A 114,346-nucleotide genomic window follows, 5' to 3' on the forward strand; every position below is an offset into this window, starting at 1 on the left:
CACATGTGAGAAGGATCAGCTCATTGCCGTCACTGGTGCTGATGTAGAGATTGATATTGATGGAGAGCGGGCACCATTATGGAAGCCGCTCTTTGTTCGATCAGGAAGCACGATTACCTTTGGTCTTTGTAAGAGAGGCTGCCGCGTTTATCTTGCTGTGGCAGGTGGATTTGATGTGGAACTAGTCATGCAGAGCAAAAGCACTTATGTCAGAGCAGGAATCGGTGGACTGAAAGGACGACCGCTTGAAAAAGGCGACATTCTGCCTGTTGGAGAGCCGTCTATCGTAGCGGATCATTTGTTTGATAGGCTAATAAATAAAGTGAATCAGACGGGGTACGGCGAACCCGATTGGACAGTGAGTCATGATCATTTTTTGCCGCTGCGGAAATCGCCAGTGATTCGCGTGCTGGCAGGCAGGCATCTTTCTTTTTTTCAAGAAACATCTCAAACCGCTTTTTTTGAGCAGCCTTATCAGGTCACACCCCAATCAGATCGTATGGGCTGCCGGCTGAAGGGGGAGCCGGTTCATTTAAAAGAAAAGCTGGAATTGATCTCAGAAGCTGTCGCCTTTGGATCTATTCAAATTCCACCCGATGGCCAGCCGATTATTCTGCTGGCAGATCGGCAGACGACAGGCGGATACCCGCGTATTGGAGAAGTAGCAACTGTTGATCTGCCGCTTATTGCACAGGCGATGCCTGGGGCAAAGCTGTATTTTGAACAAATAGATCACCGGGATGCAGAGCAGGCGTTATTTAAGCAAGAAGCAGAACTGAGGGAGCTGGCCGCAAGAATCAAGCTGGAAGCATTCTCGTTTAGAAAAGGTGAAGAAGATGCAAAACACAAATAAAACGGTTGTGAAATCAATGGAGATTTTGCGGCTGTTTATCGCTCACGATCAATTAACATTAAATGAAATGATCGAGCTTTCCGGTATGCCGAAAACATCTGTTCATCGTATGGCGAGCTCTTTAGCTGATATGGGGCTGTTAGAAAAGCAAGAAACGGGTGTTTATCGATTAGGCTTAATGTTCCTTGAATACGGTCAGCTTGTGGCGGACCGCCTTGATATTCGAAGGATTGCAAGACCATTTATGGAAAGCTTACGGGATGAAGTAGGTGAAGCTGTACAGCTCATTGTTCGTGAGGGCGACGAAGCCATTTACGTGGAAAAGATTGAAGGTACGCAGCCTGTTCGTCTCTACACCGCCGTCGGCAGACGGTCCCCCCTATATGCGGGTGCCTGTGCGAGAAGTATTCTCTCCTTTTTGCCAGAGAGCGAGAGACTTGCCTATATTGACTCAATTGAGCTGGGGAAGATCGGAATTGGGACCATCACAGATAAAGAGGTTCTAAGAAACATGCTGGAAGAATCAAATGCACGGGGATATACGCTAAGCTATTCTGAGCTTGAAAACTATACAGCTGCGATTGGAGCCCCAATTTTCAATCATCTGGGGGAAGTGGTAGCAGGTATTAGCATTGCAGGATTTGAAGCAGGATATCAAAAAGAACGCTTACCTTACTTAATTAAACAGGTGAAAAAAGCTGCCAGTGATATTTCGAGGGAATTAGGATTTTCATCTGAACAAATAAAAAGCCAATGACCGTAAAGATCATTGGCTTTTTGCGTGCAGTTATTAGAAAGTTTTTCCTAAAGCTTTCGCACGTTCGATTGCATCTGCTTTAATTTGCTCTGCTTTCGCAGGCTCAGCATTGTGGCCTTCAACGATAAGACCTTCGAAAGAAGGAATTCCGAAGAAGCTAGCGATTGTACCAAGGTAACGGTGACCTGCTTCAAGTTCAGCAGCAGGACCTTCAGAGTAGTATCCGCCACGTGCTTGGATGTGAAGAGCTTTTTTGTCTGTTAATAATCCAACAGGACCTTGCTCAGTGTATTTGAATGTTTTACCAGCTACAGCAACAGAGTCGATGTATGCTTTAAGAACTGGTGGGAATGAGAAGTTCCAAAGTGGTGAAACAAATACATATTTGTCAGCAGAAACGAATTGATCACTTAATTCGTTTAGACGAGCAACTTTCGCTTGCTCTTCAGCTGAAAGTGTATCGAAACCAGCGCCAGATTGAAGTTTGCCCCAGCCAGCGAATACATCTGCATCAATGTGAGGGATGTTTTCTTTGTACAAATCGATATGTACAACCTCGTCACTTGGATTTGCTTCCTTATAAGATTCGATAAATGCCTTAGCAGTAGCCATACTGTAAGAAACTGTTTCATCATGCGGATGTGCAGTGATGTATAAAACTTTTGCCATGTTCATTCAATCCTTTCTGTTTCGGTTATTTTTTTAGCGTATCCCAATGATACACTGAATATGTGGCATCTTTAATCATATTGGAATGCTATGAAAAAGATGTAACAAGCACAGTTACATGAAAACTGATATTTTCATTGTAATCACAATGTAGTTTGAAGTCAAGGTATAAAGTCTCGAAATCAAGATAAAAAGTTTGTAAATTTTTCTGGAACGCGTAAACACGCAGTTTTCAGCGTAAAAAGCCTACTCTTATTGAACAAAAAATCGTTCGATATCGCAAGTAAAGAGTTTGTAAAGGCACTGCATCTCAAAAATAGATGGATGCCCCTAAGTCATCTGCTACAAGCAACTGTTCTCCGAATTCGTATATATAAGAGAAGGCAGGAGAGAGTGAGGGATAAGAGTGGGACGATCCTATGTTGCGATTGGAGATTCCTTAACAGTTGGGGTGGGGGCACGTTTATTTGGCGGAGGATTTGTTCAGCGATTTTGGTGGATGCTTGAAAAAAAGACACATGCACCGGTCGAGCTGTCCGTATTTGCAAAATCAGGGTTAACGACTGATCAGATTTTACAGCTCTTCAAACGGTCAGAGGTGAGACGTGCGATTGCAGCAGCAGACATCATCACCATCACAGGCTGTGGGAATGACCTTGTTCAAGCTGTTCAGCAGTATGAAGAAGGTGAAGATGAAAAGAAACTGCTGCAAGCAGTCATACATTGTCAGGCGAATTTTAGCAAGATGATTCAAAAAATTGCTCAGATCAAAAAAGGGCAGCATCAGCCTTACTACGTATATTTCATGAATTTATATAATCCATTTCCGCAAATACCAATAGCCGGGCGGTGGCTTCAGCAATATAATCAACAACTTCGTTTGCTTGCTGCGAATCCACATGTAGAAGTTGTGGATGTGTACCGGGCGTTTGAAGGGCATGAAAGAGCCTACTTATCGATTGATCAATTTCACCCGAACCCTAAGGGGTATGAAGCGATGGCAGAAGCATTGTTTAAGGCATACTGTAAACAGCTGTAATCCGTGGGATTGCAGTTTTTTTCATCCTTTTCAATAAATGACGGTTTCGATATGATAAAAGAAACGAAGGCGAAAGAGGTGTGGAGGCATGGAGGAGATTAGTGCATATTTTCAAGAGATGACTGGAACGGCTTATGAAGTGGGAAAACAGCAGGCTGTCTGGCTTAAGGAGAACCCGCTGCTAAAGACACAATATATTCGGACAGAACCGGTAACACAACAGGCTGTGAAAGAAACGAAGCAGCTGATCCGTCCCTTTCTTCCTCAATTAGATGAAGAGTTTGCTGGGTTTTGTGATGAAATGCAATTAGATGAGCGTTATTTGACCTTTTTCTATTCATCTCATCTTCAGCCAGGCTGTTCCCACTGTGTGAGGCAGGGGAATATGGCGGCAGGTCAACAAACGGTCATGCTTCGTAACTATGATTTCTCCCCGATTTTTGATGATATGCGTCTTGTGACGACACATGTAAAAGGCTCGGCATATCATACAGGCTCGTCGCTGCTCTTGTTTGGCAGATCTGATGGGATGAATGAGTATGGTCTTGCTGTGACTTTCTCTGCTTGCGGTCCGCCGGTTGGCAATGAACCCGGTTTAAAACCCCCAGCAGTGGCTGGTTTGCAGGTGTATCATGTGATTCGCTCTGTTCTGGAAACCTGTCAAACGGTCGAGGAAGCCATTCGCTCTATCAAGGAAATGCCCGTTGCCTCAAATGTTCACATCATGCTTGCGGATCGAAAAGGAGAGGCGGCTGTGATTGAAATCATTGATGGTCAAAAAAGAGTGAGAAGACCGGAGAGAGGTTATATTGCCGCAACGAATCATCCGGTAGCTGATCAAACAGCAAAAGGGATGACCAAACATCATTCTGTTGTCAGATACGATATGTTAATGGAAGCGTTAAAAGAACAACGATCAAGTGATTCTCTTGTGAAACTGTTCCAGACAGAATATCCTGATGGTCTGGCTGTGCACAATTATGAGGAGCTGTTTGGAACGATGCGAACCGTCATGTTCCGTCCGGAAGAAGGCACAATCGATTATTGCTTTGGCTCTCCAGTATACAATCCGACTTATTCTTTAAAAGCGGGGGGTTCACTGCCTTTTCAAGAACAAAAGGTTCAATTTCATCAAAAGGATTATGGACCTTCATTTTGGAGAAGTGTCTGATGATCCCTTGTTTATATTTTGTCACAGCCGCTGTGCCAAATTCAGATCAACTTAAGATTGCAACGCTCGTTGAAAGCGTTTTATATTAAGGTGTGACAATAGACCTATTTATACAGAAGGAGGCATTTCATGTACATAACGGCACGAGAACAGAAAGTCATTAAATACATCATTCAGCAAAATCGTTATGTCACCATTCGTGAGATAGCCGATTCTGTTCAGGTAAGTACTAGAACGATCCATAGAGAACTAAAATCCATTAAACCAATATTGAAAGATTATCATCTTTCATTAGATAAACAGCCGGGGAAAGGCTTGAAGGCAGTCGGCGAACAGGAGGATAAACAGCGGCTTCTTGCTCATATGTCAAATGAGGATCAAATCGAATATAGCTCAGATGAACGAAAGCTCTTAATTCTATGTGCGCTGCTTGAAGCGAAGGAACCGGTGAAATTATACACACTCGCAGCTGACTTGCAGGTAACAAATGCGACGATCAGCTATGATTTAGATGAACTGACGGAGTGGATTGCTCCATACGGTTTGCAGCTTATCCGCAAGCGCGGGTACGGCATTGAATTAAAAGGGCCGGAGGAAGCAAAACGAAAAATTGTCGGCAATCTCATTGTTGACCGGCTCGACATTCAATTGTTTTTAGAAACGATTGAAATGAATATCAAACATCGAACGAAAGCAACGGAAAAGGTGTTTGGCGTTGTCAGCAGAGGACAGCTGCTAAAGGTAGAAAGGCTGCTCTTTCATTTGAAAGATCGACTGTCACTCTCCTTATCTGATAGTGCCTATATTGCACTTGTTGTTCACTTAACCTATGCTATCGAACGTATTCAGCTTGGGGAAACCATTCGAATGGAAGAGGAGGAGCTGCTGGAATTAAAGCGGACGAAGGAATTTGAATCATCACTTCGAATGGCAAGAGCGCTTGAACGCATGTTTAATGTGGAGATCCCTGAAGCGGAGGTCGGATATATGACCATCCACCTTCGCAGCGCAAATCGCAGCTTTCAGACTGAATACCGTATTGATGAAATTGAGCTGGATATAGCGCTGAGAACGAAAAAGCTCATTGATTTTATTTCAAATAAAACCGGCTATCATCTCAATGAAAATGATTCATTGTATGAGGGGCTCGTGTCTCATCTTGAGCCTGCCATGAACCGTCTAAAGGAAAAGATGAGAATCTATAATCCGCTCACACAACAAATTAAAAAAGACTACTTTTTGCTGTTTATGGCGATTGAAGAAGGAGTCGAGCGTTTCTTTCCAGAGATTGAATTTCCAGAGGATGAAATTGCCTTTCTTGTGCTTCACTTTGGCTCAGTGCTTGAAATCAAAAAAGAAGAAACAAAAATTCATGCGCTGGTTGTTTGCTCAAGCGGGATTGGTTCCTCGAAAATGCTTGCCTCCCGGTTGAAAAAAGAATTGCCGGAGATCGCCAAATTCGATCTATCCTCTTTGATGGAGCTAAAGGAAATCGATGCATCGAGCTATGACATGATTGTCTCGACCGTTCCGATCCCATATGAGCATATCGATTACATCATGGTCAGCCCGCTTTTAAACGAGGATGATGCTATGCGTGTGAAGGCTCATATTAAACGGAAGATTCCTTATATCATCGAGAAAAAAAGAATAAAAGAACCTCCCGAAGAATTGGCGCAAGAAACCGTTGATATGATGGCGGTTGCAGAGCAGGTGACGAATTATATGTTTGTGATTCGCAGCATCCTGTCCCATTTTACCATCGAAAAAAGAGAGACGATGCCGCAGCATGATGAAACCATTAGGCAGCTGCTTCGTCAGCTTGAAGAGGAAGGATTTATCATACATGCAGATGATGTGGCGGGCGGCCTTTTGGAACGTGAACAGCAAGGCGGCTTAGGCATACCTGGCACTGAATTTGCTCTTTACCATTTAAAGCATACATTCATCAAGGAACCAATCTTTCATATTTATGATCTTGATCAGGCATACGAGGTTAAAAGCATGGATGGCGGGCAGCAGCAGATGTCAAGAATTCTCATGATGCTGGCGCCGCAAGAGCTTGGCAAGGAAGGGTCAGAAATGTTTAGTCTGATCAGTTCATCCATCATTGAAAGTGAAGAAAGCATGGCGCTTTATGGACAAGGAACAAAGGAAAACATTGAACAGAAATTACATCAGCTTTTCTATCAATTTGTCAAAGAGGCAAAGTGGTAAGAAAAAGGCCGAGAGCTTATTCGCTTCTCGGCTTTTTTGCTGTGACACAGACAGCAAGGGTAGGGCGAATTTCTTCATACTCAATAGAAAATTCGTCAAACCCTGCAAACTGCAAGTCATTTAATATGTTTTCACCCATCTCTTTTGTCCGATTGGCGTCAGCTCCTTTTTCTCTTGGCTGCATCACAATAGCGAGTGTCCCGCCTGGTTTTAAGGTGTGATAAAGATTGAGTAAGCCCGTTTTTGGATCATCCCAAATCGTAAAATTGTTAACAGACAGTACTTTGTCATACTGCTCTCCGGGAAGACGTGTTTTCTCGATTTTGCCGACATACAGACGAACCTGTTTGTCTTTTGCCCGTTTGCTGACGCGGGACTGTGCTTGCTCCTGCATGGTGGAAGAAGCATCCAGCCCATCAATGTGAAGGCCTTGATAATGCTTGAGCATATGTTTGATACTGTAGCCTGGTCCATAGCCAATTTCCAAAATGTTTTCACCATCTGTCAAATCTAAGTGGCGGATGGCCCACTGATTCAATGCTTTATTTTCATTTGCCATAATGAGTCCAGCAATGCTTCCGAGCCAGCCTTTTGGTCTGCTAAAGGTTTTCGAAATAGACAGCATGTGAGAACGCTCCTTTTTGATGATCATGTAACCGATTTTTCCCTTGTTCAAACATGCTGATTTTCGGGAACACATCAATACAGCTTCATGATGTTTGAGTGAAAAAATGAGGTGGTAATGAAAGGATACATCAATAAATCAAGGAGGAGCTTACACATGGATTTACGTGATTATTTAACAAATGGCATTCCGCGCCAAACGCAGGATCAGCAGCCAGGCAGTGAAAGAGAAATGAATCCAGCGCCGATCTTTGAGGATGAATCATATCAAGGTTCTGGCAAGCTAAAAGGAAAAGTGGCACTGATTACAGGTGGAGATAGTGGAATTGGACGGGCAGTATCTGTTGCCTATGCAAAGGAAGGTGCACATGTTGCCATTGTGTATTTAAATGAACATGAGGATGCAGAGGATACGCAAAAACGTGTAGAACAAGAAGGCGTCAAATGCTTAACGATTGCAGGAGATGTCGGTGACGAAGCCTTTTGTGAGAAAGCAGTAGAAAAAACAGTTGAAGCCTTTGGTCAATTAGACATTTTAGTAAATAATGCGGCTGAACAGCATCCGCAAGAACGTATTCAAGATATTTCGAGTGAACAGCTTCACCAAACCTTTAGAACCAACTTCTATTCCTATTTCTATTTTACGAAAAAGGCATTGGATTATTTAAAACCGGGAAGCTCCATTATTAACACAACATCCATTAACCCATATAGAGGTAACCCAGTGCTGATTGATTATACGGCAACAAAAGGAGCCATTAACGGCTTTACGCGTTCTATGGCACAATCGCTTGTGAAAGATGGGATTCGAGTGAACGGTGTAGCGCCAGGTCCAATTTGGACGCCGCTCATTCCATCTACATTTGATGAAGACAGTGTGGAAAGCTTTGGAGCAGAAACTCCGATGGGAAGACCAGGACAGCCTGTTGAGCATGTCGGCTGCTTTGTCCTGCTGGCTTCTGACGAATCGTCTTATATGACAGGACAGACACTTCATGTCAATGGCGGTTCCTTTATGAATACATGATCTACCGCGGCACCGCCCAGCTTTGATTGGGCGGTGTTTTTAGTATTTCTTGCGATTTTTCTGCACAGATATGACAGACCATACGATTATGCCTACAACAACTGCCGCAATGACAAGTGAGCTCAAATGAAACATCGTTTCATGATGCATGTTCAATTTCTCCCTTCATTGAACCTGTTTTTTATAGCATCAGCCAGAAGGTCTCTTTTTATGAAAAACACATTTCTTTGTTTAATGAATGGGCTGTCGTGGAAACCTACGTATACGGATGAAATTTTGAAGGAGTGAAACGATATGTCTCAAGAAGAATTAAAACAAAAGGTATTAAACCTGTTAGATGAACAAAAGGTGGGAACACTAGCGACTGTTGAACAGGATAAGCCGCATACCCGCTATATGACTTTTTTTCATGAAGGGCTGACGTTATATACACCAACGAGTAAAGAAACACATAAAGCAGAAGAAATTGAAAAAAACCCGAATGTTCATATTCTCATTGGATATTCAGGCGAAGGATTCGGTGATACGTATGCAGAGATTGCAGGCACCGCAGCATTAACCGACGATCCGGAACTGATTGACCGTCTTTGGTCTGATGAGATGGAGAAATGGTTTAAAGGAAAAGATGACCCAAATCTAGTGATCCTGAAGATTGACCCAGCCTCCATTCGTTATATGAATGAAGGAAGCCGTACACCAGCAGAATTATCACTTTAACACTTGCGCAAGCAGGGGGAATGTGTTATAGTTTGATATTAAGTGTTGAAATAAGCAAATAAATAAAGAAAGTAAACTTTCTTTTTTCTATGACATAATGAGAAGCAATAGAGCTTCTACTTGATAAGAACGAGACGCTGTCAAAGCGAACAAACTTATTCTTTTCCTTCTGCCACCGCCCCCCTATAAGAGCGGAAGAATGGAAAAAAGACGTTTTGATTTACAATTCACACTGGCACGGCTTCGGAGCCGTAAGGACGAATGAGAGGTAGGGCTTTCGTTGTCTTGTTATCCAGAACTTCCATGGCGTTTACTTTCAAACGTAGGTTCACTCGGAACACATATGACACACTGATATGATCGAATCTTAATTCATACAATCCGTAACGGAGATTAAACATTGATTATTTATTTGCATGAAAAGAGTAAGGAAAAGGCTGCCATCTATTTGGCAGCCTTTTTCATTGGGTCAAACAATAGGAACCCGAAACCAATGAGCACAAGAAAAGGAAAAACAAAGGTCGCAACCATTCGCATAACGTCCGCCCCAAAAGGGTTTGACACTAACAGCAGACCGATAAATGCACAAATAATCAGAGTGAATAAAGCGAGCTTCATGATCATTTACTTTGTCCTTTTTTCTGATACCGCCAAATCCGCTCAATAAAAAAGAACATGACCGCAAACAAAATAGAAAACATGAACATATCCAGCAGTGTCACGCCTCTATTTGGATGCACAAGACCAAACCAAATGAATTGAAGAACAAAAGAGATCGCAAAATAAAGAATAGATTGTTTCATCATTTTCCCCTTTTCACTTATTTTTTTGCCTCTTAAGCCACATCAGCCAAATGATGAAGGAACCAATCACACATGAGAGCAATGTGACAGGCGGCAAGGTGTGCCAGCTAGTCAGCCCCTTTACAAAACACATATAAAAAAAGAAAATGGAAATGGATACGAGTACCCATTGCTTGAACCAGCGAGGGACACGCAGCCAAGCCGCTAGAATGATTGATGATAGCTTATCCAATGAGATAACTCCTTTTTTGAATCTGATTGGATTTTATCGTAAACAACAAAGTTTGTAAAATATGGATTCCAGAGGCTTTGATGGTATTCTTCTAGCATGAAACATTTTCGCTGTACTGACGTATAAGTTTAAGGAACCTCATGAAAGGAAGCGATCAAGTGAAAAGAATACCAATCATCTTCCTCAGATATATTGTCTTCTTTATTCCAGCGATCATTCTTAGTGTCTTGGTGTGGAACCATTACCAAGATGATTTGTCAGATGGGAAAGTAACAGAGTATGACGTCAAAGGAATGTTTACATTTGATGAAGGAAAACGAGTGGTGAGTGCTGTATCAAAAGACCAGCAGCTCCATTTTGCAATGTATGATCCTCAATCAGGAAAAAGAATCAGTGAATGGACCACAGAAAGTGATACGTTTCATGAAATGCTGCCATCCATTCAAGGAAACAATCTCTTACTGACTTTAAAAAATAAAGACGGGCAGCTGTTGATCGAGAAACTAACACCAAGCGGAAAAAAGAAAGAGCTCGTTCAAAATAACCTGCAGATTCCCTCATTTCTAAAAACGAATACATACCAATGGAATGGACGGCTCGTATTTACAGGAGAAATGGATGGTGCCGCTGCAGTCATCGGTGAGCTGAAGGATGGTCAGTTTCATGTGCACAATCTGAACGATCTAAAGCTGCCAGCAAGACCCGTTTCTATCGATGTTGTCATGAATTCCTTTAGAGGGCAGACGCCAATTCCTATGTTTGAATTGGCTTTGAAAAATGACCAGAAGGCGTATGTCAGCGGAATCTCAAACGAGAAGCAACAGCTTGGGGTTTATGTCTCCAAAAACGCTGAACCGTTCAGTCTCATTGAAGATAAAGTGGAGCAGCAGATGGAGAAAACAATCGGGACATCACAAAACTTTGCAGTCGCTGTCGAATCTAACTATCCAAAAAGGGCAAGGAAAGTGAATGCAGAGGGAAGGCTTGGGGAAGTCGTTCCAACACCAAAGCCGATTTATCAAACCTTTATTTACCAGCTTAATGAAGAAGAAGTTCTTCTTGCAGGCTCTACAGCAAAGGACGAAGCAAAAGGCAAACTGACAGGTTATATATATAACCATCGCACGAATAAGGCGACGTCTGCCAGCAAGCTTTTGCAGTCGTTTTCATATGAATCTTTACAAAGAGAAGGGCTCTCTTTCAATAAAAATGTGAAAAGTGAATGGCTCTATTATTCATTCGAAAATCAATTAACGGGTGCATTTGAGACGAAAAGCAAAGAGCTAAAGGAATTTCCTTTGCAAAAGGTCATCTCAATTGAAAACGCCAGTCCGGCCCACCAAACGTCTGTTGATACCTTTACGCAATATGTTATGAAGGGCGGACCGCTCATTCTTAACTGGGCGATATGGATCTTGATCCCGCTATTATTATTTGTGCTAGCGATCTTCCTGCCGCCGATTTTGAGACTGGTGAGGAGAAACAAGATAAAGGACAGTGTCACATTAGAAGCCAATATTGTGTCTGTTAAAGAAACGGGCACCTACATTAACGAACAGCCAGTTGTCAGCATGCGGCTTCAATTTGAATATGAAGGGCAGCGCATAGAAAAGACGGTTAAAACGGTTGTATCCTACACCCAGATACCACAGCCGGGACAGCGTATTGTCATTCACTATGATCCAAAGAAGAAAAAAGCGATGCTCTTAAAAGAGGGTGACTTCTCGCAGCCAAGCGAGCCAAAGTTTATCAAAGGCGCTGTTTTAAGAAACATAGAATCATATGGAACTGTAGGACGAGGCACCGTCTTATCACTCACATTTGAATTAGATCAGAAAACGTATATCATTCCGATGATTCAAGCCGCCGGTTTTGAATTTAGAACAGGAGAAAAAGCCGATCTTGTCGATATCAACGGCCAGCTCAAAATGGCAGCCTATGGCTATGAAGTGAGGAATCGATCGGGGAAAGATGTGACGTTAACAGGAACGATTCAGCGTGTGAAGCAATATCCAGTGGCCATCCATGAACAAAAGCCTATTCAGCTTGATGTGTCGGTTTCAAACGGCGATGAGTCCATCACAAAAACGGTCAGCCAATTCATCCCTGATCATATGCAGGTCACAGCCGGCACTCAAATCACGATCCAGACAAAAAAAGAAGAGCTGGATAGAGAAATGGGTCTCATGCAAGAGAAACAAGGAAGTGCAAAAGTGACCAATGTTGAATTTGCTGGCGTCATCGGCAATCTGCCGTTAGCAATCATTCAGGTTGAGAGAAATGGCATGATGTATGAAGTGAAACAGCCAATCGATCCAATCACTAGCGTCTTGCCTGGTGATGAATTATGGGTGGCGTATCACGACATGACGCGTCAAGCAGCCATTGTGAAATATGCATCGATATAAAAAAGCGTTCCCCAGCGTGGAAAAAAAGGGCTAAAACGAATGTCGTTTTAGCCCTTTTTGATTAAGCTTTTGTATCATATTGGCGGAGCACCTTATCGTAGGCGAAGTTACCGAAAGGAATGAAAGCCGCAAAAAAACCGGCGATGGACCATTTCAAATGCCAGCGAACTTTAAAAGTCACATATGCCAAAACGAGCATATAGATGACAAACAATGCGCCATGAAGAGAGCCTACAATAGTGACTGCCATCGGAATATCTGCAAAATATTTTAGAGGCATGGCAATTAAAAGAAGGGTTAAAAGAGACATACCCTCAATAAAACCCGCCTGTCGAAGACGGCTAATACTTGTATGCATATACAAATCCTCCTGTATAAAAGCTAGTTTCTCATCTTCTAATATAAACGAAAGATCGTCTGGACATGCTAAAATCTACGAAAAATTCAAAATATGTTCATGGAATGCTTAAAAAATGGGAAAAGCCCTTTATTCTTTGTTTGTTTTAGAGAGTACTTGCTTTAAGTGCATAACATCATGTAATAAGTGCTCTGTCATTGCTTGAACCGCTTCTATGGAGCGGCGCTCTTTTATTTCAGAATAGATGGCTGTATGCTCTCTTTGAATGGTTTCAGCACGAGCCCCGCCGCTAAAATGGAAGATGCGGCAATAGTGAATGAGTGCATTCACGTGATTCAATTGTTTGGATAAGCGGTCATTGTGACTCGCCAAAATGATTTTTTGGTGAAAGGCTTCATGTAACTGGACGATCTCTTTAGATGGCAGCTGCTGCTTGATCGCTTCGTCCGCCTGCGTGAGAACCTGCTCAATTTCATCCATTTCTCTTTGCGAGGCTTCCTTACAGGCAAGCTCAACAGCAAGTGTTTCTAAGGCCGCCCGAATTTGATAAAGCTCCTCGACATCTTTTTCTGTTAACGTATAGACGGAATAGCCTGATCGATGATCTGCGATTAAGAGCTCGTCTTTTTCTAACAGTCTCATCGCCTCTCTTACCGGTGATCGGCTTACGCCAAATTGTTTGGCAAGCTGTGTTTCATTGATGCGCTCTCCTGGCTGAAACTGGCCATCAAATATCATTTGCTTCAGCTGTTCATAAAATTGCATGTGATACGGTGCTGGTCTTTCCATCTCGAATGAATTCATCCCATCATTCCCTCTTTTATTCATCATCTTTTGTCTCATGTTATCCAAGTTTTTCCCTCTAGGCAAGCCTGCATCGAAAAGTCAATATCGTACAATCCAAGAGAAAAAGGGTGTGCTACACTAATGATCAGTTCAGTGAAAAGAGGGATCGACATGAACACACAAGAGGAACGAACTGTACATTTTGATCAAGACTTGCAAATAGAGGCGTATCGCTTTCATGGCATCATGCAAAAGTTCCCGAATCATTTTCATACATATTATGTGATTGGATTTATTGAAGATGGTCAAAGACGTTTGATCTGCCAAAATCAAGAATACATCATTGAAAAGGGTGATATCCTTCTTTTCAATCCGTATGATAATCACGCATGTGAACAAATTGATCACAGGACACTCGATTATCGCTGCTTAAATATTGAAGCTGAGGTGCTGGAAAAAATCTTTCAGCACAAGCCGCATTTTAAAGCCCCTGTGTTTTCACAAAGTGAACGAACAAAGCCGTTATATGATCTACATCAAATGATCACAGAAGAAGCGCCTGCTTTGAATAAACAGGAAACCTTCTATTTCTTTATGAAACAGTTGATTGAAGCCTATGCTGATACATCAGAGGAAAAAGCATCACCCGCACGTGCCAACGAACGAAAAGTCCAAGACGTACAGCAATATATCGAAACACATCTCACGGAAAATATCTCGTTAGATGACTTAGGTGAGCTTGTGTCCATGAACAAATATTCATTGCTGCGTGCTTTTACAAAGTTCAGAGGCATCACGCCGTATCGTTATTTACAGACAATCAGGGTGAACTATGCGAAGGAGCTTCTCGCCCAAGGAGTGAAGCCTGTAGATGCGGCTGCCTCCGCTGGATTTTCTGATCAAAGTCATTTCAGTCATTTCTTTTCAGAATTTATTGGGCTCACGCCAGGGCAGTATCAGCAAATTTTTGTAAAGCAGGTAACAGCTGATGAAAAATAAACAGCTGCTTGGTCATTTAGCGGCCATGTTCACCATTTTTTTATGGGGATCCACCTTTATCTCTACCAAAATATTATTAACGGCTTTTTCTCCAACAGAGATTTTATTTTTCCGTTTTTTTATAGGGTACTTGGCTCTGGTGATCATCTATCCAGTCACCATGAAGGTGCGAAATAAAAAGCATGAAGGGATGTTTGCGCTGGCAGGTTTATGCGGTGTGGTCTTATATTACTTTTTAGAAAATGTCGCACTTACTTATACGTTTGCTTCGAATGCAGGTGTCATCAGCTCCGTTGTCCCATTCTTCTCTTTTCTATTGTCTTATTTTTTATTAAAAGATGAGCCGCTGCACAGCCGGTTTTTCATAGGCTTTTTCATCGCAATGACGGGAATCGTGCTGATCAGCATGAATGGAATGACCACGTTTCAATTGAATCCACTCGGTGATGCGTTAGCTTTAACGGCTACCATCGTCTGGGCATTCTATTCCATTTTATCGAAGATGATCAACCAATATGGCTACCATATCATTCAGGTAACAAGGCGTGTCTTCTTTTACGGACTGCTATGGATGATTCCACTGATCTGGCATTTTAAAATTCGTTTAGACTGGGAACGGTTGACGAATCCATCGTTTGCCTTCCACTTGCTGTTTCTAGGCTTTTTCGCATCTGCCATTTGTTTTCTGACATGGAGCTTTTCCGTGAAAACGATCGGTGTGGTGAAATCGAGTGTGTATATTTATGGAGTGCCCATTATTACGATGGTCATTTCAATGATCGTTCTTCACGAGAAATTGACCTTCATGTCTGCGCTTGGAACGGCACTGACCTTAGGAGGTTTGCTGCTTTCAGATAAAAAAAGTACGGGAAGAAAGAAACGTGTGCTGATGCAGGATAAAAAGGCGCTTTGATCAAAAAAGCGTCTTTTGTCCATTGTAAGAACAGACACTCTCTAGTAAACTCGAATTAAATGGTCGACGGTCGACCGATGACGAAGGGGGAAAAATCAATGAAGCATGTTTCAATTGCAGCAATTCCAGGAGACGGGGTTGGAAAGGAAGTTGTGCCTGAAGCCATCCGAGTTTTGAAAGCGATATCAGATGTGCATGGCGGGCTGTCTTTCACCTTTCAGGATTTTCCGTGGAGCTGTGAATATTATTTAGAGTATGGCGAAATGATGCCAAAGGATGGATTGGAACAACTGAAAGCCTTTGACAGTATTTTCTTAGGGGCAGTCGGAGATGCCAATTTAGTGCCGGATCATGTATCGCTTTGGGGATTGCTGATTAAAATTAGACGTGAATTTGAGCAGGTGATTAACGTTAGACCTGCAAAACAGCTGAGCGGTATTCGCTCCCCGCTTGCTCAGCCAAAGGATTTCGATCTTCTTGTTGTAAGAGAAAACGGTGAAGGCGAATATAGTGAAATCGGAGGCCGCATCTATCAAGGGGAAGATCAGCTTGCCATTCAAAATGCTGTTTTCTCCAGAAAAGGGACAGAGAGAGCCATGCGCTTTGCTTTTCAATTAGCAGAAAAAAGACGAAAGCATGTGACAAGTGCAACCAAATCGAATGGAATTGTTCATACAATGCCATTTTGGGATGAAGTGTTTCAAGACGTAGCAAAGGATTATCCAGAGGTGACAGCAGACTCGCAGCACATTGATGCGCTCTCAGCCTTCTTTGTGACAAGACCAGAGAAATTCGATGTGATTGTTGCCAGCAATTTATTTGGCGATATTTTAACTGATCTTGGGGCTGCGATTATGGGAAGTATTGGCGTGGCGCCTGCCGCCAACATCAATGTAAATGGCAAATATCCATCCATGTTTGAGCCTGTACACGGATCAGCCCCAGACATTGCAGGGAAAGGAATTGCCAACCCAATCGGTCAAATTTGGACCGCTAAACTCATGCTTGATCATTTCGGAGAGGAAGAACTAGGTACACACCTGCTCGAAATCATCGAGTCAGTCACAGCAGACGGCTTTTTAACGGCAGACATCGGCGGGGCTTATCAAACACAAGAAATCACAAACGAAATTATCACGCGTTTGAAGAAATAATCCGTCATTAGAACCGCATCTCCACGTCTGCTATAATAAAAGGATGGATAGAAGAAAGAGATGTGAAATCTAGTGTCAAAAACAGTTGTATTAGCAGAGAAACCTTCAGTAGGACGTGACTTAGCGCGTGTATTGAAGTGTCATAAAAAAGGAAATGGTTTTTTAGAAGGAGATCAATACATTGTCACGTGGGCCCTTGGCCATTTGGTCACACTGGCTGATCCAGAAGGCTACGGAAAAGAATTTCAATCCTGGCGTTTAGAGGATTTGCCGATCATTCCAGAGCCGCTCAAGCTTGTCGTCATGAAAAAGACAGGAAAACAATTCCAAGCAGTAAAAGCACAGCTTGCAAGAAAAGATGTAAAAGACATTGTCATCGCAACAGATGCTGGACGTGAAGGGGAGCTTGTCGCAAGATGGATTCTTGAAAAAGCGCATGTGAAAAAGCCGCTAAAACGACTATGGATCTCATCTGTTACGGACAAAGCCATTCAAGAAGGCTTCAAACGACTAAAAGACGGCAGAGAATATGATAATCTGTACCGCTCAGCGGTTGCACGTGCTGAGGCAGACTGGATTGTAGGGATCAACGCAACAAGAGCGCTGACGACCAAGTTCAATGCGCAGCTTTCCTGCGGACGGGTACAAACACCAACGATTGCCATGATCGCCAAACGAGAAGAAGACATTCAGCAATTCCAGCCGAAGCCGTTTTATGGAATGACTGCACAAGTAGATGGACTTACCTTGACGTGGCAGGATGCCAAAACAAAGCAAAACCGCACATTCCAAGAGAATGTCATAAAAGAGCGCTTGGCAGGCTGCAAAGGAAAACCAGCAGTGATCGATGCATTGAAAAAAACAGCGAAAAAAGCTTTTGCTCCAGGGCTGTACGACTTGACTGAATTGCAGCGTGATGCGCATAAACGCTACGGCTTCTCAGCAAAAGAAACATTATCTACGCTTCAGCGGTTGTATGAGCAGCATAAGCTTGTAACATATCCGCGTACAGATTCACGATTTATTTCAGCGGATATCGTTCCTACATTAAAAGATCGATTAAAAGGAATGAATGTCAGACCGTACGCTCAGCATGTGAACCGCATTTTACAATCAGGCGTGAAAGCACACAAAGGCTTTGTCAACGATGCAAAAGTGTCAGATCACCATGCGATCATTCCAACCGAGGAAGAACTGTATCCTGGTGCATTAAGTGATAAAGAGCGTAAATTATATGATCTGATTGCCAAACGATTCCTTGCTGTACTCATGAATCCTTTTGAATACGAGGAAACAACGGTGATCGCCAAAATAGGCAGTGAAACATTCACAGCAAAAGGAAAAACTGTGCAATCAGCCGGCTGGAAAGCTGTGTACGATGAATCCTATGAAGACGAGGAATCAGCCGAAGCAGATCAGCATCTGCCGGTACTTTCCGAAGGGCAATCACTTGAAGTACGCCAGCTGAAAGAAACAAAAGGAGAAACGAAACCTCCTGCTCGTTTTAATGAAGCAACCCTGCTATCTGCTATGGAGAACCCAGCTGCATTTATGCAGAATCAGGAAAAGGATTTAGTGAAAACCCTTGGTGAAACAGGCGGACTAGGGACAGTGGCCACAAGAGCCGATATCATTGAAAAACTGTTTAACAGTTTCTTAATTGAGAAAAAGGGCAAAGACATTTTCATCACATCGAAAGGGAAGCAGCTGCTCTCCTTAGTGCCTGAAGACTTAAAGTCTCCTGCGTTAACAGCGGAATGGGAACAAAAGCTTTCTAAAATCGCAAAAGGACAGCTGAAGGCTTCTCAATTCATGAGTGAAATGAAGTCCTATGCAAAACAAGCCGTATCTGAAATCAAACAAACGAACCAAACCTTTAAGCATGACAATGTCACTGGCACCCATTGTCCGGACTGCGGAAAACTGATGCTGAAAGTAAACGGAAAACATGGCACAATGCTCGTGTGCCAAGACCGAGAATGCGGCCACCGTAAAAATGTGGCGAAGAAAACAAACGCACGCTGCCCGAACTGTCATAAAAAGCTCGAGCTGCGCGGAGAAGGCGATGGCAAAATCTTTGCTTGTGTGTGCGGCCATAGAGAAAAACTGTCTGTTTTCGAAAAACGCAAATCACAATCCAATCAAAAGAAAGCCAGTAAGCACGATGTGTCTAAATATATGAAGAAACAAAAGAAAGTGGAAGAACCAATCAATAACGCACTGGCTGAGCAATTAAAGAAATTAAAATTAGATCAATAGTATTATAAAAACCCATGCGGAAACGCATGGGTTTTCCAATGTAATCAAGCATATCGACATATTGTTTTTCTGAAAATGGGAATGTCTATGCGAAAAGACTCGTAATTTGGTATAAAATATTTATTTAAATTTAAACAGAAACAATCTATAATAAATCGTTAGAATGCTAAGAGAACGGGAGTTGAAAGGGGACACGAATGGATACACCCATACATCGCATAGGTATTGTTTTACTCATTGTCATTCTACTAGGTGGATGTACCTGGAAGCAGCAGACGGAATCAGCTTATCCAGTATCACCACAGCCAGTATTGCCCGGAGAATATTTTATTACTCATCACCTCATGACAGATCAAGGCTTGATCCGCACTTCATTTGCAGAGCAGCACATCTACTTATCCGAATCGCTGGGGCTTTGGATGGATTATCTTGTTCGAAAAAAAGACCAAAATTCGTTTGACCAACAATTTGGTGTCCTGCAAGATGAATTTTTACTAGACCATCATCTTCTCAGCTGGCAAATCGAATCTGATCAAAAAAGTAAGGCTAATGCTCTAGTTGATGATTTACGGGTAGTGGCGGCACTTCAAAAGGCAGATCGTTTATGGAAGAATACAGCGTATCAAACAACAGCAAAAGAAATCGCACAAGCGTTAAAAGACAAAAATATGTATAGAGGCATCTTGTCCGATTATTATGATGCATCAACAAATCGAACTTCACACACAATCACACTCTCATATTTAGACCCAAAAGCAATCAAAGAATTGGAATCCCTCAAAATATTCACGAAACAAATGACGAGTAACCAATTGGCCATTCTAAAACAAGCACCGAGAAAAAAAGGATTCTTTCCTAAATCCTATGACATAAAGAAAAAAGCCTATTCATTTGATCGAGAAATCAATATGATTGATCAACTCTATACGGCTCTACATGCCGATCGTGCAAAGGTGAATACGTCCGCGATCATGAAATGGCTTAAAACGACTTTTACAAAAGAAGGAAAATTGTACGGTAGATATAAACTGAGCACATTGCAGCCAGCAGTGACGTATGAATCGCCTTCTGTATATGCGCTGGTCATCTTGTATGCTCTTAAACAAAACGAACCGGAATTCGCAAAAGAGGTGTATGACCGCATGAAAGAATTACAAATTCAAGATCCTCTCAAGGATTATTATGGAGGGTACATGAACGAAAAAGACACACACTCATTTGACAATTTATTGCCTCTCATTGCAGAAAGGGAGCTTTTTAATGAATCGGTTATTCAGTAATACGTATCGTTTATATTATTCTCTGCTCCTCACGTTTGCAGGTCTTATTTTGTTTATGGGCTACCTTGGCGTACATGATGCAGAGAGCTTTTTGATGATCACACTGACTTTTGTCGTGTTAGGATGCGGGATTTTATTTGGCATCTTACCAGCATTAATTTTTACCTTGCTGATGTTGTTCTTTATAGGAAGTGCTATGTTCTTTACAGAGCTTGGCCACACAACCCCCTTCTTTACCAATCAAACATTGCAAGATGTGGTGATTTGGGGCGCAGCCCTCCTCTTTTTCGCGATTTCAGCAGGAAGCTTGCATGAGCGGATTAAGACGATGCGGCAAACCATTGAACAACAAAAGCAGGCTATGAAACAATTTGTGGCGATTGACTCCACCACTGGATTTGACAATGCAGAACGGATGAGGCTGGAATTGTCTGAGGAAATGAAACGGGCAGAACGCTACAAACAGCCATTCGTATTTATCCTTCTTCACATTCATTATGCAGCAGAATTCAAATCGTTATATGGAGAAAAAGAAATGCAGCACCTATTTCAGCAATTAAGTAACAAGATTCGCGAAAGTGTCAGAGAAACCGATAAGAAATTTCGATTATCTGAAGAACGAATAGGCCTGCTGCTTACTCACACACCAGAAGAAAATGTCTCTGTCGTCCTTGAGAAGCTAAAGGATAAATTGAAAAAGCATGTGCTGTTAAACGGCCGTGAAGTCACCTTGACATTTCATGTCTGTCATTTAACAAGCAGTTCGGATTATCGCACGCCAGAACAATTTTTAGAAGAACTAGAAAAAGAGATGATGATGAATGAACTTTAATTCTTTGATGAAATGCTGCTTGATGATTGCTCTCTTTTTGATTCTTTCGTTTCAATACATGGCTTCAGCCGACGCTCTTGCCAAGCCAGATACCCTGATCGTTTATTCAACAGATTCAGGAGAAGCGACTCCAGCAGTGCATATGCTGGATCTACTCGCTGGACATTTTTCCAAACAGACGACGATTGTATCTGATGAACATTTGGCTGAAAAGAAGATCAGCGAATTTCAGCAAGTCATCTATCTAGGGGAAATAAAGAGAACCTTACCAAAACAGACCATTCGTGTAATGAACGAAGCACAGAAGATCATAGCCATTGGATACAATGCGGAACAGCTGCGCCCATTTTCCGCGCTTACTTTTCACAAACAAGATCACACGAGTCAAATCAAATATACAGATGATAAAGCATACCGTCAGCTAGAGAAAAGGATCAGTGCGTTAACGGTTCAAGGGGCAGACTTGCAAAGGGAATTTCTATTGAAAAAACATAAAGCTGATCTTCCATTTGTGATTCAAACAAAGGAAGGTGCCGCCTATATTGGAATCCTAAATGTCGTGCAGCACAGCGAGCTTCTTGCAGAAGTGCTAGAAAAACGCCTTCCTTCTTCTAATCAACTGACCACAAAATACTTAAGGCTTGGGAACATCAGTCCTGTCACTGACGAAAAGAAGCTGCTTGAGCTTGGACAATACGTATCCACTCAGCATATTCCGTTTCTAATAGCGGTAACCCCTGTTTGGGTGGATCGAACAACAGGCGATGAAGTGACACTGAGTGACCGCCCGAAGCTTGTAAAAGTGTTAAAACAATTGCAAAGCGATGGAGCCAGCATCATTCTCCATGGATTTAGCCGTACGTATCGCACGGAGGATTCTGGTCAGGACTTTGAGTTCTGGGATGCAAAGAATGATCAGTCCATTACGTCAAATGACCCTAAAAAAGCTGAGAAGAAGCAAAGTGAAAGCCATTTTTCGAATGAAAAAGACTTCCATGCTTATACGAGATCGAATCAGCAGCAAGAAACCATCTATACAGAAGAAAAACTGACAAAAGGCATTGAGTTTCTTGCGCAGCAAGGTCTCTATCCACTGGCATTCGAGGTGCCGCATGATGCCATATCTCAACAAGGCTACGAAGTGATATCAAGGCATGTGTCCAGTCTGTTTGGACAGGTACAGCTGTCGGATCATACTTGGAAAACAGCCGGTGCTCCGCCGCTCGTGACGAAACCCGACATGCTTCATGGCATGACTTTATATCCTCAGCAATCAGTAGAGCCAGCGTCTGACGAAGAAGGTTCAAATATTTTAACAGAACAAAAGATTCAATCCATCCAGCATCTTCAATCAGCCGCAATCGGGCTGTCCTATGATGTGGAATCCGGAATAGCTGGATTGCAGAATCTGATGACGCAGATGGATGCAATTCCTTCTAGTGAATGGCTGGATTTAAAGAAAACAAAACAGACAGTCCAAACACCACATGTACAGATCAAAACATCAGGGGATGGACATATTCATGTAGAACAATCCAATAGAGCGGAAACCACAACAGTTAAACGAAGCGGCATGGAAAATATGCTGCGAATTCTCACCGTCGTGGTGATGCTGTTTATTGCGGCATTTGCTTTTTACACATTGTATTTAAGACTGACAATGAAAAAACGTATTTTTAAGGAGAGAAAATTAGGTGGCTGATGTCTTATTTTATCTTTCATTAATACTGATTTGGATCATGCTCCTATACCACATGTTTCTCATGCAGGGCGGCTTTCAGCACTACCTGACCTACGAAAAAGTGCTGCCTGAATGGACGAAACAAGGGAAAGAACTGCCGACCGTCAGCATTCTGATTCCTGCTCATAATGAAGAAGTTGTCATTCGGCAAACGCTAAAAGCAATGGTCCAGCTATCCTATCCTAAACATCTCCTTGAAATCATTGTGATTAATGACAATTCCTCCGATGGCACAGGGGACATCGTGCAGTCATTCAGTGAGCAATATGATCATGTCCATATGATTGAAACGAAACCGCCATTTGCAGGAAAGGGAAAATCAACTGCACTGAATGAAGGCTTAAAGGCTTCAACAGGAGAAGTCATCTGCGTATACGATGCAGATAACATGCCTGAACAAAAGGCCGTCTATCATTTGGTTCTTGGTTTATTGAATGACCCAAAGGCAGGCGCTGTTGTCGGGAAATTCAGGGTCATCAATGCAGCCAAAAATCTGCTGACCAAATTTATTAATATTGAGACCATCTGCTTTCAATGGATGGCGCAAGGCGGAAGATGGAAGTGGTTTGGCATTGCGACAATACCGGGCACCAACTTCGCCATCCGCCGGCACATTTTAGAAGAGCTTGGCGGCTGGGATGTTCATGCGTTGGCTGAAGACACCGAATTAACGATCCGTGTCTATAACCTTGGCTATGTCATTCGATTTTTCCCAGCTGCGATTACATGGGAACAAGAGCCTGAGACATGGAAGGTCTGGTGGCGGCAAAGAACGCGCTGGGCTCGAGGCAATCAATATGTTGTCCTCAAATTTTTGAAACAGTTTATGAAGCTGAAACGAAAACGAATGATTTTTGATTTGTTTTATTTCTTCTTTACGTATTTCTTATTTTTCTTCGGTGTCCTGCTCTCAAATGGCATCTTTATCGTGAACCTATTTGTTGACCTTCACTTATCTGTAGGGGCTGTTGCACTGATCCTGTGGGGATTGGCCTTCTTCCTCTTTCTAACAGAAGTGATGATTACACTAAGTATTGAGAAAACAGAGCTCACCAAACAAAATATACTCATTGTGGCGCTCATGTACTTCACTTATTCTCAAGTATGGATTGCGCTAGTCGTGTACTCCTTATGTGTAGAGGCAAAGAGCCGTTTATTCAAACAAGAAGTGAAATGGTACAAAACTGAGCGTTACGATCAACAACAAAAGAAAAGCGGGTGACAAATTGAAATCGGTAAAATGGATGATTTTTATATTGATGATATCCCTTGCCATTCAGCCTTTTTTCATGGCGGGTCAAGCAATGGCGCAATCAAATCGAGTACAAGTGAAAGATGACTGGATTCGCTCATCTAAAGGAAGTCAAACGGAAACGCAAGCATTATCAGAAGATGTAGTAACCTTGTATGGACAAGAAGACCGCACTGAATTTTCCTATCAAATAGAGAGAGGAAAAGTTGAGTCTAGCACCCTTACATTAAATATAGAGGCTTCACCATTACTTATTTCGCCATCTTCGTTCACAGTCATGATTGATGGAGAGATTGAAAAGACCATTCCCGTATCAGGGAAAAATCAAAAGAAATCAATTCAAATCAAATTGAACAAAGCGCAATTGAAAAAAGGTTCTCATCAAATTCAGCTCACATTTTATGGCGTGTTAAAAGAAGGTGTGTGTATCAACCAAGAGACACCTGCCAATTGGCTGAAAGTATATCCTGAAAGTGAGCTGGATTTCAAAGGAACTCAAACGAAAGACGTGACGTTAGACAGCTTCCCTTCATTTTTCATTCAAACAGGTGATCAGAAAGAACAAACAGATATTGTGATTCCAAATTCACCGGAAGCAGCTGAATTAGAAGCGGCTATGAAAGTATACCGGACGTTGAAAAACAAAGACCGCCAAGCAGACCTCAAACTCGTCCAAGAAAAGGACCTCAAGCAAATCGCTCATCCAACCATTGCTGTGGGAGCAAAAGGAAACTGGGATGGACGAGTGAAATCGATCGAGCAAGCTGCAAAGATGAAAACAGCAAGCGATCAGCTCACGTTAGCGGTGAGAACCTTGACAGGAAAGAAAAAAGAACAGCCCATTTTATTTGTCACTGCTAAGCAGCCAAAAACAATTGCTGAAAAAATCAATGTCCTGACTCAACCAGAACTGACAGGTCAGCTCACTGGGACAGATTTACTCCTTCAAAAGGTTACTGTTAAAACATCAAAACCATCTCATCAAATTCGTTTAAAAGATTTTGGTGGTGATGATGTCACGGTTGGAACCAAAAAGACGGCATCTGATCATTACTATTATCCAAAGGCATTGATCGCTCATCAAAAATCAGGAGCTAAACTAAATCTATCATTTAAAAAATCTGATACAGCGAACAAAGCGGAACGCTTAACAGTCATGATCAATAACGAACCGCACGACGTACCGTTAACAAAACTAGGAAACAAAGATGAGAATGGATTCTATCATGTGTCAATTCCAGTAGATTCACAAGTACTCCAAAAGAACGAATATATTGATTTGCAATTTGTTACTACAGGCTTTAAAAACATGGAAGCCTGCAGACATACGGATGAAGAAGGCTGGATTTACATTGATAAGAACAGCTCTCTTCAAATACCAGAAGGGACGACTAGTGATACACCGGATTTAGCTGCATGGCCGCTTCCTTTCACATCAAAAACGCAGCAAGGAAAAACATTGATCATCATGCCAGATCAAATCAAGCAAGAAACGATCAATCAAATGGCGATGCTGACAGAATCATTTAGTCAGCCGGAAGCTGCCCAATATCATTTGATCGAAGCTTCAAATGTGACAAATGATCAATTGAAAGATCACTCTCTCATTTTCATCGGGGGCATTCAAACGTTCTCTCTTTTAAAAGAAAAGGCAGACGATCTCATCGTTCCAGTGAAAAAGGATCAGTATGATGTATCCTCCTTTGGCATGATCAATGAAACGACTGCTCGTATTGTATGGACGCAGCCATCTGTATGGAATAAAGAACAAACAATGACCGTCTTTTCCGGAATGAATGCAGCTGACGCTGATCTTTCACATGAAGTGATTCATTTCCTGCAAACAAATACGGAAACGGCAACAGTTGCAATCGAGAGCAAAAACAAAGACATGTTCTCTAATCATCAAACGGTCAGCAGCACAACAAATGATCTCCCAAAAGATGAAAAGCAAGGCATCAATGATTCTTGGATTTACTTTGCATGTATCGCTGCACTGATTATTTTTGTGGTCGTGATGATTATTTATTTCGTGCGAAAAAACCGCAAAAAGACTGATTGATAAACGATCAAAAGACCTTGAAAAAATGTCTTTACTTTGGTGTTAAACGGGAGTATGATCTCTTTTATAAAAGACCAATCGCTGAATCATTTCGATGAGCGGGGGAACCATTGGTGGTGCAGGACACCACGTGGGGTGAATCCTTTTTAGGTAGGGCAAAGTCTCATGCGCCCGAATCCGTCAGCTAACCTCGTAAGCGTTAAAGAGAGCAAAGACCAACCTGTGATCTAAACAATAGACGCAGGGGCATTCTATTGCCTCTGTGTCTTTTTGGCGATCCATCTTTTGTAACTTAAATCGTTTGACACTAAAGGAGCGGGCATCACATGTACAGTTTGATGAAGCGTATTTTAATTGGGAAACCATTAAAATCACAGGCAGCAGGAGAACAAAAACTATCAAAAATCAAAGCGTTGGCATTATTGTCATCAGACGCATTGTCATCCGTTGCATACGGTACAGAACAAATCTTGATAGTTCTTTCAGTCGTTAGTGCAGCAGCATTTTGGTACTCACTCCCGATTGCAGGTTGTGTATTAATTCTTTTAATGGCGTTAATTCTATCTTACCGCCAGATTATTTATGCTTATCCAGAAGGCGGCGGAGCCTATGTCGTCTCTAGCAGAAACTTAGGTGAAAAACCAGGACTGGTCGCTGGCGGATCATTGCTTGTAGATTATATTTTGACTGTAGCAGTGAGCATATCAGCGGGTACCGATGCCGTCACATCGGCTTTTCCGGCACTATATCCATATCATGTGCTGATTTCAATTGTATTGGTCATCTTGATTATGGTGCTCAACCTTCGTGGATTGACAGAATCGGCATCTATTTTGGCTTATCCCGTATACTTGTTTGTCATATCACTCCTTATATTAATTGGAGTCGGCGGTTTTAAATTATTAACAGGAGGCGTTCCTCCAGCACCTGAGCATACAGCGATAGGCACGCATGTACCTGGCATTACATTGTTTCTTTTATTAAAAGCATTTTCGTCTGGCTGTTCTGCACTGACTGGGGTAGAAGCCATTTCAAATACCATTCCATCCTTTAAAAAACCAGCTGCACAAAATGCAGCGAGAACATTATTGATGATGGGTGGATTACTAGCTGTATTATTTGTTGGCGTGACATTGCTTGCGTTTGGTTTTGGCATCTCACCAAAGCCAGAAGAAACGGTTGTATCACAAATTGCATCAGATACATTTGGACGTACATTTTTCTATTATGTCATTCAAGCTGTCACAGCTTTAATCTTGATATTAGCGGCAAACACAGGCTTTTCCGCCTTTCCTTTATTGGCGGTCAACTTAGCAAAGGATAAATATATGCCGCGCATGTTTACTGTAAGAGGGGATCGACTCGGTTATTCTAATGGCATTATCTTTTTAGGTGTAGCTTCTATGCTGCTCATTTGGTTGTTTGATGGGAAAACGGAACACCTCATTCCGCTATATGCTGTAGGTGTATTTATTCCATTTACGTTGTCACAGACCGGTATGTGTGTGAAGTGGATTCGTGAAAAACCGCAGGGCTGGAAAACGAAAATGCCTATCAATATAGTCGGAGCACTGATTTCTTTCACCGTTCTCATGATTCTCATTTTGACCAAGTTCCATCTTGTATGGCCAGTATTTGTTTTCATGCCAATTGTGCTATTGATCTTTCATTCCATTAAAAAGCATTATCTGTCTGTTGGAGAACAACTGCGTTTAATGAATGAAACAGAGCCTGTTGAGATTAAAGGAAATGTGGTCATCGTGCCAATTGCCGGTGTAACACGTGTCGTCGAGCAATCTGTTCAATATGCAAAATCCTTATCAGATCAAGTCATAGCAGTTCATGTATCCTTTGATAAAGAAAAGGATAAGAAAATTGAAGCGGATTGGGAAAAACTGAACAGCGGTGTGCGGCTTGTGATATTGCATTCGTCTTATCGAAGTCTTATTCATCCGCTTGATAAATTTCTTGAAACGGTTGAGGCAAAAGCAAATGCGCATCAATATAAAGTGATGGTGCTCGTGCCTCAATTTATCCCGAAAAAAAGATGGCATACGATCTTGCATAACCAATCTGCCTTTTTATTAAGGTTCCGTCTATTATGGAAACGGGATATTGTGGTCGCCACCCTTCCATATCATTTTAAAAAGTAGCAGCAAGTTGAAACGTTTGATCAAAAGGGTGCGGTGGTATGGAGTAAGAAAAAAGGAGTTTTCTCACATGCCGCAAAGAACCGCAGGAAAAGAAGTAACAGCGCTACTGGAAGAGTGGGGCGTAAAACATATTTATGGAATGCCCGGCGACAGCATAAACGAATTGATTGAAGAGCTTAGGCATGAATCAAGCCAAATACAATTTATACAAACGAGACATGAAGAAGTGGCGGCACTCTCAGCGGCGGCTGATGCCAAACTAACAGGTAAGCTCGGTGTCTGCTTATCCATCGCTGGACCGGGTGCTGTCCACTTATTAAATGGACTATACGATGCAAAAGCAGATGGCGCACCCGTTTTAGCAATTGCAGGGCAGGTTGCGTCGAATGAAGTAGGAAGAGACACATTCCAAGAAATCAAATTAGAGCGGATGTTTGACGACGTCGCTGTCTTTAATCAGCAGGTACAAACAGCAGAAGCTCTGCCTGATTTATTGAATCAAGCCATTAAAGCAGCTTATACCCATAAAGGGGTGGCTGTTCTCACCGTATCAGATGACTTATTTTCTCAAAAAATTAAGCGTAAGCCAGTTTATACATCTCCTCTTTATGTTGAGGGAGAGGTACGGCCAAAGAAAGATCAACTGCTAAAGGCAGCACAGCTAATTAACAATGCGAAGAAGCCGGTCATCTTAGCAGGTAAAGGATTACGAAATGCAAAAGAAGAGCTTCTTTCATTTGCAGAAAAGGCTGCTGCACCTATCGTCATCACACTTCCTGCAAAAGGGGTTGTGCCAGACAGGCATCCATACTTTTTAGGAAACCTAGGTCAAATTGGAACGAAGCCAGCTTATGAAGCAATGGAAGAGTGTGACCTCTTAATTATGCTTGGAACTTCTTTTCCATATAGAGACTACTTACCAGAGGACACACCTGCCATTCAACTGGATATTAAACCAGATCAAATCGGTAAAAGATATCCAGTAGACGTAGGAATCGTGAGTGACAGCAAGAGTGGTTTGCAGGAACTGACCTCCTACATTGAATATAAAGAGCAGCGTGGTTTCCTTGAAGCTTGTACAGAGCATATGATGAAATGGCGGGAAGAAATGGATAAGGAAAAATCCGTTGCCACATCACCGCTTAAACCGCAGCAAGTCATTGCTAGACTAGAAGAAGCAGTTGAAGACGACGCCATTCTTTCTGTTGATGTAGGGAATGTGACCGTATGGATGGCACGCCATTTTGAAATGAAACAGCAGGATTTCATCATCTCCAGCTGGCTTGCCACAATGGGCTGTGGTTTGCCTGGAGCGATCTCTGCTAAGTTAAATGAACCGAATCGTCAAGCGGTTGCTGTCTGCGGCGATGGTGGCTTCACAATGGTCATGCAAGACTTTGTGACAGCGGTAAAATATAAACTGCCGATCGTTGTTGTGATCTTAAACAACAACAACCTTGGAATGATCGAATATGAACAACAGGTAAAAGGAAACATCAATTATGGTATAGAGCTGGAAGATATTGATTTTGCTAAGTTCGCAGAAGCATGCGGCGGCAAAGGAATCTCCGTGTCATCACATGAAGAACTAGCTCCAGCTTTTAGTGCAGCCCTTCAATCAGATAAACCCGTCATTATTGATGTTGCTGTCACCAATGAACCGCCGTTACCTGGGAAAATTACGTACACACAAGCAGCTGGTTTTAGTAAATACTTACTGAAAAAATTCTTCGAAAAAGGCGAGCTGGATATCCCTCCACTCAAGAAAAGTTTAAAACGCTTTTTCTAAACAAAATGTAGTCGGTCCTCTCAAAAGAGGACTGACTTTTTTTAATGAAAGGAAAAAACATTTCAATTATCACTTGTTTTATTTCCTCTAAAAATATATGGAAATTATTTTTGTAACTTAAAGCCTATTTTTCCAATTCGCTGAGAAAGGTAAAATAGACTTTATGATCAATAATGGGGGGAGTGACTTCTTCTGGGCAAGATACTTGATGCAAAAGCACTAACAAGTGCCATGGACACAAGGGCAAAACACTATCAAGAACTCCGCGAACAAATGGTAGATTTAAAAAAGGCATTACAAGGTGTTGCCAACCTCGGTGATGATTTCACTGGGAAAGGTGCCGATAATATTAAAAGTTTCTATAAAGAGCTCGCTGGAAATGTAGACATGTTTATCAGCTTCATTGATAAACAAAAAGCCTTTCATGAAGGTGTTTCTGGGACACTGGATGATACGAGCTTTGGCGGCGATACCTTTATAGAGGAACACTTTTTAGACAACGCAGTACATATGGGCATCAAAAACGCCAAAAGCATTGTAAAGGATCAAAAAAAGGCACTCAAAACGATTTTTCAAGACATTGATGACCTCATTTCCCTAGAGGTATTTGATAGCCAAACCTTTGATGAAAAAATAGAAGATGCGGAAGATGAACGAAAAAAAACGGTCAAAGAACTGAGAGAGCTTGATCAAAATTTAAAAGATGAATATGCTTTGTCAGAGACGGAACAGCAAGCTACAATGGCATTGTACGCTGAAATGATCAATGCGACAAATGACGGAAAAGCGATTTCGCCTATGAATTTTGACAAGAAAGCGTATCAAAATAGCGACATCTACAAGGCAAAGAGCGATATTGAGAAGCAAACTGCTGAATATCTGAAAATCAAAAAAGAACAAGAAGAAGCCCGCAAGATCGCAAAGGAACAAGAAGCACTCGCCAACCGCCCTTGGTATGAAAAAGCCCTCGATTACAGTGGAAATATTGTCAATGAACTGACAGGTGTGAACGATGCAAAACGTGCAGCAACAGGCGTTGATCCAATCACGGGCGAGGAACTCACCGCAGGCCAGCGAGTCGCGGCAGGCGGCATGGCAGCCGCAGGCTACATCCCAATCGTCGGCTGGGCAGGCCGTATTTTCAAAGGCGGAAAAGCTGTCTATAAAACGACCCAAGCCACATCAGCCGCAGTCAGGGCGTTCGATATTTACAAGACATCACAAAAATCCTTTGACGCCTTAAAAACATCGCAAAAAGGCTTATATGGTCTCACCGCCACCAACGGTTTCAGCGAAGCGATCACAGGCCGAGACATGTTTGGAAACAAGATCTCAAAAGAACAGCAGGAAGCAAGTATGAACGCGGCTCTGGGGATGCTTTTGCCGTTTGGGGCTAAAGGGTTTCATGGGAAGATAGGGATTAAGAGTACAGAAAAAACTTTGAGAAATAAAAAAGTAGCAGTAGGTGAAGAAATTATTGCTCAGAGGGTACAGAAAGTAGAATTAGATTTAACTACAAAAGTTACACCTTACAAATCGTTAAGTCGGAATCAGCAGAAGAAAATAAAGGAAAAGATTGAAAATCGTACTGTTACAAAGGAAGAGTATAAACGATATCAATGGGATAAAAGATTCTCCAAAAGAAGGGCTGCAGGGGTTACTGAATTCTGGAAACAAGAAAAGAAAAGAATTTTAGATGGAGAATCTACAACAAGGAATTGGACTAATGAACAAAAACAAGAGATTTTAAAAAGCAAAAAACCACAATATAATGGGAAATCCATTATCGGACACCATACTTACAATGCTATGAATTATCCACATATCAGTAATAGAGGAGAATTAATTTATCCTGTGACTGGAAGAGAACATTTAAAGGGTTGGCATGGAGGAAGTTATAGCAAAAATGCACCTGGTAGACCTGTTAATCCAGATTATTTAGAGGAATTTTAATAGGGAGGAAAAATATGAGTAAGATAGCTATTAAGATAAGCTCAAAAGGTCCAATTAATAAATATGTATTACCTTTAAGAAAGTACACCGGTTTAGGAATTACAGATATAAAAAGTGGGATTGAAAACAAGGACTTTTTTTCCGAAACGGATGCAAATGATATTGATAGTATGGAAAATTTAAAGGAATTAGTTGATGCTTTACTGAATTTGGGAGCGGATGTGAAAATCTTTGATAGTGATGAATATGGTGAAGGAATATTTAATTATCAAGAAATTTCTTACGATGAATTGATCAATAGTATTGAGCGATTAAAAGAAATAATGGAAGAATTACAGGATTACGACGATGCTATGTCTGATGAGTGAAAGTGAACAATTAATAAAAGAATAATGAATGGAGCTTTGCCAGTAAAAGAACCTATGTAATTTTAACGTCTAAATGATGACATAAAAACTAAAAGATTACGATACTATGTTAACCTTGATTTTTTTACGAAATATCAAGGTTTTTTAAACTGAAAATGCACTTGCACACCCAATCACCCACTCATAATTGGAAATTACATGTTAAACTAATCCAATCACCACAAAAAAGGAGCTAAAACCATGCTATGGATTTTCACACAAAACCAGCAAAGTTTCGTTCATGTCCACGAAGTCACTGTAGCCGGCAAAAAGATTGAAGGGATGATCGCAGGAAGCGATACTTGGGTGAAGACGCTCGGTAAGTATGACTCAAACGATCGTGCAGCAGAGGTCCTTCAAGACATTGTGAAAACGATTGAAGCCAATCAAGATGCGACTGTGACTTACAGAATGCCAAATCAATAAAAAAGAAACCACCTTTCCATTGCGAAAAGGTGGTTTTTGTTTATGATGGTGTTTTTGTAAAGGCTAAAAATAAAGGAATGCCTGTGCCGACAAGGGTTGTGGCAAATAGGAACATACCGCAAATGAATAGAAAATGGCTGGCTGAAAAGACAAGTGCCAGAATGAGAAAAACGATGCTGAGTCCTGCCATGCTATATGATGGGACAAAGCGGCGTTTGTAGGTGGCTTTCTTTGTTAAGAATGAGAAGAAAATGCCAAATAATAAAGGGACAATCCATAAGTAAAATAAAATAATAAGAGACATACTTCATACCTCGATTTTTCCTTCTATTTTATCAGATGCTGATCGCAACCGATACTACAAAGCTTCACTTTGTAAAATAATTCATGCAATCGACACAATTACGTGGGCTGATTCATAGAATGCGTTTTTTCTTTCATATATTCAGGTTGTAAAAGGGCGTATACACAATGATCCGTAAAGCGGTCGCCCAGCCATTCACATTGTCTCAAAATGCCTTCAAGCGAAAAGGATAAACGCTCTGCGATGCGTCTGCTCTTCAGGTTATCGACAGCAGCCCTGATTTCAATGCGGTGCAGTCCACAATCTTCAAATAAATAATGAATGACTGCTTTGCACGCTCTTGTCATGATGCCTTTTCCTTGATAGCCTTCTCCGAGCCAATAGCCAATTGAAACAGTCCTGTCGATCCAATGAATTTGGTGGGTGCCGATGATCCCGACAAGCTCTCCATGTGACCAGATGCCCGCTTGAAAACCGTTGTTCTGCAAGGCTTGCTGCATTGCGCCTTGAATGAACGCCATGCTGTCTTCCTCTGTTTTCGTTGAATCCACCCAAAGCATCCATTCACGTAAATGCTCTCTTGACCGCTGGATGAGCAAATATAGACTTCTTGCGTCTCTTGGCTCAAGCAGCCGCATAGCTATCTCTTGATCCTGATAAAAAAACATGTGCCCACATCCTCTCAGGGGAATTTTACCATAACCATATGAAAAGAAAAAGACAGCATCACTACTGTCTTTTACATAAACGTATCCACAATTAAAAAGAGATTGAGTGCGACAACAAGAGCTGCTATCACCCAAGATATTCCTGTTACCCAGCGGGCATTCGTTAATTCGCCCATAATTCGTTTTTTACTTGTAAATAAGATGAGCGGAATTAAAGCAAAGGCAATACCAAAGGATAAGACCACCTGGCTCATCACAAGTGCAGATGTCGGATTCACCCCAGATGCAATGATCACAATAGGGGGAATCATAGTAATCAGCCGGCGGACATACAGCGGAATCCGGTATTGAATAAAACCCTGCATAATGATATCGCCTGACAATGTACCGACAGAAGAGCTTGATAGTCCGGCTACAAGCAGTCCTACACCAAATAAGATAGCTGATACAGGACCTGCGAGTGTGCTAAAATGCTGGAACGCAACATCCAGATCTTCAACAAAGAGACCATTTTTATAAAATAAAGCGGCTGCCACAATCAACATACTGGCATTGATGGCTCCAGCGACTAGCATCGCAATAAGGATATCTAAAAACTCAAAGCGGAAAATCTGTTTTTTCTCCTTTTCCGTTCTGCCGACGACTCTCCTTTGGGTTAATGCTGAATGTAAATAGATCGCGTGCGGCATCACAGTGGCACCTAAAATTCCAGCTGCAAGCAGTACACTATCTGCGCCATCAAATTTTGGAATGAAAAGCCCGCCTGCGACACTTGCCATATCAGGCTTGGCGACAAAGGTTTGCACAGCAAAAGCGATCACGACAACGAACAGCATGCCGGTGATGCCGGCTTCTAATGCGCGATATCCCCGTCTTTGCAATTCTAAAATCGCAAATGATCCGATAGCTGCAATAATGGATGCTTCAAGCAGCGGGATCCGAAAAAGCAAGTATAAACCAAGTGCAGCCCCGATAAACTCGGCTAAATCTGTGGCAATAATGACGAGTTCGCCCTGAATCCATAAACCGATGGAGACGGGTTTTGGAAACTCTTCACGTGCGATTTCAGGTAAGTTTTTACCTGTCGCTATTCCAAGCTTTGCGGACAAGGATTGGATGAGCAAAGCCATGAGATTTGATATGAGAATGACCCATAAAAGGAGATATCCATATTTAGAGCCAGCCGCAATGTTGGTGGCAAAATTTCCTGGGTCAATATAAGCAATGGCAGCGATAAAAGCAGGGCCTAGAAAAGGAAGAAGCCTTCTAAATCCTTTGACCTTACCTTCAAGTGCACGCTCAGCTGCCGCTGACATGTGTGCCTGTGCCTCGATGTATTTGTTTGTCATATGTCATCACCTAGATTCTACAAAGTTTTGCTTGGGCACAAAAAGTTTCCTTGATGCAATTTTTAATCATCATATGCCCATATTCATGAAAAGTCAACTATCTGAACTAATAGGTTTGTTTATCATATGTAAGTGAAAAAAATAGATACCTTGTCAACGAGCAACATAAAAAACACCGCCTTTTAGACGGTGTCCCTACTGCTTCCTCTGTTATTTGTTTTTTAAGATACCCTTGATCCCACACTGCGGAAGATCAGGCTTAAAATAATGACAAAGATCGCTGCTCCTAAGATTGCTGGAATGATCGCAAAGCCTGCCAGACTAGGACCCCACGTTCCAAGTAATCCATGACCAATCCAAGCGCCTACAAACCCGGCAATCATTGAACCGATCCATCCTCCTGGTACACTGCCCCCAGCGAGTGCACTCCCAATGAGACCGATGACAATCGCCACAACTAATGAAATTAGAAATCCTAACATGTTGACCACTCCTCTTTTGTTTGTTTATTAAGCAATAACCGTTTTGAAAAAGATTAAAACCTTTCGGAACCGCTTCAATGTTCTATACGTATGATGGACAAGGATTGTGTATAATAACAGACAAATACTTCAGCGACATCTAAGGAGGCATATGCATGGAGGAAAGAGAGTGGCTAAAAGCACAATTAAAGGAGATTGAAAAATGGGAGAAAGACCAGCAAAAGGTATGGTTTTGGGAGAAACTCAGCCGCCTTCCATTTCAAATGCTGGACAAGCTGACGCCTGCTTTTATTCAGAAAAAAATCGGTGTGCTACTAGATGAAATGGGTCATTACATTCAGTCTGGCGGTGCCTATTTGACGTCGGAAAAAGGCATCATTCATCAATTTCAAAAGAAGTGTGAGGGCGAATCCATCCAGCGTATAGAGGATATTGGAAAGGCCCCAATCGAATTGATGGATGCCATTAGTGAACATATGGGGAAAAACAGAACGAATCTCGCGACGGTACAAGGGGCGACAACTGGTGTCGGCGGAATGTTTACGCTAGCTGCTGATATTCCTGCGGTACTGGGCCTCTCTCTGAAAACATTGCAGGATATTGCCGTCACCTATGGCTATGATCCTAAAAACAAAGAGGAGCGGGTCTTCATCATTAAATGCTTGCAGCTGAACTCTGCTGATGTCGTTGGAAAGAAATCGATTCTAAAAGAGCTGAAAAGCTATCATGCATCCGAAGGGAAGCATGAAAACATGATTTCTCAAATTCAAGGGTGGCGTGAGGTCGTCTATAATTACCGGGATTCGTTTGGCTGGAAGAAACTGTTTCAGCTTGTGCCCATTGCTGGGATTTTGTTTGGTGCCGTTTCGAACCGCTCACAATTAAAAGGAATTGCCGAAACAGGCATGATGCAATACCGAAAACGAAGAATTTTAACAAGATTAGAAGAGCTCACGCAGCAAGAACAGAGTGAGTCCGGCGCATAAAAAAATCCCTTATCAAAGGGATTTTTTATTTGCTCTCATCCTCTTCCTGAAAAGCATGAATAGGTGAGTGTTCATAACGTGCACGCAGTTCGCGGATCTGTTTGATGAGGGTGGAGCCGATCGTTTTTTCGGCTTCATCATACAAAGGATCAAGGGCTTTCATCCATTTTTGTCTTTCTGCTGGCGTCAATTCATGAATGGCAATCGGCGATTCACGTTTAATGTCCTCCAGCTGATCTTTGTTCATCTGTTCTGCATGCTTTTCATTCCAAGCCGTTGTTTCTTCCATGGCTTCAAGTAAAATTCGTTTCGTTTCGGGTGTCTGGCGGTCAAAGAAGGATTGATCTGTTAAGACCACATAGCCTAAATACCCGTGATTGCTGATCGTCATATAGTCTTGTATATGATAGAATTTTTTTGAATAAATATTTGAAATGGTATTTTCTTCACCGTCTACTTTTTTGGTTTCTAATAGCTGAAACGTTGAATTAAATGATTCCTGATAGGGCTTTGCGCCAAGGAGTTTGAATTGTTTTTCAATCATGTCGCTTTGCATAATGCGGAGAGACTGGTTTTTTAAATCAGCCGGCTGTTTGATGGGCCCTTTATTAGAGGTAATTTGCTTAAAGCCATTTGTCCAATAAGCCATTCCCTTTAATCCATCTTTTTGCAGCGTGCCAAACAACCTTTGTCCAATTGCACCGTGCAGGCCTTCTTGAACCGCGCTGTAATTTGAAAAAGCAAAGGGAAGATCAAGTGCCAGCCACTCAGGAGACAGCATGCCGAGCTTCGAGGTAGACGGAGCGATAAATTGAACTTGATTCTCTTTGAGTGCATTAATTTCTTCAATATCAGAATAAAGGCTTCCGTTGGAGAAAATTTGAATGCTGATCTTTCCATCGGATTTTTCGTGCACGAGCTCAGCAAATTTCTTTGCGGCAAGTCCTTTAGGTGTATTGTCTGCCACGACATGGCTGAATTTGAACACAAGCTGGTCCTTCAGTCCTGTCTGTTCATCATCAAAGGTTGTCGCTGATTTTGGCATCATATGATAAAAACCAAAGTATAAAGCGGTTACAAAACCGATCATGAGCAAAAGTGTATAAGCGAGTAAATTCTTCATGCGTCAGATCCCCCTTATGTCAAGCATACTTGACAGAGGAAGAATTCGTAAAGATACAGGTGAAAAAATGATGAGAAATCGATTGAAATTACAACAATTATCTATTAGATGGAAGCTTACCATCCTCACATATTTCGTTGTCATTTTCGCCCTTTTAATCGGAGGAATTGTCCTTGTTGGGGGAATTCAGCAAACAGAGGAACGGGAGCTTCGAAAAAGACTCATGAACACGGCGAGAACTGTGGCTGAAATGAATGAGGTGAAGCAGGCGTTAGCTGATCAGACAAAGGAACGTGATCGATTACAGCATGCGATCGAAGAGATTCGGATTATTCAAGACGCTGACTACATTGTCGTGATGGATATGGATCATGTGAGATTAACGCATCCAGTGAAAACGAGGATTGGCCAGCGCTCAGAAGGAACTGATGAAGAGCCGGCTTTTGCAGAGCATATTTATTTCTCAGAAGCAGAGGGAGAGCTTGGAACAGCCATCAGAGCTTTTTATCCAGTCAAGGATGATCAATTTAATCAAACAGGGGTTGTGCTTGTAGGAAGAACTCTGCCAAGTATGGCAGATATATTAGGAGAAATGAAGCGCGATATCCTCATGATCCTCCTCTTGACGCTCAGCTTTGGGCTTGTGGGTTCATTTTTGCTCGCCCGTCATATTAAACAGCAAATGTTTAAGCTGGAGCCGCATGAGATTGTGAGAATGCTAGAGGAACGCACTGCAACCTTTCACTCTATTAATGAAGGGGTTATCGCCATTGATAATCAGCACATGATTACCATTTTTAATGAGAAGGCGAAGCAGATTTTTGGCGTGACGGGTGATGTCGTGGGCCGGAATATTTGGGATGTGCTGTCTGATACAAGACTTCCTGAAATTATCGATCGCGCAGAACCCGTCTACAATGAAGAAATTCATATGAGCGGAAAGCGGATCATGAGCAGCCGGATTCCGATTGTGATGAAAAAGAAGATCATCGGAGCAGTTGCCATTTTTCAGGACCGGACGGAAGCGGCAAAATTGGCGGAGGAGCTCACAGGGGTTAAGAACTTTGTGGACGGTTTGCGGGTGCAAAACCATGAGCATATGAATAAGCTTCATACGATTGCCGGTCTGATTCAGCTGGGTAAAGCCGATCAGGCGCTCGATCTGGCCTTTCAAACGACAGAGGAGCAGGAACATGTGACGGACTTTCTTCACCGCGTCATAGAGCATGATGCTGTCTCAGGGTTATTGATGAGCAAAATCAGAAGGGGCAAGGAGCTTGGCATCATGGTCGAAGTAGATGAACATAGCTGTCTGCGTGATTTCCCTGAACGGCTTGATCAGCATGATATGACGAAGCTGCTCGGAAATCTCATTGAGAACGCCTTTGCTTCGTATGATACTGTAGAAAGAGACACAAAAGTCATTTCCATTAGTATCGATCAAACGGAGGATGTCCTCGCGATTTTAATTGAAGACAATGGCTCCGGGATCGAAGAAGAAATGATTCCTTCTATTTTCGATAAAGGCTTCACACATGGCAAAGAGGGCGGAACAGGCTATGGCCTGTATATTGTAAAAACGATTATCGACAAAGGGATGGGAAGTGTAGAGGTCACATCAAGCATCGGCATTGGTACCACCTTCTCAATCGAATTCCCAATGACCATAGAGGAGAGAGACAGATGACTCAGATTAAGGTGCTGTTAATTGAAGATGACCCGATGGTGCAAGAAGTGAATAAAGAGTTCATTATGAGTGTTCCTGGCTTTCAAGTAGCAGCTGTCGCTGGAAATGGGGAGCAGGGCATCCAGCTGATCAAAGAGATTCGTCCAGACCTCGTGGTACTTGATGTATATATGCCAAAAAAGGATGGCGTCAAAACGCTGCAAGACATCAGAAAACAGAAGATGAAAGTGGATGTGATTGTCATTTCAGCAGCGAAGGACAAAGAGACCATCGGCATCATGCTTCAAAATGGTGCGCGGGATTATATTATTAAACCATTCAAATTTGAACGAATGAAAGAATCACTTGAAAGCTATAAGGCGTTTAAATCAAAAATCCAAACCGCAGCAGAATTTTCTCAGGAGATGCTCGATGATATCATACGAAAGCCTGCTGTTAAGCAGGAAGATACTTGGCTTCCTAAAGGGCTGAATGTGCATACGATGAACGAAATTAAAGCTTATATGGGCTTGCAGGAAGGCGCCCAGTCTGCAGAGGAAGTTGCTAATGCACTTGGCATAGCCCGTGTCACGGCACGCCGGTATTTAGACTTCCTCGTCAAAGAAGGCGAGCTGAAATTAGATATGCAATATGGGGGGATTGGACGGCCTGTGAATAAATATATCGTACATTCTGACTAAGAGACCAAAAAGACCAAAATGTACGATATGTCCATAAGCTTCACAGCCTTTGATGAAATCGCTATCATTTATCTACAGATAACAGTTAAGCGTTTACATCAAAGGGTGAGGGAGTTGATTTTTTATGAAAAGGCTTTTGAAGAACCTGACATTTCAGGTGATTGCAGCTGTCATCATCGGGATCATTGTCGGGATGGTTTGGCCAAACGTCGGAAAAGAAATGAAGCCGCTTGGTGACACCTTTATCAATGCCGTTAAAATGGTCATAGCACCAATTATTTTCTTAACCATTGTTCTTGGTATTGCCAAGATGGGGGATATGAAAAAGGTTGGAAAAGTTGGGGGAAAAGCATTTATTTATTTTGAAGTCGTCACGACACTTGCTCTGGTCATCGGTCTTTTTGTTGTGAATATCATGAAGCCAGGTGCAGGTCTTGACTATAGCAAGCTTGAAAAAGGGGATGTCTCACAATATACCCAAAATGGCGGACAGGGTATCGACTGGATGGAATTTGTTACACACATCGTGCCATCTAACATGGTTGATGCTTTCGCAAAGGGTGATATTTTACAGGTCTTATTCTTCTCTATTTTATTCGGTGTTGCGCTCGCTGCTCTTGGCGAGAAGGGGAAAGGCATCATCGAATGGCTTGATAAGCTGTCACTTGTTTTCTTTAAAATCATTGGATATATCATGCGTGCTGCGCCGCTCGGTGCGTTTGGGGCAATGGCTTATACGATCGGACACTTTGGTTTGGCATCGATTAAACCGCTGGCGAGTCTGATGCTCTCCGTTTATATGACCATGTTCTTGTTCATTTTCGTTGTACTGAACATCATTTGTAAAATGTATGGCTTCAGCCTGCTCGGTTATCTGCGGTTTATCAAGGATGAAATTTTAATTGTACTTGGCACAAGTTCTTCAGAATCCGTGCTGCCAAGAATGATGGATAAAATGGAACGCTACGGGTGCTCTAAGTCTGTTGTCGGTCTTGTCATTCCAACAGGTTATTCCTTTAACCTAGACGGAACTTCAATCTATTTATCAATGGCCGTCGTCTTCTTGGCGCAAGTGTTTGGTGTAGACCTGTCGATCGGTCAGCAGATCACTATTATCCTTGTTCTGATGCTTACATCAAAGGGAGCTGCTGGGGTGACAGGAAGCGGATTTATCGTGCTTGCATCTACTCTTGCGGCACTACAGGTCATTCCGTTAGAGGGTCTAGCACTGCTCCTTGGGGTTGACCGCTTCATGAGTGAAGGAAGAGCGATTACAAACCTCATTGGAAATGGAATCGCAACAATTGTTGTCGCGAAGAGTGAAGGTGAATTTGACGAAGCGAAGAGCAAAACAGCACTTCAGGAAATGCGGAATATGAAGCAGGCTGTTTAGTATAAAAACAACCAAAAACCGAAACCTTATGTTCTACATGGGTTCGGTTTTTTTGTGTAAAAAAGAAAAAACAATAAAATTAATACAAATCGTAAGACCTCTTTGACCTTTTATTATATAATTTACAGAAAGATCCGATATAATGTATATCAGATACGATGAAAAATAGACTTTAGTCCTGGCAGGTGTGTAACGTAATGACGGCATTTTTAAAATTGTTCGAAAAACCCGGTGTTAAGCGGTTTTCAGTATTTGTAGTATTAGCCACAGCATTATATCTATTAAGAGGAATGATGAATTTAATTCTTTTGACCTTCATTTTCACCTTTTTGATGAATCGGTTGGAAGAGGTCATTAGAGGCTTTTTAAATCGCTTCCTGAAAATAGGACAGAAATCGGTCATTACCATTTTGTATATTCTTCTGGCTGGCGGATTGACATTTGGCGGATTCGTTTTTGTGCCAATCATCGCCAAACAGGTAGAGCAGCTATTTCATTTAGGAAAGAAAATTGCAGATCATCCACAAGATTTACCCTTCTTTGACGTCATCACGAACGTATTCGGAGATTTCAAAATATCAGCTTTCTTTGAGAAAGGGTTTAATTTCCTCTATACATACATAACCGATTTCAGCACATTCAGTATCCAGGTCATTATGTCCTTAATATTAAGCATGTTCTTCCTGTTCGAAAAAGAACGCCTCATTCAATTCATGAACAAGTTCAAAACGAGTAAAATCTCCGTGTTCTATCATGAAATTGCCTTCTTTGGACGTAAATTTTCCCGAACGTTTGGAAAAGTACTTGAAGCTCAGTTTATTATTGCAACCGTTAATTGTGTGCTAACGACCATCGCGTTAGGCATTATGGGTTTCCCGCAGTTATTTGGATTAGCGGTCATGGTTTTTTTGCTAGGCTTAATCCCAGTAGCGGGTGTAGTGATCTCTCTTATTCCACTCAGCATCATTGCGTATACACTCGGAGGCGGAATGTATGTCCTGTATATTGTGCTGGTGATTGTCATTATCCATGCCATTGAGGCATACTTCTTAAATCCGAAGCTCATGTCAGCTAAAACAGAGCTCCCTATTTTCTTCACGTTTATTGTGCTGATCTTCTCTGAACACTATATTGGCATTTGGGGACTTATTATCGGTATCCCAATCTTTGTGTTTATTTTAGATATCCTTGAAGTGACAAATAGGGAAGAAAGTAATTAAAAAGTTCATATGAACCTGTTTACAATTTTCTAAAAATAAGGTATAAATGGTATGAAAATATCATATTACCACACGCTTAATCCTTCTAAAGGAATGGGGGACCCATGTTTTTGGGGTGAATTTTTCTTATCTGAGAAAAAAGGACATCTCTTCGTCCTAACCCGTCAGCTAACCTCATCAGCGTGAAGAGAGTAGACAGTGGTACATGTATGGACACGCAGGCCCACGAGAAGACTCTCTCGTGGGCTTTTTGACGAGGAAGGGGAGATTTTATTGAAGCTGGCGACGAAAATTATTATTGCCTTGTTTGTAGGTGCAATCACAGGATTGCTGCTCAACCTTTTTGCTCCAGATGTATTCAAAGTGTTAGACCCTTATTTATTTACACCTCTAGGTCAAATCTTCTTAAACCTGATTAAAATGCTGGTTGTGCCCATTGTATTCTTTTCGATCACGCTCGGTGTAGCAGGCCTTGGTGATCCGAAGAAGCTAGGCAGAATCGGCGCAAAAACCATTACTTATTTCCTGCTCACTACAACTTTTGCCATCATCATTGGCATCTCATTAGCCTTATTGATCAAGCCGGGAGCCTTCGGCAATTTTGATACAAAAGCGGCTGATTATTCCGCAGAGGAAGCCCCATCAATGGCAGACACACTACTCAACATCATTCCAACCAATCCAGTCCAATCGTTAGTTGAAGGAGACATGCTTCAAATTATCGTCTTCTGTGTATTTTTAGGTCTTGGCATAGCCATGCTTGGTAAAAAAACGGAAGGCTTGCTGAAACTGTTTGAACAAGGAAATGAATTAATGATGTATCTTGTCGGTGTTGTGATGAAATTTGCACCGTACGGGACATTCGGTTTGATTGCAACGGCAATCGGCAGTCAGGGGCTGGATGCCATGAAAGCGATGGGACTTTACTTCTCGGTCGTGTTAATTGCGCTTATCCTGCATTTCTTCCTGACATATGGATCAACCATTGCTATCTTAGCTAAACGAAATCCAATGGCATTCTTTAAGGGATTTTCCCCAGCGATGGTTGTTGCATTTAGTACATCAAGCAGTAACGCAGTGCTGCCGGTATCAATGGAAACAGCGCAAAAGCGTTTAAAGGTGCCAGAGCCGATTTCAAGCTTTGTGCAGCCGCTGGGTGCAACCATTAATATGGATGGCACAGCCATTATGCAAGGTGTTGCGACCATTTTTATCGCTCAAGTGTATGGGGTTGAACTGACGCTTGTTCAAATGCTGACGGTTGTCTTAACAGCTGTTTTAGCAAGTATCGGTACAGCAGGTGTCCCAGGGGTAGGGCTCATCATGCTGGCCATGGTGTTAAATTCCGTGAATCTTCCTGTTGAGGGAATAGCGCTGATCCTTGGCATAGACCGCTTATTAGATATGGCAAGAACCGTAGTTAATATTACAGGTGACGCAGCATGTGCGGTGATTGTTTCTGAAACTGAAAAGAAGCACGAAAAAGAAGCGCCGACACCTAACTTATCACTGTAATAAGCAAGAAGGGCTGACTGGATCAGTCCTTTTTTTCATGGATTGATTTGTCTCGCGTGATATACTTTTTACAGGATGAGCGGTCATAACTGCCGCCACAGGCTTTACATCAGAAGGAGGAACCACTTTGCAGTCTGCTGTTTTAAAAGTAGAGAAAGTCGATAAACTAATTGGCCGGAAAATGATCTTGCAGGATATTTCTATAGACATTGGGCAAGGAGAAATTGTCGGATTACTTGGTCCCAATGGGTCTGGAAAAACAACTTTGATTCGATTGATCGTTGGCTTGATGAAAAAAAACAATGGCAACATCATGATCAATGGATATTCACAAGATGACGATTTTCTTAAAGCGATGTCATCTGTTGGTGCGATCATAGAAAACCCAGAATTTTATTCGTATTTAACAGGCTTTGAAAACCTTGAAATGTATGCAGCGATGCACGATGGCGTGACGGAGGAACGCATTCAGGAAGTGGTGGAAAGAGTTCGTCTGGAGGATGCCATTCATCAGAAGGTCAAGACGTATTCACTAGGGATGAAACAAAGGCTTGGGATTGCACAAGCTATTTTGCATCGGCCGAGCCTGCTCATTTTAGACGAACCGACAAATGGACTGGACCCTGCAGGAATGAAGGAATTCCGGGAGCACTTACAAATGCTTGTAAAGGAAGAAGGAACCTCGGTGTTATTTGCGACGCATTTATTGCATGAGGTAGAGGAGCTATGTGACCGCATGATTATCATTCAAAAGGGACAGATCAAAGCTAGTACTCATCTCCGGGATATGGAGGGGAAAGAGCAGGTGCTGATGAATGTTCAGCCAGTAGAAAAGGCCGTCTCATGGCTTGACGCACACGACTATACATATGAACGAAATGGAGCGCGTGTACTGCTTCAACTGAACAAAGAACGTGTGCCAGAGCTGAACAAACAGCTTGTGCTGGCGGGGTTTGATGTACTTGAATTGATGCCTCAAAAGCAGTCAATTGAAGAGGCATTTATGAAATGGACGGAAGGCGGGACGACAGATGCTTAACCTCATCAAGAATGAGCATAAGAAAATCATGAAGAAAAAGATCACACTCATTGCTCTTTTATTGATCGTTGTATTTCAACTGGCCATGGCTCTAACCTTAAAACGAGTCATATCAAGCTTTGGTGGACAAGACACAGTCGCGAACTATTTTGCTTATTCCACGAACGTCGTGTTTATTTTGCAGGTGCTTGCTGTTGTTATTGGCGCGACCTTGATCTCAACAGAGTTTCAGAAAAGGACGATCAAGTTTCTATTGATCCGGCCAAAAACAAGACTGCACATTTTTCTGTCAAAATACATCACACTTGTGCTGACAGTCATTTATTTGTTTGTTTTTTATTATGTTTTGGCTTTTCTATTTGGTCTTATTTTCTTCGGTACTGATTTTGATGAAAGAACAGGGCAATTATTTCAGCATACGTTTGCCGTCATTGGATCTCAGTGGGTGGAAGTGATCATGATGGCAAGCTTTGCTTTTATGTGTTCCAGTTTGTTTAGAAACAGTCTTGTTGCCCTTGTGACCTCGTTTTTTGTTTTATATGCGGCGAAATCACTTGTGCCGATCATGTCTCTCTTAGAAAATCAGTGGGGGAAAATCCTCCTTTTCGCGAATACGGACTTTACTCAGTACAGCTTTCAAGCACCGCCGCCTTTTCATGGGATGAGCATTTTGTTTTCTCTATTTATAGTAGGGGCGCATTTTGTTTTCTTTATTGGATCGGCTTGGATTCTTTTTTGGAAACGTGATGTAAATGTGTAAAAATTGTGTCAAATAACAAGAAAAATTCGTGACATCTTTGTGAAAACGAGTCTGTATTTCACGATAACCTGCTGATTTTGTCTTATAATAAGAAAGAGTCATGGAGGTGGCACTATCGTGAAAAATTTCATTACGGCTTTACCAATTTTGCTGCTGCTGTCGTTTTCGTTTGTGTCTTTTGCCTTCCAATTTGATCATCTTGTTTATTTCAGACTAGCGCTGGGGATTTTTTCGTTAGCGGGTCTTTTCTTTCTGTATACACTTAAAAGAAATATGAAATGGTTCATGGTCTATTTATATGCGAGCTGGATCGTTCTTGCTGCCGTCACGACATTTGAGGAACCAGTCTTTTCTCAATTTTTCTTCGGTGGTTTAACGATGACAATGGGTTATCTCACATATATGCTCATTTATTTAGGTATGAAGCAGGACCGTGTAGCGAAATCACATTAAAACAAAAGCCGATAAAATCGAATAACAGATTTTATCGGCTTTTTTATTTTGTTGAAGCAGACAAAAGAGCAGTCAGTGATGACTGCTCCTCTCATAGTTATGATTCACGCCCAGCAGCTGCAAGCTGCTTCTGGTGTTTTTTGTCGATGGTTTCGTAAATACTTTCCATCATTTGAGGATCGCGCATGATGGCCTTTTTGTTCTCTTCAATCAATTGCTGGTAGGTTTTAATTTTCTTCTTAGACATGTGACTCATCGCTCCTTAATAAGAATGGACGTCTATAGGATTTCACATAGATGAAATTGATAATCATTTTCAATTAGCAATTCCATTATACAAAGACAAATGTCAGAAGTAAAGATTCAATTCAGAAAATTCACGTAACCGACATATTCCAAGCTGGTTCGACGCTGCATTCTTTCCCAGGAAATAATGTTGTCGTGACTTGTCGTAAGTGAAACATCAATTTGAAACGTTTTGGCTGTGCAGCTCGTCTTATGAAGAGATTTAAAAAGAAAAAAGACATCAGCAAGAGTTTGCTGATGTCCTTCGTTTCATCAATTAAGAAACGTGCTCTTGAAGAAATTCTGTCACTTCTTCAGGCGATTTTGCATTTGCACTGTGTAAATGACCTGTTTTTTCACCATTTTTGAAAATTAACAGGCTTGGAATGCCCATTACCTGATACGTTTCAGCTAATTCAGGGAAATCATCTTTATTTATTTCAAACCATTCATGGTGAGCATAAGCTTCTAGGATGTCTGGAATGAACATGTCCATTCTTGTACAGTCAGGACACCATGTTGCAAAGAATTTAACGATGACTTCTTTGTCTGATTGAATCATTTCATTGAATTGTTCAGTACTTGTGATTTTTTTCAATTTGTCACAACTCCTTTTCATTGTCATTTTAATATAAAATAAAGGCGAATGACATACAAATGCTCGGGAGGCGCTTACAACCTTTACAAATCATTTCAATTACGTAACAACAAAAATTAATTAGAGCATTTTTGCTTGAAAGTGATAAGATAGTAAAGATGAATTTTAGTGGGGGGAGTATCCATTGAAAATAAGTTTAGGATTGATTTACGGCGGAAAGTCAGCCGAACATAATGTATCACTGCAAACAGCCCTTGCAGTTACAAAAGCACTTAACACTGAGAAGTTCGATATACATCCAATTTATATTACAGAAGAGGGTGAATGGTTAAGAGGAGAAAAACTCACTGAACCAGTATCAAACGTCAAAATGCTTCAATTTGAACAGAACGCAAAGACGTTTTTACCAACTTCTTTAAATGAAAGCATGTTTCCACAGCCTGCATCGGCTGATGAGAAAATTGATGTTGTCTTCCCGTTGCTGCACGGACCAAATGGAGAAGATGGCACAATGCAAGGATTACTTGAACTGTTAAATATCCCGTATGTCGGCAACGGCGTTCTCGCGTCTGCCGCGGGTATGGATAAAGTCATGATGAAAGATGTTTTTGCACAAGCAGGACTTGCACAAGCAAAGCACCTTTCTTTCAATAAAAAAGACTACGAGAAAGCGACACCAGACAGCTTAGAACAGGTGGAAAAAGTACTGGGCTATCCATGCTTTGTGAAACCTGCCAACATGGGATCAAGTGTTGGAATTAGCAAATGCCGCAGCAAAGAAGAACTGCAGACTGCATTTGACCTCGCTTTCCAATATGATCGTCGTGTGGTCGTAGAAGAAGGCGTCGTTGGAAGAGAAATCGAGATTGGTGTATTAGGCAATGATGAGCCGAAATGCTCTGTCGTTGGTGAGATTGCGCCTAAAACAGATTTTTATGATTACAAAGCAAAATATGAAGACGGCGATACAGATTTGATCATTCCGGCGAGTGTGTCAGAGGATGAATATAAGACGATTCATGACATGGCAATTAAGGCATTTAAAGCCCTCGATGGATCTGGTCTCGTACGTGCAGACTTCTTCCTTACAGAAAAAGGTGAAGTGTTGATCAATGAAGTGAATACAATGCCTGGATTCACACCATTTAGTATGTTCCCATTACTTTGGAAGCACACTGGTGTAGAGTATCCAGAGTTAATTGAAAAGCTGGTGTCACTTGCAATTGAACGCCATCAAGAAAAACAAACCATTAAAACAACTTTTTAATGTGAGCAGCAAGCAGACACTATCCTTAGGTAGTGTCTCTTTTCCTTCAAACGTGAAATGAGAAAGAGAGGCGAAAAATCATGATCAAACGTACAGTGAAACAAATCGCCCAAATGGCTGGTGGAACCCTATCTAATCAAGCTTTTGGCGAAGAACAGATTCACGGAGTGACAACAGATACACGAAAAGTATCAAACGGCGCCCTGTTTATCCCGCTTATCGGAGAACATTTTAACGGTCACACATTTGCTTCGAAAGCAGTGGAGCTTGGAGCATCAGCTGTTCTTTGGAATCAAAAAGAAGCCAATCCGCCAGAAGGCGTTCCGGTAATTCTTGTAGAGGATACACTAGCTGCCCTTCAACAGCTGGCGAAATCATACTTAAAAGAAGAAAACCCTCGTGTTGTCGGTATTACAGGAAGTAATGGGAAAACCACAACGAAAGATATGATTCATTCCGTCTTGCAAACAGCGTATCGAGTTCATAAAACAAACGGTAACTTTAATAATCATATCGGTCTTCCGCTCACCATTCTTGCAATGCCAGAAGGAACCGATATTGCGGTTTTGGAGATGGGCATGAGTGCAAAAGGCGAAATCGAATTTTTATCAGATCTGGCTGAGCCTGATGCGGCAGTCATCACAAATATCGGGGAATCACATATGCAAGATTTAGGATCAAGAGAAGCCATTGCTGATGCAAAATGTGAGATCGTAAAAGGATTAAAAGAAGACGGCATCTTTTATTACTTAGGTGATGAGCCTTTGCTTCGCGAAAGAGCAAGTTCACTTTCTCAGCGTGTGAAAACCTTTGGAGAAGCAGAGGACTGTGATATCAAGGTAACGCACATCAACCAGCTTGCAGAAGGAACAGAATTTCAGGTCGAAGGGTATGCCCAAGGTTTTCTCATTCCTGTATTAGGGAAACATAATGTGAAGAATGCACTTGCTGCTATTGCTATAGGCCAGCATTTTGGGCTGAATGAAAGACAAATTGCCCAAGGACTGATGCAAACGAAGTTGACGGGGATGCGTCTTGAGCTGATTAAAACAGACAAAGGAATCACTGTCATCAATGATGCATATAATGCAAGTCCTACTTCTATGAAAGCAGCCATTGATCTTGTGGGAGATATGGACGGCTTCGCCAATCGTATTCTTGTACTTGGAGATATGCTCGAAATGGGCAGCGAAGAAGAAACGTATCATTATGAATTAGGCCGTTACATCAAGCCAGAATTTATTGATCATGTCATGACGTATGGCCGTCTAGGTGCATTCATTGCTGAAGGAGCGAAAAAATCATTCGGGGCTGAGCACGTCTTCTCCTTTATGGACAAAGAGGACCTGAAGAAAAAACTAGCTGAAGTGGCAGGGCCTGACGATGTTGTGCTTGTCAAAGCCTCACGCGGTATGAAATTGGAAGAAGTCATTACTGCACTATAAAAGTGAGAAGGTGACAGAATGATTGGCTGTTTATGTATCCACGGTTTTACTGGTGCCCCTTATGAAGTAGAACCGCTGGCGCAATATTTAAAACAGGCGGCAGATTGGAATGTGCAGTCTGTTACGCTTCCGGGGCATGGAGAGGAGCTTCAGTTAAAAGGCATTCTTTATCAAGAATGGATAGCGACAGCTGAACTCGAACTTCTATCCCTTTATCGAACTTGTGACACCATGTATTTGATCGGCTTTTCTATGGGCGGAATGATTGCTTCTTATTTAGCAGCGAAGTACCCAGTTGCCCGTCTCGTCCTATTAAGTGCTGCGGCTAAATATGTGAACCCAAAACAAATGATGCAAGACACAAGGCAGATGGTAAAGGAGTCCCTGTCTGGGTTAATTGATACAAACCCTTTGTATGATCGATATCGTCATAAGCTCACAAGCACGCCGCTGTCAGCTGCGATAGAATTTATGAAGCTGGTAAAGCAAACGAAGAATTCGCTTGAGAAGCTTCATCTGCCTGTGTTAATTGTTCAAGGTGAAAGCGACGGAATTGTGCCCGCTTCAAGTGCAGAATTTATTTATCATAAAGTCCCGTCTCGCCAGAAAGAAATGTTTTATTTGCCCGATTGTAAACATCATGTTTGTCATGAGCCATGTGCCCAGCAATTGTTTGAGAAAGTAGAACATTTTTTAAAAAAAGCAATTTAATCTATAGAAAAGCTAAAATGTGGCTAAACTAATATAAATTGAATCCCACTTGTTAAAATTTGCATCATTTTTGTCGAATGAGTGACAGGCATATGGTACAATAGGAAAGAAAAGGTGGTTGATTCGGTTGTTTCAATATGACGGAAAAACCTTTGTCCCGCAGTCTAATTCGAGTAACGGAGAAGTATCAGCAGGAACCATATTTCAATATCGTCAGGACGGGAATATATTAACGGGCACATATCAAGGCGGCAGTATTATATCTGGCGTACTTGTAGGAACTGTGAATGAGGATGGAACACTTCATTTTAGATATCACCATGTAAGCAAGGACGGCAGCATGAGAAGCGGGACTTGCAATTCCACTCCAAAGCAGCTGGATAACGGAAAAATTCAACTGTTTGAAAAGTGGAAATGGATGGACGGAGATCAAAGTGAAGGTGAATCTGTCATTGTAGAACAGTAGATATATCCATTTCTGTCTTGTTGAAAAACAAATAGGGTAATGGTAAGATATAAGGTAGGGTAATTCGGGCTTTGTATATAATGGACCTGTCCTTTCGGAAAAGGGCAGTTTTTAATGATCATTCACGAGATTACTGAAACAGCAATTAGAAGGAGTTTGAATAATTTGACTATAACGTTTCAAGATTTTCAATTAAGCGAAAGTCTCATGAAAGCTATTAACCGCATGGGATTTGAAGAAGCAACACCGATTCAAGCGGAAACAATTCCTCTCGGTCTTCAGAATAAAGATGTCATTGGACAAGCACAAACAGGTACAGGAAAAACTGCAGCATTTGGTATTCCTCTGGTAGAAAAAATTGACCCAGCTTCTCCAAACATCCAAGCGATTATCATTGCGCCAACAAGAGAATTAGCGATTCAAGTATCTGAAGAGCTATATAAAATCGGCCAAGACAAGCGTGCGCGCGTACTTCCGATTTACGGTGGACAAGATATCGGCCGCCAAATCCGTTCGCTCAAGAAAAATCCTCATATCATCGTAGGGACTCCAGGACGTTTACTCGATCACATTAACCGTCGTACAATGCGTCTTCAAAATGTTGAAACAGTTGTGCTTGATGAAGCAGACGAAATGTTAAACATGGGTTTCATTGAAGACATTGAATCGATCCTTTCAAATGTACCAAGTGAACACCAAACACTTTTATTCTCTGCGACAATGCCTGCACCAATTAAGCGCATTGCAGAGCGTTTTATGACAAACCCAGAACACGTAAAAGTAAAAGCGAAAGAAATGACAGTCTCTAACATCCAACAGTTCTACTTGGATATTCACGAGCGTAAAAAGTTTGATACATTGACTCGTCTTCTTGACATTCAATCACCTGAGCTTTCAATTGTCTTCGGCCGTACGAAACGCCGTGTTGACGAATTGACTGAAGCACTTAACCTTAGAGGTTATACAGCTGAAGGAATTCATGGTGACCTGACTCAAGCAAAACGTATGGTTGCGCTTCGTAAATTCAAAGAAGGTTCAATCGATGTGCTTGTAGCAACAGACGTTGCAGCACGTGGACTTGATATCTCAGGCGTCACACACGTGTATAACTTTGACGTACCGCAAGATCCAGAAAGCTACGTTCACCGTATTGGACGTACTGGACGTGCTGGACGTACAGGTATGGCGATGACATTCATCACACCACGTGAAAAAGATATGCTTCGTGCGATTGAGCAAACGACTAAACGTAAAATGGATCGTATGAAAGAACCAACACTAGATGAGGCAATCGAAGGACAACAGCAAGTAACCATTGATCGTCTGCGTACAATCATCAGTGAAAACAACTTGAACTTCTACATGACAGCTGCTGCTGAATTGCTGGAAGATCATGATTCTGTGACAGTGGTTGCGGCTGCCATCAAAATGATGACAAAAGAGCCGGATGCAACGCCTGTTCGTTTGACAGATGAAGCACCAATGATTTCAAAACGCAATCGTAACAACCGCAGCTCTTCTAAACGTAGAGACGGTGGCGGCGGAGGCGGCTATCGCGGGAAAGGCCGTTCATCTTACGGTGATAAAAAGCGTTCTTCAAATGACCGCAATCGTTCTTCTAACGATCGTCGTCAAAAGAAATCTTATAACAACTAACATACAAGAGCGAATCCTTTGCAGGGTTCGCTTTTTTTAACAGGCTGAAATTGAAACTTTTTAGGCTTTGTTACGTAATATATTGATAGAAAAGTAAGAGAATGGGGGAAGAATGTGAGAAAACAGCCGCAACGTCAAATTAGTTTAAATGGTTTAAAGGTATGGCGTCTTCAAAATGGAATTATCTCATTGATTTTCTTACTCATCATCATTGGGGTATTTGTTGCCAGCTACTATTTTCAATGGCCATATTGGATTGGAGCGATCCTTTCTGGTTTATGGGTCTTACAGGTCATTTTTGGCATTTGGCTCATACCAAAAATCCGCCACCACATCTGGCGCTACGAAGTATTCGAAAATGAAATTGAAATACAGCATGGACTCATTCGCGTCACACGTGTAATTGTGCCAATGGTTCGTGTTCAGCATGTTGATACATCTCAAGGACCGCTTTTAAGGCGCTACCGTTTGGCCTCTGTTCAAATTTCGACTGCTGCCACAGTTCATGATATACCGGCGCTAGAATTAGAAGAGGCAGATGAGCTTCGTGATTACATATCTCGTTTAGCAAGGGTGACGGAAGATGATGTCTGAACCAAAACGTGTACACCCCATTTCGATGTTCATTGATTTTATATCAGATGCTGTATCCATGATCAAAAACTTCATTATCCCTTTTTTCGTGCTGATTTTTGTGAACTCGAATTCGAGCATTCGCTTTTATGCATTTATCATTCTTGGTGTGCTTCTTTTATGGAAAGCCGTTTTTACCATTTTAGAATGGAGACGATTCACTTACCGGATGGAAGACGATGAATTTCGTGTGGAATCGGGTGTGATTACGAAAAAGAAAAAATATATCTCGTTAGAACGAATTCAAACGGTCAATACAAGTGAAGGTATTTTCCAGCGGATTTTCGGTTTAGTGCGGGTTCAAATCGAAACGGCAGGCGGAACGGATGGTCCAGAAGTGAGCCTGACCGCGATTACAAAAGCAGAAGCGGAACAATTAAAGCAGTCGATTTTCAACCGGAAGAAAAGCTTGCAGGAAGAAGAAATGACGGATGAAGCAGGTGATCTGAATGGCCATTTGACTGCGCAAAAACCTATGCAGGAAGAAATCAATGTCTCCTATCGTATGGGTGTGCCAGAATTGCTTTTGGCTGCGACCACTTCAAGCGGTATCGGTGTCATTATCTCAGGGTGTCTCGCCATCTACACGCAAATAGATGAAATTCTCCCTTTGGACGGGTTCTTCAAGCAGTTCTCTTTTTTAAGCCATGCGAGCATTGAAATCTATGCGATTTTGATATTTCTTGCCGTATTGATCGCATGGATCTTGAGTGTTGGGGTAACAGCACTTCAGTATGCGAATTTTGCTGCAAAACGAAAAGGGAATGACATCATCATTACAAGAGGGCTCATCGAGAGACATCAAATGACCATTCCACTTGCGAGAATTCAAGCAGTGAAAATCAAAGAGAATATGATCCGTGAGCCTTTTGGTTTTGCGACGGTGATGCTTGTTAGTGCGGGAGGTTCGATCACAGAGAAAGAAACCTCTTCCGTCTTATTTCCGCTCATTCGGAAGAAAAAAATAAATGAATTGCTGTCACAATTCACCGATCATTATCATGTAGCACCAGAAACAGAGCTGAAAAAAGTGCCAAAACGTTCGCTCAAGCGCTACCTGATCTCATATGGCTTTGTGCCGTTACTTGTAGGTATCATCCTGTCGGTACGCTTTCCGCCATGGGGATATTTGGGACTCATTCCGTTACCGCTTGCTCTATTCTTTGGCTATTTAGCTTATAAACAATCAGGATATACAATCAAAGATTCATTGATTCAAATGACATCAAGAGGCATTGGCAAGACCACTGGCATTGTCTTGAGAAAACGAATGCAAAACTATACGATGACGCAATCTTTTTTCCAAAAGAAAGGTCGGGTCGCCAGTATTCACACCTTTGTGAAATCCTCTGCGCTGCTTGATTCCTTTGGTGTGCATCACCTTGAGGAAGAAGATGCGGCACGTGTATTTGATTGGTATTCGTATGAAAAAAATCAATCGTCTTAAACGAAAAATGTCGATCAGCTCCTGCTTGAGGAGTGATCGACATTTTTTATGAGATTAATAGCGTCTTTTTTTCGAATGGAAAAGCAGCGTAATCGGTGCTAGAATCATACCGCCGATCAATCCAAATAAGTGAGCCATGATATTGATGTTCGAATTGACGAACGTCATGATGACAGAAACAGCAAGAATCGTTAAAATCACTTGTGAATTCCCGCGGTCCATCATGTGCGGTTTAAACAGGACAAGGTATAGATAAACCCCAAACAAACCGAAGATCGCACCAGAAGCGCCAACATGTACATACTCTAAAGGCTCCACCCAATAGGTTCCGAGATTGCCAATGAATCCTGCACCGAGATAAATGATTAGAAATCGAACCTTCCCAAGCAAATGTTCAAGCGCTGGAGCGAACAAGAAAAGGGACATGGAATTGAATAAAATATGCGTGAGACTTCCGTGCAGAAAAATAGGTGTGACGAGACGCCACCATTCCCCAGCTGCTACACCATAATTGAAACCGACGAGATGATCCTGACCAAGCTGTATAATAGGGATAGGAACCGCAAATATAAGCCACAGGCCGATTTGTAAAGCAAGGATCGCTGTTACGATTGGATACGATCTAATAAATTGTTGAAAGCTCTCCGTTCGAATAAACATAACAAACCCCTTTTGACTAGATAATGGTAAGTTTATAGTAACACGTTTATGAAGCGAACACTCAAATTAGTACGAGTATCATAGGAGGTACCTCATGATCAAAGGAATAGGCATTGATATTGTAGAGATCGACCGTCTTTCGCGGGTGCTCAGCAGACAGCCCCGTTTACCGGAACGAATTTTGACTTTAAGTGAACAGGACGTCTTTCTTACACTCAGTGAAAAAAGACAGCTGGAATTTTTGGCAGGACGCTTTGCGGCAAAGGAAGCCTTCGCTAAAGCATACGGAACGGGAATCGGTCAGCATTTAAGCTTTCATGACATAGACATTCAAAAAGACGATAAGGGGAAACCCTTCATCAAAAGCGAGAAAGCAGAGGGCGATCAGGTCCATGTGTCGATAACCCATACAAAGGAATATGCTGCTGCACAAGTTTTAATTGAAAGGTTGTCAAGCTAGTCTGCATATTGTTTGTCCCCCCTTCATATATTGGGTAGTGCGATAAGGAAGGGCGAGTTGCTAACAGGCTTTGATGGTTCGCGGTACGCAGTTAACTCTTGAGGCGTACTGTTAAAGTCAAACAAGCGGTTTCTTCCTTTTAACACAATTAACGAAGGGGTTGAAAAGGGTGAGAAAAAGCTTTGTTTTGCTTGTAACGGGAATCCTTTTTGTACTGATTCTCTCCGCATGCGGTCAAAAATCTCAGAAGGATATCGTTGGAGATTTAAACAAAAAGGCAGAGGAAATGACATCATACAAAGCCAAAGCAAAAATGACCATTGAGACAGGAAATGACCCGCAGGAGTACCAGGTAGAAATTTGGTACAAAAAGCCGGAGCTTTACCGTGTCTATTTAGAAAATCCGAAAAAGGATCAGAGTCAAGTCATTTTAAGAAATGGCAATGGTGTGTTTGTGCTGACACCTTCATTGAACAAGAGCTTCCGTTTCCATAGTGATTGGCCGAATAATAGCAGTCAGGTCTATTTATTCGAATCACTTGTGAAGGACATTAAAAATGACAGTGCAGCTCAGTTCAAAGCGAAAGAGTCAAAGTATGTGTTCGAAACGAAGACCAATTATCAGCACAACCAAATGCTGCCTACCCAAGAGATTACCTTTCATAAGAAAACAATGGCGCCTGCCAGTGTAAAAGTGCTGGATAGCGACAAAAAGCCAATGGTGAAAGTGGAATTCTCTCACTTTGAATTCAATAAATCCTTTGACAAAGATGCATTTGATGAGAAGAAAAACATGACGCTCTCTCAAATGGATGTTGCCACAAGTGCAGACCCATCTGACAGCTTTGCGGTGAAAACACCAGTTGATATGCCAGAAGGCGTGAAGAAGATGGAAGAGAAAGAAATGACGACAGATGCTGGGAAGCGTTATGTAATTACGTACGGCGGCAAGAAATCCTTCACACTCATCCAGGAAAAAGCGAGAGTAGCTGAAGCATCTACGCCTGTCACGATGAACGGCGAGCCGGTCGATCTTGGTATGACAGTAGGGGTTCTGACAGATCAATCCCTCTCATGGACATCTGACGGAGTTGACTACTTAATTTCCTCAAGTGATCTATCGAAGGAAGAGCTTTTGATGGTTGCAAAGAGTGTAGAAGGCCAGTCAGCTAAATAAATGAGATTCTCAGGCAGAAAGCCTTGATAAATGAAGCATCAGCCCTGTGCAAGGGCTGATTTTCTTTGATTTGTTTCACATTATTCTTGATTTTTAGTATCATATGAGGGGATTGAATCATTCAATAGGGAAGTGTGACTGATGGACACAAATGCCTTTTATAGAGACACATGGGCAGAAATTAATTTAACAGCAATCAAGCATAATGTTTCACATATGAAAGATCATATCGGTCAAAATGTTCAACTGATGGCTGTTGTGAAAGCCAACGCATATGGACATGGAGATATAGAAGTGGCAAGAGCTGCCCTCAAAGCAGGTGCAGACTTGTTGGCTGTAGCCTTTTTAGATGAGGCCATTTCTTTAAGAAATCAAGGCATTAAAGCACCGATTCTTGTACTCGGCGCAGTACCGCCGGAGTATGTCAAAACCGCTGTTCGATACAATGTGATCATGACCGCTTACTCCACCAGGTGGCTGAGGGAAATCGTCGATATGATGAAAGGGGAGATGGGACAACCCATTCGTTTTCATTTGAAAATAGACAGCGGAATGAACCGTTTAGGTGTGAAAACGTTAGAGGAAGTGAATGAAGTAAAGAAGCTTGTCAGCGAGCATTCTTATTTACAGCTGGAAGGAGTATTTACTCACTTTGCGACAGCGGATGAAAAGGATGAGAACTATTTTGATCGTCAGGTCGACACCTTTCAAACCCTGCTTCAGCCGCTTCATACGGAAAAGCTGCTCGTTCATTGTGCCAATAGTGCAGCAGGTTTGAGGTTTAAAGAAGTGTTGTTTAATATGGTTCGCTTCGGCATCAGTATGTACGGGCTGTCACCATCAGAGGAAATCAAAGATGAACTTCCTTTCAAGCTGGAAGAAGCCATGTCTCTTCATACAAAACTCGCCCATGTGAAGCTCATTCAAAAGGGTGAGAGTGTCAGCTATGGGGCGACGTATACAGCTAATCAAGATACATGGATCGGTACGGTACCAGTCGGCTATGCAGACGGGTGGATCCGGAAGCTGGCAGGAACGGAAGTACTTGTTGGCGGTAAGCGCCGGAAGATTGCCGGAAGGATATGTATGGATCAATTCATGGTTGAACTGAAAGAGAATCTTCCAGTAGGGGAGCCAGTCGTTTTGATTGGTGGACAAGGTGAAGAAATGGTATCAGTCGATGAAATTGCCAAAAGGCTTGAAACCATTAACTATGAAGTCACTTGCTCCATTGGCCACCGCGTCCCAAGAGTTTATATAGAGGACGGCAAAAGGGTGCATGTGCGGAATCCGCTGCTTCAAAGCGGGCCAAGCTTTTTCTAAACAGCTTTCACAGGAACGATCGTCAAACTGACATCGTTCCTTTTTATTCTACAAAGAAGGGGTAAACATTCTCCCTTTTTTAGAGATTTTGGAAATACCGTATGATTTTCGGAAAAAAGCGTATAATGTGAAAGAGGAACTCCATTATCATCTTTGATTTACGGGTGAACAGCCGCTTCATGTTCTAATAAGAAATCATGAAAAAACAGCTTTGCTTGCGCATTGAATAATGGTATGATTAGTCTTGGAATGGATCGAAACGGTATCCGTAAGTTTTGTGGAGGTGTATGTTTTTTGTCTGAATCCAGCGCAACAAACGAAATGAAGATTCGACTACCGGAGGCTTTGATGTCTGAAATCGAACGAGTAGCAGAGCAGGATAAGGTAACAAGAAATGAATTGATCTACCGAGCGACAAAAACGTATATTCGTGAACGCAATATTCGACAAAATCGTGAATCGATGAGACGCGGCTACATGGAGATGGCGAAAATTAATCTGAATATCTCTTCAGAGGCACAATACGCAGAATTTGAGGCTGAGAATACAGTTGAGCGATTAGTCAGCGGGGGTTAAACATTTGATTGTTAAACGCGGTGATGTTTACTTTGCTGATTTATCTCCTGTTGTTGGCTCCGAGCAGGGCGGGGTTCGCCCAGTATTGGTGATTCAAAATGACATTGGAAATCGCTTCAGCCCGACTGCTATCGTTGCAGCCATAACAGCCCAAATACAAAAAGCGAAATTACCGACTCACGTCGAAATTGATGCAAAGCGCTACGGCTTTGAACGAGATTCTGTCATTCTCTTGGAGCAGATTCGTACAATCGATAAACAAAGATTGACAGATAAAATCACACATCTTGATGATGAGATGATGGAGAAGGTTGATGAAGCCTTACAAGTTAGTTTGGCTCTTATTGATTTTTAATATGGTGATACTTGGTTGCTCTGTTGGGAGCAACTTTTTTTGTGTTCAATTTTTATTAACGTTATAATGAAGAAAGACTAAAAGAAGTGCTGTTTATGTACGTAGGGGGTAAAACATGTCGAATCATATCGTGTTAGCTTTTGCAAGAGAGCATCGAGAGGAATTACAAAAAGAGTGGACGGACATTTTTAGACGACTCGGAGAAAAAGAAACGGACATGATGCTGAACGACAATATGTATGAAACCATCTGTTCGGAATATGTTCAATTAATCATTACATCTCTTTCAGAAGGGTATGCTGAAGATTTTGAAGAAAAAGTGCAAACTTTTGCTTTAAAAATTGTTCAAATGGGTATATCACTTAAGTTACTGGCAAATGGTCTAACAGAAATCCGTTCACATTTATATCACAAAATGAACGATGACAAAGATACAACAGAAGAAAGTCATGACCTCATCTGGCAAATTGATCGATTCATCACACCTATTCATAACGAGATCTTAAACCAGTATTCCATCTCATGGGAGAAAACAGTCAACCTTCAAAAAATCGCGCTGCAGGAACTTTCTGCCCCGCTGATCCCAGTATTTGAGCACATTACCGTCATGCCGCTTGTTGGAACAATTGACACAGAACGTGCCAAAAAAATTATGGAGAATCTGCTCAACGGTGTCGTCAAACATCGCTCACAAGTCGTCTTAATTGATATTACGGGTGTACCTGTCGTTGACACAATGGTAGCGCATCATATCATTCAAGCATCAGAGGCTGTGAGATTAGTAGGTGCGAAGTGCTTGCTTGTCGGTATTCGTCCAGAAATAGCCCAAACCATTGTGAACCTTGGAATTGATTTATCTCAAGTTACAACAAAGAATACCCTTCAAAAAGGAATTCAAACTGCTTTGGAAATGACAAATCGAAAAATTGTTTCATTGGAGGGATAACCCAGTGAGAAATCACCCGAAGATTCCAATCTTAAAACTATATAACTGTCTTCTGATTTCGATACAGTGGGAGCTTGATGATCAAACAGCTCTCCACTTTCAAGAAGACTTGCTGAATAAAATTCATGAAACAGGAGCAAACGGTGTTGTCATTGACCTCACATCCGTTGACATGATTGATTCCTTTATTGCAAAGGTATTAGGTGATGTGATCACGATGTCCAAGCTCATGGGGGCGAAAGTTGTATTAACAGGAATACAGCCGGCAGTCGCTGTGACGCTGATTGAACTTGGAATATCGCTTGAAGAAATTCAGACAGCACTAGATCTTGAACAAGGGCTTGAGACACTGAAGCGGGAATTGGGGGAATAGATATGAAAGACCAATCCTGTGTAAGAATATTGACGGAATGGGACATAGTCGCAGCAAGACAATTGGGGCGCAATGTTGCAAAAGAACTTGGATTTGGAACAGTTGACCAAGCAAGAATTACGACGGCCATTTCAGAATTAGCTCGAAACATCTATTTATACGCTGGTAAAGGTCAGATTTGTATAGAAGAAGTGATGGAGCGCGGAAAGCGTGGACTCAAAGTCATCGCAGCCGATGAGGGGCCGGGTATCATGGATATACGTAAAGTAATGGAAGACGGATTTTCAACATCAGGCGGACTCGGAGCAGGTCTTCCGGGCGTCAGACGGCTGATGGATGAATTTAAATTAGATTCTGCACCAGAACAAGGAACGGAGATACAAGCTGTTAAGTGGCTTCGCTAGGAGGGAAACCATGGATTTTAAGGAGGTAATGGAGCAGCGGTACCATCAGCTGCTCAGTCGTTATATCAGTGATTTAACTGAAACATCGCTTTATCAAGCTCAAAAATTTAGCCGTAAAACCATTGAGCATCAAATACCTCCTGAAGAAATAGTGAGTGTTCACCGAAAAGTGATTCAGGAGCTTTACCCTGATTTGCCGGAAGATGTTTTTCATTCACTAGACTTCTTAATTGAAGTCATGATTGGGTACGGACTTGCCTACCAAGAACATTTAACACTCAGAGGCATCCAGCAAGAAATAAAATCTGAAATTGAAATTGCTGCAAATGTTCAGCAAACCCTTCTGGAAACGAAAATTCCAGAAGGAGATACCTTTGATATTGGTGCAATTAGTGTACCGGCAAAACAGATGAGTGGAGATTATTACCACTTTGTGACGGATCACGATACAATCAATATCGCGATCGCAGATGTCATTGGAAAGGGAATCCCGGCTGCGCTCTGTATGTCGATGATTAAATATGCGATGGATTCCTTGCCAGAGTCAGGGAGCGGCCCAACAAAGGTGCTGAAAACCCTGAATCGTGTTGTCGAGCAAAACGTAGACCCAAGTATGTTTATCACGATGTTCTATGGCAGCTATAATAAAGAAACGCATGAGTTTAAATACGCATCGGCTGGTCATGAGCCGGGCTTTTTCTATTGCAAAAAAGAGAACACATTTTACGATTTAGATGCAAAAGGGCTTGTCCTTGGGATCGCACCAGACTTTGACTACAGACAGTACGAGAAGCATTTGGACGCAGGAGACATGGTGATCTTATTCTCTGATGGGGTCACAGAATCCAAGTCAGAGGATGGTTTCTTAGAGCGGGAGGACATCAAAACACTCATATCAGAGCACCTATCCTACTCAGCTCAAGAAATGGTGGATGCCATCTACGCCAGCTTACTCAAACTGCAGGATTTTCAGCTGCACGATGACTTTACTTTACTTGTTCTCAAAAGAAAGGTTTAGAAAGTGAACATGCGGGTATATAAAACTTTAGGAAACAAGAATTTCGAGGTGAATGCATAATGAATATGTCTGTAAAAGAGCATCAAATAGATCAAAAAACGAAAATCAGTGTCAGCGGAGAAATTGATGTGTACTCCGCTCCTGAGCTAAGAGAAACGCTCATGCCTAAAGCTGAGGCGGGAGAGCATCTTGAAATCTGTCTAAAGGATGTTACGTATATGGATAGTACAGGTTTAGGTGTATTCGTTGGGCTGTTTAAAGCGGCTCAAAAAGCAGGTGGCACATTAAAGCTTGAGAACTTGTCAGAACGGCTTGTAAGGTTGTTTGAAATCACTGGATTAAAGGACATCATTGACATTTCTGCAAAGTCAGAGGGTGGGGTACAATGAACGAATCAGTAGATCGAATCGAGATGAAAATACCGGCAAAACCAGAATATGTAGGCATCATTCGTTTGACTCTGTCAGGCGTAGCGAGCCGGATGGGCTATGCCTATGAAGAGATTGAGGACTTAAAAATTGCCGTCAGTGAGGCCTGTACAAATGCAGTTCAGCATGCCTATAAAGGTGAAGACGGCGAAGATGGAGAGGTGGCTGTTCGCTTTCTTGTCTACGAGGATCGTCTAGAAATCATTGTCGCTGACAAAGGCGGTAGCTTTGACTTTAAGCAAAAACAGGAAGACCTGGGACCGTACACATCTGCTCATACGGTGGATCAATTGGCAGAAGGAGGTCTTGGTTTATACTTAATGCAAACATTGATGGATGAAGTCGAGGTGCAAGCAAACTCCGGAGTTACCGTGGCGATGACAAAGTTTTTAAACAGGGAGCGAGTTGACCATGACACAACCATCCAAAACTATGAAACTAACTAAAGATGAAGTAGACCGCCTCATCCAAAGCTATCAAACCAATCAAGACGAGCAGGCGCAGCTCACGCTGGTCGAATGCTATACAAACTTGGTTGATATGCTGGCGAAAAAATATTCTAAAGGAAAAAGCTTTCATGAGGACCTCAGACAAGTTGGCATGATTGGTTTACTTGGCGCCATTAAACGATACGACCCGCTCGTCGGTAAATCATTTGAAGCCTTTGCCATTCCAACCATCATCGGGGAAATCAAACGCTTTTTACGAGATAAGACATGGAGTGTCCATGTACCAAGGCGGATTAAAGAGCTTGGACCAAGAATCAAAATGGCAGTTGATCATTTGACAACAGAGACACAGAAATCACCTAAAGTCCAAGAAATTGCAGAATACTTAGATGTAACAGAAGAAGAAGTACTTGAAACCATGGAGATGGGCAAAAGCTATCAAGCGCTGTCTGTTGACCAAGGCGTAGAGGCTGATTCTGAAGGAAGTACTGTGACGATTTTAGACGTTGTCGGCTCACAGGAAGAGGGCTACGAACGTGTGAATCAAAAAATGATGCTTGAGAGTGTGCTTCATGTGCTGTCGGATAGAGAAAAAGAGATTATCAATCTGACTTACTTGCAAAATAAGAGTCAGAAAGAGACAGGCGATTTACTTGGCATATCTCAAATGCATGTATCGAGACTTCAGCGGAAGGCAGTGAAAAAACTGCGAGATGCATTATCAGAAGATGCGTCTATGGAGCTAGGGTAATGAAACAGATTGAACAGCATGAGCATGTAAACGCCATTATCTATCAATCGAATAAAGAAGGAAAACCATGCTGCGGGGACAGTTTTTTTATTAAAGCAGATGATGAAGAACTAATTTGTGCTGTAGCAGACGGATTGGGCAGCGGCCAGTACGCCAATGAATCATCTTCTTTAGTCAGCGAAATTGTCGAAGAATATGGACATGAGGATGTGGCGGCCCTCATCGACAGATGCAATCAGGCTATGAAAAATAAACGCGGGGCCACTGTGGCCATATTAAAGGTGAATTTTTCCCAGCAGCAATTTACCTATTGTTCGGTTGGCAATATTCGGTTTATCTTGAATGCACCTTCTGGCGACTATATTTATCCACTTCCGACATCAGGATACTTATCAGGGAAACCTAGAAAATATAAAACATACACCTATTCCTACGAAAAAGGATCGATATTCATTATGTATTCAGACGGACTGAATGTGCCAAACATGCGCATGTGTTTAAAGCATGGACATTCAGTTGAAGACATCGCCAAACAGCTTGAAACATACACACAAGACAAAAAGGACGATCTCACCTATGTACTTGGTCAGCTCACGTAAAATAGCTGACCTTTTTTCTGTTTTGCCGGTTTTTTTGATACACTAAAAGAGAAGACACAGTGAGAGGATGCAAAGTATGAAGACATCTGACTTTTTATTGAAACAAATTGCGACAGAATTAAAGCTTTCAACAAAACAAATTGAAAGTGTGATCAAGCTCTTAGAGGATGGCAACACCGTCCCGTTTATTGCCCGTTATCGGAAAGAGCAGACAGGCTCACTGGATGAGGTGCAAATTCAAACCATTTCAGAGCGCTATACATATATCCAAAATGTCACGAACCGAAAAGAAGAAGTCATTCGCTTAATTGCTGAACAAGACAAACTAACCGATGAATTAAAACAGAAAATTGAGCAGGCTCATAAACTGCAAGAGGTCGAAGATTTATACAGGCCATTCAAACAAAAGCGCAAAACAAAGGCGAATGTAGCCAAAGCAAAAGGGCTGGAGCCGCTGGCGGAATATTTACTCACGCTGCCAAGCGACCAGGTCGGGAAGAAAGCAGCTGCTTTTATTAACGAAGAAAAAGAAGTAACAAATGTAGAAGAGGCACTTGAGGGTGCGCAGCACATCATTGCTGAACAGCTCGCAGATGATCCCGATATGCGAAAATGGATTCGCAGTGAAACGTACCAAAAGGGCAGTCTGGTCACATCAGGAAAAGACGTCGAAAGCGATGAGAAAAACGTCTATGAAATGTATTACGATTATCAAGAGCCAATCAAAAAGATTGTTCCGCACCGTGTACTAGCGGTCAACCGCGGGGAGAAAGAGGGCATTTTAAAGGCAGCCATCGAACCACCTGCTGAAAATATTCGCTTCTATCTCGACAAACAAGTTCTAAAAGGCAGACAGACAACGGTGAGACCGTTTATTGAAGCGGCAATCGATGATGCGTATAAACGTCTCATTCAGCCTTCCATCGAACGAGAAATAAGAAAAGAGCTGACAGAAAAAGCAGAGGAACAAGCGATTCATATTTTTGCTGAAAACTTAAGAAAACTGCTGCTTCAGCCGCCGATGAAAGGGAAGCGTGTACTTGGAGTCGACCCCGCATTTCGGACAGGCTGTAAATTAGCTGTCGTGGATGATACAGGCAAAGTCCATCATATTGGCGTCATTTACCCGCATCCGCCCGTGCAGAAAAAAGCGGAAGCGAAACAAAAAGTCAAAGAGATCATTCAATCATCAAACATCGAAGTCATTGCGATTGGAAACGGAACAGCCTCAAGAGAGACAGAACAATTCATTGCAGACTTGATTCAAGAGCTGGATCAGCCGGTGTCTTATTTGATCGTGAATGAAGCTGGAGCAAGTGTTTACTCCGCGTCAGCGCTGGCACGAGAAGAGTTTCCAGATCTGCAAGTCGAAGAACGAAGCGCCATCTCAATCGCTAGAAGATTACAAGATCCTTTAGCAGAGCTCGTGAAAATTGATCCGAAGTCTGTCGGTGTGGGCCAATACCAGCATGACGTGAGTCAAAAGCAATTAAACAGCTCGTTAACCTTCGTTGTTGAGACAGTCGTCAACCAAGTCGGTGTGAACGTCAATACAGCCTCACAGGCGCTGCTGCAATACGTATCAGGCCTTTCAAAAGCCGTCGCAGGGAATATCATCAAGCGTCGCGAAGAGATTGGGAGATTCACAAGCAGAAAAGAATTGAAGGATATTCCAAGGCTCGGTGCTAAGACATATGAGCAGTGTATCGGTTTCCTTCGCATTACAGATGGACAAGACCCGCTTGATCGTACAGGTATTCACCCTGAGAGCTATAAAGAAACAAAACAGTTTTTACGCATGATCAACATGACGCCAGACGATCTTGGCACAGAGCAGTTAAAAGAGAAGATTGCTGAAGTTAAACTGGACGAAGCAGCCCAGCAGCTTGACATTGGGACCATTACACTTCGAGATATCATTGATCAGCTGACTAGACCTGAGCGTGATCCGCGGGATGAAGTGCCAAAACCGCTGCTCAAAACAGATGTGTTGAAATTGGAAGACTTGAAGCAAGGAATGGAGCTGCAAGGAACGGTGAGAAACGTTGTAGACTTCGGTGCATTCGTTGATATTGGCGTAAAGCAGGATGGGCTTGTGCATATTTCCAAGCTAAGCAACCGTTTTGTGAAGCATCCGCTTGATGTTGTATCAGTTGGTGACATTGTGACCGTATGGGTGGACTCCGTTGACCAGGCAAAAGGCCGCGTTGCCCTCACCATGCTGAAACCAGAGTAAACAAAAAAACGAGGCGCACCTTAGGATGGGGTGTGCCTTGATGTGACTGAATGTTTTTTTCTATAGAAGTACCAGCATTGATTCAGCAATTTGATTTGATAATGATTTTTCTCATAAAATGCCTTCTGCATCTGATTTTTCAGCCAGTTGGGCATCGCCCATTCCTCCTTTGATCGAAACAGTGGATGTACCTTCAATGTATGCTTAGGGGAAATTGTCCCGTTCGAGGTTTTTATAGAAAGGAACGATCTTGATTGAACGAGAGAGAATTACAGCAGTTAACAGAGCACATTTCCCAGCAGTTCTTTGGCAAGACATTCCGCCATCAGGCTGTTTTTAATGACCGGTTAAAAACGACAGGCGGGCGATATTTACTTGGTACACACAACATTGAACTAAACCGCCGATACCTAGAGGAGCATGGACGAGAAGAATTAATCGGAATCATCAAGCATGAGCTGTGTCATTATCATCTGCATCTTGAAGGAAAGGGCTATCAGCATCGCGACCGTGATTTTAAAGCGTTATTAAAGCAAGTAGGAGCCCCGCGTTTTTGTACACCGCTAAAGACCGTACAAAATAAGCGCCGTGCGGGGAAACGCCATGAATATATTTGCACAGGATGCGGCCGGTCTTTTATAAGGAAAAGACGGTTTGATACCTCTCGTTATGTATGCGGCGTCTGCAAAGGAAAATTAAAGTGGCTGCGCACAATCGATTCATTGTGATAAGCATTCCTCTACGGGGATGCTTTTTTTTGTTCCAATTGATGTGTGGACATATTGAGACAAAAAGAGACGCATGTCTCATTTTGTCTCTTTTTTCATCGGTGTGATTCAGACAAAGCCTAAGTGTTTATGCGTCGTCATGTTGGCACGATTTTTGCTTGTATAGAAGTGCAAGCAAAAAAGATAGGAGGTTTTACTAAATGGAAATGGCATTGAGTAAAGAAAAAGCCGTATGGATGTATCAAAAGATGCAGGAAATCCGCCAATTTGAAGACCGGGTGCACACGCTTTTTACAAAAGGAATTTTGCCGGGGTTTGTCCATCTTTATGCTGGCGAAGAAGCTGTTGCCGTAGGAATCTGTGCTCATCTGAATGAAAAAGACAGTATTACAAGTACACACCGGGGCCATGGCCACTGTATAGCGAAAGGCTGTGATCTAAAAGGAATGATGGCAGAAATCTATGGGAAAGCCACAGGTCTCTGTAAAGGCAAAGGCGGATCCATGCACATTGCAGATTTTGATAAAGGAATGCTCGGTGCCAACGGAATTGTTGGAGGCGGCTTTCCTCTTGCGTGCGGGGCAGCCCTCACCGCTAAATATAAAAAGACAGAAAATGTAAGCGTTTGCTTTTTTGGGGATGGTGCAAACAATCAAGGGACTTTCCACGAAGGAATCAATCTCGCGGCCATCTGGAAACTGCCCGTCATTTTCATTGCAGAAAACAATGGGTACGGGGAAGCGACACCATTTTCTTATGCTTCAAGCTGCAAATCAATCGTGGATCGAGCGGCCGGTTATGACATTCCTGGGATTCAAGTAGATGGAAAAGATGTGATGGCCGTTTATCAAGCCGCAGAACAAGCAATTGAACGAGCAAAAAATGGAGAAGGTCCGACATTAATTGAATGCATGACATATCGAAATTATGGCCATTTCGAAGGAGATGCCCAGCGTTATAAAACCAATCAAGAAAAAACAGAACACCAAGAAGAGAGAGATGCGATCGCTCTTTTTAAAAATGAATTGATCAAGCAGCAGCTGCTGACGAATGGGGAGCTATCAAAGATTGAAGCGGCTGTAGCAGAAGCGATAGATGAAGCCGTTACATTCAGTGAAGAAAGTGAATATCCAGATCAGACCGAATTATTGACCGACGTGTATGTTTCGTATCAATAAATCAAAGGGGGAGAGGAAAATGACAAGAGAAATCAGCATGTCTAGTGCATTAAATGAAGCGATTAAACTTGCCATGAGAAGAGACGAGGATGTCATTTTAATGGGGGAAGATGTTGCTGGAGGTGCTCATGTCGATCACTTACAGGATGATGAAGCATGGGGCGGTGTGCTTGGTGTAACGAAAGGAATCGTTCAGGAGTTTGGACGTGAGCGAGTTCTTGACACACCGATTAGTGAAGCTGGCTATGTAGGTGCGGCCATGGCAGCAGCTTCCACAGGGTTAAGGCCAATTGCAGAACTCATGTTTAATGATTTTATCGGCACCTGTCTGGATCAAGTGCTGAATCAAGGAGCAAAATTCCGATATATGTTTGGCGGAAAAGCAGAGGTGCCGATCACGATCAGAACGACACATGGGGCGGGTTTTAGAGCAGCTGCTCAGCATTCGCAAAGCTTGTATGCGCTATTTACAAGCATCCCTGGATTGAAAGTAGTGGTGCCTTCTTCACCATACGATGCCAAAGGATTGCTGCTGGCAGCCATCGAGGATCAGGACCCTGTCATCTTTTTTGAAGATAAAACGCTTTACAATATCACAGGAGATGTTCCAGAGCGATACTACACGCTGCCGCTTGGTAAAGCAGAGGTGAAAAGAGAAGGCTCAGATGTGACCATTTTTGCGGTAGGCAAACAAGTTCATACAGCACTCGAAGCGGCAGAGCAATTAGCTACACGTGGAATTGAAGCAGAGGTCATTGATCCAAGAAGCTTGTCGCCGCTCGATGAAGAAGCCATTCTAACTTCAGTAGAAAAAACAAATCGGCTTGTCATTGTAGATGAAGCAAATCCAAGGTGCGGAATTGCCGCAGATATTTCTTCTCTGGTTGCGGATAAAGGATTCGATTTACTTGACGCTCCAATCAAAAAAGTGACGGCTCCTCATACACCGGTTCCGTTTTCACCACCGCTTGAAGATATCTATTTGCCGACACCTGATAAGGTTGTGAACACCGTATTAGAGATGGTTGGAAAGAGTCATGACAAGATCTTGAACTAAAGAAAGGAGAGAGGGAGATGGCTGTCGAGGTTGTGATGCCGAAATTGGGCATGTCAATGAAAGAAGGAACGGTATCTGTCTGGAATAAAGAGGTCGGAGAAACCGTAAATAAAGGGGAAAGCATTGCAAGCATCAACTCTGAAAAAATTGAAATGGAGATCGAATCACCTGCAGAAGGAACCATATTGGATATAAAAGTGCCTGAGGGAGAAGGTGTACCGCCTGGCACGGTCATCTGCTATATCGGTGAAGGAAATGAACAGGTCGAGGAAAAGAAAGAAAAAGACCTGCTGCCAAAACAAAAGAAAGTGAGAAAGAAAATCTCCCCTGTGGCACGTAAGATTGCTCAAAGCGCTAATCTGGATATTCATACTTTAGTGGGAACAGGGCCAGATGGGAGAATCACGAAAGCGGATGTGCTTCGGGCACTTCCTGATGAAAAAGAAAACCAACAAAATGAACCAAAGCATCAGCCAGTCAGCATGATGCGGAAAACCATTGCCTCGCGAATGATGGAAAGCCTGCAAACAAGTGCACAATTAACAATAACGATGAAAGCGGATGTGACAAAGCTGACAGCATTACAGTCTGAGTTGAACGAAACAGCCGCAGCACGACACGATATGAAATTAACCATGACCGATTTTGTAGCCAAAGCAGTGATTCTTTCCCTGCTAGAGCATCCTGCAATGAACAGTCAATATCAGAATGATAGAGTCGAAACTTTTGAGTATGTTCATCTTGGAATCGCTGCTGCTTTAGATCACGGTCTGGCAGTGCCTGTTATTCGGCATGCGGAAAAGCTTTCACTTATTGAGCTGGCGAAGAGCATCAAATCGTATGGCAAAAAAGCACGTGAAGGCAGACTTCTTCACGATGAAATTGAAGGCTCTACCTTTACAATCACTAACCTAGGCGCCTATGGTGTGGAACATTTTACACCGATTTTAAATCCGCCGGAAGCAGGTATTCTTGGCGTTGGCAAAGCGGATCACATGCCTGTTTATCATGGGAATGAATTATGTAAAGGGACGATCCTGCCACTCAGTCTGACATTTGACCATCGCGTGCTGGACGGAGCGCCGGCATCACAATTTATATCAACTGTTAAAGCCTATTTAGAAAATCCAGTATCCATTCTTTTATAGGAAGAAGGTGAAATGAATGACGCTTGTCATTATAGGAGGCGGGCCAGCAGGATATGTGGCGGCAATAACAGCCGCCCGTTTTGACAGAGAGGTTGTATTAATCGACCAAGGCCTGTTAGGAGGTACCTGCCTGAATGAAGGCTGTATTCCAACGAAAGCACTTTTGCAAAGCGCTGATATGTACGAACATGTGAAATCAGCTGGACATTTTGGAATTGAGCTTTCAGAAAAGGAGCCTGTTATTCATTGGGATGCCGTTCAAAAGCGGAAGCGGTCAGTCGTCAAGCAGCTGACTGATGGCGTTCGTTATTTGATGAATAAAAACAAAATCAGCGTGTTAAATGGGAAAGCATCATTTCTTTCAGCTCATGAGCTATTGATAGAAAGTGAAGGGAAATCTGAAATCATTCAAGCCAAACAATTCATTATTGCTACGGGATCAGAACCTGCTGCTTTACCTTTCGCCCCATTTGATAGAGAGTGGATCATTGATAGTAAGGATGCCATGACGCTCCCTTCAATACCAGATTCGCTTTGTATCATTGGTGGAGGGGTGATCGGCTGTGAGTTTGCAAGCATCTTTAGCAGAATGGGATCAAAGGTTGTCATGGTGGAACAGACAGCACACATTTTACCTGAAGAAGATCACGATACAGCTAACTGTCTTCACGATCAGCTTCAAAAAGCAGGTGTAGAGATTTTGACATCAGCAGCAGTCAAACAGCTTGATGCAAGCTCAAAAAAAGTGGCCGTTGAGAAGGTTCATGGGGAGCGCTGTGACATCCAGTCTGATCATTGTTTAGTCGCCATTGGCAGAAAGCCGAGGCTGGAAGAGCTGAATCTTGAGCAGATCGGCATTGAATTTGACAGGAACGGCATCTGCGTGAATGAGCATATGCAAACCAATCTCCCGCATATCTATGCGTGCGGTGATGTGACAGGCGGCGTTCAGCTTGCTCATGCTGCTTTTCATGAAGGAACGATTGCGGCATCACATGCATCAGGGGAAGATGTAAAGGTCAATGAACACGTGATTCCAAGGTGCATCTACACGTCTCCAGAAATCGCTAGTGTCGGTTTAAATGAAGAGAATGCTAGAAAACAATATGGGGAGATTCGGATAGGGAAATTTGCATTCTCTGCAAATGGAAAAGCACTAATTTTAAATCAGCCAGCTGGTCAAGTAAAGGTCATTGTCGAACCGCAATATCAAGAAATTTTAGGTGTATCCATCATCGGACCGAATGCCACAGAACTGATTGGACAAGCGGCGGTGATGATGCATACAGAGTTGACAGCTGATACATTAGAGCAGTTTATTGCGGCACATCCGACACTCTCTGAGGCGATACACGAAGCCTTGCTGCAAACAAATGGACGAGCGGTGCACTGCTGATAGAGAAACCTTCTATCCGATTGACTTCCTGGGTCAGCCAATAATTGAAAGCGCTTTTATAATTATCTATAATGGATAAAAAGCCCCCAGAGGAGAGGATGGAATGAATCCGACGCCTTGTTATTTAAATACTTGGAAACGTTTTGTTCATGAAGGTTTGCTTGATAGATCTCGTCTGGATAAGAGAGTGATGGAGTCATGGCACAGATGTAAACAGGCAAATGTGAACCCGTATTTAGATAAAGGACAGTCGTTTTTAGAAAAGGAATTATTCAGTGTTCAAAAAAAGAAGTACTCACTATTTCTAAATGCCGCTCTTCCTTACTTAAATAAAATCAGTCAGCAATTAAAAGAATCTGACATGATGGCTTTACTCATCGATGCAGATGGTTATGTGCTAAGTCTGACAGGAAGCCAAAGGACGCTGGTAGAAGCGAAAAAAATAAATTTTATGGAGGGCGCGCGCTGGACCGAAGCCGATGTGGGGACGAACGCTATTGGAACGGCACTGGTCATTGGGGAAGCTGTAGCGATCAACGGAACTGAGCATTTTTCAGTCGCTTCCCACCATTGGAGTTGTTCAGCGGCCCCTATTCGTGATGCAGACGGCACGATCATAGGAGTCATTGATATCTCCTGTATGGCGGATCAAAGGCATCCTTTTATGCTTGGAATGGCTTCAACAGTTGCATATGCCATAGAGAGAGAAATTCAGGTCCAGCAAAAAAGAAAAGAGATGGAGCTGATCAGTCATTGTCTCCAGCAGGTAGAAGCGGACGAGCCGTATGTTGTCTGTAATGAGAAAAAGCAGATTGTTTTGGCAAGTAAGCCGATTAGAGACCGATTTTCAGACTGGTACGGAATGGATGTTGAGCTGCTCATGGACGATACATTTGTTACACGAGACAAGCAGATCATTCAGTCAGAGCAGGACGGAAAGATGCTTGGGATGTCTTTTTCGTTTGAAGAAGCAGCGAAGAGCAATATAACCGTTTCTTTTGCTCAATTTCCCGGGGAATCTGGAACAAGTACGGTATTTCAACAGACGCTCAGCAAAATAAAACGAGCAGCACAAACAGATGCAAATGTCTATATTTGGGGAGAAACAGGTACAGGGAAAGAACTGGCCGCTCGAGCGATTCACTTAGCTAGTGAAAGACATGAAGGACCGTTTATTGCCGTTAATTGTGGAGCCATACCTGAAAGCCTGTTAGAAAGCGAACTATTTGGTTATGCTGAAGGGGCTTTTACAGGGGCAAAACGTCATGGAGCAAAGGGGAAGTTTGAACAGGCGCAAAAAGGAACGCTCTTTTTAGACGAAATTGGCGAAATCCCTTATGCGATGCAAGTGGCGCTTCTTAGGGTCATTGAAGAAAGGAAAGTCGTACCGCTCGGCGGGACACACGAAATCCCTTTGGATATTAGAATCATTACAGCGACACACCGGAATATGAACGAACTGCTGAAGGAAGGAAAAATACGTGAAGATTTGTATTACCGTCTTCATGTTTATCCAATCAACATCCCGCCGCTTAGGGAAAGAAAAGAAGACATTGTTGATTTATATCGTTACTACCAAAAGAAACACCAATGGAATGCGACATTTCCTGAATCTTTTTTTCGTAAGCTAGAAGCGTACCATTGGCCTGGAAACATACGAGAGCTTTTTAATCTGTTTGAACATATAAGGGTACTGTTTCCTAGAGGAGGATGGATTGGTGAATCGCAATATGCGGCGGTATTAGAGGCGATGGATCAGGAAAAGCAGAAGCTGCATCTACCAGAGTATACCGAGAATCCAAAAGAACTCACGTTTAGGGAACGCATTCAAAAGCAAACAGTGATAGACGCACTGCACAAAACGAAAGGTCATGTGACAGAAGCAGCGAGGCTGGCAGAGGTGCCAAGAAGCACCTTTTATAAGTGGATGCGGAAGTATAAGCTGTCATGAACCCATAGGGAGCGGAGCAGCAAGGAGGCCTTGGTCTTTAGTTAGAGGTCGGGGTCTTTCTGTCGTGTCTAAACAGAAAACAAAAAGGAAGGAAGAAAGGCTTGACTGTTATATTAGTATATGTTAAATTATAAAAGCCGTCGCTAATGAGACAGGAATGAAACACTTAAAAATTCTTGACACATTTTTCTGGCATAGATATAATGAAACATGTCTTATTATTCCGCAGTAGCTCAGTGGTAGAGCTATCGGCTGTTAACCGATCGGTCGTAGGTTCGAGTCCTACCTGCGGAGCCATAATGGAGAAGTACTCAAGTGGCTGAAGAGGCGCCCCTGCTAAGGGTGTAGGTCGTGTAAGCGGCGCGAGGGTTCAAATCCCTCCTTCTCCGCCATTATTGTATGGCCCGTTGGTCAAGCGGTTAAGACACCGCCCTTTCACGGCGGTAACACGGGTTCGAATCCCGTACGGGTCATGTTTTGTTTTTTGATTCGTTGGGCTATAGCCAAGCGGTAAGGCAACGGACTTTGACTCCGTCATGCGTTGGTTCGAATCCAGCTAGCCCAGCCATTTTTTATATATGTTTTTCTGCATAGCAGATGAGCCATTAGCTCAGTTGGTAGAGCATCTGACTTTTAATCAGAGGGTCGAAGGTTCGAGTCCTTCATGGCTCACCATTGTCACGCGGGTGTGGCGGAATTGGCAGACGCGCTAGACTTAGGATCTAGTGTCTTTATGACGTGGGGGTTCAAGTCCCTTCACCCGCATTGTTTTTCCAAACAGTGCACTTATGAATATATGAGCACATCATACACGCGGTCGTGGCGGAATGGCAGACGCGCTAGGTTGAGGGCCTAGTGGGTGAATAACCCGTGGAGGTTCAAGTCCTCTCGGCCGCATCAATGATACCAAGGGTTTATAGACCTTTGGTATTTTTATTTATTTATAGGATTTCAGATAAATGCCCAAAATGTGCCAGCCTACTTTATCTAAGTGGGCTTATTTTGGTTGTATTTGATATTTTTAAATAATGTCATCTAATTTCTCAGCCATAGGTTTTTTCTTGGAAATAAGTGCTGTATACATCTATTGCTGTCAGAATAGATGCACGTATCCCCCATTGAAGCGCCAATTTCAATAAGCTTCCTCCAGTAAGATAATCTGTTCTTTTTTGTTTTGTTTCTGGTAGGAGGAATGCTCCTTTCCTGGTTAGATCAGTCGGTTTTTTTACAGTGCGGTATAAAAATGTAGCGGCAACTTCATGAGGACTCGAAATAAAAAGGTACCGCAGCACAAGGATACCTTTTTAAGATCAGTATTTATTTTTAAAGACTACATACAAGCATTTTAATTGGCAAAGGTTGATTCCATGGAAATTTCATATCGTATCGACTGATTAATATGAAGATCCCTGACTCACTGATTGTGCAACAATCTGCCGTACTTCCCGAGCTAAATGTGTAGCATGTAAGGTAGCCTGCCAAATAACCGGACTAACTGCAGATTGACTGATGGATAATGCCTGTTGAGTGGATGGAACCATTGGACTCAGCAGTCTTTCTGCCTCGTCTACTGAAGATGCATATTGTTGGCCTGCTGCTCTTCGAAGGTCAGCTATCGCTGCAGGAAAGTTTGACCATAGACGAAGTATTGAATTCATACAGCCAATCATAAGAGCAAAATGAGGAGCCCGACCTTGTCCTGCGGCAAGAAGCTCAGCTGCACCTAAGGCAGAATAAACGTGATAACTCAATGGAGTTAGATATTTTGCGTGTACAATATGAAGCTCACGTAATCCCCAAGTATCTGGAAGGAATCTGAATTCTGAACTCATACCGCATCCAAGAGCAAGTGCTCTACTGACAACTTGCAGATGTTTCACTACTGTAGCCATCGAGCGTTGGAAAGAGGATGAGTGTACAGGGATATGTTGAATCGTAGATAAAAGGCTACGCATTTTTTGATTTGCCTGACTCAAATCAGGTTGTTGTCTAAAATTATCGAGATAATACGGATCAGAATAATAATACATATCTAAACTCCTTTTATTAAATGTCTTTTAGGAGTAGGTTATGCACCTAGATCATTTTTTGATAAGGGTATTCGCCTAATTTATCGATCATGCAGTCGGGGAAGACTGATCAATAAAAAATGCCTTCATTGAAATGAAGGGCTTAATAAGAAGATTCCATAGATTGTTTTTCTTTTAAACGCTTTTCTAATACATCTGTCATATATAGAAAGTGATTTGCTTCACGCAAAACATGATCTGCTAGTAGAGGATTGATCACATTTTTAATTTGACATGATTTAATCATCTCTAATCCTGCTTTTTTGAAGTTTCTAAGCTCTGTCGTAGCGTCCTCGCTATCATCATTGAGCTTAGCAATAATAGGGTAAGTTGGTTTTTTTCTAAACAACATGGATTCAACATCTCTAGCCTGATTAAGCAAAACCTCGAAATTATCTCCAAATTCACTGGCTTTATGAACAAGTTTACGTTCGGATTGGTCTAATAGTGAGGCAATAAATCTGGAATGTTCCATCATAATTCTCAGCCAGAAAACATTTTCACTAATAATGGCGTCTTGAATAGGGTCAAGTATGCCTTTATTAAATTTTTGAAGTGTTCGCACGAAATATTCTGCTTCACGAGCGATGTGATCAACCAGCAATGGAAAGTTAAACCCTGAAACCTTGCAGTTAATGATCAATATAAGTAAATTTCTTTTGAAATTTCGAAAACCATATGCTAGATCAATACTATCTTCATTCAGTTTACGTACAGCTTGAACATTGTTAGGCGTTTTATAGGCTTGTTGTTCTAGTTGTTCAAAATAATAATGAAAACGGTCTGTTTGTTGGATAAACTGCTTATCTTTACGATTAAAACCTTCACCAAGAAATAAAGCATGTTCTTTCATAATTCTCAGCCAGAATTTATTTTCAATTAATGAACGTTCAATAAATGTTTGTTCTGTTAAGGATTCAGATGGTGCTGCTAATCTTTCTGGTGGTTCCACCATAGGATTATTCGATTGATACTCCTGATCTAGAAATTGATTGTTCATGTCATCCCCCTATAACTTATATTTGTCTAGAAATATATGAGGCATTGAATCTAAGTATGTGGGATGATGGAAAATAAAGACTTTTAAATTCGGGTTTATGTGAATGGGAAAGAAAAGGTGAAAACGGAATTTAGAGAGTTCAATGAAAGAAAGATTGGTATCGGTTCACAAAGTTGAGGGCCTAGTGGGTGAATAACACGTGGAGGTTCAAGTCCCCTCGGCCGCATCTAAGAAACCAAAGTTTGTAGACCTTTGGTTTTTTTGTATCCTCTAAAGTATAGTTGCCAGTCATGATGCGATTGTTGTCCATATAAGAACATCATGAATAAATTCTTTTATTCAGCTTCTAGCTTCCTTTCATTTTTTATATTGTTAAATAAAGGTTTTGATGAGATAATTTGATAAAATGGAATTAAGTTGCATAAGGTCAACTTCAAAAAATTTATAAGCTCATGACCAATTCATGATTATCCAGAAAATACAAGCGATTTGTGTCAACATAAAAATTGGTTGACTAAATTAGCCTGTCCCTATAAAACTATTCAATATGAAAAAGGAGTTATAGCATGATAAAAAGGTTTTCTCTAGTTTTACTTACTCTAATGATGTCTATAGTTGTTATGCTAGTGGCTGCCCAAAATTCCCCTGGAGATAATGTCATTTCATTTGATCAGCCTCGCATCTTAATAATATCAATTGGAATAGTGGTTTTTTTATTCATCCCTCCGTTGGTGATGTCTTTTTTCAGTAACTTGATTGTGAGAACTATATCTGGTGTATACCAATGTTTTATTGTTCTCTCTTTTCTGGTACTAATTCCAATAGGATTTTTTATTCCAGATGGCTTTTTGACAATTGTTGTTTCTATCGCAGGAACTTTAGTCAGCGTAGCTAGTCTTATAGTAACTTTAATAATAGATAGGAATAAAAATGTTGAATATTAGCTGAAATAGAAATGACATGAATTTTCTAAGAGTACAGTAATGTTTTCGTTATTACCACTTTTAAATAATACTGACAGATGTCTGAAAAATGGAATGACGTTATGAACTTGTTTATTCCTTTCGAGATTGAACGTCCATTTTGTAGAAAAAATTATCTTAAAGTCAGAGAAGAACAAAATTATGTGGGATCGTTGATTTTGTTCTTTTAAATCCTAAATTGCAATTATTTCCGATTCATGCTACAATAAGAATAATTATTTTTGTTCGGCGTAAAGGATAGCATGAAGAAAGACTTTTCGTCTTGAGGATACTTTGGGCAAGGATAGTATAATACATTGTGTGGTATACGCACGAGGAGGCAACAAACATGGAACAAGGTACAGTAAAATGGTTTAACGCAGAAAAAGGTTTTGGATTTATCGAACGTGAAGAAGGCGACGATGTATTCGTACATTTCTCAGCTATCCAAGGTGACGGATTCAAATCTTTAGACGAAGGTCAAAAAGTAACATTTGACGTAGAGCAAGGTTCTCGTGGAGCTCAAGCTGCTAACGTTCAAAAAACTGCTTAATCTTCATCCTTTTAAAACAGGTTCTCTGTAGAGAGCCTGTTTTTTTATGCTTTCACGCATTTTTTCAATAAAAAACCCTACTCAGCGTACAAGTAGGGAGGTGTTACAAGGTAATCGTAAAAAAATTCATGCTTCAAAGGTTTATCAACAGTATAGCATATTGGATTTACAATATGCGGAATTTGCCTAAATAAATTCTTTTTTTCTTTAATAAATTGAAGGATGGACATGTTCGTAGAGAACTTGTATTCAAAAATGGTGAGTGTGGAAGAGGTTCTTAACAGAAACTTTTGATTTGTTTTTCTGTAATTCCTTTGATGACTTCTAATTCACTTAGCAAAAATTCATGGGCATCATCCAGCATTTTCTTTTCACTTGCATTGAGTGCTTTCTCTTTCTTCATACGCATCAGATCACGCACAACTTCAGCACCTTCTTGGATGTTACCCGTTTTTATTTTGTTTGTGTTAATTGTATGCCGTTCTTTCCATGTCAGTAATTGATCTGATTTGCCATGCTGGAAAATGTGCATTACATTCTTTAAAGCCAGTATATCTGTAACAGGTCTAATACGTGAACCTGACATTTTCCGTGTTGGAATCATTACTTTCATATGACTGATTGACATTTTAATCACATAATACTGTTGTTTTTCATCAGAGAATTCTTTTTCTTCTATGGCTTCAATTATACCTGCTCCGTGCATTGGATAAACAATGTTATCACCAATTTGAAACATATCATCCACCTCCATATAATGTATCTACTTTAAGGGTACCACACTTAGAGGTTAAATAATCAAATTTTTAATAATAACATGTTTATTTATTTGTTGTCAATAAATTTTGTTCTAAAAAAGGGAGGTTATTTTGTGGGAATTTTGGATGTGATTTTTTTCATTTGAACATATCCTCCTCGCTATAAGAAAAACAGGATATCCACAATAACAGCTCGGGTGCCAGCCTTTATATCCGTATCAAGTCATTGAAACGTAAACAGCTGTTTATGAGGAAATCATGTTAAAAAAAGACCAGCCATTGAGCTAGTCTTTCAAAAAAGAATCCGATCATAATGTCGAAATATCAATCACAAACCGGTAACGAACATCACTTTTCAGCACCCGTTCATACGCTTCATCAACTTGATTAGCGTTGATCACTTCAATTTGTGGCGCAATGTTATGAGCAGCTGCGAAATCGAGCATTTCTTGTGTTTCTTGGATGCCGCCAACGAGTGAACCAGCTATGCTGCGGCGGCCGGAAATTAATGAAAAGACGTGGAATTGATCCGGCTTAGGCGGTGCACCGACGTTCACCAAGGTTCCATCTACACGGAGTAAGGACAAATAGGCATCCACGTTAATGTTGGCAGAGACCGTATTGAGAATAAGGTCGTACTGACCGGCTAGTGTCTGAAACGTATCAGGATCACTTGTAGCAAAATAGTCTTTTGCACCAAATGATAGGGCCTCTTCTTTTTTATTCAAAGAGCGGCTCAATACCGTCACTTCAGCGCCTAGAGCACTCGCGAATTGAATAGCAACATGGCCGAGCCCGCCCATTCCGACGATCGCAACCTTTTTGCCAGGGCCTGCCTTCCAGTGCTTTAATGGAGAATAAGTTGTAATGCCAGCACAGAGAAGAGGACTTGCGGCATCAAGGGGCAGTTGATCAGGAATGCTGACGACAAATCGTTCAGTCACGACAATTTTTTGACTGTAGCCGCCATAAGTCGGCTCCCCGTCATAGTCACGGCTGTTATACGTTTGGACGACCCCTTTTGTGCAATACTGCTCGTCTCCATTTTGACAATATTCACAGGTGCCGCAGGAATCCACAAAGCAGCCAACGCCTACACGGTCTCCGATCTGAAACTTCGTCACATCATCCCCTACAGCTGTAACGACCCCAGTGATCTCATGACCTGGAACCATCGGGAAAATGCCGCCGCCCCATTCATCAAAAGCGCTGTGGATATCTGAATGACAGATCCCGCTAAATTGAATATCAATTAAAATATCATGTGGACGAAGCGCTCTTCGTTCAATGGTCGTCCGTTCAAAATTCGCTTTTGCGTGTGAAACACTTAAAACATTTGATTGGTGCGTCTGACACATTCTTGATCATCCTTTCAAAAATAAGATTCGATTCTTTCCTCTATACTGTACGTCTTAAAGTGAACTATAAGTCAACAGAAAACCTTCTGTAATAATAAATCCAGGCTGTTACAACATTCTTGATATCAAGAATTGAGCCAAAAGCATCTTGCTTTCTTTTTCAAAATGGAGATGATGAGGAAAGGGAGATCGGAAGGTAAGAGAAAGAAGGAGGGCACAATGAAAATAGCACAAGCAGCAAAACAGCTCGATTTATCCACTGCGACACTTAGATATTACGAGAATATTGGTTTGATTAGGGAAATCAAACGTGACGATCATGGGATTCGTGATTATACGGAGGATGATCTTCAATGGATCGAATTTATCAAGTGTATGAGAAATGCAGGGCTCTCGATTGATGCGCTTAGAGAATATACAGCCTTATTTTTTGAGGATGATGATCATACGTTATCTTCGCGAAAAAACATTTTGGTCAATGAACGAGAAAGACTCGTTCAAAAACAAAAGGAAATCGAAGAGACCATTAAACGATTGGATTTCAAAATAGAAAGTTATGAAGATATTATCCACAATCATGAGAAAAAACTCGCTCATCAGCTGAAAACTCATTCTAATTAAACGAAGAAAAACCTGTGAAAAATCACAGGTTTTTTGATAGAGTTATCTTTTTGTGTAACGCACCCAGTTATAATGTGCGTGGAGCGGGGTAACACCGTTGTAGGAGCCGAGCCATTCATCGACACCTGCACCATTCCACAGGTTCATCATAATTTTCCCTGGTGTTTGAGGAATTTGAGTGGTGGCGGTATGCTTTAATTGTCCATCGACATACCATTTGATAGAGTTTGGCTGCCAGTCAAATGCATACGTGTGATAAGAGTTCGCTGCATCGAAACCAAGGTTGACGATCTTTTCATGATTTCCTACACCATTGGTATAGTAGTTAAACTGTACCTTTGTCGTATCTTTTCCTAGAAATTCAATGTCAATCTCATCCCAAGGCGTGCCATCAGTCGGTCCCGTATAAGTGAAGAAAGAAGAGACGATCCCCACATTTTTGGCTGGCTTCATGTTGACTTCATATAGCCCATAGCCGTAAGTTTGTGTGGAGCGGTTTTCTCCGCAGTCAAATTTATTATAGGCGGGACTTGTGAGCGATAAACGCATTTCACCTGATGAGGTCATCGACACGTTATTTGCACGCCACGTACAGTTAAACATGTTTCCATTCGAGTATCCATCGGCTTTTTGCCATAACCCCGTATTATAGTTGTTAAAAGGTTCATAAAACGATCCACCCGTTTGTGCCGAGGCACCCGCTGTAAATGTGGACAAACTCAAGACTAATCCAGTGACAAGCAGCATCAACATTCGTTTCATACGGTACATATTCGCATTCTCCTCTCCTTTTATGGAAGCGCTTTCTTTATTGATCATACATGATTCTTTCAAAAGGGAAAATCGGTCTAAATAATGATAAACAGTGTGCATTATTTAATAGAATTGAAAGAAGGATCATAAGTAAAAAATAATGATTGACATTGCGGACAGTTGTCCGTAAGATAATATCGGGACAATTGTCCTAAGAAAAACCTAAAGTGTTTTGATTTAACACATAGAGATAAGTGTCATGTGGATGAAGGTAAAGAAGGTGAGCATGGTGGAAAAGGATATTGGGGAGGAAATTGAAGAGATTGCATTCTCCTTGTTTCAAGAATTTGGTGTAGAAAATGTCAGCATGCATAAAATTGCGAAAACAGCTGGTGTTGGGCAGGGTACTCTTTACCGCCGCTACGCCAATAAAAGTGATTTGTGCCTTTCTATCCTTGGGGAGAGATTTGAACAGCTGATACCAGCTTTGCATCTTTACTTGAGCAAAATAAGTGATCAGCCGGTCCGTGAACGTTTGCGCTACGTTCTTGAAGAAATTCATCTCATCGTCGGTCACCATTTAGACTGGATTCGGATGCTCACAATCTCTGGGAGTTTAGAGCAGACAAGTAAAGTGTATGAGAGTCATTACAGTCAATCACTTAGACAAATCATTCGTGATTTGCTTGAAGAAGCGAGAGAAAAGGGAGAAGCGAACATACAGGACATAGAACTGACAACGTTATGTATGTCCTCTCCAATGACGCCTGAGCTCATGTTTTATATACATGAATCCGGCTATTCAATCGAAAGAATCGCTCAATTTGCTGCAGAAAAACAGATTTTATCCGTCTTTCAATAGACATGAAAGTGGCTCATTTCTGACCACCCTGACTTCCTAAGGTTCATCTAAATTGAAAAAGAAAAGGAGCCAACTTAATATGAACAAACAGAAAGCAGCAGCTTCTGACATTCGAACGCTGCCCATAATTATTTCTTTTATCACGGCTGGATTTATTGGCCTGTTCAGTGAAACGGCATTAAACATGGCGCTGAGAAGTTTAACGTTAGACTTTGGAATTGAAGCGACGACTGCTCAGTGGCTGACAACAGGATATTTATTAACACTTGGTATTCTCGTACCGATTTCAGGACTCATTCTTCAATGGTTTACGACAAGACAGCTTTTCATTACATCGCTTGTCTTTTCGATCATCGGAACATTTATTGCGGCGGTTGCGCCGGTCTTTAGTATTTTAATGGTAGCACGTGTCGTGCAGGCAGTCGGTACAGCATTGCTTCTGCCATTGATGTTTAATACGATTTTGGTCATCATCCCGCCTCATAAACGAGGCAGATCGATGGGGATTATTGGTCTTGTGATCATGTTTGCACCAGCAGTCGGTCCAACCGTCTCCGGTCTTATTCTGAAATCGCTGACGTGGCATTGGATTTTCTGGATTTCACTTCCTTTATTAATGGCTGCACTCGTATTTGGTTATATCTTTATGCAAAATATTACAGAACCAACAAGACCGAAAATCGATATCTTATCAATTGTGCTTTCAACCATTGGTTTCGGCGGAATTGTGTATGGCTTTAGCAGTGCCGGTGAAGGCGGCGGCTGGAGCAGTATGCATGTGATCGTGGCAATTGTAGTAGGTGTCATAGGGATTCTTGTGTTCTCCTTAAGACAGTTGAACATGAAAGAACCAATGCTGAACTTAAGCCCGTTTAAATATCCAATGTTTGTCATTGGGTTACTTCTGATTTTAGTGTGTATGATGGTGATGCTGTCTGCTATGATGATTTTACCATTGTATCTGCAAACATCCTTGGCGCTTTCTACATTTACAGCAGGTTTAATGCTATTGCCAGGTGGAATTATCAACGGACTCCTATCTCCAATCATGGGTGGTCTATTTGATAAGTTTGGTCCAAAATGGCTTGTCATTCCAGGTCTTGTCATTGTCGCAGCGACGATGTTTGGCTTTACGAATCTAAGTGTGAATACGTCGATTGGATTCATTGTCACCCTTCATATTACATTAATGATCGGAATCGCGATGATCATGATGCCTGCTCAAACAAATGGATTGAATCAGCTGCCGCCAGAGCTATATCCGCATGGTACAGCGATTATGAATACATTGCAGCAGGTGTCAGGAGCCATTGGTACTGCGGTCGGTATCTCGATCCTTTCTTCAGGCGCCCGCAGCTTTATGGAAAATGTGTCTGATCCCGCAAATCCGGTGAATCAGCTGCTCGCCTTTACAAATGGCGTCCAGCATGCATTTATCTTTGCAGTGATCATGACGATCATCGGTTTGATTATTGCTTTCTTCATTAAACGAGTGAAGGTAGAACAACAAGTATCATAAGAGAAATGAAAAGCACTGAGGGCATAGCGCCGCAGTGCTTTTTTATTTGCTCAATGCTTGTTTCAAAGAGAGTAAAAACGGGGAGATAGGTAAAAAGTGAACATTGAAAATTTGCTGTTGGTTCAGTAGGAGGAAAAGAGGAAAAGGAAAAGAATGAGTAACTAAGAAATGAATAAGATAGGAGTCTGAGATCATGAACTTAGAAGAACAAATCAAAATCGCTGCGTCATTACGCCAGCCATCTGAAGGTTCATTAGCGAGTCAATCGGAACTAAAGCCAGTAAATCCTCCTGAAGTGAACAAAATGGAATATGACATTCCAACAAGTGCTGGCGAAACAAAGGTGTGGGTATTTAAGCCAGTGAACACACAAAAACAGCTGCTTCCTGTTTTTGTGAATTTACATGGCGGCGGATTTATCATGGGCAGTGCTGAAATGGATAATCCCTGGTGTCCAGTCATTGCAGACCGGGCGCAATGTATCGTCGTCAATGTCGAGTATCAGCTTGCACCCGAGCACCCTTTCCCAGCCGCTCTTCATGAATGCTACGATGTAATGAAGTGGCTGTATGAACATCCTGAGGAGCTTCAAATCGATCGGAATGCATTAGCCATTGGCGGACATAGCGCAGGAGGAAATTTGGCAACGGCTGCTTGTCTATTGAATATTCAAAGAGGAAATACACTCCCAATTGCCTATCAAGTGCTTGATTATCCGCCGCTTGATCTAGCCACTGATCCAGCACAAAAGCCAGCGTTTGAAGAAGCGATCCCAGTTGAATTGGCGAGACTCTTTAATTCCTTCTATCTGCAAGGCCAAGATCCGCACAATCCGCTCGTTTCTCCGGTTTTTGCAGATCGTTCATCCTTAGCACAAATGCCTCCAGCTCTCGTCATCACAGCAGAGAAGGATTCGCTGGCTGAAGAAGCCGAGCAATATGCTGCCAAGTTAAAAGAAGCTGGGGTAGACGTCACGTACAAACAATTTAAAGGCGTTCCACACGGCTTCACGCACGCCGGAGATTTAGCCATAGCTGAAGAAGCTTGGCATCTGATGGGGGATCAATTAAAGAAGGCGTTTGAATAAGAAAAGTAGAGTGATTCAAAAGCACAGGAGACAATGGGCCTGTGCTTTTATTACTGTTTCTGAAAAAGAAAAGTGAATGTAAAAAGGGTCAGATATCTTTCCTCAAGGAATTATCCCTGGCTACTATATGAATAAGACTCATTGGAATTCCATTTACCTTGATGCAGACATTCCATCCTCATTTGTAGAGGAGTTAATCGAACATTCCTACCAATTGGTTTTTCAAAAATGAACAAAAAAATCTCAACATGATATCCTCCAAAATGATTCAAAAGGAAATGACTGAGGAGCTGTCCTAAGTTAGACATGCTGCCCTTTGACTCTCTTCAAAATTGACTTGAGCGAAACGCTGTCGTTATAATTTAACCAGTTAGAAGACGCGAATAGGGGGATTTAAAATGAGTTATACAGTCATTACAGGAGCAAGCTCAGGTATTGGATATGAGGCGGCTCTCGCCTTTGCAGCACGAGGGAAAAATCTTATATTAGCTGCACGGCGGCTTGATAAACTCCAAGAATTGAAGAAGAAGATTCATGATCAATATCCCGATATCAAAGTAGTCATACAGTCAGTCGATTTAACAAACATAGAGCAAGTGTATTCATTTTATGAATCATTGTCAGATTATGAGCTGGATACGTTCATTAATAATGCAGGGTTTGGTCACTTTGGCTCTATAGGAGAACAAGATTTAAGTAAAATAAGGGATATGCTTCATCTGAATATCGAAGCATTAACGATTCTATCCACCTTATTTGTTCGTGATTATGAGCAAGTAGAGGGAGCGCAGCTCATTAACATTTCTTCACGAGCCGGTTATACAGTCGTCGGCAATGCCGTCACCTATTCAGCCACGAAGTTTTACGTGAGTGCCTTTACAGAAGGACTGGCACTAGAGTTGAAAGGAAAAGGAGCCAAATTACAGGCGAAAATATTAGCACCTTCCGCGACAGAATCAGAATTTGCAAAGCGTTCATTGGATGTAGACGAATTTGAATATGAAGGCAATTTCAAGAAATATCATACATCAAAAGAAATGGCAGCTTGTCTGCTTGAGCTTTATGACAGTGAAAAAACAGTCGGTATTGTGGACGGAAAGACATTCGAATTTGAATTGAAAGATCCGATCTATTCACATGCTGGTACAAGTATGAAATAACGATTCCCATCACTGAGGTAGATTTCCTTAGTGATTTTTTTATGGCATGATTGGCTGTGTGGTCAAGCATAGGAGAAATGTAACAAGTGAAGGCGATTAAGCATTACAAAATTGCCCTTTGTCACTTTACAGAAAAGGATTTTGTACGTCCTAGGAAGATCGCTCAAAATGGATACCGATTATTTGATGAGAAAAATGCTTTAAAGAAACTAATGAGAAAAACACCTTCGCGTTAGGTGTTTTTTTCATGCATTCTTTGATAAAACAAAGAATCACAAGTCCAGTAGATAAGACTGCTCATGATGATGATGGGTAAAGACGCTTGACTCCCAATTCCATCAATGAAAAAGAGCATGACAACCATTGCAATCAGTAAATACGCAGCTAAATAAAGAGGATGGAAAGCCTTTGGCTGCAAAGAAAACAATAACTGCAAAGGAACCGCAAAGACGAAATAAAAAACAAAAAAGATAGGAATATAAAATATTAGAAACGCAGGCTCAGCTTGAATAGGTGGAAATAAGCAGACAAACAAGCCGAGTAAAATAGAGCTGATGAATAGAGTGATTAGGATTTTGTAAAAGGGTTGAAGCGAATGCAAAATGTATACTCCTTTTTTGTAAAATTTACTATATTTTATCATAAATTCATTAACAAGCATCAGTTATTTTTAAAATACGCCACCTTCAATACTCAACTTAATTACAGCAAATTTAGGTAATAAGAATTGAATAAATCATTAATATAATGCCCTTTTTACCTTTATTTGGTTCTATACCTTTAGCCTCATGCCGATGAATGAAGGTATGGTATAAAGTAAAGCCTATAGAAAGAGATTTAGCCATGAAATCCATCAAATGAGGAAAAGAGATGATCCAATGAACATGACAAAATGGTTAGGTGCTGTCCTTCTTTCTGTTTTATTACTGGTGACAGCAGCCTGTGCGAACACGGGCACTCAAGAGAATAGTCAAAATGAAAAAGAGAACGTATCGAGTGAAACAAAAGAGAAAAACAAGGTCGTTGAAACAGGGAATAAGTCCTTATCAAATATTAAGGTATTAGCCACAGGCGGGACGATTGCTGGCAGTTCAGACAGTGATACAGATACGACGGGCTATAAATCTGGTTCACTCGGCATTGATAAAGTCATTGCTTCCGTTCCACAGCTGAAGGATATTGCAAATGTCACGGGTGAGCAGGTTGCGAATGTCGGCAGTGAAAATGTTGATAACGCTCTTCTTTTAAAATTAGCCAAGCGAGTGAATGAACTATTAAAAGATGATCAAGTTGATGGCATTGTCATCACGCATGGAACAGATACACTTGAAGAAACAGCTTACTTTTTACATCTGGTTGTTAAAAGTGATAAGCCTGTGGTGGTCGTTGGCTCAATGAGACCAGCATCGGCAATCAGTGCGGATGGTCCGCTTAACTTGTATCATGCGGTGAAAATTGCATCAGCCAAAGAAGCAAAGGGCAAAGGGGTCATGGTCACATTAAATGACCGAATTGCATCAGCTCGATTTGTTACAAAAACAAACACGACCACAACCGATGCCTTCAAGTCACTTGAGCAAGGATACATCGGAGAAGTTACTGGTGAAGTGGTGTCCTTTTATAACGAACCGACAAGAAAACATACGACTGAAAGTGAATTTGATGTATCAAAGATAAAAGAATTGCCGCAAGTTGATATTTTATACGGCTATCAAAATGATCAAAAATATATGTATGATGCCGCAGTAAAAGCAGGTGCCAAAGGAATTGTCGTGGCTGCAGCAGGAAATGGAACGATATCTACAGAAGCCATCAAAGGGGCAACAGATGCAGTGAAAAAAGATGTGGTTCTTGTGAGATCAAGCCGTACGGGGAATGGAATTGTCACCCGCGAAAAAACGGATGATGAACATCACTTTGTGTCCTCTGATTCATTAAACCCGCAAAAAGCACGTATTCTGCTGATGCTGGCACTGACGAAGACAAAAGATCCAGTTAAAGTGCAAAGGTATTATGAACAGTATTAATGAAGAAAAAGACCCAAGTCATATTGGGTCTTTTTTTATGCATTGTTTCTGATGTTCAGCACGTTCCTTTAAAGAGAGTAAAATATCTCGCCAAATATCGTCTACATCAGTAAGAAAATGCCCCGCTTGATCTATATAATGGGTTTTGACGTTTGGAATCGCCTGAGCTATTTTTTCTATTTCTACAAATGGAGCCATTGTATCTTCTTTTCCATGCCATACATCAACAGGGATTTGAATATCTTTCATATCGAATGCCCATGGTTTCGAGAGTAAAATGGGTTCACGAATACATTCATCCACTGATTGACGAGTCGCTTCGTGTAAATGTGTCATCATCATCTCTAACTGCTCATCGGTTTGAAGGAATTGCCGATCCCATGGATGTAAATGCTTGTTCCCGTTTTTGGCCAGCTTCTTAAATTTCTCTGGTTTGTTCTCAATCATTTTTTTCTGGGAACGATAGCTTGCTTTCAATAGCCAAGGAAATTTCTTACTAAGGAAAAAGGCTAATTTATTTTCTTTCAGCATGCTTTTTGGCGGTTTTCCGCCTTGAAAAGGGGTTGTGCTTGAGATCAGAGCGGCTGAAAGGACGCGATCCGGTAATTGATAGGCACAACCAGCTGCGAATGCGCCGCCTCCAGATACACCCATCACTGAAAAATGTTGAATGCCAAGATCATCTGCCACTTCCAGCACGTCTTTTGCCCAGTCTAAAATTGTACGGTCAGGTAGAGGGGTGGATAAACCGAATCCAGGTCGATCCAAACAGATGAGACGAATGCCGAGCTTTTGAGAGATTGGATCATCATCTAAAAACATCACTCTTGATCCAGGTGTTCCATGAAAAAAGAAAATTGGAAACCCCTCAAGATCACCGTATTGAGTCAAACCAATGTACCGGCCATCTTGTAAATGAATGCTTTGCATATTTTCATCCCCTTAATAGTTTAGATAACTTAAATATCAGTGAGAGAAACACCGTATTAAGGCGCTTCTTTTGCAATCTGATAGATTTTTTCGTATAGAGATAGTAATGTTTTTAAATCTTCTTTTGGAAGCTTTGCATAATATTTTTGAATAAGGTGCAATTGAATGTCTTCCGTATTCTTGTGGTAGTCATGGCCCTTTTGAGCAAAATCAACAATGATTTCTCTTCGGTTATGTGGATTAATTTCTCGTTTGACATAGCCGAGCTGCTCAAGCTTTGATACAAGCTGGCTAGCTGCGCTGGCAGAAATCGAAAAGTAATCAGCTAATTCATTGATTGTTCTCGTTTTCGTGCGCAGCAGCTCAAGTGTCAGCTCTTGTTTGGCTGATAAATCTGCATACTCATGTTTTAAAAATCGTTGATACTCTTCTACATAAATTGAGCCTAGAGCATTCGAGTATTCAATGATCTTTTTACCGTAATGAATGATTTCCTCATCCAATGACATCACCTCTCTTCTATTATAGGCAATCTTTATATTTAAGTGAAGTTAAATATAAAGAAAAGTTAAATGAATGATGGATATATTTGAAAGGAGATCACCGGTATATCCACTTTTTCATCAAAAAGGGACATAGTATACTTCCCATGACCCCTGCACATTCATAAAATGTGGTTGGTTTGAATTTGAACACGTAGTACGCCAAAGTAGCCATGAAAAGGTCGCAGAAGAAAAATACATATAAGTCCTTTTTGGTGATAGCGCAAATGACTGTTCTGTTTGTTTTCACATGAATCACTCCTTATGAAGTCGATGACCTTTTCATTGTATTATAAGGAAAATCCATTTATAATTAAAAATAAACCAACTGGTCGGTTTTATTTAGTCTGCATGAAGAAATGCAGGGTAGAAAGGGATTGTGACACATGACAAGTACACAAAGCGGGGCTGGAAAGAGTGAGAAGACGAAGCAAAAAATCGTCACCGCTTCTCGTGATTTATTTGCGAAAAAAGGTTATTCAGAAACATCCGTGCGTGATATTTTAGAGGCTGCTGAGGTGAGTAAAGGCAATCTCTATCATCATTTCAAAGGAAAAGAGTTTTTGTTTCTTCATATTATGGAAGAGGATCATCGTTTGATGATGGAAACGTGGCAAGAGGAGAAGAAAACACTGAACCGAGCTATCGACAAGCTTGCCGGGTTTGCAGAACTGCTCAGTCAAATGGGCATTAACTACCCATTAATGAGAGCGAGTGAGGAATTTTGTGCCAGTGCCTTTACATCAGACGAAGTCATGGAACGGCTGAACAAGATTGATGTCGATTTTGATGATGTGATGAGAGATATCTTACTTGAAGGAAACAAAGATGGCAGCTGGTCAATCCAGCATGTGGAGTCAAAAGTGAAAATATTACTTTCCGTTTTTTATGGATTAGACGTGTTATATAAAAATGACACCATCGAGCAGAAGAAAGAGTTACAAAAAGAGGCGATCTCATTGTTTATTCACGGAATCAACCATCATGAGTAACAAGTGAGTCAGTAAAGGGGAAACAAACATCATGCAAAAACCGATTCGTGAGCAAAAAGCAGTACTCGTTATTTTATTAAGTAATATATTTATTGCGTTTTTAGGCATCGGTCTCATTATTCCTGTCATGCCGCTATTCATGAATGTCATGCATCTAACAGGAAGTACAATGGGATACCTTGTGGCGGCGTTTGCCGTTGCTCAGCTCATCGCATCACCTATTGCAGGTAGATGGGTAGACCGCTACGGAAGAAAGATTATGATTGTGTCTGGGCTGTTTCTATTCGCATTATCAGAACTCGTTTTTGGTCTTGGTACACACGTGTATGTTCTGTATGTTGCAAGGCTTCTAGGCGGTATTAGTGCGGCATTTATTATGCCGGCTGTCACTGCGTATGTCGCAGATATTACGACCGTTCAAGAAAGATCAAAGGCGATGGGTTATGTCTCTGCGGCCATTAGTACCGGTTTTATCATTGGCCCGGGAATTGGCGGGTTTATTGCAGAATACGGCGTACGCCTGCCATTCTTCTTTGCGGCAGGGATTGCGTTTATTGCCGTTATTTCGTCTATGTTTATGCTGAAGGAGCCTTTAACAAAAGAAGAGCGAGCGAAGCAAATGAATGAAGTGAAAGAATCGACTTTCTTTAAAGATTTGAAAAAATCAATTCATCCAAGCTACCTCATCGCCTTTATCATTGTGTTTGTCCTCGCATTTGGACTATCTGCATATGAAACAGTCTTTAGCTTGTTCACAAATCATAAGTTTGGATTTGGTCCAAAAGATATTGCCGTGATCATTACCGTCAGCTCGATTGTGGCTGTCATCATACAAGTACTTGTGTTTGGTAAACTGGTAAATGCCCTAGGAGAAAAAAGAGTCATTCAGCTATGTCTGATTATCGGGGCTGTCCTTGCTTTCGTTTCAACTGTTGTTTCAGGCTTTTTGGTTGTTCTGATTGTCACATGTGTCATTTTCCTTGCGTTTGATTTATTACGTCCAGCATTAACGACCTTCTTATCTAAAATCGCTGGCAACCAGCAAGGATTTGTCGCAGGAATGAACTCCACCTACACAAGCCTAGGTACGATTTTCGGGCCGGCACTTGGCGGCATCTTATTTGACCAAAATATTCACTTCCCATTTCTATTCGCAGGTGTTGTCTTATTTCTTGGATTAGGCTTAACCCTGATTTGGAAGGGAAAAGTGTCAGAAGAGGCAGCGGCAGAATAATGTCATGCAGAAGTAAGAGACCTTTTAACTAAGGTCTCTTTTTTTAATTGCGTTATTGATGCAGAAGAATTCCTTTTGCTGAAAAGAGACCTGAATGTCAGCAGCTTTTTCTTTATAATGGAAGGGAAGGAGGAGAAATCGTGCATTTCTTAGAACGGCAAAAGACACCATCAATGAAAAAAGGAATTCGGCAGATCGATCCGGCATATCCAGTGTTTGTAGATGCGGTCATGGATGGTTTTATTCAAGGAAATCTTTATGTAGATAATGAAGCGCATCCGCTTGTTTATTTTCTCGAAGCTTCATGCGGCATTTATTATGTAGCAGGAAGGAATGAAGTGGAGCTGTTACGCTGCTCAGCCTTTATCGTGGAGGTGTACGAAAGGCAGAAAAGACAAAACGGCCGATTTACCATATTTTCAGCAAATCCATTAACAGATGCGATGATGAAAAAATGTCTTGGGTCACATCTGAATGAAATGGAAAGACATGCGTACGTTTATTCACAGGCATATTCTCATGCCGCTCAGTCTCATCAAGGCTATAGAGTAGAGCGGACAAATGAGCAGGTGATGACTGCAAGCAGGACTTTTCCTCCCAGCTATTACGAAGCCTATTGGGGAGAAACAGCTCGTTTTCTATCAAAGGGAATCGGGATTGCCATTTTAGATGGAGAGAACGTGGTAAGTGAATGTGTCTCTATTTTTTCAAGTAAGGATCGTGCGGAGATAGATATTTGGACAGATGAAACATATCGAGGAAAAGGTTTGGCACTGCTGGCAGCTCAGCATATGATCAGCATCTGTCTTGAAAAAAAGAGGACACTGCATTGGGATTGCGATGTCCATCACCTAGCTTCAATCAAACTAGCAGAGAAGTTAGGCTTTCAGAGGCTCAAAACCTATCGATTATTTTATGGTTCAAGATGAGAAGGTTTTGAGATACCAAGCATCCATTGCAGAATGCTCAGAGCCTTCAAGCGGTTCTGAAAGAAGAGAAAAGCCATACCGCTGATAAAGGCCTATAGCCGCTGTTAATTCCCGGCGCGTCTCTAAATAACACGTTTCATAGTATGTAGAGGCATATTCCAGCGCCGTATCCATCAGTTTTTTGCCCGCACCTTTTCCTTGTGCTTTTGGACTTAAATAAAGCTTTTGTAATTCACATACTCCCTTTGTAAATGGAGCAATCCCTATACCGCCCACAATCTCACCCTGCTCTTCAGCAATCCAATAGGCTGCATGAGTCAATGATTGATAGTATTCGAAAAGCTGGTCAAGTTGGGGGTCAGTGTAGGCTGTTCCTTCAATCGCTAGATTCGCTGATTCTAGTGAGCTGCGGATGATCGCTGCGATATACGGGTTGTCTTTTTGCTCAATGGGTCTAATGTTCATTTGAAGTACCTCCATTGTTATGGGTTAGGAGTTGATATCACATGTTCTGGCTGCAAACCGCCTTTTTTACAATCGTTGTCTTGTGTCTCTCATGGTGGGCAGGGAAAAGACGCCGGCAGCGCCATGCGGGGTTCATTGTCCCTATATGCTTGATTTTATTTGGTTTGGTTTTATTGATTGTCAGTTTTTTTATTGGCAGATGGGAAGGCATGGCGCTTAGTCTAGCGAGTGTCTCTATCGTTCTCTCTTCCATTATTTGTTTAATCATCGTCACTGGGATTCAATTTTTTAAAAAAGACGACTTTTCTTAAACAGGAGCATCTGTATTCATCATGTGGTTATATTCTTCACGAAGGATGCCCATGATGATGACATCTGAGTATGTACCGTTGAAATAGAGCGCTTGGCGTCTTTTTCCTTCATATTGAAATCCGGCTTTCTCATAGCTTCGAAAGGCCCTTGGATTGTGGGAAAAGACTTCAAGCTCAAGACGGTTGAGTTCTAATGTGTCAAAGGCAAATGCTTGAACCATCCGAACCGCTTCAGTGCCATAGCCCTTTTGAAAATGCTCCGGCCCGTGAAGCGCAATGCGGAAGCTTGCCGTATGATTGATTGGATCAATGTCCACAATCGCCGCATCCCCAATCATCTCTTTCGTGTCTAGCAGACAAATAGCGAAATCTCGTCTGCTGTCATCTTGCAAAAAGCGGGTATAGGCGGAGCGGATTTCTTCTAGTGTGAACGTTTTGCGTGTGCCAGTCATATAAAGTGTCTCTGCATGCTGGCATCCTCTTTGAATACCAGGATAATCTTGCTCTTCAATCGGTCTCAAAAATATACGAGTCATGACGGATCACCCTCCTCTATATATCGAGAGATTTCAATTAAATTCAGATCAGGATCACGGATATAAACAGATTCAATTGGACCTAATGTACCGGTGCGTCTGACCGGCCCCTCTTCAATGGGGACCACTTGCTTCCGGAGGTGCAGCAGCAAACTGTCCATGTCTAAATCGGTGATAAAGCACAAATCATGAGATCCAGGAAGAGGATGAGCCGCTTTTGGCTCAAATTCATGACCAGCTTCATGAAGGTTGATTTTCTGTAAACCAAAACGAAGCGCTTTACGGCCTTCACCAAAAGTTTCTTCCTTCATCCCTAATACGTTTGTATAAAAGCGAATGGTGTCCTCCATATGTTGTACAGTCAACACGATATGATCAAGTCGTCGTATCATCAGTCTCTCCTCCAAGTATGATCATTGATTGAACTGACTCTATTATATCATCACCTGACGAGGATACCTTATTTAATCACGGTTTTATAGCTCCAGCTTTCCAAGGACATTTCCTTTCCGCGCAGTACCCTTTCATCAAACTCCATCCAGCCATTTTTCCGGTAGAAATGACGATTGGCCTCGTTGTGTGTCATCAGTGTGAACAGTCCGCCGCCTTGCTGGGCGATAAAGGGAAAAAGGCATTGCCTTAACATGCGGCTTCCGAGTTTTTTCCCTTGCTCGTCTTTTGCCACGACAAGTGCTTCTAAATACCAGTAAGGCTGCTTTAAGGAAGAACATGCTTTTTTCGCCTCCTTTAACACACGGAACACATGCTGAACCGCCGATATACCGCCAGTGAAGAGCAGCTTTAACCCACCTGACAGCACATAATCCATGACGCCTGGTTCAGGAAGACGCGGATGCTTTAAAAGGGCAGCAGTCACAATTTTTTCGTTCTCAACCCCGACCAAACAGATTTGATGCTGAAAATACACCTTTGTATTGACCAAATGCAGTTGACGAGCGAAAGCAGACCGGTTTTTGACCTTTTCACATAATAGGTCAAAAAATGAATAGTCCTGAAACGAATCATCTAACAACTCTGCCACTTGAGGCAGTTCATCCTCTCTAGCAAGTCTGAAATGAAACATATGATGGTCCTCCTTTACTGAACACATATAGATTATTGAACATGTGTTGATTATAATAAGAAGTAAACCAATCGAACATCGGCAATGGATGAAATCCTGTTCATAAATAGACATTTGGCGCCTGATTGTTCAGCAATGGAGGGGATGTCATGAAGGACAGACGAACAATCAAAACAAAAAGAGCCATTCGGGAAAGCTTTCTTGAGCTGTTAAAGGAAAAGGAAGTGCAGCAGATTACGGTATCAGAGCTATCAAGGAAAGCGGATTTAGGCAGGGGAACCTTTTATTTGCACTATCAAGATGTGTTTGATTTATATGAACAGCTTGAGAAAGAACTATTCGATCAGCTCGGGGGATTATATGATGAAACCTTTCCAAGTCAGGACCCTCTTGATATGCTTTCCTTTTTAAACAAAACGACGGAGTACTTGAAAGAGAATCAATCTATGTTGACGTTATTTGTAAAACCAAATGGCCCAACCACCAATCAATTCAAAGCATTTTTCAAAGAAAAAATCATGAAAGAGTGGCAGCATGATCAGCGGCCGATTACAGAAAATGAACAAATCGAGGCCTCTTTTGTCGTGTCTGGTGTCGTGGGTGTACTCGAGGAATGGATTCATGAAGAAATGACCATTGATGCCGGCAAACTCGCGCATAAATTATACGAGCTTCTTCTCAAGGTGGAACAGGAATCGTAAAAAGGGAGAAAGTTATGTAGCCTTTGTCTTTCCTTTTTGATAAAATAGAATATATGTTCTTATTCGGAGTAAGGGAGTGGTGGGATTGAGTGAGAAAAGGAAGCTGCTATTTTATGGGGCGATAAGTATCGATGGATATTTAGCGAGAGAGGATCACCGCCTCGATTGGCTGATAGGGACAGAGGGCGAAGAAGAAACGAGCTATGACACCTTTTATGCGTCAGTCGATACGCTGATTATGGGGCGCAATACATATGAACAAGTGCTTCAGCTATCACCAGATGGGTTTCCTTATGAAGGAAAGACTTGTTATATCATGTCACGTACGTTACAAGACAGTTTGGAAGGAACGCATATCATTCGCGAAGATTTCTTATCATTTGTCAAAAAATTAAAGAATGAAACAGGCCGGCATATTTGGATTGTCGGCGGCGGGGGACTGCTTCAATCATTCCTACAAGCAAGATTGGTTGATGAGCTTTTTCTTCAAATCGTACCTGTCATGATTGGAAGAGGAATTCCTCTATTTTCACCGGCGGATCTGGAATTTAGGTTTTCATTACAGGGAGTACATCAATACAAACAAATTGCTGAAATGCATTTTATCTTAAAAGAAGAGGATCACTGAACCAAGGTGGTCTTTTTTTATGAAATAAACTCGTTGACAAGAAAATATCCTAGTGTTAGGATAAATTTATCCTAGTTTTAGGATTTCTTGAAAAAGGAGTAGTTGCCATGGTGCAGCATGATCATGAATTAGATTTAAGGCTATTCCGCGTGTGGATGAAAGCCTATCAAGCCCTTTTTACAAATATCCAAAAAGACATTGAACGTTATGATATAGGATTTGAAAACTTTCAAATCCTAGAATTGCTCTACAGTAAAGGGCCTCAGCCTGTTCAAAAAATTAGCGACATCCTGTCAATCCCAAGTGGAAGCATGACATATGTCGTGAACAAACTAGAAAAACAAGAACTGGTGAAAAGGCAATGTGCGCCTTCAGATAAGCGGGTCTTTCATGTACGGCTGACGGAAAAAGGGAAGCAATTGTTTGACGACATTTTCCCTAAACACACAGAGGTCATTTCACAAAATCTAGCCTTTATTGAAAAAGAAGAAAAAGAGCAGCTCATTGAATTACTGAAAAAAATCGGTTTAGGTGCAAAACAACTTCGCGAAAAGGGGAAACAAGATGACACTCAGCTTTGATACGTTGGTACGTGAAAGACGATCCGCATCAAATTTTTTGCCAAATATCTCGATTTCGAGAGAAGAGCTTAACAGCATATTTGAAGAGGTCAAGCTGGCACCATCCGCTTTTAACTTACAGCACACACAATATGTTGTCGTCCAAACAGAAGAGCTGAAAGAACAAGTAAGAGAAGCGGCATTTGGACAATATAAAGTGCACTCTGCTTCAGCAGCGATCATCGTACTCGGAGATCCAAATGCTTATGAGCACGCAGGGAACATATATGAAGGCCTAAAAATGCTAGGCATTATCAATGCGCAGCAATATGAAGAAATGGTCAGAGAGACCGTGAGCTTTTATGAGCAGAGAGGAGCAGATTTCCAGAAGGAAGAGGCAATCCGCAATGCTTCATTATCTGCCATGCTGTTTATGCTTGCCGCTAAAAATAAAGGCTGGGATACTTGCCCGATGATCGGTTTTGATCCCGAAACAATGAAAAAGGTATTAAACATTCAATCAGATTTGGTTCCTGTGTTAATGATTACACTTGGAAAAGAAAAAGTAGAGAGCAGACAAGCAAGAGGCTATAGAAAGCCAGTTTCTGAATTTGTGACATATTTATAAGATAGGGGGTTCCCATCATGGAACTAGGAATTAGTACATTTGTTGAAACAACACCCGATTTTCAAACAGGAAAAACAGTCAGTCACGCACAGCGTATTCGAGAAGTAGTAGAAGAAATTATTTTAGCAGATCAAGTCGGTCTCGATGTATTTGGCGTAGGTGAGCATCACCGTGAGGATTTCGCCGCATCGAATCCAGCTGTCGTCTTAGCGGCTGCAGCCACACAAACAAAAAATATTCGTCTGACAAGTGCAGTGACAGTTCTTTCATCAGCAGATCCTGTTCGTGTATTTCAGGATTTTGCAACGCTGGATGGACTATCAAACGGACGTGCAGAAATTATGGCAGGCCGTGGTTCATTTATTGAATCATTCCCGCTCTTTGGCTATGACCTTGATGACTATGAAGAATTATTTGAAGAAAAGCTTGATTTGCTGCTCAAATTACAGCAGTCAGAGCGTGTCACATGGAGCGGAAAGCATCGCCCATCCATTCAGGATGTTGGCGTGTATCCAAGACCTGTTCAAGATCCGCTTCCAATCTGGATAGGCAGTGGAGGTAACCGTGAATCTGTTGTACGTGCTGGATTACTAGGGTTACCGCTTGTACTCGCAATCATTGGCGGAAGTCCTAGACAGTTCGCACCGCTCGTTCAGCTGTACAAGCAAGCGGCAGTGCACGCTGGACATGACCCTGAGAAATTAACTGTAGCATCACATTCTCATGGATTTGTTGCGGCAGAAACAGACCTGGCAGCAGATCAATTCTTCCCATCTACACAGCATGTGATGAACACATTAGCGAGAGAGCGAGGCTGGGGACCTTATACTCGTTCTACGTTTGATGCAGCCAGAACTTTAGAAGGCGCACTGTATGTAGGAGATCCAGATACCGTGGCAGAGAAAATCATTCACCTTAGAAAAAATGTAGGCATCACACGTTTTATGCTTCATGTACCGGTTGGTTCAATGCCGCATGATCAAGTGCTAAAAGCCATTGAGCTATTTGGAAAAGAAGTGGCTCCTAAAGTAAGAGAAGAGGTTGCCCGCTGGGAAGCAGAGCAAAAATAAATAAAAAGGCCGATCAAGAGAATAGGTTTGATCGGCTTTTTCTTATGCTTAAGGATCAATGACACATGGTTTCACCGTAGGACATGAGGCGGCAGAAGCAAATGGTGTGGTCGTCAAAGTGAAGAGGAAAACAAGTTGAAAACAGATGAGCCATTTTTTCATGAAATCACCTCCGTTCACAATTGTTTCACTAGATTGAGATGAGGATAAAAGCATAGAAGTGTGTAACACGCTCTATCCAGCATAAGACAATGATATCATAATTTTCAAAAGAATGAAAAAATAAACTTACAAAAGTTCTAAATTATGGTATAGTTTATACGTTCAACAAAAAAGGGAGGGATTTTTTTATGAAAAAGGTCATGTCTTCTGTTTTGGTTGGAGCAATTGTCTTAACGGGTGCTGGAGTCACAATTGCTCCAGTGGAAGCAAAGGAGCAAACAAACAGTGAAATAACGGCTCAGGCCAGTCGAACTGTTTCAGTAACAAGAACATATACGACATCAAACATCCCAGAAAGTATTGTATATGCAGAGGATGGCTGGGTCGGGATTTTAAAACAAACCTCTATTGAAGAATTAGGATTAGGAAAATATAGAGTCACATTTACTGGAACAGTGGTACGCGACCCAGGATTTAATTAAATAAAACGCAAAGCTGACAGGTGGACAAGCCTGTCAGCTTTTTTCATGAGGATAATAAAGAATCATTTGCATTCGGACCATTTGTTCCCCGGTTTGTTGATACGTGTGCGTCCGGTCCGCTTTAAAACGAATAGAGTCTCCGGCTTTTAAGGTGTATTGTTCATCACCAATGGATAAATCAAGGACTCCCTCAAAAACAGTGATCAATTCCTCTGTTCCTCCAATGTGTTCATTCGCACGCAGCGACCCGCCTCGATCAATTTCCACTCGGTACATTTCAAATTTCCCCCGGTCATCAAAAGGAAAAGTCGTGTACACACGATATCGGCCGTCGTCCTCAGTTAAAACCTGTGCGTCTTCCTTGCGTACTACCTTGATTTCAGGCTGCGGTGAGTGAATGAGCTCACTAAAAGATACTTTTAATCCGTTGGCGATTTTCCACAAAGTCGTGATGGTAGGGGTCGATTCTCCTCTTTCAATTTGTCCAATCATCGTCTTGCTGACACCAGTTAATTCTGCCATCTTTTCGAGGCTCAATTTTTTTTGATCTCTAAGTAGCCTCACATTTTTAGAAATAATCGATTGTACGTCTTCCATGAAAAAACTCCTTTCTCTATTTACTTTATAAAGACCGAACGTTACAATAAAACGCAACATACGCAATAAAGTAATTAAAGTCTATATAACGTATAAGGGAGGCGGCATTTTGATTGTATCTATGTTGATTTATGCTTTTGTTAGCAGCTTTACCCCAGGGCCCAACAACATCATGGCCATGGTCTTTACGAATAAATATGGGGTCAAGCAAACATTTCGCTTTTGTTTAGGTGTGGGGATCGGATTTCTCGTTATTTTGTGTTTGAGCTGTTTCTTTAATATCATTCTTTATCAAGTGATGCCGAAAATAGGCTGGGTCATGGCGTTCATCGGAGCTGCATACATGATTTATTTAGCGGTCAAAATCATGAAAAGTAAAGGCGGAGATGACGAAACACTTGATCGCTACAATCATTTTATCCCTGGTATGATGCTGCAATTTATCAACCCAAAAGCGATCTTGTATGGATTGACTGTGATTTCAACATTTGTTTTGCCATATGGACAATCTAATATGCAGTATGTCATATGGACGCTGATTCTCGCACTCATTGGCTTTCTCGGTACATTCAGCTGGAGCTTATTTGGCTCTTTGTATAAGCGTTTTTTGACTGCTTACGAAAAACCGTTCCAGTATGTGATGGGGCTGCTTCTGATATACAGTGCGATTTCAATGATATGGGGCTATGTGATGTAAGTAGTCAGGAGCTTGGCCGCTGTCTGCCCATCACAACAGTATCATAATATAATCCGTCACTCAGCCGTTTATCGTTTTTTAATACGCCTTCAATCAAAAAGCCGTGGTTCTCATACAACCGAATGGCTTTTTTGTTCGTTTCCAGCACTTGAAGTGACATCTTCTGAATACCCTGCTGATCTGCCCAGTCGATTGAAGCGGCTAAAAGCTCTTTCCCGATGTGATAGCCCCAAGCATCTTTCTGGATGGCGACGCCAAATGTCACTTTGTGAGCAGATCGCTTGAGTGAATGGCCCTCGCATCTTGAAAAACCGACAATTTTTCCTTCAATAGCAGCGACCAAAAATAAATGCCGGCTTTGTTTAGTATCCTCTTGAATCAAAGCCTCAAATGCTTTTTCATCAAGAAAGGCTTCGCCTGGTTCACGGTCTAAATATTCTGTTTCACCATCGATTTTCAGTCTGAGAGCTGATAACTGCTTGGCATCAGCCGCTGAAGCGGACCGAATATGATAGGTCAACCCACGCACTGTGAATATCTTTTTAGAGATGATCATTAATGAGAACACCCACCCTTCTTTCCAGTATGTCTATCATACCTGAAACGTGTACATCGCACACTCAGATGTTTTGTATCTTTCAAAAAGGCTAAATGAATAGTATCAAACGTGGAGGTGGAAAAAATGAGTAAAGAAAAAGGACATATGGATAAAGCGAAAGGAAAAACAAATCAAGTCAAAGGTCAAGTCAAAGAAAAGCTTGGTGAAGCAGCCGATCATCAAAACTTGAAAGCAGAAGGGAAAAAGGATCAAGCAAAAGGAAAGCTCCAAGATAAAAAAGGGGATGTCAAAAATAAGCTGAACGAGTAGAACCGAAACTAGTAGGTTGCTTCATGTATTCCTCATCACATGTTTTTCATCAAAAAAATGAATAGATATGTGAAAAGAATTGATTATACGCTCTCACGATCATCATGTAGACTTGAGAGAGAAGACATAATCAAGGGAGATGGATGAAATGGAGCACGTGTGGGAGAAAGTCGACGAGTATATCACAGACAAGCTGATCCCTAAAGATGATGTATTGGAGCAAGCCCTTACTCATAATAAGCAAGCGGGTCTGCCAGAAATTGATGTGTCACCAGCCCAAGGGAAAATGCTTTATTTATTAGCAAAAACGAAGAATGCAAAGCGCATTTTAGAAATCGGGACACTCGGTGGATACAGTACTATTTGGCTGGCACGTGCTCTTGAGGAGGATGGGGAACTCATCACATTAGAGGCTGTCAGCCATCATGTACAGATCGCACAGCAAAACATCAGCAGAGCGGGCTTATCGGAACGGGTGAGCATTTTGGAAGGAAAGGCATTAGATACGTTATCTCAGTTAAAAGAGAAGGCTGCGCTTCCATTCGATTTCATTTTCATTGATGCAGATAAACCGAACAATCCGAAATATCTGAAGTGGGCGTTAGATTTCTCGAAAAAGGGAACAGTCATTATTGCAGACAATGTCGTCAGAAATGGTGCAGTCCTTCATGACTCTGATGAGGATGAACGAGTACAAGGAACTCGTGAATTTTTCGATTTACTCAAACAAGAGCCGAGAATAGAGGCAACAGCGATTCAAACTGTTGGGGAAAAAGGTTATGGTGGATTTGTATACGGAATCGTCAAATGAAACAAAGCTTAACCACATGTGGTTAAGCTTTTTCTTTTAGAAAAACCATCTAGCAGTGCCCATCAGCATGACGCCGACAAGAACAGTAAGTGACAGGCTTTTTGTCCAAACAGCAATGAGTACAGTAGGAGTCAAGACAGCCAGATACATCCAGTGGATAGTGACGCCTGTGCCTGTTGTTGTATGGATGAAGAGATGCTCTGCAATCAAAGCTGCAAAGATACAAATAGGAATAAACGATAACCATTTCAGCACCACTTCAGGCAGCTGAATACTCCGTACAAATATAAAGGGTACGACTCTCGGAATGACGGTGACGATCATACAACCAACAATGAGCCATAACATAAAGCTGCTTATCATTTATCTGTCACCACCCCAATGGTTGCGACAAGTACAGTAGCTATGAGAACAGCCACATGTGATGGAACAAAATGAAGCAGAACAAACATGGCAACGACCATATACAACACAAGCGACAGGCGATGAGTTAACTTATTTTTGGGTACTGTCTGTAACGAAAGGACTAGCAGTGCGGCAAACATCGCTGATAAAGCAAAATCAAGACCAAGCGCTTCAGGATTTGAAATCCAGTGTCCAAAAATGCCGCCAAGTATGCAGGCTGCAATCCAGCATAAATACGCTGTTATGTTCAGTCCGTGCATCCACCTGTTATTCAGCTTTCCTTGCTGCGCTAATTTATTCATCGCTACACCGAAGGATTCATCAGTCAGCAAAAGACCGAACCCAATATTTTGTTTCACAGAGTAGCGTGTAAAATGAGGAGCAAGCGTCAGGCTGAGCAATAAATGACGCAGATTCACAATAAATGTGGTGAAAATAATAGCAGAAAGGGGACTCCCTGTCACAAGCAGTGCACAGATAATAAACTGTGAAGCACCTGCGTAAATAAAAATCGATAAAAGCGCAATGTCCCATATACTTAACTGTGCGCTAATTCCAACAATTCCGAAGGCAAACCCAATACTCATATAACCGAGCAGGGTTGGCACACAATCTTTTATTCCCTCAAGAAACGGTTCATGTTCCGTGCTGGGAATGTGTTTCCTCGCTTCAATATCCAACGTCCTCTACTCCTTTTCTTCGTGGCCACCTATAGTTTTACTTACTATATGAAAACGAATTCAGCATGTCAATACCCGTTTATCTTCTATTATATGAAGAAAAATGGTGACAAAAAAGGATTGAAGTCAACCAGAATTTGTTATAAAGTAGTCTGAAAATAAAAACAAATGAGGTGACGACAATGCTATGGAAGCCTTTATTTGAACATGATGTACCAAACACCCTCCGTCCATAACGGAGAGTGATCTCCGTTTGTGGATATGGCGGTCAATATATCCAGTAACGGAGGGGAAAAGATGAAGGAAAAATATATAGGCGCCCTTTACCTAGCAATCGCTGCAAGTATTTGGGGCGGCATGTACGTTGTTGTCAAAGTAACAGTAGCGGTGGTTCCGCCGCTTGAGCTTGTATGGATGAGATATGCTGTAGCAGGAATCGTGCTGGTGTGCACCATCTGGCGCTTGGGCTATTCCTTTCGATTAGATAAAAAAGATATCCCGCTTGTTGTCATGATCGGATTGATCGGAAATTTCCTATCAATTGTGACCCAAGAAATTGGCACCATGTATACGTCGGCACAAATGGGGGCTGTGATTACATCTGCGACCCCTGCTTTTATGGTGCTGTTTGCGTTCTTTCTATTAAAAGAAGCCATGACTGTTCGAAAGTGCGCATCCATCCTGCTTGCGACAGCAGGTGTATGGCTCATGATTGGACCAGTCGCAGTGCAAACAGATGAATTTGTTGGCGGTCTTTCATTAGTTTTCGCTGCTTTAACTTGGGCGCTGATGTCTGTTTTGCTGAAACGAGTTCCAGGAAAATACCCTCAAGTCGTGACGACCACATATGCGATCATCATTGCATTCATTGTCTTAACACCACCTGCTTTATTTCGTTTACCTCATCTAGATGTGGAGCAGATGGCCAGGCCGGAGATTTGGGGCGGTATTCTTTATCTAGGCATCATCTCAACAGCTCTAGCATTCTTTTTGTGGAATAGAGGGCTTCAATTGATGGATGCCTCGAGCGGAGGTCTGTTCTTCTTCTTTCAACCGATCGTAGGGGCAGCTCTCGGCTGGCTGCTTTTAGGTGAAGAGATGGGGATACGCTCATTCATTGGGATTCTATGTATCTTTGTAGGAGTCTATACTGTACTGCGTCAAAAGGAATAAAAGAAGATGTCCCTTCTAACAGGGGCATCTTCTTTATAAATGAGAGAGGGTAGGGAAGCACAATGATACAATTTCCGTATTTGCAAAAAGGACAAACAATTGGCGTTACAGCACCTTCCTCAGGTGTACAGCCATCTTTGCATGACATGTTTCAGCTTTCATGTGAACGAATGAAAAATAGAGGCTATGATGTTATATGTGGAGAGACGGTCTGGCATCAGGAAAAGGCAAAATCTGCCCCTGCGATAGAACGAGCAAACGAACTTCAGTACATGATGACATGTGAGGAGATTGATCACATCATCCCGCCATGGGGAGGACAGCTGCTTATGGAAGTGTTAGAGCACCTTGATTTCTCATCCATGCAAAAAAAGTGGATTCTAGGATACTCAGATACGAGTGCACTCCTGCTGGCGTTGACATTAAAAACAGGCATTGCTACAGCGCATGGGCCGAACTTAGTAGATCTTCAGGGAGAAGAACTTGATCAAACGACTGTCATGTGGGAAGAAGTACTTTCAACAAAAGGCGAAATGGACATAAGTCAGTTTTCTTCATCTATGTATCAAAAGGAATGGAAGCGTGACGATCCGATTAAACATGTCTTTCATTTAACAGAATCGACCTCATGGCATACGATTGATCAACAAGAAAAGACAGTAAAGGGAAGACTGCTGGGTGGCTGCATTGATGTCATACGTCATTTAGCAGGGACACCTTATGGGGACGTCAAAACTTTTCAGAAAATATTCATAAAAGATGAACCAATTCTCTGGTATTTCGAAAACTGTGAATTAAATGCTGCAAGCGTGAAGAGATCACTTGTTCAATTAAAACTAGCAGGGTGGTTTGATCACTGTTCAGGTATGATGTTTGGGAGAAGTGCAGTAGATGTGCCTGTTGAAGGGTATCAGTATCAGGATGTATATGAAGAATTACAAAAGGAACTACAAATCCCCATTTTTTACGATATAGATTGTGGGCATGTCCCGCCGCAAATGACGCTGATTAATGGGGCATATGCAGAAGTGCAGCTGCAACCTCAAGGAAAAGCCGTACTAAAGCAAACATTTTTAGCATAAAAAAGGAAAGGGTGAACCCTTTCCTTCATATAACATTACATCCCTTTTGTTTCTTCACCAGCTTTAGGAACTTCCCACGCTGACTCACGGAATACTTTTTCCCATTTAGATACGACAATACATGCTACGGCATGCCCTGGAACATTCACGCCTGTTCGTGCCATATCCATAATTCGGTCAACACCGGCTATGATGGCGACGCCTTCTGCTGGAAGACCGACTGCATGAGCGGTTGCCAAAAGAACAACGAGTGAACCGGATGGCACAGCTGCAATACCTTTACTCGTTAATACAAGAACCAGCATCATCAAAAGCTGCTGTGACAGACTCATGTCTACACCAAACGCTTGTGCAAGGAATACACAGGCAACCGATAAATATAAACTTGATCCATCGCAATTGAGAGAAAGACCAGATGGAATCACGAAGGAAACGATTCTTTTTGGACACCCGTATTTCTCCATTCGTTCCATCAATTGAGGAAGGACAGTTTCAGTGCTCGTAGTAGAGAAGGCAACAAGGAACAAATCCCAAATCATTTTTAATACTTCGAAGTAGTTAAAACGGAAGATCAGTGCGACCAGAGGGAATAAAGCAAAGAGAATAATGAATAATCCTAAAAATACAGTCCCGACAAGCTTCATCATTGGGATTAATAAAACAATGCCATATTGGCCGACAGAAGCAGCCATTAATGCAAGAACCCCAATAGGTGCTGTCACCATCACCATCTGTGTGAGCTTAAACATGATTTGTGCCACTGATTCAAAGAAGGTGAGAACAGGAGCAGAAGCTTTACCGATGCCGCTTGCCGCTACACCAAATAAGATGGCGAAGAAAATGACAGCAAGTAAATCATTCTGAGCCATAACATCGACGATATTGGTTGGAATGATATCTAATACCATTTGTTTAAAGTCAACGACCTTCTCAGTATAACCATCTAATTCCCCAATATCTTTCTTAGCTAATTTAGAGAAATCGAGGCCAACCCCAGGCTTTAGCCCGTTTGCCAATAATAATCCGATCCCAAGAACGATGGTTGTGATGACCTCAAACCAAATGATCGTCTTTAATCCAAGGCTGCCCATTTTCTTCATGCCGCCGCTGCCGGCTGCACCAATTACAATGGTTGAGAAAACGATTGGAACAACGATCATTTTAATCAGCCTGATGAATCCATCTCCAATTGGCCTGAGTGCCATTCCGAAGTCAGGGAAGAAATGGCCGATAAGAGCTCCTATCACCAAAGCGATCATGATTTGAAAAGCGATAAACTTTTTCATCATCTCCTACCTCCTTTAAATGTCTGGAAAAGTATTAAGAATTTTCCAATAAATAAAAATTCTATGTGGCCATGTTTTGTCCTCCTTTGTATTTAGAAAGATTTTATTTAAGAATCATTGGAATTATGAAGAAAGAGAAGAAAATAGGGCTATTACATGTCTATTGATCTAAGAAAAAATCAATTTTAAAAAACATGAAACTTTTTTAGAAAAATGTATTGACCCTTTTATGTGATTCATGGTATATTTTTATTCGTCGCTGATGACGTATTTGAAACGCAGACGTTCACACACATGCGGCAAACAAATTTTAAAAAGATGTTGACTTAAGAAAAACGATATGTTAAGATAATTAAGTCGCCTGATTAAGCGCCCGTAGCTCAATTGGATAGAGCGTTTGACTACGGATCAAAAGGTTAGGGGTTCGACTCCTCTCGGGCGCGCCAATACAAACCACGCGGGTGTAGTTTAGTGGTAAAACCTCAGCCTTCCAAGCTGATGTCGTGAGTTCGATTCTCATCACCCGCTCCATTTTGAACATGATCTTTGAAAACTAAACAAGACAAAACGTACCTGTTAATTCGAGTTTTTATAAAAAAATCCTATGAAACTTCATAGGTAGTCAGTCAAACTGGCGAAAAGCAAAACTTCGGTTTTGTACTTTTTCGGAGAGTTTGATCCTGGCTCAGGACGAACGCTGGCGGCGTGCCTAATACATGCAAGTCGAGCGGACAGAAGGGAGCTTGCTCCCGGATGTTAGCGGCGGACGGGTGAGTAACACGTGGGTAACCTGCCTGTAAGACTGGGATAACTCCGGGAAACCGGAGCTAATACCGGATAGTTCCTTGAACCGCATGGTTCAAGGATGAAAGACGGTTTCGGCTGTCACTTACAGATGGACCCGCGGCGCATTAGCTAGTTGGTGGGGTAATGGCTCACCAAGGCGACGATGCGTAGCCGACCTGAGAGGGTGATCGGCCACACTGGGACTGAGACACGGCCCAGACTCCTACGGGAGGCAGCAGTAGGGAATCTTCCGCAATGGACGAAAGTCTGACGGAGCAACGCCGCGTGAGTGATGAAGGTTTTCGGATCGTAAAGCTCTGTTGTTAGGGAAGAACAAGTGCGAGAGTAACTGCTCGCACCTTGACGGTACCTAACCAGAAAGCCACGGCTAACTACGTGCCAGCAGCCGCGGTAATACGTAGGTGGCAAGCGTTGTCCGGAATTATTGGGCGTAAAGGGCTCGCAGGCGGTTTCTTAAGTCTGATGTGAAAGCCCCCGGCTCAACCGGGGAGGGTCATTGGAAACTGGGAAACTTGAGTGCAGAAGAGGAGAGTGGAATTCCACGTGTAGCGGTGAAATGCGTAGAGATGTGGAGGAACACCAGTGGCGAAGGCGACTCTCTGGTCTGTAACTGACGCTGAGGAGCGAAAGCGTGGGGAGCGAACAGGATTAGATACCCTGGTAGTCCACGCCGTAAACGATGAGTGCTAAGTGTTAGGGGGTTTCCGCCCCTTAGTGCTGCAGCTAACGCATTAAGCACTCCGCCTGGGGAGTACGGTCGCAAGACTGAAACTCAAAGGAATTGACGGGGGCCCGCACAAGCGGTGGAGCATGTGGTTTAATTCGAAGCAACGCGAAGAACCTTACCAGGTCTTGACATCCTCTGACAACCCTAGAGATAGGGCTTTCCCTTCGGGGACAGAGTGACAGGTGGTGCATGGTTGTCGTCAGCTCGTGTCGTGAGATGTTGGGTTAAGTCCCGCAACGAGCGCAACCCTTGATCTTAGTTGCCAGCATTCAGTTGGGCACTCTAAGGTGACTGCCGGTGACAAACCGGAGGAAGGTGGGGATGACGTCAAATCATCATGCCCCTTATGACCTGGGCTACACACGTGCTACAATGGACAGAACAAAGGGCTGCAAGACCGCAAGGTTTAGCCAATCCCATAAATCTGTTCTCAGTTCGGATCGCAGTCTGCAACTCGACTGCGTGAAGCTGGAATCGCTAGTAATCGCGGATCAGCATGCCGCGGTGAATACGTTCCCGGGCCTTGTACACACCGCCCGTCACACCACGAGAGTTTGCAACACCCGAAGTCGGTGAGGTAACCTTTATGGAGCCAGCCGCCGAAGGTGGGGCAGATGATTGGGGTGAAGTCGTAACAAGGTAGCCGTATCGGAAGGTGCGGCTGGATCACCTCCTTTCTAAGGATATATGGAGCAGCGTACGTTTTCGTCTTGTTTAGTTTTGAAGGATCATTCCTTCAAAACATGTCTCTAGCGAGACAGGATTGTTCTTTGAAAACTAGATAACAATAAGTAATACATTCACATTGAATGCAATGCAAAGTTCATCACACATAGTGATTCTTTCTAAAGTAAGAAATGGTTAAGTTAGAAAGGGCGCACGGTGGATGCCTTGGCACTAGGAGCCGATGAAGGACGGGACGAACACCGATATGCTTCGGGGAGCTGTAAGCAAGCTTTGATCCGGAGATTTCCGAATGGGGAAACCCACTGCTCGTAATGGAGTAGTATCCATACTTGAATACATAGAGTATGAGAAGGCATACCCGGGGAACTGAAACATCTAAGTACCCGGAGGAAGAGAAAGCAAATGCGATTCCCTGAGTAGCGGCGAGCGAAACGGGAACAGCCCAAACCAAGAGGCTTGCCTCTTGGGGTTGTAGGACACTCTATACGGAGTTACAAAGGAACGATATAAGCGAAGAGGTCTGGAAAGGCCCGCCAAAGAAGGTAACAGCCCTGTAACTGAAATGTTGTTCTCTCCAGAGTGGATCCTGAGTACGGCGGAACACGTGAAATTCCGTCGGAATCCGGGAGGACCATCTCCCAAGGCTAAATACTCCCTAGTGACCGATAGTGAACCAGTACCGTGAGGGAAAGGTGAAAAGCACCCCGGAAGGGGAGTGAAATAGATCCTGAAACCGTGTGCCTACAAGTAGTCAGAGCCCGTTAACGGGTGATGGCGTGCCTTTTGTAGAATGAACCGGCGAGTTACGATCCCGTGCAAGGTTAAGCAGAAGATGCGGAGCCGCAGCGAAAGCGAGTCTGAATAGGGCGCATGAGTACGTGGTCGTAGACCCGAAACCAGGTGATCTACCCATGTCCAGGGTGAAGTTCAGGTAACACTGAATGGAGGCCCGAACCCACGCACGTTGAAAAGTGCGGGGATGAGGTGTGGGTAGGGGTGAAATGCCAATCGAACCTGGAGATAGCTGGTTCTCTCCGAAATAGCTTTAGGGCTAGCCTCAAGGTAAGAGTCTCGGAGGTAGAGCACTGATTGGACTAGGGGCCCCTACCGGGTTACCGAATTCAGTCAAACTCCGAATGCCGATGACTTATCCTTGGGAGTCAGACTGCGAGTGATAAGATCCGTAGTCGAAAGGGAAACAGCCCAGACCGCCAGCTAAGGTCCCAAAGTATACGTTAAGTGGAAAAGGATGTGGAGTTGCTTAGACAACCAGGATGTTGGCTTAGAAGCAGCCACCATTTAAAGAGTGCGTAATAGCTCACTGGTCGAGTGACTCTGCGCCGAAAATGTACCGGGGCTAAACGTATCACCGAAGCTGCGGACTGTTCTTACGAACAGTGGTAGGAGAGCGTTCTAAGGGCTGTGAAGCCAGACCGGAAGGACTGGTGGAGCGCTTAGAAGTGAGAATGCCGGTATGAGTAGCGAAAGACGGGTGAGAATCCCGTCCACCGAATGCCTAAGGTTTCCTGAGGAAGGCTCGTCCGCTCAGGGTTAGTCGGGACCTAAGCCGAGGCCGAAAGGCGTAGGCGATGGACAACAGGTTGATATTCCTGTACCACCTCCTCACCATTTGAGCAATGGGGGGACGCAGGAGGATAGGGTAAGCGCGGTATTGGATATCCGCGTCCAAGCAGTTAGGCTGGGAAATAGGCAAATCCGTTTCCCGTAAAGGCTGAGCTGTGATGGCGAGCGAAATTTAGTAGCGAAGTTCCTGATTCCACACTGCCAAGAAAAGCCTCTAGCGAGGTGAGAGGTGCCCGTACCGCAAACCGACACAGGTAGGCGAGGAGAGAATCCTAAGGTGATCGAGAGAACTCTCGTTAAGGAACTCGGCAAAATGACCCCGTAACTTCGGGAGAAGGGGTGCTTCTTAGGGTGTTAAAGCCCCGAGAAGCCGCAGTGAATAGGCCCAGGCGACTGTTTAGCAAAAACACAGGTCTCTGCGAAGCCGTAAGGCGAAGTATAGGGGCTGACGCCTGCCCGGTGCTGGAAGGTTAAGAGGAGCGCTTAGCGTAAGCGAAGGTGCGAATTGAAGCCCCAGTAAACGGCGGCCGTAACTATAACGGTCCTAAGGTAGCGAAATTCCTTGTCGGGTAAGTTCCGACCCGCACGAAAGGCGCAACGATCTGGGCACTGTCTCAACGAGAGACTCGGTGAAATTATAGTACCTGTGAAGATGCAGGTTACCCGCGACAGGACGGAAAGACCCCGTGGAGCTTTACTGCAGCCTGATATTGAATGTTGGTACAGCTTGTACAGGATAGGTAGGAGCCTTGGAAACCGGAGCGCTAGCTTCGGTGGAGGCATTGGTGGGATACTACCCTGGCTGTATTGACCTTCTAACCCGCTGCCCTTATCGGGCAGGGAGACAGTGTCAGGTGGGCAGTTTGACTGGGGCGGTCGCCTCCTAAAATGTAACGGAGGCGCCCAAAGGTTCCCTCAGAATGGTTGGAAATCATTCGCAGAGTGTAAAGGCACAAGGGAGCTTGACTGCGAGACCTACAAGTCGAGCAGGGACGAAAGTCGGGCTTAGTGATCCGGTGGTTCCGCATGGAAGGGCCATCGCTCAACGGATAAAAGCTACCCCGGGGATAACAGGCTTATCTCCCCCAAGAGTCCACATCGACGGGGAGGTTTGGCACCTCGATGTCGGCTCATCGCATCCTGGGGCTGTAGTCGGTCCCAAGGGTTGGGCTGTTCGCCCATTAAAGCGGTACGCGAGCTGGGTTCAGAACGTCGTGAGACAGTTCGGTCCCTATCCGTCGCGGGCGCAGGAAATTTGAGAGGAGCTGTCCTTAGTACGAGAGGACCGGGATGGACGCACCGCTGGTGTACCAGTTGTTCTGCCAAGGGCATCGCTGGGTAGCTATGTGCGGACGGGATAAGTGCTGAAAGCATCTAAGCATGAAGCCCCCCTCAAGATGAGATTTCCCATTCCGCAAGGAAGTAAGATCCCTGAAAGATGATCAGGTTGATAGGTCTGAGGTGGAAGCGTGGTGACACGTGGAGCTGACAGATACTAATAGATCGAGGACTTAACCTATATTCTAATGTGAAGCATGAACATTGTTATCTAGTTTTGAGAGAACATTCTCTCCATCAGGTTTGGTGGCGATAGCGAAGAGGTCACACCCGTTCCCATACCGAACACGGAAGTTAAGCTCTTCAGCGCCGATGGTAGTTGGGGGTTTCCCCCTGTGAGAGTAGGACGCCGCCAAGCTTGTTATCTTTATATCATCGCGGGGTGGAGCAGTTCGGTAGCTCGTCGGGCTCATAACCCGAAGGTCGCAGGTTCAAATCCTGCCCCCGCAACCAAAATGGTCCGGTAGTTCAGTTGGTTAGAATGCCTGCCTGTCACGCAGGAGGTCGCGGGTTCGAGTCCCGTCCGGACCGCCATTTTTATGACTTGTAAACGAAAACGTATAGTTTCGTTTTTTTTTATGTCTTTTTCTTTCTACAAGTACCCAAGTTGCAATGAAATGATTTGTGTTTGGCTACACTATAAGAAAGAATAGATAGATTACCTCAACTCAGCCTGGTTTTTTCACACCAGGCTTTCTTTATATCATTTTTAGTTGGAACTGAGACTTATATTCGCTACACTAATACTAACTGTGTTTGACCTCATGTCTACTTAACCAATTGATTGCAAGAAGGGGCTGTCTTTTTATGGATGAATTTGATCTTATTCGCCGAATCACACCAAAAGATACATATCAGCGCTCTTTGATCATGGGCATCGGTGATGATGCAAGTGTTTATCAACCTCATTCACATTGTGAAGAGGTCGTTTGTGTTGATACAATGGTGGAGCATGTTCATTTTCGTTTTGACTTTTCCACACCATTTGAAGTTGGCTTTAAGGCAGTGGCAGTCAATGTCAGTGATATCGCTGCAATGGGAGGGACCCCAAAGTATTATCTTGTTTCAATTGCGATCCCGCCTCATGGTGATGAGACAATCGTCACGGAACTTTACGAGGGAATGAAAGCGTTGGCTGACTCTTATCATATGGATTTGATTGGTGGAGATACAGTGGCCACCCGCAGTGACTTTGTCATTACCGTGACGGTGATTGGTGAGGTTTCAAAGGGAAAAGCTTGTTATCGTCACAGTGCGCAGACTGGAGACGTTGTCTTTGTCACAGGTGAACTCGGTTCATCAGCTGCTGGGTTATCAATCTTAATGAACAAAGCAGCCCCTTCTAAGGCGGTCGATGCTG

The 114,346-nt window shown here is 42.3% G+C and carries 115 protein-coding genes, 11 tRNA genes, 3 rRNA genes, 1 pseudogene and 2 riboswitches (2 of these 132 only partly in view); of the genes and pseudogenes, 97 read left to right on the top strand and 33 right to left on the bottom strand.

The window, feature by feature from the left end; genetic code table 11:
• Positions 1 to 853 carry the 3' portion of a biotin-dependent carboxyltransferase family protein gene (locus AAYR28_RS02200; RefSeq protein ID WP_326134956.1) on the top strand. It extends 194 nt beyond the left edge of the window, so 853 of the gene's 1,047 nt are visible here — the last part of the coding sequence; its start codon lies beyond the left edge, outside the window; it ends in the stop codon at positions 851 to 853.
• A complete protein-coding gene (locus AAYR28_RS02205; RefSeq protein WP_041116704.1) occupies positions 837 to 1,610 on the top strand; it encodes an IclR family transcriptional regulator in 774 nt (257 codons plus the stop codon). The genes AAYR28_RS02200 and AAYR28_RS02205 overlap by 17 nt, the downstream gene beginning before the upstream one ends.
• 33 nt (positions 1,611 to 1,643) lie before the next feature.
• On the opposite strand, the gene AAYR28_RS02210 is transcribed toward AAYR28_RS02205, so the two are convergent.
• A complete protein-coding gene (locus AAYR28_RS02210) occupies positions 1,644 to 2,279 on the bottom strand; it encodes an FMN-dependent NADH-azoreductase (protein ID WP_034283819.1) in 636 nt (211 codons plus the stop codon).
• A gap of 406 nt (positions 2,280 to 2,685) precedes the next feature.
• On the opposite strand from AAYR28_RS02210, the gene AAYR28_RS02215 reads away from it, so the two are divergent.
• The 3 genes from AAYR28_RS02215 to AAYR28_RS02225 all read left to right on the top strand — a co-directional run bounded on the left by AAYR28_RS02215 (position 2,686) and on the right by AAYR28_RS02225 (position 6,706).
• Positions 2,686 to 3,318 carry a GDSL-type esterase/lipase family protein gene (locus AAYR28_RS02215; protein ID WP_098677282.1) on the top strand — a complete coding sequence of 211 codons (633 nt, stop codon included), beginning with the start codon at positions 2,686 to 2,688 and terminating at the stop codon, positions 3,316 to 3,318.
• A gap of 88 nt (positions 3,319 to 3,406) precedes the next feature.
• On the top strand, positions 3,407 to 4,489 hold the full coding sequence (locus AAYR28_RS02220) for a C45 family peptidase (protein ID WP_326134958.1): 1,083 nt from the start codon (positions 3,407 to 3,409) through the stop codon (positions 4,487 to 4,489).
• A gap of 129 nt (positions 4,490 to 4,618) precedes the next feature.
• The gene (locus AAYR28_RS02225; protein WP_176967315.1) at positions 4,619 to 6,706 is read left to right on the top strand and encodes a BglG family transcription antiterminator; all 2,088 of its coding nucleotides are present in this window, start codon (positions 4,619 to 4,621) and stop codon (positions 6,704 to 6,706) included.
• 16 nt (positions 6,707 to 6,722) lie between these two features.
• On the opposite strand, the gene AAYR28_RS02230 is transcribed toward AAYR28_RS02225, so the two are convergent.
• On the bottom strand, positions 6,723 to 7,331 hold the full coding sequence (locus AAYR28_RS02230; RefSeq protein ID WP_176967314.1) for a class I SAM-dependent methyltransferase: 609 nt from the start codon (positions 7,329 to 7,331) through the stop codon (positions 6,723 to 6,725).
• A 156-nt stretch (positions 7,332 to 7,487) separates the two neighbouring features.
• Here AAYR28_RS02230 and AAYR28_RS02235 point away from each other — a divergent pair, with 156 nt between their 5' ends.
• Complete coding sequence (locus tag AAYR28_RS02235; protein WP_034283829.1) at positions 7,488 to 8,357, top strand: SDR family oxidoreductase; 870 nt, start codon at positions 7,488 to 7,490, stop codon at positions 8,355 to 8,357.
• A 294-nt stretch (positions 8,358 to 8,651) separates the two neighbouring features.
• A complete protein-coding gene (locus AAYR28_RS02240) occupies positions 8,652 to 9,074 on the top strand; it encodes a pyridoxamine 5'-phosphate oxidase family protein (protein WP_081123998.1) in 423 nt (140 codons plus the stop codon).
• Positions 9,075 to 9,518: 444 nt separating this feature from the next.
• Here AAYR28_RS02240 and AAYR28_RS02245 read toward each other — a convergent pair whose 3' ends face one another.
• Genes AAYR28_RS02245 through AAYR28_RS02255 form a run of 3 tightly spaced genes read right to left on the bottom strand, consistent with a single transcriptional unit; the run spans position 9,519 to position 10,109 of the window.
• Positions 9,519 to 9,698 (bottom strand): hypothetical protein, encoded by a 180-nt coding sequence (locus tag AAYR28_RS02245; protein WP_041116715.1) that lies wholly within the window; start codon positions 9,696 to 9,698, stop codon positions 9,519 to 9,521.
• Positions 9,695 to 9,877 carry a hypothetical protein gene (locus tag AAYR28_RS02250; protein ID WP_041116717.1) on the bottom strand — a complete coding sequence of 61 codons (183 nt, stop codon included), beginning with the start codon at positions 9,875 to 9,877 and terminating at the stop codon, positions 9,695 to 9,697. Before AAYR28_RS02250 ends, AAYR28_RS02245 begins: the two co-directional genes overlap by 4 nt.
• Before the next feature lie 13 nt (positions 9,878 to 9,890).
• Positions 9,891 to 10,109: a hypothetical protein gene (locus AAYR28_RS02255; RefSeq protein ID WP_041116719.1), complete on the bottom strand. Its 219-nt coding sequence runs from the start codon at positions 10,107 to 10,109 to the stop codon at positions 9,891 to 9,893.
• Positions 10,110 to 10,267: 158 nt separating this feature from the next.
• Here AAYR28_RS02255 and AAYR28_RS02260 point away from each other — a divergent pair, with 158 nt between their 5' ends.
• Complete coding sequence (locus AAYR28_RS02260; protein ID WP_326134961.1) at positions 10,268 to 12,517, top strand: hypothetical protein; 2,250 nt, start codon at positions 10,268 to 10,270, stop codon at positions 12,515 to 12,517.
• Between the two features lie 61 nt (positions 12,518 to 12,578).
• On the opposite strand, the gene AAYR28_RS02265 is transcribed toward AAYR28_RS02260, so the two are convergent.
• Together AAYR28_RS02265 and AAYR28_RS02270 are read right to left on the bottom strand one after the other, a co-directional pair.
• A complete protein-coding gene (locus AAYR28_RS02265; RefSeq protein ID WP_034664017.1) occupies positions 12,579 to 12,875 on the bottom strand; it encodes a DUF3817 domain-containing protein in 297 nt (98 codons plus the stop codon).
• A 129-nt stretch (positions 12,876 to 13,004) separates the two neighbouring features.
• Entirely contained in the window at positions 13,005 to 13,679 is a 675-nt protein-coding gene (locus AAYR28_RS02270) for a GntR family transcriptional regulator (RefSeq protein ID WP_061110675.1), read from the bottom strand.
• A gap of 153 nt (positions 13,680 to 13,832) precedes the next feature.
• On the opposite strand from AAYR28_RS02270, the gene AAYR28_RS02275 reads away from it, so the two are divergent.
• The 14 genes from AAYR28_RS02275 (at position 13,833) to AAYR28_RS02340 (ending at position 32,881) form a co-directional block, all read left to right on the top strand.
• Positions 13,833 to 14,660 (top strand): helix-turn-helix domain-containing protein, encoded by an 828-nt coding sequence (locus AAYR28_RS02275; RefSeq protein ID WP_061110668.1) that lies wholly within the window; start codon positions 13,833 to 13,835, stop codon positions 14,658 to 14,660.
• A complete protein-coding gene (locus AAYR28_RS02280; protein WP_061110669.1) occupies positions 14,650 to 15,573 on the top strand; it encodes a DMT family transporter in 924 nt (307 codons plus the stop codon). Before AAYR28_RS02275 ends, AAYR28_RS02280 begins: the two co-directional genes overlap by 11 nt.
• 98 nt (positions 15,574 to 15,671) lie before the next feature.
• A complete protein-coding gene (locus tag AAYR28_RS02285) occupies positions 15,672 to 16,727 on the top strand; it encodes a tartrate dehydrogenase (RefSeq protein ID WP_061110670.1) in 1,056 nt (351 codons plus the stop codon).
• 72 nt (positions 16,728 to 16,799) lie between these two features.
• A complete protein-coding gene (locus AAYR28_RS02290; protein WP_041116726.1) occupies positions 16,800 to 18,986 on the top strand; it encodes a DNA topoisomerase III in 2,187 nt (728 codons plus the stop codon).
• 197 nt (positions 18,987 to 19,183) lie between these two features.
• The gene (locus tag AAYR28_RS02295; RefSeq protein ID WP_061110671.1) at positions 19,184 to 20,266 is read left to right on the top strand and encodes a glycosyl hydrolase family 8; all 1,083 of its coding nucleotides are present in this window, start codon (positions 19,184 to 19,186) and stop codon (positions 20,264 to 20,266) included.
• Positions 20,247 to 21,098 carry a diguanylate cyclase domain-containing protein gene (locus AAYR28_RS02300; RefSeq protein ID WP_046313943.1) on the top strand — a complete coding sequence of 284 codons (852 nt, stop codon included), beginning with the start codon at positions 20,247 to 20,249 and terminating at the stop codon, positions 21,096 to 21,098. The genes AAYR28_RS02295 and AAYR28_RS02300 overlap by 20 nt, the downstream gene beginning before the upstream one ends.
• Complete coding sequence (locus tag AAYR28_RS02305) at positions 21,088 to 22,800, top strand: DUF2334 domain-containing protein (protein ID WP_046313945.1); 1,713 nt, start codon at positions 21,088 to 21,090, stop codon at positions 22,798 to 22,800. The genes AAYR28_RS02300 and AAYR28_RS02305 overlap by 11 nt, the downstream gene beginning before the upstream one ends.
• Positions 22,801 to 22,837: 37 nt before the next feature.
• Positions 22,838 to 24,061, top strand: coding sequence for a glycosyltransferase family 2 protein (locus AAYR28_RS02310; RefSeq protein WP_175579069.1), 1,224 nt, complete (start codon positions 22,838 to 22,840; stop codon positions 24,059 to 24,061).
• Positions 24,062 to 24,065: 4 nt separating this feature from the next.
• Positions 24,066 to 26,153, top strand: a complete 2,088-nt coding sequence (locus AAYR28_RS02315; protein ID WP_061110672.1) for a cellulose biosynthesis cyclic di-GMP-binding regulatory protein BcsB — start codon at positions 24,066 to 24,068, stop codon at positions 26,151 to 26,153.
• Between the two features lie 69 nt (positions 26,154 to 26,222).
• A riboswitch (cyclic di-AMP (ydaO/yuaA leader) is annotated at positions 26,223 to 26,367 on the top strand.
• Between the two features lie 112 nt (positions 26,368 to 26,479).
• The gene (locus tag AAYR28_RS02320; protein WP_034283853.1) at positions 26,480 to 28,306 is read left to right on the top strand and encodes an APC family permease; all 1,827 of its coding nucleotides are present in this window, start codon (positions 26,480 to 26,482) and stop codon (positions 28,304 to 28,306) included.
• Between the two features lie 67 nt (positions 28,307 to 28,373).
• Positions 28,374 to 30,095, top strand: a complete 1,722-nt coding sequence (locus tag AAYR28_RS02325; protein WP_034283856.1) for a pyruvate oxidase — start codon at positions 28,374 to 28,376, stop codon at positions 30,093 to 30,095.
• A gap of 192 nt (positions 30,096 to 30,287) precedes the next feature.
• Complete coding sequence (locus AAYR28_RS02330; RefSeq protein WP_345808982.1) at positions 30,288 to 32,048, top strand: T7SS effector LXG polymorphic toxin; 1,761 nt, start codon at positions 30,288 to 30,290, stop codon at positions 32,046 to 32,048.
• A gap of 14 nt (positions 32,049 to 32,062) precedes the next feature.
• On the top strand, positions 32,063 to 32,416 hold the full coding sequence (locus AAYR28_RS02335) for a hypothetical protein (protein WP_024425366.1): 354 nt from the start codon (positions 32,063 to 32,065) through the stop codon (positions 32,414 to 32,416).
• A 240-nt stretch (positions 32,417 to 32,656) separates the two neighbouring features.
• Entirely contained in the window at positions 32,657 to 32,881 is a 225-nt protein-coding gene (locus AAYR28_RS02340; RefSeq protein ID WP_034283982.1) for a hypothetical protein, read from the top strand.
• A 40-nt stretch (positions 32,882 to 32,921) separates the two neighbouring features.
• Here the strand turns inward: AAYR28_RS02340 and AAYR28_RS02345 are convergent, their stop codons facing one another.
• The 4 genes from AAYR28_RS02345 to AAYR28_RS02360 form a co-directional block, all read right to left on the bottom strand.
• Positions 32,922 to 33,185, bottom strand: a complete 264-nt coding sequence (locus AAYR28_RS02345) for a hypothetical protein (protein WP_008346966.1) — start codon at positions 33,183 to 33,185, stop codon at positions 32,922 to 32,924.
• A 98-nt stretch (positions 33,186 to 33,283) separates the two neighbouring features.
• Positions 33,284 to 33,853 carry a GNAT family N-acetyltransferase gene (locus AAYR28_RS02350; protein WP_034283978.1) on the bottom strand — a complete coding sequence of 190 codons (570 nt, stop codon included), beginning with the start codon at positions 33,851 to 33,853 and terminating at the stop codon, positions 33,284 to 33,286.
• A 71-nt stretch (positions 33,854 to 33,924) separates the two neighbouring features.
• Complete coding sequence (locus AAYR28_RS02355) at positions 33,925 to 35,202, bottom strand: Nramp family divalent metal transporter (RefSeq protein WP_034283976.1); 1,278 nt, start codon at positions 35,200 to 35,202, stop codon at positions 33,925 to 33,927.
• Between the two features lie 221 nt (positions 35,203 to 35,423).
• The gene (locus AAYR28_RS02360) at positions 35,424 to 35,684 is read right to left on the bottom strand and encodes a GlsB/YeaQ/YmgE family stress response membrane protein (protein ID WP_024427360.1); all 261 of its coding nucleotides are present in this window, start codon (positions 35,682 to 35,684) and stop codon (positions 35,424 to 35,426) included.
• 155 nt (positions 35,685 to 35,839) lie between these two features.
• On the opposite strand from AAYR28_RS02360, the gene AAYR28_RS02365 reads away from it, so the two are divergent.
• Positions 35,840 to 36,670 carry an EcsC family protein gene (locus AAYR28_RS02365; protein ID WP_034283975.1) on the top strand — a complete coding sequence of 277 codons (831 nt, stop codon included), beginning with the start codon at positions 35,840 to 35,842 and terminating at the stop codon, positions 36,668 to 36,670.
• 25 nt (positions 36,671 to 36,695) lie between these two features.
• On the opposite strand, the gene AAYR28_RS02370 is transcribed toward AAYR28_RS02365, so the two are convergent.
• Entirely contained in the window at positions 36,696 to 37,793 is a 1,098-nt protein-coding gene (locus AAYR28_RS02370) for a DctP family TRAP transporter solute-binding subunit (protein WP_041116739.1), read from the bottom strand.
• Positions 37,794 to 37,860: 67 nt separating this feature from the next.
• On the opposite strand from AAYR28_RS02370, the gene AAYR28_RS02375 reads away from it, so the two are divergent.
• From AAYR28_RS02375 to AAYR28_RS02410, 8 genes are all read left to right on the top strand, one after another.
• Positions 37,861 to 39,480 (top strand): ATP-binding protein, encoded by a 1,620-nt coding sequence (locus AAYR28_RS02375; RefSeq protein WP_034283985.1) that lies wholly within the window; start codon positions 37,861 to 37,863, stop codon positions 39,478 to 39,480.
• Entirely contained in the window at positions 39,477 to 40,160 is a 684-nt protein-coding gene (locus AAYR28_RS02380) for a response regulator (protein ID WP_034283970.1), read from the top strand. Before AAYR28_RS02375 ends, AAYR28_RS02380 begins: the two co-directional genes overlap by 4 nt.
• 124 nt (positions 40,161 to 40,284) lie before the next feature.
• Entirely contained in the window at positions 40,285 to 41,553 is a 1,269-nt protein-coding gene (gene dctP, locus AAYR28_RS02385) for a C4-dicarboxylate transporter DctP (RefSeq protein WP_041107478.1), read from the top strand.
• Positions 41,554 to 41,750: 197 nt separating this feature from the next.
• Positions 41,751 to 42,773 carry an AI-2E family transporter gene (locus AAYR28_RS02390; protein WP_024425375.1) on the top strand — a complete coding sequence of 341 codons (1,023 nt, stop codon included), beginning with the start codon at positions 41,751 to 41,753 and terminating at the stop codon, positions 42,771 to 42,773.
• Between the two features lie 63 nt (positions 42,774 to 42,836).
• Positions 42,837 to 42,970: riboswitch (cyclic di-AMP (ydaO/yuaA leader) on the top strand.
• 76 nt (positions 42,971 to 43,046) lie between these two features.
• Positions 43,047 to 44,288 (top strand): dicarboxylate/amino acid:cation symporter, encoded by a 1,242-nt coding sequence (locus AAYR28_RS02395; RefSeq protein ID WP_034283966.1) that lies wholly within the window; start codon positions 43,047 to 43,049, stop codon positions 44,286 to 44,288.
• A 127-nt stretch (positions 44,289 to 44,415) separates the two neighbouring features.
• A complete protein-coding gene (locus AAYR28_RS02400) occupies positions 44,416 to 45,327 on the top strand; it encodes an ABC transporter ATP-binding protein (RefSeq protein WP_034283965.1) in 912 nt (303 codons plus the stop codon).
• The gene (locus AAYR28_RS02405) at positions 45,320 to 46,087 is read left to right on the top strand and encodes an ABC transporter permease (RefSeq protein ID WP_034283983.1); all 768 of its coding nucleotides are present in this window, start codon (positions 45,320 to 45,322) and stop codon (positions 46,085 to 46,087) included. The genes AAYR28_RS02400 and AAYR28_RS02405 overlap by 8 nt, the downstream gene beginning before the upstream one ends.
• A 117-nt stretch (positions 46,088 to 46,204) precedes the next feature.
• On the top strand, positions 46,205 to 46,540 hold the full coding sequence (locus tag AAYR28_RS02410) for a hypothetical protein (RefSeq protein WP_017366657.1): 336 nt from the start codon (positions 46,205 to 46,207) through the stop codon (positions 46,538 to 46,540).
• Positions 46,541 to 46,637: 97 nt separating this feature from the next.
• Here the strand turns inward: AAYR28_RS02410 and fbpB are convergent, their stop codons facing one another.
• Together fbpB and AAYR28_RS02420 are read right to left on the bottom strand one after the other, a co-directional pair.
• Complete coding sequence (fbpB, locus tag AAYR28_RS02415) at positions 46,638 to 46,787, bottom strand: Fur-regulated basic protein FbpB (RefSeq protein WP_065215285.1); 150 nt, start codon at positions 46,785 to 46,787, stop codon at positions 46,638 to 46,640.
• Between the two features lie 315 nt (positions 46,788 to 47,102).
• Positions 47,103 to 47,423 carry a thioredoxin family protein gene (locus tag AAYR28_RS02420; protein ID WP_034283964.1) on the bottom strand — a complete coding sequence of 107 codons (321 nt, stop codon included), beginning with the start codon at positions 47,421 to 47,423 and terminating at the stop codon, positions 47,103 to 47,105.
• 184 nt (positions 47,424 to 47,607) lie between these two features.
• Between AAYR28_RS02420 and AAYR28_RS02425 the strand changes: the two genes are divergently transcribed.
• From AAYR28_RS02425 to AAYR28_RS02455, 7 genes are all read left to right on the top strand, one after another.
• Positions 47,608 to 48,690, top strand: a complete 1,083-nt coding sequence (locus tag AAYR28_RS02425) for a D-alanine--D-alanine ligase (RefSeq protein WP_041107469.1) — start codon at positions 47,608 to 47,610, stop codon at positions 48,688 to 48,690.
• 80 nt (positions 48,691 to 48,770) lie between these two features.
• Positions 48,771 to 50,135, top strand: coding sequence for a UDP-N-acetylmuramoyl-tripeptide--D-alanyl-D-alanine ligase (locus AAYR28_RS02430; RefSeq protein ID WP_070326711.1), 1,365 nt, complete (start codon positions 48,771 to 48,773; stop codon positions 50,133 to 50,135).
• A gap of 18 nt (positions 50,136 to 50,153) precedes the next feature.
• Positions 50,154 to 50,846, top strand: a complete 693-nt coding sequence (locus tag AAYR28_RS02435; RefSeq protein WP_061110634.1) for an alpha/beta hydrolase — start codon at positions 50,154 to 50,156, stop codon at positions 50,844 to 50,846.
• 127 nt (positions 50,847 to 50,973) lie between these two features.
• Positions 50,974 to 51,312 (top strand): glutamate synthase, encoded by a 339-nt coding sequence (locus tag AAYR28_RS02440; RefSeq protein WP_034283957.1) that lies wholly within the window; start codon positions 50,974 to 50,976, stop codon positions 51,310 to 51,312.
• Between the two features lie 165 nt (positions 51,313 to 51,477).
• Complete coding sequence (gene cshA, locus AAYR28_RS02445) at positions 51,478 to 52,968, top strand: degradosome RNA helicase CshA (protein WP_061110633.1); 1,491 nt, start codon at positions 51,478 to 51,480, stop codon at positions 52,966 to 52,968.
• Positions 52,969 to 53,082: 114 nt separating this feature from the next.
• A complete protein-coding gene (locus tag AAYR28_RS02450) occupies positions 53,083 to 53,562 on the top strand; it encodes a PH domain-containing protein (RefSeq protein ID WP_024425383.1) in 480 nt (159 codons plus the stop codon).
• Positions 53,552 to 55,048, top strand: a complete 1,497-nt coding sequence (locus AAYR28_RS02455) for a PH domain-containing protein (RefSeq protein WP_046313966.1) — start codon at positions 53,552 to 53,554, stop codon at positions 55,046 to 55,048. The genes AAYR28_RS02450 and AAYR28_RS02455 overlap by 11 nt, the downstream gene beginning before the upstream one ends.
• Positions 55,049 to 55,102: 54 nt before the next feature.
• Here AAYR28_RS02455 and AAYR28_RS02460 read toward each other — a convergent pair whose 3' ends face one another.
• Complete coding sequence (locus tag AAYR28_RS02460) at positions 55,103 to 55,708, bottom strand: rhomboid family intramembrane serine protease (protein ID WP_041116754.1); 606 nt, start codon at positions 55,706 to 55,708, stop codon at positions 55,103 to 55,105.
• Between the two features lie 94 nt (positions 55,709 to 55,802).
• Between AAYR28_RS02460 and acpS the strand changes: the two genes are divergently transcribed.
• The 14 genes from acpS to AAYR28_RS02530 all read left to right on the top strand — a co-directional run bounded on the left by acpS (position 55,803) and on the right by AAYR28_RS02530 (position 66,803).
• Positions 55,803 to 56,168, top strand: a complete 366-nt coding sequence (acpS, locus tag AAYR28_RS02465) for a holo-ACP synthase (protein ID WP_041116756.1) — start codon at positions 55,803 to 55,805, stop codon at positions 56,166 to 56,168.
• A 160-nt stretch (positions 56,169 to 56,328) separates the two neighbouring features.
• A complete protein-coding gene (locus AAYR28_RS02470; protein WP_098677666.1) occupies positions 56,329 to 57,345 on the top strand; it encodes an outer membrane lipoprotein-sorting protein in 1,017 nt (338 codons plus the stop codon).
• A gap of 141 nt (positions 57,346 to 57,486) precedes the next feature.
• Positions 57,487 to 58,668, top strand: coding sequence for an alanine racemase (alr, locus tag AAYR28_RS02475; protein ID WP_098677665.1), 1,182 nt, complete (start codon positions 57,487 to 57,489; stop codon positions 58,666 to 58,668).
• Positions 58,669 to 58,962: 294 nt separating this feature from the next.
• On the top strand, positions 58,963 to 59,244 hold the full coding sequence (locus tag AAYR28_RS02480; protein ID WP_003214273.1) for a hypothetical protein: 282 nt from the start codon (positions 58,963 to 58,965) through the stop codon (positions 59,242 to 59,244).
• Positions 59,245 to 59,248: 4 nt separating this feature from the next.
• The gene (gene ndoA, locus AAYR28_RS02485; protein WP_024425388.1) at positions 59,249 to 59,599 is read left to right on the top strand and encodes a type II toxin-antitoxin system endoribonuclease NdoA; all 351 of its coding nucleotides are present in this window, start codon (positions 59,249 to 59,251) and stop codon (positions 59,597 to 59,599) included.
• A gap of 115 nt (positions 59,600 to 59,714) precedes the next feature.
• A complete protein-coding gene (locus AAYR28_RS02490; protein ID WP_034283948.1) occupies positions 59,715 to 60,545 on the top strand; it encodes an RsbT co-antagonist protein RsbRA in 831 nt (276 codons plus the stop codon).
• Between the two features lie 4 nt (positions 60,546 to 60,549).
• Positions 60,550 to 60,918 carry an RsbT antagonist protein RsbS gene (gene rsbS, locus AAYR28_RS02495; RefSeq protein WP_003214235.1) on the top strand — a complete coding sequence of 123 codons (369 nt, stop codon included), beginning with the start codon at positions 60,550 to 60,552 and terminating at the stop codon, positions 60,916 to 60,918.
• A gap of 2 nt (positions 60,919 to 60,920) precedes the next feature.
• Positions 60,921 to 61,322 carry an anti-sigma regulatory factor gene (locus AAYR28_RS02500; protein WP_024427376.1) on the top strand — a complete coding sequence of 134 codons (402 nt, stop codon included), beginning with the start codon at positions 60,921 to 60,923 and terminating at the stop codon, positions 61,320 to 61,322.
• 10 nt (positions 61,323 to 61,332) lie between these two features.
• Positions 61,333 to 62,340 (top strand): PP2C family protein-serine/threonine phosphatase, encoded by a 1,008-nt coding sequence (locus AAYR28_RS02505; protein WP_024425391.1) that lies wholly within the window; start codon positions 61,333 to 61,335, stop codon positions 62,338 to 62,340.
• A gap of 59 nt (positions 62,341 to 62,399) precedes the next feature.
• A complete protein-coding gene (locus AAYR28_RS02510; protein ID WP_024425392.1) occupies positions 62,400 to 62,729 on the top strand; it encodes an anti-sigma factor antagonist in 330 nt (109 codons plus the stop codon).
• Positions 62,726 to 63,214 carry an anti-sigma B factor RsbW gene (rsbW, locus tag AAYR28_RS02515; protein WP_041107445.1) on the top strand — a complete coding sequence of 163 codons (489 nt, stop codon included), beginning with the start codon at positions 62,726 to 62,728 and terminating at the stop codon, positions 63,212 to 63,214. The genes AAYR28_RS02510 and rsbW overlap by 4 nt, the downstream gene beginning before the upstream one ends.
• Positions 63,180 to 63,968 carry an RNA polymerase sigma factor SigB gene (gene sigB, locus AAYR28_RS02520; protein WP_024427378.1) on the top strand — a complete coding sequence of 263 codons (789 nt, stop codon included), beginning with the start codon at positions 63,180 to 63,182 and terminating at the stop codon, positions 63,966 to 63,968. The genes rsbW and sigB overlap by 35 nt, the downstream gene beginning before the upstream one ends.
• Positions 63,968 to 64,567: a PP2C family serine/threonine-protein phosphatase gene (locus AAYR28_RS02525; RefSeq protein WP_034283944.1), complete on the top strand. Its 600-nt coding sequence runs from the start codon at positions 63,968 to 63,970 to the stop codon at positions 64,565 to 64,567. Before sigB ends, AAYR28_RS02525 begins: the two co-directional genes overlap by 1 nt.
• 76 nt (positions 64,568 to 64,643) lie before the next feature.
• Complete coding sequence (locus tag AAYR28_RS02530) at positions 64,644 to 66,803, top strand: Tex family protein (protein WP_098677663.1); 2,160 nt, start codon at positions 64,644 to 64,646, stop codon at positions 66,801 to 66,803.
• A 20-nt stretch (positions 66,804 to 66,823) separates the two neighbouring features.
• On the opposite strand, the gene cmpA is transcribed toward AAYR28_RS02530, so the two are convergent.
• Complete coding sequence (gene cmpA / locus AAYR28_RS02535; RefSeq protein WP_008346893.1) at positions 66,824 to 66,958, bottom strand: cortex morphogenetic protein CmpA; 135 nt, start codon at positions 66,956 to 66,958, stop codon at positions 66,824 to 66,826.
• A gap of 99 nt (positions 66,959 to 67,057) precedes the next feature.
• Between cmpA and AAYR28_RS02540 the strand changes: the two genes are divergently transcribed.
• The 13 genes from AAYR28_RS02540 (at position 67,058) to AAYR28_RS02600 (ending at position 75,158) form a co-directional block, all read left to right on the top strand.
• Positions 67,058 to 67,531, top strand: coding sequence for a SprT family protein (locus tag AAYR28_RS02540; RefSeq protein ID WP_024427381.1), 474 nt, complete (start codon positions 67,058 to 67,060; stop codon positions 67,529 to 67,531).
• Between the two features lie 200 nt (positions 67,532 to 67,731).
• Complete coding sequence (locus AAYR28_RS02545; protein ID WP_024427382.1) at positions 67,732 to 68,709, top strand: thiamine pyrophosphate-dependent dehydrogenase E1 component subunit alpha; 978 nt, start codon at positions 67,732 to 67,734, stop codon at positions 68,707 to 68,709.
• A gap of 19 nt (positions 68,710 to 68,728) precedes the next feature.
• Positions 68,729 to 69,766 carry an alpha-ketoacid dehydrogenase subunit beta gene (locus tag AAYR28_RS02550; protein WP_046313978.1) on the top strand — a complete coding sequence of 346 codons (1,038 nt, stop codon included), beginning with the start codon at positions 68,729 to 68,731 and terminating at the stop codon, positions 69,764 to 69,766.
• A 17-nt stretch (positions 69,767 to 69,783) separates the two neighbouring features.
• On the top strand, positions 69,784 to 70,914 hold the full coding sequence (locus tag AAYR28_RS02555; RefSeq protein ID WP_342495969.1) for a dihydrolipoamide acetyltransferase family protein: 1,131 nt from the start codon (positions 69,784 to 69,786) through the stop codon (positions 70,912 to 70,914).
• Positions 70,915 to 70,930: 16 nt separating this feature from the next.
• Positions 70,931 to 72,310 carry a dihydrolipoyl dehydrogenase gene (lpdA, locus tag AAYR28_RS02560; RefSeq protein WP_342495970.1) on the top strand — a complete coding sequence of 460 codons (1,380 nt, stop codon included), beginning with the start codon at positions 70,931 to 70,933 and terminating at the stop codon, positions 72,308 to 72,310.
• A 103-nt stretch (positions 72,311 to 72,413) separates the two neighbouring features.
• Positions 72,414 to 74,261 (top strand): sigma-54-dependent Fis family transcriptional regulator, encoded by a 1,848-nt coding sequence (locus AAYR28_RS02565; RefSeq protein WP_342495971.1) that lies wholly within the window; start codon positions 72,414 to 72,416, stop codon positions 74,259 to 74,261.
• A 222-nt stretch (positions 74,262 to 74,483) separates the two neighbouring features.
• Positions 74,484 to 74,558: transfer RNA gene (locus tag AAYR28_RS02570), tRNA-Asn, on the top strand.
• Positions 74,559 to 74,562: 4 nt separating this feature from the next.
• A tRNA-Ser gene (locus tag AAYR28_RS02575) sits at positions 74,563 to 74,653 on the top strand.
• Between the two features lie 9 nt (positions 74,654 to 74,662).
• Positions 74,663 to 74,734, top strand: a tRNA-Glu gene (locus AAYR28_RS02580).
• Positions 74,735 to 74,754: 20 nt separating this feature from the next.
• A tRNA-Gln gene (locus AAYR28_RS02585) sits at positions 74,755 to 74,829 on the top strand.
• Between the two features lie 31 nt (positions 74,830 to 74,860).
• Positions 74,861 to 74,936: transfer RNA gene (locus AAYR28_RS02590), tRNA-Lys, on the top strand.
• Between the two features lie 7 nt (positions 74,937 to 74,943).
• Positions 74,944 to 75,026, top strand: a tRNA-Leu gene (locus AAYR28_RS02595).
• Positions 75,027 to 75,074: 48 nt separating this feature from the next.
• Positions 75,075 to 75,158 (top strand) — tRNA-Leu (locus AAYR28_RS02600).
• A gap of 497 nt (positions 75,159 to 75,655) precedes the next feature.
• On the opposite strand, the gene AAYR28_RS02605 is transcribed toward AAYR28_RS02600, so the two are convergent.
• Positions 75,656 to 76,291, bottom strand: coding sequence for a hypothetical protein (locus AAYR28_RS02605; RefSeq protein WP_120209006.1), 636 nt, complete (start codon positions 76,289 to 76,291; stop codon positions 75,656 to 75,658).
• Positions 76,292 to 76,433: 142 nt separating this feature from the next.
• Positions 76,434 to 77,330, bottom strand: a complete 897-nt coding sequence (locus AAYR28_RS02610; protein ID WP_120209008.1) for a DUF2935 domain-containing protein — start codon at positions 77,328 to 77,330, stop codon at positions 76,434 to 76,436.
• Positions 77,331 to 77,896: 566 nt separating this feature from the next.
• Here AAYR28_RS02610 and AAYR28_RS02615 point away from each other — a divergent pair.
• Complete coding sequence (locus AAYR28_RS02615; protein ID WP_034284113.1) at positions 77,897 to 78,274, top strand: hypothetical protein; 378 nt, start codon at positions 77,897 to 77,899, stop codon at positions 78,272 to 78,274.
• Between the two features lie 367 nt (positions 78,275 to 78,641).
• The gene (locus tag AAYR28_RS02620; RefSeq protein ID WP_003214229.1) at positions 78,642 to 78,845 is read left to right on the top strand and encodes a cold-shock protein; all 204 of its coding nucleotides are present in this window, start codon (positions 78,642 to 78,644) and stop codon (positions 78,843 to 78,845) included.
• 277 nt (positions 78,846 to 79,122) lie between these two features.
• Here AAYR28_RS02620 and AAYR28_RS02625 read toward each other — a convergent pair whose 3' ends face one another.
• Both AAYR28_RS02625 and AAYR28_RS02630 read right to left on the bottom strand, forming a co-directional pair.
• Entirely contained in the window at positions 79,123 to 79,584 is a 462-nt protein-coding gene (locus tag AAYR28_RS02625) for a CarD family transcriptional regulator (protein WP_098677662.1), read from the bottom strand.
• Positions 79,585 to 79,911: 327 nt separating this feature from the next.
• Positions 79,912 to 80,961 carry an NAD(P)-dependent alcohol dehydrogenase gene (locus tag AAYR28_RS02630; RefSeq protein WP_176967297.1) on the bottom strand — a complete coding sequence of 350 codons (1,050 nt, stop codon included), beginning with the start codon at positions 80,959 to 80,961 and terminating at the stop codon, positions 79,912 to 79,914.
• A 219-nt stretch (positions 80,962 to 81,180) separates the two neighbouring features.
• Between AAYR28_RS02630 and AAYR28_RS02635 the strand changes: the two genes are divergently transcribed.
• The gene (locus AAYR28_RS02635) at positions 81,181 to 81,582 is read left to right on the top strand and encodes a MerR family transcriptional regulator (protein ID WP_008346757.1); all 402 of its coding nucleotides are present in this window, start codon (positions 81,181 to 81,183) and stop codon (positions 81,580 to 81,582) included.
• A gap of 42 nt (positions 81,583 to 81,624) precedes the next feature.
• Here the strand turns inward: AAYR28_RS02635 and bglS are convergent, their stop codons facing one another.
• A complete protein-coding gene (bglS, locus tag AAYR28_RS02640) occupies positions 81,625 to 82,353 on the bottom strand; it encodes a beta-glucanase (RefSeq protein ID WP_046313988.1) in 729 nt (242 codons plus the stop codon).
• Between the two features lie 247 nt (positions 82,354 to 82,600).
• On the opposite strand from bglS, the gene AAYR28_RS02645 reads away from it, so the two are divergent.
• From AAYR28_RS02645 to AAYR28_RS02665, 5 genes and pseudogenes are all read left to right on the top strand, one after another.
• Positions 82,601 to 83,197: a TetR/AcrR family transcriptional regulator gene (locus AAYR28_RS02645; protein ID WP_254114591.1), complete on the top strand. Its 597-nt coding sequence runs from the start codon at positions 82,601 to 82,603 to the stop codon at positions 83,195 to 83,197.
• A 79-nt stretch (positions 83,198 to 83,276) separates the two neighbouring features.
• Positions 83,277 to 84,716, top strand: coding sequence for a DHA2 family efflux MFS transporter permease subunit (locus AAYR28_RS02650; RefSeq protein ID WP_046313989.1), 1,440 nt, complete (start codon positions 83,277 to 83,279; stop codon positions 84,714 to 84,716).
• Positions 84,717 to 84,909: 193 nt separating this feature from the next.
• Positions 84,910 to 85,803 carry an alpha/beta hydrolase gene (locus AAYR28_RS02655; RefSeq protein ID WP_034284107.1) on the top strand — a complete coding sequence of 298 codons (894 nt, stop codon included), beginning with the start codon at positions 84,910 to 84,912 and terminating at the stop codon, positions 85,801 to 85,803.
• Between the two features lie 103 nt (positions 85,804 to 85,906).
• A pseudogene (locus tag AAYR28_RS02660) lies at positions 85,907 to 86,035 on the top strand (MmcQ/YjbR family DNA-binding protein); the annotation flags it as partial.
• Between the two features lie 166 nt (positions 86,036 to 86,201).
• On the top strand, positions 86,202 to 86,963 hold the full coding sequence (locus tag AAYR28_RS02665; protein ID WP_345808917.1) for an SDR family NAD(P)-dependent oxidoreductase: 762 nt from the start codon (positions 86,202 to 86,204) through the stop codon (positions 86,961 to 86,963).
• Positions 86,964 to 87,195: 232 nt separating this feature from the next.
• Here the strand turns inward: AAYR28_RS02665 and AAYR28_RS02670 are convergent, their stop codons facing one another.
• A complete protein-coding gene (locus AAYR28_RS02670) occupies positions 87,196 to 87,564 on the bottom strand; it encodes a UPF0715 family protein (protein WP_025093561.1) in 369 nt (122 codons plus the stop codon).
• Positions 87,565 to 87,841: 277 nt separating this feature from the next.
• Between AAYR28_RS02670 and AAYR28_RS02675 the strand changes: the two genes are divergently transcribed.
• The gene (locus AAYR28_RS02675) at positions 87,842 to 88,990 is read left to right on the top strand and encodes a type II asparaginase (RefSeq protein WP_345808918.1); all 1,149 of its coding nucleotides are present in this window, start codon (positions 87,842 to 87,844) and stop codon (positions 88,988 to 88,990) included.
• An 18-nt stretch (positions 88,991 to 89,008) separates the two neighbouring features.
• On the opposite strand, the gene AAYR28_RS02680 is transcribed toward AAYR28_RS02675, so the two are convergent.
• A complete protein-coding gene (locus AAYR28_RS02680) occupies positions 89,009 to 89,920 on the bottom strand; it encodes an alpha/beta hydrolase (RefSeq protein WP_345808919.1) in 912 nt (303 codons plus the stop codon).
• 56 nt (positions 89,921 to 89,976) lie between these two features.
• Positions 89,977 to 90,429 carry a MarR family winged helix-turn-helix transcriptional regulator gene (locus tag AAYR28_RS02685; RefSeq protein ID WP_034284102.1) on the bottom strand — a complete coding sequence of 151 codons (453 nt, stop codon included), beginning with the start codon at positions 90,427 to 90,429 and terminating at the stop codon, positions 89,977 to 89,979.
• 419 nt (positions 90,430 to 90,848) lie between these two features.
• Here AAYR28_RS02685 and AAYR28_RS02690 point away from each other — a divergent pair, with 419 nt between their 5' ends.
• From AAYR28_RS02690 to AAYR28_RS02700, 3 genes are all read left to right on the top strand, one after another.
• Positions 90,849 to 91,454, top strand: coding sequence for a TetR/AcrR family transcriptional regulator (locus AAYR28_RS02690; RefSeq protein WP_034284099.1), 606 nt, complete (start codon positions 90,849 to 90,851; stop codon positions 91,452 to 91,454).
• Positions 91,455 to 91,485: 31 nt separating this feature from the next.
• The gene (locus AAYR28_RS02695) at positions 91,486 to 92,688 is read left to right on the top strand and encodes an MFS transporter (protein ID WP_034284096.1); all 1,203 of its coding nucleotides are present in this window, start codon (positions 91,486 to 91,488) and stop codon (positions 92,686 to 92,688) included.
• 140 nt (positions 92,689 to 92,828) lie between these two features.
• Positions 92,829 to 93,617, top strand: coding sequence for a GNAT family N-acetyltransferase (locus AAYR28_RS02700; RefSeq protein ID WP_345808920.1), 789 nt, complete (start codon positions 92,829 to 92,831; stop codon positions 93,615 to 93,617).
• Here the strand turns inward: AAYR28_RS02700 and AAYR28_RS02705 are convergent.
• Positions 93,609 to 94,082, bottom strand: a complete 474-nt coding sequence (locus AAYR28_RS02705; RefSeq protein WP_065215267.1) for a GNAT family N-acetyltransferase — start codon at positions 94,080 to 94,082, stop codon at positions 93,609 to 93,611. The two genes, AAYR28_RS02700 and AAYR28_RS02705, sit on opposite strands and share 9 nt — an antisense overlap.
• A 41-nt stretch (positions 94,083 to 94,123) precedes the next feature.
• On the opposite strand from AAYR28_RS02705, the gene AAYR28_RS02710 reads away from it, so the two are divergent.
• Positions 94,124 to 94,393 carry a YesK-like family protein gene (locus AAYR28_RS02710; RefSeq protein ID WP_034284090.1) on the top strand — a complete coding sequence of 90 codons (270 nt, stop codon included), beginning with the start codon at positions 94,124 to 94,126 and terminating at the stop codon, positions 94,391 to 94,393.
• On the opposite strand, the gene AAYR28_RS02715 is transcribed toward AAYR28_RS02710, so the two are convergent.
• From AAYR28_RS02715 to AAYR28_RS02725, 3 genes are all read right to left on the bottom strand, one after another.
• Entirely contained in the window at positions 94,390 to 94,929 is a 540-nt protein-coding gene (locus tag AAYR28_RS02715) for a GNAT family N-acetyltransferase (protein ID WP_034284087.1), read from the bottom strand. The two genes, AAYR28_RS02710 and AAYR28_RS02715, sit on opposite strands and share 4 nt — an antisense overlap.
• Positions 94,926 to 95,321, bottom strand: coding sequence for a VOC family protein (locus AAYR28_RS02720; RefSeq protein ID WP_024425420.1), 396 nt, complete (start codon positions 95,319 to 95,321; stop codon positions 94,926 to 94,928). Before AAYR28_RS02720 ends, AAYR28_RS02715 begins: the two co-directional genes overlap by 4 nt.
• A 68-nt stretch (positions 95,322 to 95,389) precedes the next feature.
• Complete coding sequence (locus AAYR28_RS02725) at positions 95,390 to 96,013, bottom strand: GNAT family N-acetyltransferase (RefSeq protein ID WP_345808921.1); 624 nt, start codon at positions 96,011 to 96,013, stop codon at positions 95,390 to 95,392.
• Positions 96,014 to 96,162: 149 nt separating this feature from the next.
• Between AAYR28_RS02725 and AAYR28_RS02730 the strand changes: the two genes are divergently transcribed.
• The 6 genes from AAYR28_RS02730 to AAYR28_RS02755 all read left to right on the top strand — a co-directional run bounded on the left by AAYR28_RS02730 (position 96,163) and on the right by AAYR28_RS02755 (position 100,244).
• The gene (locus tag AAYR28_RS02730) at positions 96,163 to 96,714 is read left to right on the top strand and encodes a TetR/AcrR family transcriptional regulator (RefSeq protein ID WP_345808922.1); all 552 of its coding nucleotides are present in this window, start codon (positions 96,163 to 96,165) and stop codon (positions 96,712 to 96,714) included.
• Positions 96,715 to 96,799: 85 nt separating this feature from the next.
• Positions 96,800 to 97,342: a dihydrofolate reductase family protein gene (locus AAYR28_RS02735; RefSeq protein ID WP_345808923.1), complete on the top strand. Its 543-nt coding sequence runs from the start codon at positions 96,800 to 96,802 to the stop codon at positions 97,340 to 97,342.
• Positions 97,343 to 97,449: 107 nt separating this feature from the next.
• Positions 97,450 to 97,923, top strand: a complete 474-nt coding sequence (locus AAYR28_RS02740; protein WP_041116800.1) for a MarR family winged helix-turn-helix transcriptional regulator — start codon at positions 97,450 to 97,452, stop codon at positions 97,921 to 97,923.
• A complete protein-coding gene (locus AAYR28_RS02745; RefSeq protein ID WP_034284077.1) occupies positions 97,907 to 98,530 on the top strand; it encodes a nitroreductase family protein in 624 nt (207 codons plus the stop codon). The genes AAYR28_RS02740 and AAYR28_RS02745 overlap by 17 nt, the downstream gene beginning before the upstream one ends.
• A 17-nt stretch (positions 98,531 to 98,547) precedes the next feature.
• Complete coding sequence (locus tag AAYR28_RS02750; RefSeq protein WP_345808924.1) at positions 98,548 to 99,600, top strand: LLM class flavin-dependent oxidoreductase; 1,053 nt, start codon at positions 98,548 to 98,550, stop codon at positions 99,598 to 99,600.
• A 350-nt stretch (positions 99,601 to 99,950) separates the two neighbouring features.
• Positions 99,951 to 100,244 carry a hypothetical protein gene (locus tag AAYR28_RS02755; protein WP_252050123.1) on the top strand — a complete coding sequence of 98 codons (294 nt, stop codon included), beginning with the start codon at positions 99,951 to 99,953 and terminating at the stop codon, positions 100,242 to 100,244.
• Positions 100,245 to 100,277: 33 nt separating this feature from the next.
• Here AAYR28_RS02755 and AAYR28_RS02760 read toward each other — a convergent pair whose 3' ends face one another.
• Complete coding sequence (locus AAYR28_RS02760; protein ID WP_252050124.1) at positions 100,278 to 100,841, bottom strand: helix-turn-helix domain-containing protein; 564 nt, start codon at positions 100,839 to 100,841, stop codon at positions 100,278 to 100,280.
• Positions 100,842 to 100,950: 109 nt separating this feature from the next.
• Here AAYR28_RS02760 and AAYR28_RS02765 point away from each other — a divergent pair, with 109 nt between their 5' ends.
• Entirely contained in the window at positions 100,951 to 101,538 is a 588-nt protein-coding gene (locus tag AAYR28_RS02765) for a LysE family transporter (protein WP_075622433.1), read from the top strand.
• A gap of 4 nt (positions 101,539 to 101,542) precedes the next feature.
• Here AAYR28_RS02765 and AAYR28_RS02770 read toward each other — a convergent pair whose 3' ends face one another.
• Complete coding sequence (locus tag AAYR28_RS02770; RefSeq protein WP_070326733.1) at positions 101,543 to 102,094, bottom strand: GNAT family N-acetyltransferase; 552 nt, start codon at positions 102,092 to 102,094, stop codon at positions 101,543 to 101,545.
• Positions 102,095 to 102,220: 126 nt separating this feature from the next.
• On the opposite strand from AAYR28_RS02770, the gene AAYR28_RS02775 reads away from it, so the two are divergent.
• Together AAYR28_RS02775 and AAYR28_RS02780 are read left to right on the top strand one after the other, a co-directional pair.
• Positions 102,221 to 102,406: a CsbD family protein gene (locus tag AAYR28_RS02775; RefSeq protein ID WP_034284069.1), complete on the top strand. Its 186-nt coding sequence runs from the start codon at positions 102,221 to 102,223 to the stop codon at positions 102,404 to 102,406.
• Between the two features lie 148 nt (positions 102,407 to 102,554).
• Complete coding sequence (locus AAYR28_RS02780; RefSeq protein WP_345808925.1) at positions 102,555 to 103,217, top strand: O-methyltransferase; 663 nt, start codon at positions 102,555 to 102,557, stop codon at positions 103,215 to 103,217.
• 36 nt (positions 103,218 to 103,253) lie between these two features.
• On the opposite strand, the gene AAYR28_RS02785 is transcribed toward AAYR28_RS02780, so the two are convergent.
• Together AAYR28_RS02785 and AAYR28_RS02790 are read right to left on the bottom strand one after the other, a co-directional pair.
• Complete coding sequence (locus tag AAYR28_RS02785; protein WP_034284067.1) at positions 103,254 to 103,580, bottom strand: AzlD domain-containing protein; 327 nt, start codon at positions 103,578 to 103,580, stop codon at positions 103,254 to 103,256.
• Positions 103,577 to 104,302, bottom strand: a complete 726-nt coding sequence (locus tag AAYR28_RS02790; RefSeq protein WP_041116816.1) for an AzlC family ABC transporter permease — start codon at positions 104,300 to 104,302, stop codon at positions 103,577 to 103,579. Before AAYR28_RS02790 ends, AAYR28_RS02785 begins: the two co-directional genes overlap by 4 nt.
• A gap of 297 nt (positions 104,303 to 104,599) precedes the next feature.
• On the opposite strand from AAYR28_RS02790, the gene AAYR28_RS02795 reads away from it, so the two are divergent.
• Positions 104,600 to 105,475, top strand: a complete 876-nt coding sequence (locus AAYR28_RS02795; RefSeq protein WP_144496831.1) for a DMT family transporter — start codon at positions 104,600 to 104,602, stop codon at positions 105,473 to 105,475.
• Positions 105,476 to 105,537: 62 nt separating this feature from the next.
• Positions 105,538 to 106,557, top strand: coding sequence for a S66 peptidase family protein (locus AAYR28_RS02800; protein WP_345808926.1), 1,020 nt, complete (start codon positions 105,538 to 105,540; stop codon positions 106,555 to 106,557).
• Positions 106,558 to 106,592: 35 nt separating this feature from the next.
• Here the strand turns inward: AAYR28_RS02800 and gltP are convergent, their stop codons facing one another.
• Positions 106,593 to 107,843: a glutamate-aspartate/proton symporter GltP gene (gene gltP, locus AAYR28_RS02805; RefSeq protein ID WP_024425437.1), complete on the bottom strand. Its 1,251-nt coding sequence runs from the start codon at positions 107,841 to 107,843 to the stop codon at positions 106,593 to 106,595.
• Between the two features lie 369 nt (positions 107,844 to 108,212).
• Here gltP and AAYR28_RS02810 point away from each other — a divergent pair.
• From AAYR28_RS02810 to thiL, 8 genes are all read left to right on the top strand, one after another.
• Positions 108,213 to 108,289 (top strand) — tRNA-Arg (locus tag AAYR28_RS02810).
• 11 nt (positions 108,290 to 108,300) lie between these two features.
• Positions 108,301 to 108,374 (top strand) — tRNA-Gly (locus AAYR28_RS02815).
• A gap of 131 nt (positions 108,375 to 108,505) precedes the next feature.
• Positions 108,506 to 110,054 (top strand): 16S ribosomal RNA (locus AAYR28_RS02820).
• 182 nt (positions 110,055 to 110,236) lie between these two features.
• A 23S ribosomal RNA gene (locus tag AAYR28_RS02825) occupies positions 110,237 to 113,167 on the top strand.
• Between the two features lie 61 nt (positions 113,168 to 113,228).
• Positions 113,229 to 113,344: ribosomal RNA gene (rrf, locus tag AAYR28_RS02830) — 5S ribosomal RNA — on the top strand.
• The 16S, 23S and 5S rRNA genes sit together here with 4 tRNA genes alongside, the layout of an rRNA operon.
• 18 nt (positions 113,345 to 113,362) lie before the next feature.
• Positions 113,363 to 113,439, top strand: a tRNA-Met gene (locus AAYR28_RS02835).
• A 4-nt stretch (positions 113,440 to 113,443) separates the two neighbouring features.
• Positions 113,444 to 113,520: transfer RNA gene (locus AAYR28_RS02840), tRNA-Asp, on the top strand.
• Between the two features lie 273 nt (positions 113,521 to 113,793).
• Positions 113,794 to 114,346: the 5' portion of a thiamine-phosphate kinase gene (gene thiL, locus AAYR28_RS02845; protein ID WP_041115977.1), read on the top strand. It continues 425 nt past the right edge of the window; the window shows 553 of its 978 coding nt (coding positions 1-553); the start codon lies at positions 113,794 to 113,796; its stop codon lies beyond the right edge, outside the window.

It is taken from the genome of Bacillus safensis (assembly GCF_039619585.1).
Classification (GTDB): domain Bacteria; phylum Bacillota; class Bacilli; order Bacillales; family Bacillaceae; genus Bacillus; species Bacillus safensis.

Coding starts and splice junctions, on each gene's coding strand:
- AAYR28_RS02205 (WP_041116704.1), top strand. CDS start 837: ATGCAAAACACAAATAAAACGGTTGTGAAATCAATGGAGATTTTGCGG.
- AAYR28_RS02210 (WP_034283819.1), bottom strand. CDS start 2,279: ATGGCAAAAGTTTTATACATCACTGCACATCCGCATGATGAAACAGTT.
- AAYR28_RS02220 (WP_326134958.1), top strand. CDS start 3,407: ATGGAGGAGATTAGTGCATATTTTCAAGAGATGACTGGAACGGCTTAT.
- AAYR28_RS02225 (WP_176967315.1), top strand. CDS start 4,619: ATGTACATAACGGCACGAGAACAGAAAGTCATTAAATACATCATTCAG.
- AAYR28_RS02230 (WP_176967314.1), bottom strand. CDS start 7,331: ATGCTGTCTATTTCGAAAACCTTTAGCAGACCAAAAGGCTGGCTCGGA.
- AAYR28_RS02235 (WP_034283829.1), top strand. CDS start 7,488: ATGGATTTACGTGATTATTTAACAAATGGCATTCCGCGCCAAACGCAG.
- AAYR28_RS02240 (WP_081123998.1), top strand. CDS start 8,652: ATGTCTCAAGAAGAATTAAAACAAAAGGTATTAAACCTGTTAGATGAA.
- AAYR28_RS02245 (WP_041116715.1), bottom strand. CDS start 9,698: ATGATCATGAAGCTCGCTTTATTCACTCTGATTATTTGTGCATTTATC.
- AAYR28_RS02250 (WP_041116717.1), bottom strand. CDS start 9,877: ATGAAACAATCTATTCTTTATTTTGCGATCTCTTTTGTTCTTCAATTC.
- AAYR28_RS02265 (WP_034664017.1), bottom strand. CDS start 12,875: ATGCATACAAGTATTAGCCGTCTTCGACAGGCGGGTTTTATTGAGGGT.
- AAYR28_RS02270 (WP_061110675.1), bottom strand. CDS start 13,679: ATGAATTCATTCGAGATGGAAAGACCAGCACCGTATCACATGCAATTT.
- AAYR28_RS02275 (WP_061110668.1), top strand. CDS start 13,833: ATGAACACACAAGAGGAACGAACTGTACATTTTGATCAAGACTTGCAA.
- AAYR28_RS02280 (WP_061110669.1), top strand. CDS start 14,650: ATGAAAAATAAACAGCTGCTTGGTCATTTAGCGGCCATGTTCACCATT.
- AAYR28_RS02285 (WP_061110670.1), top strand. CDS start 15,672: ATGAAGCATGTTTCAATTGCAGCAATTCCAGGAGACGGGGTTGGAAAG.
- AAYR28_RS02295 (WP_061110671.1), top strand. CDS start 19,184: ATGGATACACCCATACATCGCATAGGTATTGTTTTACTCATTGTCATT.
- AAYR28_RS02300 (WP_046313943.1), top strand. CDS start 20,247: ATGAATCGGTTATTCAGTAATACGTATCGTTTATATTATTCTCTGCTC.
- AAYR28_RS02305 (WP_046313945.1), top strand. CDS start 21,088: ATGAACTTTAATTCTTTGATGAAATGCTGCTTGATGATTGCTCTCTTT.
- AAYR28_RS02310 (WP_175579069.1), top strand. CDS start 22,838: ATGCTCCTATACCACATGTTTCTCATGCAGGGCGGCTTTCAGCACTAC.
- AAYR28_RS02320 (WP_034283853.1), top strand. CDS start 26,480: ATGTACAGTTTGATGAAGCGTATTTTAATTGGGAAACCATTAAAATCA.
- AAYR28_RS02325 (WP_034283856.1), top strand. CDS start 28,374: ATGCCGCAAAGAACCGCAGGAAAAGAAGTAACAGCGCTACTGGAAGAG.
- AAYR28_RS02335 (WP_024425366.1), top strand. CDS start 32,063: ATGAGTAAGATAGCTATTAAGATAAGCTCAAAAGGTCCAATTAATAAA.
- AAYR28_RS02340 (WP_034283982.1), top strand. CDS start 32,657: ATGCTATGGATTTTCACACAAAACCAGCAAAGTTTCGTTCATGTCCAC.
- AAYR28_RS02345 (WP_008346966.1), bottom strand. CDS start 33,185: ATGTCTCTTATTATTTTATTTTACTTATGGATTGTCCCTTTATTATTT.
- AAYR28_RS02350 (WP_034283978.1), bottom strand. CDS start 33,853: ATGTTTTTTTATCAGGATCAAGAGATAGCTATGCGGCTGCTTGAGCCA.
- AAYR28_RS02355 (WP_034283976.1), bottom strand. CDS start 35,202: ATGACAAACAAATACATCGAGGCACAGGCACACATGTCAGCGGCAGCT.
- AAYR28_RS02360 (WP_024427360.1), bottom strand. CDS start 35,684: ATGTTAGGATTTCTAATTTCATTAGTTGTGGCGATTGTCATCGGTCTC.
- AAYR28_RS02365 (WP_034283975.1), top strand. CDS start 35,840: ATGGAGGAAAGAGAGTGGCTAAAAGCACAATTAAAGGAGATTGAAAAA.
- AAYR28_RS02370 (WP_041116739.1), bottom strand. CDS start 37,793: ATGAAGAATTTACTCGCTTATACACTTTTGCTCATGATCGGTTTTGTA.
- AAYR28_RS02375 (WP_034283985.1), top strand. CDS start 37,861: ATGATGAGAAATCGATTGAAATTACAACAATTATCTATTAGATGGAAG.
- AAYR28_RS02380 (WP_034283970.1), top strand. CDS start 39,477: ATGACTCAGATTAAGGTGCTGTTAATTGAAGATGACCCGATGGTGCAA.
- dctP (WP_041107478.1), top strand. CDS start 40,285: ATGAAAAGGCTTTTGAAGAACCTGACATTTCAGGTGATTGCAGCTGTC.
- AAYR28_RS02390 (WP_024425375.1), top strand. CDS start 41,751: ATGACGGCATTTTTAAAATTGTTCGAAAAACCCGGTGTTAAGCGGTTT.
- AAYR28_RS02405 (WP_034283983.1), top strand. CDS start 45,320: ATGCTTAACCTCATCAAGAATGAGCATAAGAAAATCATGAAGAAAAAG.
- fbpB (WP_065215285.1), bottom strand. CDS start 46,787: ATGTCTAAGAAGAAAATTAAAACCTACCAGCAATTGATTGAAGAGAAC.
- AAYR28_RS02430 (WP_070326711.1), top strand. CDS start 48,771: ATGATCAAACGTACAGTGAAACAAATCGCCCAAATGGCTGGTGGAACC.
- AAYR28_RS02435 (WP_061110634.1), top strand. CDS start 50,154: ATGATTGGCTGTTTATGTATCCACGGTTTTACTGGTGCCCCTTATGAA.
- AAYR28_RS02455 (WP_046313966.1), top strand. CDS start 53,552: ATGATGTCTGAACCAAAACGTGTACACCCCATTTCGATGTTCATTGAT.
- AAYR28_RS02460 (WP_041116754.1), bottom strand. CDS start 55,708: ATGTTTATTCGAACGGAGAGCTTTCAACAATTTATTAGATCGTATCCA.
- acpS (WP_041116756.1), top strand. CDS start 55,803: ATGATCAAAGGAATAGGCATTGATATTGTAGAGATCGACCGTCTTTCG.
- alr (WP_098677665.1), top strand. CDS start 57,487: ATGGACACAAATGCCTTTTATAGAGACACATGGGCAGAAATTAATTTA.
- AAYR28_RS02490 (WP_034283948.1), top strand. CDS start 59,715: ATGTCGAATCATATCGTGTTAGCTTTTGCAAGAGAGCATCGAGAGGAA.
- AAYR28_RS02500 (WP_024427376.1), top strand. CDS start 60,921: ATGAAAGACCAATCCTGTGTAAGAATATTGACGGAATGGGACATAGTC.
- AAYR28_RS02505 (WP_024425391.1), top strand. CDS start 61,333: ATGGATTTTAAGGAGGTAATGGAGCAGCGGTACCATCAGCTGCTCAGT.
- AAYR28_RS02510 (WP_024425392.1), top strand. CDS start 62,400: ATGAATATGTCTGTAAAAGAGCATCAAATAGATCAAAAAACGAAAATC.
- rsbW (WP_041107445.1), top strand. CDS start 62,726: ATGAACGAATCAGTAGATCGAATCGAGATGAAAATACCGGCAAAACCA.
- sigB (WP_024427378.1), top strand. CDS start 63,180: ATGACACAACCATCCAAAACTATGAAACTAACTAAAGATGAAGTAGAC.
- AAYR28_RS02525 (WP_034283944.1), top strand. CDS start 63,968: ATGAAACAGATTGAACAGCATGAGCATGTAAACGCCATTATCTATCAA.
- AAYR28_RS02530 (WP_098677663.1), top strand. CDS start 64,644: ATGAAGACATCTGACTTTTTATTGAAACAAATTGCGACAGAATTAAAG.
- cmpA (WP_008346893.1), bottom strand. CDS start 66,958: ATGCCCAACTGGCTGAAAAATCAGATGCAGAAGGCATTTTATGAGAAA.
- AAYR28_RS02545 (WP_024427382.1), top strand. CDS start 67,732: ATGGAAATGGCATTGAGTAAAGAAAAAGCCGTATGGATGTATCAAAAG.
- AAYR28_RS02550 (WP_046313978.1), top strand. CDS start 68,729: ATGACAAGAGAAATCAGCATGTCTAGTGCATTAAATGAAGCGATTAAA.
- AAYR28_RS02555 (WP_342495969.1), top strand. CDS start 69,784: ATGGCTGTCGAGGTTGTGATGCCGAAATTGGGCATGTCAATGAAAGAA.
- lpdA (WP_342495970.1), top strand. CDS start 70,931: ATGACGCTTGTCATTATAGGAGGCGGGCCAGCAGGATATGTGGCGGCA.
- AAYR28_RS02565 (WP_342495971.1), top strand. CDS start 72,414: ATGAATCCGACGCCTTGTTATTTAAATACTTGGAAACGTTTTGTTCAT.
- AAYR28_RS02605 (WP_120209006.1), bottom strand. CDS start 76,291: ATGTATTATTATTCTGATCCGTATTATCTCGATAATTTTAGACAACAA.
- AAYR28_RS02610 (WP_120209008.1), bottom strand. CDS start 77,330: ATGAACAATCAATTTCTAGATCAGGAGTATCAATCGAATAATCCTATG.
- AAYR28_RS02615 (WP_034284113.1), top strand. CDS start 77,897: ATGATAAAAAGGTTTTCTCTAGTTTTACTTACTCTAATGATGTCTATA.
- AAYR28_RS02620 (WP_003214229.1), top strand. CDS start 78,642: ATGGAACAAGGTACAGTAAAATGGTTTAACGCAGAAAAAGGTTTTGGA.
- AAYR28_RS02625 (WP_098677662.1), bottom strand. CDS start 79,584: ATGTTTCAAATTGGTGATAACATTGTTTATCCAATGCACGGAGCAGGT.
- AAYR28_RS02630 (WP_176967297.1), bottom strand. CDS start 80,961: ATGTGTCAGACGCACCAATCAAATGTTTTAAGTGTTTCACACGCAAAA.
- AAYR28_RS02635 (WP_008346757.1), top strand. CDS start 81,181: ATGAAAATAGCACAAGCAGCAAAACAGCTCGATTTATCCACTGCGACA.
- bglS (WP_046313988.1), bottom strand. CDS start 82,353: ATGTACCGTATGAAACGAATGTTGATGCTGCTTGTCACTGGATTAGTC.
- AAYR28_RS02645 (WP_254114591.1), top strand. CDS start 82,601: ATGAAGGTAAAGAAGGTGAGCATGGTGGAAAAGGATATTGGGGAGGAA.
- AAYR28_RS02650 (WP_046313989.1), top strand. CDS start 83,277: ATGAACAAACAGAAAGCAGCAGCTTCTGACATTCGAACGCTGCCCATA.
- AAYR28_RS02655 (WP_034284107.1), top strand. CDS start 84,910: ATGAACTTAGAAGAACAAATCAAAATCGCTGCGTCATTACGCCAGCCA.
- AAYR28_RS02665 (WP_345808917.1), top strand. CDS start 86,202: ATGAGTTATACAGTCATTACAGGAGCAAGCTCAGGTATTGGATATGAG.
- AAYR28_RS02675 (WP_345808918.1), top strand. CDS start 87,842: ATGAACATGACAAAATGGTTAGGTGCTGTCCTTCTTTCTGTTTTATTA.
- AAYR28_RS02680 (WP_345808919.1), bottom strand. CDS start 89,920: ATGCAAAGCATTCATTTACAAGATGGCCGGTACATTGGTTTGACTCAA.
- AAYR28_RS02685 (WP_034284102.1), bottom strand. CDS start 90,429: ATGTCATTGGATGAGGAAATCATTCATTACGGTAAAAAGATCATTGAA.
- AAYR28_RS02690 (WP_034284099.1), top strand. CDS start 90,849: ATGACAAGTACACAAAGCGGGGCTGGAAAGAGTGAGAAGACGAAGCAA.
- AAYR28_RS02695 (WP_034284096.1), top strand. CDS start 91,486: ATGCAAAAACCGATTCGTGAGCAAAAAGCAGTACTCGTTATTTTATTA.
- AAYR28_RS02705 (WP_065215267.1), bottom strand. CDS start 94,082: ATGAACATTAGACCCATTGAGCAAAAAGACAACCCGTATATCGCAGCG.
- AAYR28_RS02710 (WP_034284090.1), top strand. CDS start 94,124: ATGTTCTGGCTGCAAACCGCCTTTTTTACAATCGTTGTCTTGTGTCTC.
- AAYR28_RS02715 (WP_034284087.1), bottom strand. CDS start 94,929: ATGACTCGTATATTTTTGAGACCGATTGAAGAGCAAGATTATCCTGGT.
- AAYR28_RS02720 (WP_024425420.1), bottom strand. CDS start 95,321: ATGATACGACGACTTGATCATATCGTGTTGACTGTACAACATATGGAG.
- AAYR28_RS02725 (WP_345808921.1), bottom strand. CDS start 96,013: ATGTTTCATTTCAGACTTGCTAGAGAGGATGAACTGCCTCAAGTGGCA.
- AAYR28_RS02730 (WP_345808922.1), top strand. CDS start 96,163: ATGAAGGACAGACGAACAATCAAAACAAAAAGAGCCATTCGGGAAAGC.
- AAYR28_RS02740 (WP_041116800.1), top strand. CDS start 97,450: ATGGTGCAGCATGATCATGAATTAGATTTAAGGCTATTCCGCGTGTGG.
- AAYR28_RS02745 (WP_034284077.1), top strand. CDS start 97,907: ATGACACTCAGCTTTGATACGTTGGTACGTGAAAGACGATCCGCATCA.
- AAYR28_RS02750 (WP_345808924.1), top strand. CDS start 98,548: ATGGAACTAGGAATTAGTACATTTGTTGAAACAACACCCGATTTTCAA.
- AAYR28_RS02755 (WP_252050123.1), top strand. CDS start 99,951: ATGAAAAAGGTCATGTCTTCTGTTTTGGTTGGAGCAATTGTCTTAACG.
- AAYR28_RS02760 (WP_252050124.1), bottom strand. CDS start 100,841: ATGGAAGACGTACAATCGATTATTTCTAAAAATGTGAGGCTACTTAGA.
- AAYR28_RS02770 (WP_070326733.1), bottom strand. CDS start 102,094: ATGATCATCTCTAAAAAGATATTCACAGTGCGTGGGTTGACCTATCAT.
- AAYR28_RS02775 (WP_034284069.1), top strand. CDS start 102,221: ATGAGTAAAGAAAAAGGACATATGGATAAAGCGAAAGGAAAAACAAAT.
- AAYR28_RS02780 (WP_345808925.1), top strand. CDS start 102,555: ATGGAGCACGTGTGGGAGAAAGTCGACGAGTATATCACAGACAAGCTG.
- AAYR28_RS02785 (WP_034284067.1), bottom strand. CDS start 103,580: ATGATAAGCAGCTTTATGTTATGGCTCATTGTTGGTTGTATGATCGTC.
- AAYR28_RS02795 (WP_144496831.1), top strand. CDS start 104,600: ATGAAGGAAAAATATATAGGCGCCCTTTACCTAGCAATCGCTGCAAGT.
- AAYR28_RS02800 (WP_345808926.1), top strand. CDS start 105,538: ATGATACAATTTCCGTATTTGCAAAAAGGACAAACAATTGGCGTTACA.
- gltP (WP_024425437.1), bottom strand. CDS start 107,843: ATGAAAAAGTTTATCGCTTTTCAAATCATGATCGCTTTGGTGATAGGA.